This is a genomic window from Mucilaginibacter sp. P2_A4, assembly GCF_056405015.1.
In genome coordinates, this window is sequence record NZ_JBFUCX010000007.1 from 1 (window position 1) to 115,343 (window position 115,343).

At 42.9% G+C, this 115,343-nt stretch carries 92 protein-coding genes and 2 rRNA genes (1 of these 94 running past the window's edge); 55 read left to right on the top strand and 39 right to left on the bottom strand.

Annotated features, from left to right (window positions below):
* The 3 genes from AC1DYB_RS14125 to AC1DYB_RS14135 form a co-directional block, all read left to right on the top strand.
* A 23S ribosomal RNA gene (locus tag AC1DYB_RS14125) occupies nucleotides 1-236 on the top strand; the annotation flags it as partial.
* Nucleotides 237-427: 191 nt separating this feature from the next.
* A 5S ribosomal RNA gene (gene rrf, locus AC1DYB_RS14130) occupies nucleotides 428-539 on the top strand.
* A 172-nt stretch (nucleotides 540-711) separates the two neighbouring features.
* A complete protein-coding gene (locus AC1DYB_RS14135; protein ID WP_477435814.1) occupies nucleotides 712-1,500 on the top strand; it encodes a glycine-rich domain-containing protein in 789 nt (262 codons plus the stop codon).
* Nucleotides 1,501-1,607: 107 nt separating this feature from the next.
* On the opposite strand, the gene AC1DYB_RS14140 is transcribed toward AC1DYB_RS14135, so the two are convergent.
* Complete coding sequence (locus tag AC1DYB_RS14140; protein ID WP_477435816.1) at nucleotides 1,608-3,380, bottom strand: PQQ-dependent sugar dehydrogenase; 1,773 nt, start codon at nucleotides 3,378-3,380, stop codon at nucleotides 1,608-1,610.
* Nucleotides 3,381-3,628: 248 nt separating this feature from the next.
* On the opposite strand from AC1DYB_RS14140, the gene AC1DYB_RS14145 reads away from it, so the two are divergent.
* The 3 genes from AC1DYB_RS14145 to AC1DYB_RS14155 all read left to right on the top strand — a co-directional run bounded on the left by AC1DYB_RS14145 (nucleotide 3,629) and on the right by AC1DYB_RS14155 (nucleotide 8,748).
* A complete protein-coding gene (locus AC1DYB_RS14145; protein WP_477435818.1) occupies nucleotides 3,629-4,939 on the top strand; it encodes an amino acid permease in 1,311 nt (436 codons plus the stop codon).
* A 188-nt stretch (nucleotides 4,940-5,127) separates the two neighbouring features.
* Nucleotides 5,128-7,965 (top strand): outer membrane beta-barrel protein, encoded by a 2,838-nt coding sequence (locus AC1DYB_RS14150; protein ID WP_477435820.1) that lies wholly within the window; start codon nucleotides 5,128-5,130, stop codon nucleotides 7,963-7,965.
* Between the two features lie 6 nt (nucleotides 7,966-7,971).
* Complete coding sequence (locus tag AC1DYB_RS14155) at nucleotides 7,972-8,748, top strand: GLPGLI family protein (protein WP_295711294.1); 777 nt, start codon at nucleotides 7,972-7,974, stop codon at nucleotides 8,746-8,748.
* 597 nt (nucleotides 8,749-9,345) lie between these two features.
* Here AC1DYB_RS14155 and AC1DYB_RS14160 read toward each other — a convergent pair.
* From AC1DYB_RS14160 to AC1DYB_RS14180, 5 genes are read right to left on the bottom strand one after another with little or no spacing between them, the layout of a single operon-like run.
* The gene (locus AC1DYB_RS14160; protein ID WP_477435823.1) at nucleotides 9,346-10,134 is read right to left on the bottom strand and encodes an SDR family oxidoreductase; all 789 of its coding nucleotides are present in this window, start codon (nucleotides 10,132-10,134) and stop codon (nucleotides 9,346-9,348) included.
* Between the two features lie 29 nt (nucleotides 10,135-10,163).
* Nucleotides 10,164-11,450 carry an L-fucose:H+ symporter permease gene (fucP, locus tag AC1DYB_RS14165; protein WP_477435825.1) on the bottom strand — a complete coding sequence of 429 codons (1,287 nt, stop codon included), beginning with the start codon at nucleotides 11,448-11,450 and terminating at the stop codon, nucleotides 10,164-10,166.
* A 36-nt stretch (nucleotides 11,451-11,486) separates the two neighbouring features.
* Nucleotides 11,487-12,698: a DUF6786 family protein gene (locus AC1DYB_RS14170; protein ID WP_477435827.1), complete on the bottom strand. Its 1,212-nt coding sequence runs from the start codon at nucleotides 12,696-12,698 to the stop codon at nucleotides 11,487-11,489.
* 4 nt (nucleotides 12,699-12,702) lie between these two features.
* Nucleotides 12,703-13,563, bottom strand: a complete 861-nt coding sequence (locus AC1DYB_RS14175) for a fumarylacetoacetate hydrolase family protein (RefSeq protein ID WP_477435829.1) — start codon at nucleotides 13,561-13,563, stop codon at nucleotides 12,703-12,705.
* Nucleotides 13,563-14,735 carry a glycoside hydrolase family 172 protein gene (locus tag AC1DYB_RS14180; protein ID WP_477435831.1) on the bottom strand — a complete coding sequence of 391 codons (1,173 nt, stop codon included), beginning with the start codon at nucleotides 14,733-14,735 and terminating at the stop codon, nucleotides 13,563-13,565. The genes AC1DYB_RS14175 and AC1DYB_RS14180 overlap by 1 nt, the downstream gene beginning before the upstream one ends.
* A 428-nt stretch (nucleotides 14,736-15,163) precedes the next feature.
* Between AC1DYB_RS14180 and AC1DYB_RS14185 the strand changes: the two genes are divergently transcribed.
* From AC1DYB_RS14185 to AC1DYB_RS14200, 4 genes are all read left to right on the top strand, one after another.
* Nucleotides 15,164-15,736, top strand: a complete 573-nt coding sequence (locus AC1DYB_RS14185; protein WP_477435834.1) for a Crp/Fnr family transcriptional regulator — start codon at nucleotides 15,164-15,166, stop codon at nucleotides 15,734-15,736.
* A gap of 205 nt (nucleotides 15,737-15,941) precedes the next feature.
* Nucleotides 15,942-16,658 (top strand): pirin family protein, encoded by a 717-nt coding sequence (locus AC1DYB_RS14190; protein WP_477392066.1) that lies wholly within the window; start codon nucleotides 15,942-15,944, stop codon nucleotides 16,656-16,658.
* Between the two features lie 343 nt (nucleotides 16,659-17,001).
* Complete coding sequence (locus tag AC1DYB_RS14195; RefSeq protein WP_477435836.1) at nucleotides 17,002-17,301, top strand: response regulator; 300 nt, start codon at nucleotides 17,002-17,004, stop codon at nucleotides 17,299-17,301.
* 307 nt (nucleotides 17,302-17,608) lie between these two features.
* Nucleotides 17,609-18,466 (top strand): universal stress protein, encoded by an 858-nt coding sequence (locus tag AC1DYB_RS14200; RefSeq protein WP_477435838.1) that lies wholly within the window; start codon nucleotides 17,609-17,611, stop codon nucleotides 18,464-18,466.
* Here AC1DYB_RS14200 and AC1DYB_RS14205 read toward each other — a convergent pair whose 3' ends face one another.
* Nucleotides 18,467-19,300, bottom strand: a complete 834-nt coding sequence (locus tag AC1DYB_RS14205) for a helix-turn-helix domain-containing protein (protein ID WP_477435840.1) — start codon at nucleotides 19,298-19,300, stop codon at nucleotides 18,467-18,469.
* A 46-nt stretch (nucleotides 19,301-19,346) separates the two neighbouring features.
* Here AC1DYB_RS14205 and AC1DYB_RS14210 point away from each other — a divergent pair, with 46 nt between their 5' ends.
* Genes AC1DYB_RS14210 through AC1DYB_RS14220 form a run of 3 tightly spaced genes read left to right on the top strand, consistent with a single transcriptional unit; the run spans nucleotide 19,347 to nucleotide 23,353 of the window.
* Nucleotides 19,347-20,687, top strand: a complete 1,341-nt coding sequence (locus tag AC1DYB_RS14210; protein ID WP_477435842.1) for a TolC family protein — start codon at nucleotides 19,347-19,349, stop codon at nucleotides 20,685-20,687.
* Nucleotides 20,688-20,691: 4 nt separating this feature from the next.
* Nucleotides 20,692-21,765, top strand: coding sequence for an HlyD family secretion protein (locus tag AC1DYB_RS14215; RefSeq protein ID WP_477435844.1), 1,074 nt, complete (start codon nucleotides 20,692-20,694; stop codon nucleotides 21,763-21,765).
* The gene (locus tag AC1DYB_RS14220; RefSeq protein WP_477435846.1) at nucleotides 21,758-23,353 is read left to right on the top strand and encodes an MFS transporter; all 1,596 of its coding nucleotides are present in this window, start codon (nucleotides 21,758-21,760) and stop codon (nucleotides 23,351-23,353) included. Before AC1DYB_RS14215 ends, AC1DYB_RS14220 begins: the two co-directional genes overlap by 8 nt.
* Nucleotides 23,354-23,371: 18 nt before the next feature.
* Here AC1DYB_RS14220 and AC1DYB_RS14225 read toward each other — a convergent pair whose 3' ends face one another.
* Both AC1DYB_RS14225 and AC1DYB_RS14230 read right to left on the bottom strand, forming a co-directional pair.
* Nucleotides 23,372-25,237: a sensor histidine kinase gene (locus tag AC1DYB_RS14225; RefSeq protein WP_477435848.1), complete on the bottom strand. Its 1,866-nt coding sequence runs from the start codon at nucleotides 25,235-25,237 to the stop codon at nucleotides 23,372-23,374.
* 155 nt (nucleotides 25,238-25,392) lie between these two features.
* Entirely contained in the window at nucleotides 25,393-25,752 is a 360-nt protein-coding gene (locus AC1DYB_RS14230) for a response regulator (RefSeq protein WP_295711323.1), read from the bottom strand.
* A gap of 488 nt (nucleotides 25,753-26,240) precedes the next feature.
* Between AC1DYB_RS14230 and AC1DYB_RS14235 the strand changes: the two genes are divergently transcribed.
* The 3 genes from AC1DYB_RS14235 to AC1DYB_RS14245 all read left to right on the top strand — a co-directional run bounded on the left by AC1DYB_RS14235 (nucleotide 26,241) and on the right by AC1DYB_RS14245 (nucleotide 27,969).
* Nucleotides 26,241-26,417, top strand: a complete 177-nt coding sequence (locus AC1DYB_RS14235; RefSeq protein ID WP_477392073.1) for a hypothetical protein — start codon at nucleotides 26,241-26,243, stop codon at nucleotides 26,415-26,417.
* A gap of 14 nt (nucleotides 26,418-26,431) precedes the next feature.
* Entirely contained in the window at nucleotides 26,432-27,652 is a 1,221-nt protein-coding gene (locus tag AC1DYB_RS14240) for a family 8 glycosyl hydrolase (protein ID WP_477435850.1), read from the top strand.
* A 92-nt stretch (nucleotides 27,653-27,744) separates the two neighbouring features.
* A complete protein-coding gene (locus AC1DYB_RS14245) occupies nucleotides 27,745-27,969 on the top strand; it encodes a hypothetical protein (RefSeq protein ID WP_477392075.1) in 225 nt (74 codons plus the stop codon).
* A 194-nt stretch (nucleotides 27,970-28,163) separates the two neighbouring features.
* Here the strand turns inward: AC1DYB_RS14245 and AC1DYB_RS14250 are convergent, their stop codons facing one another.
* Nucleotides 28,164-28,403, bottom strand: a complete 240-nt coding sequence (locus AC1DYB_RS14250; protein ID WP_295711331.1) for a hypothetical protein — start codon at nucleotides 28,401-28,403, stop codon at nucleotides 28,164-28,166.
* 263 nt (nucleotides 28,404-28,666) lie between these two features.
* Between AC1DYB_RS14250 and AC1DYB_RS14255 the strand changes: the two genes are divergently transcribed.
* Together AC1DYB_RS14255 and AC1DYB_RS14260 are read left to right on the top strand one after the other, a co-directional pair.
* Nucleotides 28,667-29,272, top strand: coding sequence for a thioredoxin family protein (locus AC1DYB_RS14255; protein WP_477435853.1), 606 nt, complete (start codon nucleotides 28,667-28,669; stop codon nucleotides 29,270-29,272).
* 103 nt (nucleotides 29,273-29,375) lie between these two features.
* Nucleotides 29,376-31,682: a PAS domain S-box protein gene (locus AC1DYB_RS14260; protein WP_477435855.1), complete on the top strand. Its 2,307-nt coding sequence runs from the start codon at nucleotides 29,376-29,378 to the stop codon at nucleotides 31,680-31,682.
* Nucleotides 31,683-31,737: 55 nt separating this feature from the next.
* On the opposite strand, the gene AC1DYB_RS14265 is transcribed toward AC1DYB_RS14260, so the two are convergent.
* The 8 genes from AC1DYB_RS14265 to AC1DYB_RS14300 all read right to left on the bottom strand — a co-directional run bounded on the left by AC1DYB_RS14265 (nucleotide 31,738) and on the right by AC1DYB_RS14300 (nucleotide 43,792).
* A complete protein-coding gene (locus AC1DYB_RS14265) occupies nucleotides 31,738-32,943 on the bottom strand; it encodes a ComEC/Rec2 family competence protein (protein ID WP_477435857.1) in 1,206 nt (401 codons plus the stop codon).
* 34 nt (nucleotides 32,944-32,977) lie between these two features.
* A complete protein-coding gene (locus tag AC1DYB_RS14270) occupies nucleotides 32,978-34,795 on the bottom strand; it encodes a S8 family peptidase (protein WP_477435859.1) in 1,818 nt (605 codons plus the stop codon).
* A gap of 323 nt (nucleotides 34,796-35,118) precedes the next feature.
* Complete coding sequence (locus tag AC1DYB_RS14275) at nucleotides 35,119-36,819, bottom strand: sodium:solute symporter family transporter (protein WP_477435861.1); 1,701 nt, start codon at nucleotides 36,817-36,819, stop codon at nucleotides 35,119-35,121.
* Between the two features lie 831 nt (nucleotides 36,820-37,650).
* Entirely contained in the window at nucleotides 37,651-39,141 is a 1,491-nt protein-coding gene (gene araA, locus AC1DYB_RS14280) for an L-arabinose isomerase (protein ID WP_477392081.1), read from the bottom strand.
* Nucleotides 39,142-39,199: 58 nt separating this feature from the next.
* Nucleotides 39,200-40,570 carry a glycoside hydrolase family 27 protein gene (locus AC1DYB_RS14285; protein WP_477435863.1) on the bottom strand — a complete coding sequence of 457 codons (1,371 nt, stop codon included), beginning with the start codon at nucleotides 40,568-40,570 and terminating at the stop codon, nucleotides 39,200-39,202.
* Nucleotides 40,571-41,269, bottom strand: coding sequence for an L-ribulose-5-phosphate 4-epimerase (locus AC1DYB_RS14290; protein WP_295711346.1), 699 nt, complete (start codon nucleotides 41,267-41,269; stop codon nucleotides 40,571-40,573). It abuts the gene before it with no gap.
* A complete protein-coding gene (locus AC1DYB_RS14295; protein WP_477435865.1) occupies nucleotides 41,266-42,984 on the bottom strand; it encodes a ribulokinase in 1,719 nt (572 codons plus the stop codon). Before AC1DYB_RS14295 ends, AC1DYB_RS14290 begins: the two co-directional genes overlap by 4 nt.
* A 100-nt stretch (nucleotides 42,985-43,084) precedes the next feature.
* On the bottom strand, nucleotides 43,085-43,792 hold the full coding sequence (locus AC1DYB_RS14300; RefSeq protein ID WP_295711349.1) for an NUDIX hydrolase: 708 nt from the start codon (nucleotides 43,790-43,792) through the stop codon (nucleotides 43,085-43,087).
* Between the two features lie 309 nt (nucleotides 43,793-44,101).
* Here AC1DYB_RS14300 and AC1DYB_RS14305 point away from each other — a divergent pair, with 309 nt between their 5' ends.
* The 10 genes from AC1DYB_RS14305 (at nucleotide 44,102) to AC1DYB_RS14350 (ending at nucleotide 60,615) form a co-directional block, all read left to right on the top strand.
* The gene (locus AC1DYB_RS14305) at nucleotides 44,102-45,277 is read left to right on the top strand and encodes an aldose epimerase family protein (RefSeq protein WP_477435868.1); all 1,176 of its coding nucleotides are present in this window, start codon (nucleotides 44,102-44,104) and stop codon (nucleotides 45,275-45,277) included.
* A gap of 51 nt (nucleotides 45,278-45,328) precedes the next feature.
* Entirely contained in the window at nucleotides 45,329-45,913 is a 585-nt protein-coding gene (locus AC1DYB_RS14310; protein WP_477435870.1) for an RNA polymerase sigma-70 factor, read from the top strand.
* 875 nt (nucleotides 45,914-46,788) lie between these two features.
* Nucleotides 46,789-47,883, top strand: coding sequence for a FecR family protein (locus tag AC1DYB_RS14315; RefSeq protein WP_477435872.1), 1,095 nt, complete (start codon nucleotides 46,789-46,791; stop codon nucleotides 47,881-47,883).
* A gap of 227 nt (nucleotides 47,884-48,110) precedes the next feature.
* The gene (locus tag AC1DYB_RS14320) at nucleotides 48,111-51,392 is read left to right on the top strand and encodes a TonB-dependent receptor (protein WP_477435874.1); all 3,282 of its coding nucleotides are present in this window, start codon (nucleotides 48,111-48,113) and stop codon (nucleotides 51,390-51,392) included.
* 29 nt (nucleotides 51,393-51,421) lie between these two features.
* Nucleotides 51,422-52,981 carry a RagB/SusD family nutrient uptake outer membrane protein gene (locus AC1DYB_RS14325; protein WP_295711360.1) on the top strand — a complete coding sequence of 520 codons (1,560 nt, stop codon included), beginning with the start codon at nucleotides 51,422-51,424 and terminating at the stop codon, nucleotides 52,979-52,981.
* A 169-nt stretch (nucleotides 52,982-53,150) separates the two neighbouring features.
* Complete coding sequence (locus AC1DYB_RS14330) at nucleotides 53,151-54,638, top strand: family 43 glycosylhydrolase (protein ID WP_477435877.1); 1,488 nt, start codon at nucleotides 53,151-53,153, stop codon at nucleotides 54,636-54,638.
* Between the two features lie 640 nt (nucleotides 54,639-55,278).
* The gene (locus tag AC1DYB_RS14335; RefSeq protein WP_477435879.1) at nucleotides 55,279-57,249 is read left to right on the top strand and encodes an alpha-L-arabinofuranosidase C-terminal domain-containing protein; all 1,971 of its coding nucleotides are present in this window, start codon (nucleotides 55,279-55,281) and stop codon (nucleotides 57,247-57,249) included.
* A 145-nt stretch (nucleotides 57,250-57,394) separates the two neighbouring features.
* Complete coding sequence (locus AC1DYB_RS14340; RefSeq protein ID WP_477435881.1) at nucleotides 57,395-58,399, top strand: family 43 glycosylhydrolase; 1,005 nt, start codon at nucleotides 57,395-57,397, stop codon at nucleotides 58,397-58,399.
* Nucleotides 58,400-58,552: 153 nt separating this feature from the next.
* Nucleotides 58,553-59,533, top strand: a complete 981-nt coding sequence (locus AC1DYB_RS14345) for a glycoside hydrolase family 43 protein (protein WP_477435884.1) — start codon at nucleotides 58,553-58,555, stop codon at nucleotides 59,531-59,533.
* Between the two features lie 128 nt (nucleotides 59,534-59,661).
* Nucleotides 59,662-60,615, top strand: coding sequence for a ligand-gated ion channel (locus AC1DYB_RS14350; RefSeq protein ID WP_477435886.1), 954 nt, complete (start codon nucleotides 59,662-59,664; stop codon nucleotides 60,613-60,615).
* Nucleotides 60,616-60,632: 17 nt separating this feature from the next.
* Here the strand turns inward: AC1DYB_RS14350 and AC1DYB_RS14355 are convergent, their stop codons facing one another.
* On the bottom strand, nucleotides 60,633-61,442 hold the full coding sequence (locus tag AC1DYB_RS14355) for a lysophospholipid acyltransferase family protein (RefSeq protein WP_477435888.1): 810 nt from the start codon (nucleotides 61,440-61,442) through the stop codon (nucleotides 60,633-60,635).
* 248 nt (nucleotides 61,443-61,690) lie between these two features.
* On the opposite strand from AC1DYB_RS14355, the gene AC1DYB_RS14360 reads away from it, so the two are divergent.
* Both AC1DYB_RS14360 and AC1DYB_RS14365 read left to right on the top strand, forming a co-directional pair.
* On the top strand, nucleotides 61,691-61,858 hold the full coding sequence (locus AC1DYB_RS14360) for a hypothetical protein (protein ID WP_477435890.1): 168 nt from the start codon (nucleotides 61,691-61,693) through the stop codon (nucleotides 61,856-61,858).
* A gap of 16 nt (nucleotides 61,859-61,874) precedes the next feature.
* Nucleotides 61,875-62,783 carry a metallophosphoesterase family protein gene (locus AC1DYB_RS14365; protein ID WP_477435892.1) on the top strand — a complete coding sequence of 303 codons (909 nt, stop codon included), beginning with the start codon at nucleotides 61,875-61,877 and terminating at the stop codon, nucleotides 62,781-62,783.
* 281 nt (nucleotides 62,784-63,064) lie between these two features.
* Here AC1DYB_RS14365 and AC1DYB_RS14370 read toward each other — a convergent pair whose 3' ends face one another.
* Complete coding sequence (locus tag AC1DYB_RS14370; protein WP_477435894.1) at nucleotides 63,065-64,768, bottom strand: GH39 family glycosyl hydrolase; 1,704 nt, start codon at nucleotides 64,766-64,768, stop codon at nucleotides 63,065-63,067.
* A gap of 83 nt (nucleotides 64,769-64,851) precedes the next feature.
* Nucleotides 64,852-65,532 carry a GNAT family N-acetyltransferase gene (locus AC1DYB_RS14375; protein WP_477435896.1) on the bottom strand — a complete coding sequence of 227 codons (681 nt, stop codon included), beginning with the start codon at nucleotides 65,530-65,532 and terminating at the stop codon, nucleotides 64,852-64,854.
* A 387-nt stretch (nucleotides 65,533-65,919) separates the two neighbouring features.
* Between AC1DYB_RS14375 and AC1DYB_RS14380 the strand changes: the two genes are divergently transcribed.
* The 10 genes from AC1DYB_RS14380 (at nucleotide 65,920) to AC1DYB_RS14425 (ending at nucleotide 76,683) form a co-directional block, all read left to right on the top strand.
* Nucleotides 65,920-66,207 carry a hypothetical protein gene (locus AC1DYB_RS14380; RefSeq protein WP_477435898.1) on the top strand — a complete coding sequence of 96 codons (288 nt, stop codon included), beginning with the start codon at nucleotides 65,920-65,922 and terminating at the stop codon, nucleotides 66,205-66,207.
* Nucleotides 66,208-66,321: 114 nt separating this feature from the next.
* A complete protein-coding gene (locus AC1DYB_RS14385) occupies nucleotides 66,322-67,248 on the top strand; it encodes an alpha/beta fold hydrolase (protein WP_477435900.1) in 927 nt (308 codons plus the stop codon).
* 244 nt (nucleotides 67,249-67,492) lie between these two features.
* Complete coding sequence (locus AC1DYB_RS14390) at nucleotides 67,493-68,545, top strand: hypothetical protein (protein WP_477435902.1); 1,053 nt, start codon at nucleotides 67,493-67,495, stop codon at nucleotides 68,543-68,545.
* A gap of 222 nt (nucleotides 68,546-68,767) precedes the next feature.
* A complete protein-coding gene (locus tag AC1DYB_RS14395; protein WP_477435904.1) occupies nucleotides 68,768-71,002 on the top strand; it encodes a heavy metal translocating P-type ATPase in 2,235 nt (744 codons plus the stop codon).
* 15 nt (nucleotides 71,003-71,017) lie between these two features.
* Nucleotides 71,018-71,230 (top strand): heavy-metal-associated domain-containing protein, encoded by a 213-nt coding sequence (locus tag AC1DYB_RS14400; RefSeq protein ID WP_477435906.1) that lies wholly within the window; start codon nucleotides 71,018-71,020, stop codon nucleotides 71,228-71,230.
* Between the two features lie 133 nt (nucleotides 71,231-71,363).
* Nucleotides 71,364-71,762, top strand: a complete 399-nt coding sequence (locus AC1DYB_RS14405) for an HYC_CC_PP family protein (RefSeq protein ID WP_477435908.1) — start codon at nucleotides 71,364-71,366, stop codon at nucleotides 71,760-71,762.
* Nucleotides 71,763-71,876: 114 nt separating this feature from the next.
* A complete protein-coding gene (locus AC1DYB_RS14410; protein WP_477435910.1) occupies nucleotides 71,877-72,398 on the top strand; it encodes a helix-turn-helix domain-containing protein in 522 nt (173 codons plus the stop codon).
* Between the two features lie 26 nt (nucleotides 72,399-72,424).
* Nucleotides 72,425-72,940, top strand: coding sequence for a DUF3347 domain-containing protein (locus tag AC1DYB_RS14415; protein WP_477435912.1), 516 nt, complete (start codon nucleotides 72,425-72,427; stop codon nucleotides 72,938-72,940).
* Nucleotides 72,941-72,983: 43 nt separating this feature from the next.
* Nucleotides 72,984-75,245, top strand: a complete 2,262-nt coding sequence (locus AC1DYB_RS14420; protein ID WP_477435914.1) for a multicopper oxidase domain-containing protein — start codon at nucleotides 72,984-72,986, stop codon at nucleotides 75,243-75,245.
* Between the two features lie 814 nt (nucleotides 75,246-76,059).
* Nucleotides 76,060-76,683, top strand: a complete 624-nt coding sequence (locus AC1DYB_RS14425; protein ID WP_477435916.1) for a hypothetical protein — start codon at nucleotides 76,060-76,062, stop codon at nucleotides 76,681-76,683.
* Between the two features lie 6 nt (nucleotides 76,684-76,689).
* Here the strand turns inward: AC1DYB_RS14425 and AC1DYB_RS14430 are convergent, their stop codons facing one another.
* Nucleotides 76,690-79,152, bottom strand: a complete 2,463-nt coding sequence (locus tag AC1DYB_RS14430; protein ID WP_477435918.1) for a TonB-dependent receptor — start codon at nucleotides 79,150-79,152, stop codon at nucleotides 76,690-76,692.
* Nucleotides 79,153-79,619: 467 nt separating this feature from the next.
* On the opposite strand from AC1DYB_RS14430, the gene AC1DYB_RS14435 reads away from it, so the two are divergent.
* Entirely contained in the window at nucleotides 79,620-80,441 is an 822-nt protein-coding gene (locus AC1DYB_RS14435) for an alpha/beta fold hydrolase (protein WP_477435920.1), read from the top strand.
* 211 nt (nucleotides 80,442-80,652) lie between these two features.
* Here AC1DYB_RS14435 and AC1DYB_RS14440 read toward each other — a convergent pair whose 3' ends face one another.
* Nucleotides 80,653-81,555 (bottom strand): N-acetylmuramoyl-L-alanine amidase, encoded by a 903-nt coding sequence (locus AC1DYB_RS14440; RefSeq protein ID WP_295711419.1) that lies wholly within the window; start codon nucleotides 81,553-81,555, stop codon nucleotides 80,653-80,655.
* Between the two features lie 275 nt (nucleotides 81,556-81,830).
* On the opposite strand from AC1DYB_RS14440, the gene AC1DYB_RS14445 reads away from it, so the two are divergent.
* Nucleotides 81,831-83,255 (top strand): MATE family efflux transporter, encoded by a 1,425-nt coding sequence (locus AC1DYB_RS14445; protein ID WP_477390493.1) that lies wholly within the window; start codon nucleotides 81,831-81,833, stop codon nucleotides 83,253-83,255.
* 19 nt (nucleotides 83,256-83,274) lie between these two features.
* Here the strand turns inward: AC1DYB_RS14445 and AC1DYB_RS14450 are convergent, their stop codons facing one another.
* The 3 genes from AC1DYB_RS14450 to AC1DYB_RS14460 form a co-directional block, all read right to left on the bottom strand.
* Entirely contained in the window at nucleotides 83,275-84,831 is a 1,557-nt protein-coding gene (locus AC1DYB_RS14450; protein WP_477435922.1) for an FAD-dependent monooxygenase, read from the bottom strand.
* A gap of 40 nt (nucleotides 84,832-84,871) precedes the next feature.
* Entirely contained in the window at nucleotides 84,872-85,690 is an 819-nt protein-coding gene (locus tag AC1DYB_RS14455; protein ID WP_477435925.1) for a helix-turn-helix domain-containing protein, read from the bottom strand.
* A 160-nt stretch (nucleotides 85,691-85,850) separates the two neighbouring features.
* Entirely contained in the window at nucleotides 85,851-86,438 is a 588-nt protein-coding gene (locus tag AC1DYB_RS14460) for a hypothetical protein (RefSeq protein ID WP_477435927.1), read from the bottom strand.
* Nucleotides 86,439-86,887: 449 nt separating this feature from the next.
* Here AC1DYB_RS14460 and ftsH point away from each other — a divergent pair, with 449 nt between their 5' ends.
* The 3 genes from ftsH to AC1DYB_RS14475 are packed head-to-tail and all read left to right on the top strand — an operon-like array spanning nucleotide 86,888 to nucleotide 89,821.
* Entirely contained in the window at nucleotides 86,888-88,840 is a 1,953-nt protein-coding gene (gene ftsH, locus AC1DYB_RS14465; protein ID WP_477435929.1) for an ATP-dependent zinc metalloprotease FtsH, read from the top strand.
* Nucleotides 88,840-89,460 carry a hypothetical protein gene (locus tag AC1DYB_RS14470; protein WP_477435931.1) on the top strand — a complete coding sequence of 207 codons (621 nt, stop codon included), beginning with the start codon at nucleotides 88,840-88,842 and terminating at the stop codon, nucleotides 89,458-89,460. Before ftsH ends, AC1DYB_RS14470 begins: the two co-directional genes overlap by 1 nt.
* 34 nt (nucleotides 89,461-89,494) lie before the next feature.
* The gene (locus tag AC1DYB_RS14475) at nucleotides 89,495-89,821 is read left to right on the top strand and encodes a carboxymuconolactone decarboxylase family protein (protein ID WP_477435933.1); all 327 of its coding nucleotides are present in this window, start codon (nucleotides 89,495-89,497) and stop codon (nucleotides 89,819-89,821) included.
* A gap of 254 nt (nucleotides 89,822-90,075) precedes the next feature.
* Here AC1DYB_RS14475 and AC1DYB_RS14480 read toward each other — a convergent pair whose 3' ends face one another.
* The 4 genes from AC1DYB_RS14480 to AC1DYB_RS14495 form a co-directional block, all read right to left on the bottom strand.
* Nucleotides 90,076-90,912 (bottom strand): universal stress protein, encoded by an 837-nt coding sequence (locus AC1DYB_RS14480; protein ID WP_477435935.1) that lies wholly within the window; start codon nucleotides 90,910-90,912, stop codon nucleotides 90,076-90,078.
* A gap of 85 nt (nucleotides 90,913-90,997) precedes the next feature.
* Nucleotides 90,998-91,507, bottom strand: coding sequence for a hypothetical protein (locus AC1DYB_RS14485; protein WP_477435937.1), 510 nt, complete (start codon nucleotides 91,505-91,507; stop codon nucleotides 90,998-91,000).
* Between the two features lie 21 nt (nucleotides 91,508-91,528).
* Nucleotides 91,529-92,197, bottom strand: coding sequence for a BON domain-containing protein (locus AC1DYB_RS14490; RefSeq protein ID WP_477435939.1), 669 nt, complete (start codon nucleotides 92,195-92,197; stop codon nucleotides 91,529-91,531).
* Nucleotides 92,198-92,488: 291 nt separating this feature from the next.
* Nucleotides 92,489-93,598: a S1C family serine protease gene (locus AC1DYB_RS14495; RefSeq protein ID WP_477435941.1), complete on the bottom strand. Its 1,110-nt coding sequence runs from the start codon at nucleotides 93,596-93,598 to the stop codon at nucleotides 92,489-92,491.
* Nucleotides 93,599-93,795: 197 nt separating this feature from the next.
* On the opposite strand from AC1DYB_RS14495, the gene AC1DYB_RS14500 reads away from it, so the two are divergent.
* Both AC1DYB_RS14500 and AC1DYB_RS14505 read left to right on the top strand, forming a co-directional pair.
* On the top strand, nucleotides 93,796-94,245 hold the full coding sequence (locus tag AC1DYB_RS14500; protein ID WP_477435943.1) for a pyridoxamine 5'-phosphate oxidase family protein: 450 nt from the start codon (nucleotides 93,796-93,798) through the stop codon (nucleotides 94,243-94,245).
* Between the two features lie 138 nt (nucleotides 94,246-94,383).
* Entirely contained in the window at nucleotides 94,384-95,244 is an 861-nt protein-coding gene (locus AC1DYB_RS14505; protein ID WP_477435945.1) for a universal stress protein, read from the top strand.
* A gap of 106 nt (nucleotides 95,245-95,350) precedes the next feature.
* Here AC1DYB_RS14505 and AC1DYB_RS14510 read toward each other — a convergent pair whose 3' ends face one another.
* From AC1DYB_RS14510 to AC1DYB_RS14520, 3 genes are read right to left on the bottom strand one after another with little or no spacing between them, the layout of a single operon-like run.
* Nucleotides 95,351-96,028, bottom strand: coding sequence for an ABC transporter ATP-binding protein (locus AC1DYB_RS14510; RefSeq protein ID WP_477435947.1), 678 nt, complete (start codon nucleotides 96,026-96,028; stop codon nucleotides 95,351-95,353).
* On the bottom strand, nucleotides 96,028-97,287 hold the full coding sequence (locus AC1DYB_RS14515) for an ABC transporter permease (RefSeq protein ID WP_477435949.1): 1,260 nt from the start codon (nucleotides 97,285-97,287) through the stop codon (nucleotides 96,028-96,030). The genes AC1DYB_RS14510 and AC1DYB_RS14515 overlap by 1 nt, the downstream gene beginning before the upstream one ends.
* A complete protein-coding gene (locus tag AC1DYB_RS14520) occupies nucleotides 97,288-98,373 on the bottom strand; it encodes an efflux RND transporter periplasmic adaptor subunit (protein ID WP_477435952.1) in 1,086 nt (361 codons plus the stop codon).
* Between the two features lie 630 nt (nucleotides 98,374-99,003).
* On the opposite strand from AC1DYB_RS14520, the gene AC1DYB_RS14525 reads away from it, so the two are divergent.
* The 5 genes from AC1DYB_RS14525 (at nucleotide 99,004) to AC1DYB_RS14545 (ending at nucleotide 105,583) form a co-directional block, all read left to right on the top strand.
* Nucleotides 99,004-99,870 carry a universal stress protein gene (locus tag AC1DYB_RS14525; RefSeq protein WP_477435954.1) on the top strand — a complete coding sequence of 289 codons (867 nt, stop codon included), beginning with the start codon at nucleotides 99,004-99,006 and terminating at the stop codon, nucleotides 99,868-99,870.
* Between the two features lie 352 nt (nucleotides 99,871-100,222).
* The gene (gene ppsA / locus AC1DYB_RS14530; RefSeq protein WP_477435956.1) at nucleotides 100,223-102,673 is read left to right on the top strand and encodes a phosphoenolpyruvate synthase; all 2,451 of its coding nucleotides are present in this window, start codon (nucleotides 100,223-100,225) and stop codon (nucleotides 102,671-102,673) included.
* 355 nt (nucleotides 102,674-103,028) lie between these two features.
* Nucleotides 103,029-103,814 (top strand): MlaE family ABC transporter permease, encoded by a 786-nt coding sequence (locus AC1DYB_RS14535; RefSeq protein WP_477435958.1) that lies wholly within the window; start codon nucleotides 103,029-103,031, stop codon nucleotides 103,812-103,814.
* A 5-nt stretch (nucleotides 103,815-103,819) separates the two neighbouring features.
* Nucleotides 103,820-104,596: an ABC transporter ATP-binding protein gene (locus AC1DYB_RS14540; protein ID WP_295711443.1), complete on the top strand. Its 777-nt coding sequence runs from the start codon at nucleotides 103,820-103,822 to the stop codon at nucleotides 104,594-104,596.
* A 6-nt stretch (nucleotides 104,597-104,602) separates the two neighbouring features.
* Complete coding sequence (locus tag AC1DYB_RS14545) at nucleotides 104,603-105,583, top strand: MlaD family protein (protein ID WP_477435960.1); 981 nt, start codon at nucleotides 104,603-104,605, stop codon at nucleotides 105,581-105,583.
* A gap of 409 nt (nucleotides 105,584-105,992) precedes the next feature.
* On the opposite strand, the gene AC1DYB_RS14550 is transcribed toward AC1DYB_RS14545, so the two are convergent.
* The 5 genes from AC1DYB_RS14550 to AC1DYB_RS14570 form a co-directional block, all read right to left on the bottom strand.
* Entirely contained in the window at nucleotides 105,993-108,542 is a 2,550-nt protein-coding gene (locus AC1DYB_RS14550; protein ID WP_477435962.1) for a cation-translocating P-type ATPase, read from the bottom strand.
* A 66-nt stretch (nucleotides 108,543-108,608) separates the two neighbouring features.
* Nucleotides 108,609-108,845, bottom strand: coding sequence for a hypothetical protein (locus AC1DYB_RS14555; protein WP_477435964.1), 237 nt, complete (start codon nucleotides 108,843-108,845; stop codon nucleotides 108,609-108,611).
* 52 nt (nucleotides 108,846-108,897) lie between these two features.
* Nucleotides 108,898-109,782, bottom strand: a complete 885-nt coding sequence (locus tag AC1DYB_RS14560; RefSeq protein WP_477435966.1) for a universal stress protein — start codon at nucleotides 109,780-109,782, stop codon at nucleotides 108,898-108,900.
* 228 nt (nucleotides 109,783-110,010) lie between these two features.
* Entirely contained in the window at nucleotides 110,011-110,259 is a 249-nt protein-coding gene (locus AC1DYB_RS14565) for a hypothetical protein (RefSeq protein WP_477435968.1), read from the bottom strand.
* Nucleotides 110,252-110,683: an Hsp20/alpha crystallin family protein gene (locus tag AC1DYB_RS14570; RefSeq protein WP_477390453.1), complete on the bottom strand. Its 432-nt coding sequence runs from the start codon at nucleotides 110,681-110,683 to the stop codon at nucleotides 110,252-110,254. Before AC1DYB_RS14570 ends, AC1DYB_RS14565 begins: the two co-directional genes overlap by 8 nt.
* 144 nt (nucleotides 110,684-110,827) lie before the next feature.
* Between AC1DYB_RS14570 and AC1DYB_RS14575 the strand changes: the two genes are divergently transcribed.
* From AC1DYB_RS14575 to AC1DYB_RS14585, 3 genes are all read left to right on the top strand, one after another.
* On the top strand, nucleotides 110,828-112,309 hold the full coding sequence (locus tag AC1DYB_RS14575; RefSeq protein ID WP_477435970.1) for an MBL fold metallo-hydrolase RNA specificity domain-containing protein: 1,482 nt from the start codon (nucleotides 110,828-110,830) through the stop codon (nucleotides 112,307-112,309).
* Between the two features lie 101 nt (nucleotides 112,310-112,410).
* Nucleotides 112,411-112,665, top strand: coding sequence for a hypothetical protein (locus AC1DYB_RS14580; protein ID WP_295711450.1), 255 nt, complete (start codon nucleotides 112,411-112,413; stop codon nucleotides 112,663-112,665).
* A 197-nt stretch (nucleotides 112,666-112,862) separates the two neighbouring features.
* The gene (locus AC1DYB_RS14585; protein ID WP_477435973.1) at nucleotides 112,863-113,921 is read left to right on the top strand and encodes an AI-2E family transporter; all 1,059 of its coding nucleotides are present in this window, start codon (nucleotides 112,863-112,865) and stop codon (nucleotides 113,919-113,921) included.
* Here the strand turns inward: AC1DYB_RS14585 and AC1DYB_RS14590 are convergent.
* Nucleotides 113,918-115,343 carry the 3' portion of a cation-translocating P-type ATPase gene (locus AC1DYB_RS14590; protein ID WP_477435975.1) on the bottom strand. It continues 1,271 nt past the right edge of the window, so only the last 1,426 of its 2,697 coding nucleotides appear in the window; the start codon falls outside the window, past its right edge; it ends in the stop codon at nucleotides 113,918-113,920. The two genes, AC1DYB_RS14585 and AC1DYB_RS14590, sit on opposite strands and share 4 nt — an antisense overlap.

The following is a 115,343-nucleotide window of genomic DNA, read 5'->3' on the forward strand; positions in this document are numbered from 1 at the left end:
CCTTAGTACGAGAGGACCGGGTTGGACTAACCTCTGGTGAATCTGTTATGGCGCCAGCTGTATTGCAGAGTAGCTACGTTGGGAATAGATAAGCGCTGAAAGCATCTAAGTGCGAAACTAGCCACAAGATGAGACTTCCATTGAGGGTCGTAGGAGACTACTACGTTGATAGGTCATAGGTATAAAGGTGGTGACATCATAGCCGAGTGATACTAATTGCCCGAAGCTTTCTCATAGCAGGTAATAATGGGATGGGTAYTCGTATCCATCCCGAACAAAAACTAATACTGTTGTTTTCTTTGATCAAGAACTTCTTTCAATAATATGTCATTGTTTAGCTGAAAGCTAAAGGCGTAAAGCCGAAAGCGGAGCAGCAAACAAATAATGAATTGGCAAAAAAGCTTTATGCTTTTMGCTCAAAAGAAATTCAGGTGCCTATATCGGCGGTGTCTACCTCTTCCCATTCCGAACAGAGAAGTCAAGCCCGCCAGAGCCGATGGTACTGCGGTAAAACGTGGGAGAGTAGGTCGGTGCCCAATCTTAAAAGCCCCAAAAGGCTGAATCGTGAAACCCTTCATCTAATGATGAGGGGTTTTTGCGTTTATAGTAATTTTTCTTATCTATACCGGCAACTTCCTGGCTTCGCCTTGGTTTCAGTTCCTTTTTCGTTTGCCGTTCTTTTTGTTACATTTAAGGCATATACCTTAAACCATGACATCCCAACAGGCACAACTTTGGCAAAACGTTCAAAACTTTCAATTAGATGATCCCGAAGTTGATTTTACGTTTTCGGAAAGGCTTGCACGTGAAAATGGCTGGACTAAAGTTTATACCGAACGGGTTATCATCGAATATAAAAAATTCATTTTCCTTTGCTGTATCAGTTTAGATGGGGTAACACCGTCTGATCCTGTAGACCAGGCCTGGCATCTGCATTTAACTTATACTCAATCATACTGGACCGGTCTGTGCAGAAACGTCCTCGGGCAGGAAATTCACCATAACCCAACCCGGGGAGGTAAGGCCGAGGCTGGTGAGTTTAATGGCTATTATACGCGTACCCAACAGTTATATATGCAATTCTTTAATATTGCCCCACCCGATGATATATGGCAAAATAACATTACTCGTTTCACTGATATCAATTTCCAACGAGTAAATATTACCAGGTATTGGCTGCTGCGCAAACCCGGTAACGGGAGCCAGGTGGCAATATTACTCATGCTTATTATTGTTGTGGGTTTGTTTATTCAGGCTTCAGAAACTGCTATAGCTATCGGTATAATGGTAGCTGTTATTGTTATAGTAGTAATAGCTGTTTATAAAAATGAAAGTGGAGGGAGCAGTAACGGTGGTTGCAGCGACACTGGTTGCAGTGGTGATGACAATGCTCATCATGGCGGCCATTCCGGGCATGATGGTCATGGTGGCGATAGCGGGTGCAGTAGTGGCTGTTCTGGCTGCTCGGCATCTGGTTGTAGCGGTTGTGGCAGCCATTAGTGAATAAGAAAATTGGAGGTAATTAAGAAACTATAAGATGATAGATTAAGGAGTTTGTAAATCAACGGGCAGGAAAAGATCCGGTGCCTGCTCTATCCGGTGAATGTTTATTTTACGCCCAGGCTTGCCCTTACCTTTTTAACTTCTGATGCGGTAACCAGGCTGCTGTTGTTACCGAAATTACTGCGGATATAGGTAAGCACTTGTGCTATTTGGGCATCGGTTAAAAAATTATGCTTGGGCATTACGCTATTATATGGTTTATTTTTAACCTTAACCGGTCCTTCCAGGCCATTTAGCAAAACCTGTATGGCCAGGTCTTTTTCCATGTATTTACCGCCGGTAACCCACTCAGATCCATTTAGTGGCGGGAATAGGTTACCATCGCCCTTGCCATTTTTTTGGTGGCAGTTAGCACAATAGTTAGCATATATCTGGGCTCCGCCTTTGAGCATACCCGTTGCAATATTATTACGCACAGGGTTGGGCATTTTAAAATTTGGTAATTTTTTACGCAGTTCCATTTTAGCAAGTTGAACATCGGTGAAGTTACTTTTATCGCCCTGGTAAAAAATGCGCCAAACCCTGCCTTTTTCGGTATCACTCACATAGAGCGAACCATCGGGGCCAACAGATAAACCCATAGGGCGGCAAACTGCGTCACTTACGCTTACAACGGTATTATGTGCCGCAAAGCCATCCGCAAATATTTCCCATGAACCACTAGGGACACCATTTTTAAATGGAACAAAGGCAACAAAGAACCCAGCCTGCGGATAGGGCGATCTATTGGTCGACCCATGGAAAGCTACAAATGCGCCATTCTTATACCTGGCCGGAAATTGGTTGCCGGTGTAAAAAAGCAGGTCGTTGGGTGCCCAATGCGCTTGGAAAGCTATCAATGGCTGCGCATACCTGGCGCCATTACCTGCTTTTTTTCCATCGCCTCCATATTCGGGGTTCAGTAGTTTTTTATGTTTAATAGGGTCGTAATAATAATAGGGCCAGCCTACATCGGTGCCTCTTTTTATTTTTAAAAATTCTTCCGCCGGCATAACCGCGCTTTGCCATGCACTAAAAATTTTAGGGAATAGCAGGCGAAAGTCATCCCGGCCATGGGCCACTACATACAGGGAGTTATCGGCCGTATTCCAGTCCATAGCCACTACGCTGCGCAAGCCGGTGGCGTAGCGTATGCCATCTTTTTGCTGCTGGTTGGGTTTGGTCTCGTCAAATTGCCAAATGCCTCCATATTCCTGCAAAAGCGGGCAACCCTTTATCCCAGGTGAGCCCGGCACACGATTTTGTTCCTGGCAGGCGTTTGATGGCGCACCAAAGGCTACGTACATGTGCCCGTCATTATCAAAGGCCAGGGGTTTGGCATCATGCTCATGTTCGCCATGCGCGTCATGCAATATCAACTCCAGGGGGCCATCGGGTACCAACGTTGCCGGGTTCAATTTGGTTCGGTAAACATTTACCTCCGAACTGAAATACAGATAACCTTTGTGAACGCGCATGGCCGTGCCATAAGGCCCTTTATCATCGTAATCGCCAAATTTTTGAATGATATCAGCTTTGCCATCCTGATCGGTATCACGGGCGGCCACATTGCCACCAATGGAATCGGGGAAGCGAAGTTTTACATAAATATCGCCGTTGGTATTTACGGCGATGTGGCGTGCCCGGCCCTCCAGGCTATCAATCACGATAAGGGCTTTAAAATTACCAGGGAGGTATAAGCCGCCGTTGTTTGCATCAGCTATGAGGATTTTATTTTTTTTTACGATAACCGTAAAACTGATCATGATTAATGCAATACCAATAACTGTAATATGCGTTATGGGCCGATGTGCCAAACTTTTTAAAAGCCTTTTCACGCGTAAAAAATTATGCTTTATCATCTCGTGGATCAGAAAAAAGATCAATATTATTTGAATGGGTTATTGTAAAATTTCATGCATTGCCGGTATTATAAGGATTTTAGGTGCTAAATGTTTTTGAAGCGGGTTAAAACTTTGGCGCCGCACAGAGAAAGTTATCGGGAAGCTAATACTGCGTATCAATAATTTTATCATCCATATTTAATAAAAACCCTATCTTATCATCCTTTATAAACAGAACATATATGCCCGCATCTGAAAAAAAATTAGGTTTATGGACAAGCACCTCCCTGGTGGTGGGCAATATGATAGGTGCCGGTGTATTTTTGATGCCAGCGGCCATGGCCGGGTTCGGTAGTATCGGTTTGCTGGGTTGGGTATTTTCGGCCATTGGCTCATTCTTCCTCGCCAAAGTTTTCAGTAATATGAGCAAATTGCTGCCGCATGCTACCGGGGGGCCGTATGCATTTACCCGCAATGGTTTTGGCGATTTTGCAGGATTCCTGGTAGCCTGGGGATATTTCATATCTACCTCATGCGCCAACGCGGCTATCACCATATCATTGGTGAGCGCGCTTAGTACTTTTTTCCCGATACTGGCCACCAGTAATATTGCGGCTGTTTCAACAGGTTTGTGTGCGATATGGTTACTTACCTATATTAATACGCTTGGTGTTGTTACCAGCGGCAAATTGCAATTGATAACAACTATTCTTAAGGTTTTACCATTGCTACTAGTGGCTGTTGGCGGCTTGTTTTTTTTACAACTTAAAAACTTTACCCCCTTTAACAGCAGCGGCAATACTACTTACGGCGCGATAAGCGCTACTGCTGCCCTGACCATGTTTTCATTTATAGGTATCGAATGTGCCACTATACCCGCGGGTAGTGTAATCAATCCGGAGAAAACAATACCTAAAGCAACCATGATAGGTTTATTCATAGCCACTTTGGTTTATATTTTGGGTAGCGTAAGTGTATTGGGTATAATCCCGGCGGCGCAATTACAGCGTTCCGTTACTCCCTATGCCGATGCGGCTGTTGTAATTTACGGTAGCAGCGCCCGCTATTGGGTAAGCGCGGGTGTGGCCATAGCCGCTTTTGGCGCACTTAACGGGTGGACGCTGATGCAGGGGCAAATGCCCTTTGCTACTGCAAAGGATAAACTATTCCCGGCGATATTTGCCAGGCAGAATAAAAAAGGGGTGCCTTATGTAGGAATTCTTTTAAGCAGTGCGCTGGTATCTGTTTTCATGAGCATGAATTATACCAAAGGACTTGTTGAGCAGTTTAGGTTTTTACTGTTGCTATCCTTATTATCTATGCTGATCCCTTACCTGCTATCAGCCGCCTCATACCTCATCATCAAGGCAAAAGCTAAACAAACTAACGGCTGGGCGGGTGCTGTACTGCTGGCCATTTTAGCGTTTGGTTATGCGTTATGGAATATTGCCGGCACCGGCAAGGAGGCCGTTTATTATGGGTTTTTACTGCTGATGATCAGTATCCCGTTTTATGTTTGGGTAGCATATAAAAAAAGCAAAGAAAGGGATTAAGGCCTGTTTAGTATTTTGTATTACTAATATTACGCTTTTATTATTTATTTGTAAATCAATAGTTTCAATAATATCCATCCATTGTAAATGTTAAATTTTGGCGCTAAAGTGTTAAATTTCATAGCCAAGTGTTAAACAGCTTTGATTACTAAAAACTTAGTTATACCTTGGTTCTCATAAACTACCTTATGAAAATCACAATTCCTGCACTAATAATATTTTGCTTAAGTACGTTTTCTGTTTTTGCGCAAAATAGTTATTCCATTAAAGGTTTGGTTGCCGATACAGCATCAAACTCAAAACTTACCAATGCCACAGTAGCTGTTTTAAATGCCAAGGATTCCATTCTGCAAAAATTTACCAGGGTAAACGAAGGGCAATTTGCCATAAACAACCTTAAAAAGGGAAAGTTTATCCTGCTGGTATCCTACTCTGGCTATGCTGATTTTGTGGAGCGCTTTACGCTGGATTCTGCACACACTACACATAATTTTGGCAATATTGGTATGATACTTAAAACACAGCTGCTTAAAGAGGTAATTATAAAAGCCCAGGTAGCTGCAGTTAAAATTAAGGGCGATACCACCGAATTTAATGCCAAGGCCTTCACTGTACAACCCAATGCTAAGGTAGAGGATTTGCTGAAAGAGCTTCCGGGCATACAGGTGGATAAAGACGGCAAAATTACCGCCCAGGGCCAAACCGTAAGTAAAGTATTGGTTGATGGGGAAGAGTTTTTTGGTGATGATCCTACCCTGGTTACCAAAAACCTGCGTGCCGATATGGTGGATAAGGTACAGCTTTATGATAAAAAAAGCGACCAGGCCGCTTTTACCGGTATCGATGATGGTGTAAAGAATAAAACCATCAACATTAAACTTAAAGAGGATAAAAAGAACGGCTATTTTGGTAAAATAGATGCTGATGGCGGTACCGATAAATATTACCAGGAGCAGATACTTTTCAACAGATTTAAGGGCAAACAAAAGCTTTCGGTATATGGCACTTTGGGCAATACGGGTAAAGTAGGTTTAGGCTGGGATGATAACAGCAAATACGGCGGCAGTGGCGGTCTTGAATTTGGCGATGGAGGGGAGATTTATTTCAATGGCGGAGGGGGAGACGACCTTGACTCGTTTAGTGGCCGGTTTGATGGTGAGGGGATTCCCCTTGCGAGATCGGCGGGTGCGCATTACGATACCAAATGGGACGGCGATAAACAATCTATCAACGGCAATTTCAAAATAGGTTCGTTAAATGTTGATGGTACCAAAACTACGCTAACGCAAAACAATTACGGCAATACCTTTACCACTAATAACTCTGATCAGATTTTTCACAACCACATGTTTCGTCAAAAGCTGGATCTTACCTACCAGGTAAAGCTTGATACAGCGCAAAATTTAAAACTGATGGTTGATGGAACAGATAAAAACACCATCACTAATAATACTTATGACTATGTGAGCAAGCGGGCCAATGGATCATTGCAAAACACCAACAACCGTACTATTGATAATAATGTGCATCAAAAAATATTTAATGCCAGCGCGTTTTATACCAAGAAATTTAAAAAGGTTGGTCGTACGTTATCAGTAAACGTAACCGAGGGATTTAATCAAAGTAATTCGGATGGACATTTATATGCCAGAACCAAGTTTTTTGATACAACAGCTTTTGATAACACCGCGACTGCCACTAAAGATACCATCACTGATCAGCGTAAAACAACAAACATTAAAACCAATATCTTAAACACAAACCTTACCTATACCGAGCCGCTTTCAAAAACCTTTTCGGCAATTGTAAATTATGGCATCAATGTGAGCAACAACAGTGCCGACAGGAGATCATACAACGCTTCGGGAATAAATCCTGATGGGTCAAAACAGTATAATACGCTTGATACCACGGTAAGTAATAATTATAAGCTAAACCAGGTATCGAACCAGTTTGGCTTAAACTTCAATTACAAAAGCAAGAAAAGTACATTTAATTTTGGTTCAAGGGTTTCGGCCGTTAATTTTAAACAGATAAATGAAATCACGGGTACCGAGCGTGTTCGTAATTTTACCAACTGGTTTCCGCAAGCCACTTTCCAATATCGCTTTTCTCAGCAGGAGTCGGTAAGGCTGAGTTATAATGGCAATACTACTCAACCAACTATTGACCAGATACAACCCGTAAAAGTAAATACCGATAACCTGAACATTACGCTGGGTAATGCCAACCTGCGGCCATCATACACCAACCGCTTAAATTTTAGCTATAACTCCTATAAAGTACTGAGCGGACAATCCATATGGCTGTATGGATCTTATTCCAATACCTACAACCCCATTGTGAGCAATGTATCTACTGTTGATGGTGCAAGTACCTATCAATACACCAACCTTAAAAATAAGCAAACTGTAAATATGTATGGAAGTATTTACTTTGACAGAAAAATACCTAAGGTTGATATCAATGCCGGACTTGGCATAAATGTCAATGGCAATACCTATTATAATTACTCTAAAATTGATTCGGGCGCCAATCTGTTAAATAAAACACAATCATATACCTACTCGGCCGAATTCAGGTTATCAAAGTACAAACAGAAAAAGTATGATATCAATGCGTCCTTTGGGCCTACTTACACCATAAACTCATCCTCATTGCAACCCAATATTAACAATAATGGCCGTGGCTTTCAGGCCAGCGGCGGATTTAATATTTACCTGCCGCTGCATTTCACCATCGGGTCTGATTGTAATTACCAGTTTAATGCAAAAACGCAGTCGTTTCCCGAGGATTTCAGGAAAACAATTTTAAATGCCACCATCGGTAAATCATTCATGAAAGATGAAAGCATTAAAATATACCTTGCCGGTAACGATCTGCTAAATCAAAATACCGGTTATAGCAGAACCGGGAGCGCTAACCAACTTTCGCAGGAAAGATATACCGCTATCAGAAGATTCTTTATGCTTTCGCTTGTTTGGGACTTTAACCACGTTGGCGGCGGCGCAGCACCTAAAAAATAACCAACCATGAAAAAACTCATTTTATTTGCAACCTGTTTATTTATGCTTGGCGGCAATACGCTGTTTGCACAAAACAAGCACTTTACAACCAATGGCACCATCGAGTTTGAAAAAAGCGTGAACATGTACGCCGTTTTTCAAAAAATAATTGATAAGGATAATGAAGCGTGGCTGCAGCCGGCTTTTGATTCATACAAAAAAAATCAGCCGCAGTTCAGGAAATTGAAAAGTACCCTGGCCTTTGGCAATAACAAAACTTTGTTTACGCCTATTGAGCCCGAGAACGTAAGCAACACTTTTTTTCTGGATAACCCCATGGTTGGGCAGAACAATGTTGTACAAACAGATTTGAATACCAACACCAGTATTAACCAGAAAAAGGTTTTTGAATCGGTTTTCCTGGTAAAGGATAGTGTACGTAAAATAGACTGGAAAATAACCACCGAAACTCGCGAAATAGCCGGCTTTACCTGTCGCAGGGCTAATGCGCTGGTATTGGATTCGATTTATGTTGTAGCCTTTTATACCGATGATATACCCGTATCCGGCGGGCCAGAGTCATTTGCCGGCTTACCGGGGATGATATTAGGCCTTGCTATCCCTCACGAAAACGTAACCTGGTTTGCCACCAAGGTGAACGAGATAGTTGTTGACGATAAAGCTCTTACCGCACCCAAAAAAGGTAAACAGGTAAACCGGAAGGAACTATCCGCTACCCTAACCGGGGTTATGAAAGACTGGGGTAATCAATCCAATTCCTATTTAAAGGCGTTTGTGTTGTAGCTCATACCCGTAAAAAAACAAATCGTCATTGCGAGGTACGAAGCAATCCCAAACTGTACAAATCGGATTTGCACCGCTGCTCTGTAAGTCGGGGATTGCTTCGTACCTCGCAATGACGTGCTTTTTTAAAAAAAAATTGTCATCCTGAACAAAGTGAAGGATCTATTATTCGCTATGCTTTTTCGCACTGTACAGTCTGTTAATAGATCCTTCGTTCCTACCCATGGCGTATTGGATTTTGAGGCGTGTGGGCCTGTCAGTCTGAGCCTGTCGGAGAGGCATTTGCCCGCTATCCTTCCACAGGCTACCCATGACGTGTTTGTTGCATATCAGGCAATCGGCTCTGTATGCTGGCAACGACTCACCCCGCCGGTCCGCCCTTCGCGGACGGCGACCCTCTCTTCGGCTGCGCCGGAAAGAGGGTAAAAAAGGCTAATTTTAATTTTTTAGCCCCCTCTTTCCAACGAAGTTGAAGAGAGGGATGTCGGGCGTAGCCTCGACAGGGTGAGTCTTAACCTTGGTTAGTTTACGTCATTTCCCCTTCGGAGTTTCGCTAAATTTTACAACTCAGGATGACAAACCTTTTAAAACGCAGCTTTACGCATTTGCCAGTGCCCTATCTAAATGCACATAACCTCCATCAACATGTATGAGTTGCCCGGTGGTATGGCTTGACATTGGCGACAATAAGAAAGCGGTGGTATTGGCCAGTTCCTCGGCTGTGGTCATGCGGTTGCCTAATGGTATTTTTGCCTCAATCTCCTGTAGTTTAGCACCCGGATCGGGCAAGGTTTTTATCCAGTTTTCATATAGTGGTGTCCAGCATTCGGCTACTACAATGGCATTTACACGGATGCCATATTTCAACAGCTCCACAGCCCATTCGCGGGTTAAAGCGTTGCGGCCACCGTTTGCTGCCGCGTAGCCAGAGGTATGGCCCTGCCCTGTATCGGCGGTTTTTGAAGTGATGTTAAGGATGGCTCCCTTTGATTTTTTAAGTTCGGGTAAAGCAAAATGCGCCATCAGGTAATAATGTACCAGGTTTTTATGCAGGGAGGCAACAAAGCCTTCATAGTTGCCGCTTTCTAAGCCTACACCATCGTTAACGCCCGCGTTATTCACCAGGCCGTCAATCCTTCCAAATTTGGCAACTACTGCATTAATAGCGCTCTCGCTTGCTGCAGGATCGGTAAGTTCTGCAACTACCTGGAAAGCCTTACCACCTGCCGCTTCAATTTCATGCACTACTTTAAGGTTATCCACTTCACTACGGCCCACAATAACGGGTATGGCGCCCTCAGCAGCCAGTACTTTAACAATGCCCTCGCCAATGCCCTTTGCACCACCGGTTACTATAATTACCTTATCTGTAAGTTGTAAATTCATGCTTATATGTTGTAAAATATCAAATACTATTAATGAGAAACGCTTAGTTTCACCTCTGCCGCCTCTTTCACTTTCAGGTTTTTAACTGCAAAATAAAAAACGAATAAAAAGCAGGCTGCGGGTACCAGGTAAGCTACCTGGATGTTAGTCATATCAGATAGTTTACCCATAATAGGCGGGAAAACCGCACCGCCTACAATGGCCATAATTACCAGTGATGAACCTTCTTTGGTTTTGGTGCCCAGGCCCCGGATGCTTAATGAAAATATGGTTGGGAACATGATCGACATAAAAAACTCCACGCCTATCAATGCAAATACCGGGAACTTGCCATGCAGAAATACCGATAGTAAGATAAGCAGCACATTGGTAACGGCATAAATGGCCAGCAGTTTTACCGGGTTAATAAAGGTCATTAAAAATGTGCCTACGGCTCTGCCCGCCAAAAAGGCTATTAAAGCTGCAGTTAAATAATAAGCTGCGGTTTTTTCATCCATGCCGGATACGCGCTCAGAAAAACGGATAAAGAAACTACCAACACATGCTTGTGCACCTACGTAAAAAAATTGTGCAGCTACACCAAAATTCAGGTTCTTTTCCCTTAAAAGCGCACCTGTGCGTTGAAAAAATGATAAGTTTTCATGTAGTGGTGAGCCTTCGCCTTCCTCAACAATTTCGGGTAAATGCGTTCTCCATAAAAGAACAGTTACCACCAGCACACCAAGAGCAATAATGATATAGGGTATTTGTACCGATGACGCTTCTTTATTTAAATAAGTATTCAATTGGCCTGATGACATGGCCGATTCTTGTACAGCGGTAAGGGTTTTGCCCGATAGTATAAAAATACCGCCGATTAAAGGCGCAAGGGCAGCTGCCAGGCCGTTAAATGTTTGGGCGAAATTAATACGCTGGGTTGCGCCTGCAGGATCACCAATGGCGGTGATGTACGGATTGGCGGCAGTTTCTAAAAATGCGGCCCCGGAAAATATGATAAACAAAGCTCCCAGGAAAAACGCGTAGTTTCTTACAATGGATGCCGGGTAAAACAAAAATGCTCCTACCGAAAAAAGTATCAGCCCTAATAAAATTCCTCCTTTATAGCCATACCGTTTCATGAACTGGGCTGCCGGGATAGGCAACAAGAAATAGGCAAAATAAGATGCAGAATCAATTAATGAAGACTGCAAATCAGTTAACTGGCAGGCTTTTTTTAAGTGAGGTATGAGGATTGGATTTAAGTTTAGCGCAAAGCCCCATATAAAAAACAGGGAAGTAATGAGGGTTATTGCTAACAGATCTTTATTTTTTGCCATTGGTTGTTTGTTATAATTGGTTTATTTGATTGGGTTTTATTTTAATGCCGATGTAATATCCTTAATTGAAATACCCAGCGTTTTTAAGGCGATACTATTCAAGGCTTTCTCATCTCCGGTAAAATGGAACACACTGTGTTTATGTGTTAGCTTTTCGCCGGGTTTTAAAAATGCGGCTGGCGATACGCTTTCAATTTCGTAGAACGGACCCATTTGCGATCCATTGGCTAATTTGCCATCGTTATAGGCGTTCACGGCATCGCCGGAAAAAGGGGCTGTATCGGGTTTCCATTCCTGGTTAAGATAGCTTGCGCCGCTATCTATATCAAAAACGGTAATGGTTAATACTTTGTTACTGGCATCATAGCTGCCGGCCATGTTTTTGGCCCGATTGGGTGGGATGCCCAGCTTACCGCGCGATTTGCCGTCGGCTTTAAAAAGGAGGGTGCCATTGCCGTAGGTGATCCTGTCTTTAGCTATCTCGCCAAAATAATTAGTGGTGGCTACTTTGCCTGTTGCTTTATCTATATAGGGCACTACTATAACTGTTTTGGGCGATGGCGTAAACATATCCAAATTCCATAAACAGGGAGCGCCGGTAGTTTTATCCCAGGCTTTATCGCCGGCATTAATAATAGTATTGATAGTGCTAAAGCCAACTGATTTTACCGAATCATTGGCACTGATGCCTAACAATTGGTTAATCACATCCGGCTCCAGTATCTCGATATCGCGTTCCAGTTTGATGTTAAGCAGCGTACCCGCGTAATTTTGCATCTGGGTAGCTTTGCTCATAGATGCTTTTTTATCTGATGAAGAAAGCAGCTCCCAGCTTTCATTATCAATTGCTGCGGGAGTATGCCAGTTATCAAATTCCATTTTGCTGCCTGGCTTAAAGAACACGGAGAACGGGCCACCTTCGGGACCAAGCCAAAGGCGGTCTTCGCCACCAAAGGCATTCATGTGCGGGTCGGGTTGTTTAAGGTCGAAGGTTTCGTATTTGATCCAGCCAAAGCTGTTTCCATCCAAACCATCGGCGGTGGAGGTAAATACCTTGGCCTGGTATTTTGGAGAAACGATAACCCTTGCGCTGCTATCTTTAGTTTTTAAAACCACAACGCTGCCATGTTTCTTTAAAAACTCTAAATCGTACCTGAAACTACCTTTGGTAGCCGGGGGCATGCGCATGGTACATGATGTAATACCTGCTGCCAACATAACCAACGAAGAGATTTTTAAAGCGCTCATAGCCTTATAATTTATGTTTGGGATTAATGCCTATAATATTGACCATGGTGCCAATGTTATCGATGGTAATAACCACCACATCGCCCACTTGTAAAGTGAAAGTTGGCGGCGGCACTAAACAGGTACCTGTCATCAAAAAACAGCCCTGTGGAAAATCACACTCGGCATATAAATAGCCTACCAGCTCGGTGAATGATCGCTTGATGCGGGATATGGTGGTTTCGTCTTCATAAACAGCCACGTCGTCCCGTTTAATAACCAGTTTTATGGCCGATTCGCGGGGTATTGGCTCAGCGCTTACATACAGGCATGGGCCCAAAGCAGCACTTTTTTCATAGATCTTGGCCTGGGGCAGATATAGGGCGTTCTCGCCCTCTATGCTCCGCGAGCTCATGTCGTTACCGATGGTATAGCCCTGAATATTTCCTTTGGAATTGATATACAAGGTCAGCTCCGGCTCAGGAACATTCCATTCCGAATCTTTCCTGATATATACTTCTGCACCATGACCGGATACCCGTTGCGCTGTTGCTTTAAAGAACAACTCGGGTCTTGGGGCATCGTAAACCTTATCGTACAAGCTTGCCGCGCCGGAGTTTTCAGATTCCTCCATGCGCGCATCGCGGCTTTTAAGATAGGTAACGCCTGCGGCCCAAACTTCCTGAGTGCCTATAGGGGGTAGAATTGGCCCGTTTAAAAACTCATGTTGCACGTCGGCGCCTAAAGCTGTGGTATCATCAATGATTTCCTGCAGGTATGCGGCGAGGTTATCCCGGTTAATCAGGGTGTCCCATTGGTCGTCAACAATATAGGCAGCCCCGGCATGCTCCAGGATTATTCCTTTGGTGGTTTTATATAATTTCATCAGTTTACTTCCAATTCGTCTCGTGAGGGTAATTTAGGAAATGGGGTGTGCGCGCCGGTTTGGTACCAGAATACGGTTGAGGCAATATCATCCTGTAAAGGCATGTATCGCCCGTCGTGCCGCCAACCCAGGGCCTGTATGGTAACCTTCAGGCTTTTTTCAAAGCGGATAGGGTCAACAATATGCCATCTGTATAAACCAAACCGCTGTGCTACGTTGTAATGCCCATCGCCGCGAATCACCTGTGGCAAGCCGCTGTAAGGCGTATTGAATTCGGTGTATTCGGTATGCTCTGCCTCCTTGCCGTCGGCATCTTTGTGGCGGGTATCAAAATCATATGATCCGCAGAAGTAGTCCTCTGTACCGGTACCGTTTATGGTAGGGAATTTGGTATCGCCATCCATAAAAAACTTGATCTCGCCCTCGCCCCACCAGCCATTTTTGTTGCTGCCATAAGCCAGGTAAGTACCCACGTACTGGCCCTTACCCACAATGCTATCTACCAAAACATAATCTTTTTTGTAAGGCAGCGGGTTGGTACGGCGAAACTGTGCGTGAAAATAGCCGGCATCATCCGGGATATCAGTCAGGGTATAATCAACCTGGTAATAAAGCACCATATCGTTATCGTCGATATTTTCCATAGTGATGCGGCATTTTTTGCGGAAGGGCATTGGCCAGTAACAATTAAAAGCGCTGCCGGGGTTTACCGCTACCGCTAATGACGACAGGGGCGAATACTTACCCCAGCCCATGCAAAAGAAATCGCCTACAGGCACCTCAACGGATGGAGTTGTTTCATCATCCCAATAAAAACGCAGGATGCTATAGCGCCAGTTGCCGGTAGGGGTCATCCAGATGTGCTGTATGGCGCCCGACTCATTAATTTCGGCAATGGTATAAGTAGTATGTTTTTTGATCACCACGCTTGGGCTTACTTTCCAGGTTTGCCCCAGATCGCGCGATGCATTGCTGCCTGTGCCGGTGGTGGCCATGCCACCGTTACCTTTCTCGCCTGTAAAGTTTTCCGGACTTATTGATCGTGTTTTGGCATCGCTGGTACGATAAAGGTTACCAAGGCCAACATCAAGGCCATTAAACTTTTTTTGTGCAAATGCGGCAGATGATGTCAGCAAAACAAACATGCAGCTTAATAAAACATTACTTTTCATTTTTAACATATAGGTTATCTGTTGGTAAAAACTAATAGTGCATCAATTGGTAAATGCAATACCGTGTTTATTTGCTGTAACACCTGCCTTATACACAATAAGACAAAGCCGGTCACAATCATAAAAATAATTTTCTTTTTATCTATCCTGCTTTATCAGCATAACATACAAGGATTTTAGCATCAATACGGCCTTCCTATTATTTTGTCATCCTGAGCGATAGCGAAGGATCTATAAACTATACAGATCGGGTCTGCATGGCGAATATGCATTCGGGTAATAGATACTTCGAGCGTTTATAATGACAAAGGAATAGTAGGCCTACTTTTGTAAAAGCTAATTTACATTTATCGATAACAGAAACACTAACCCCAACAATAATATTGATGTTACATATCGCATATACAAAAAAAACTACATTTTTGTATATGCCGTTTACGCTCATCCTTAATAATATTGCCAAACACATTCACCTCAGCAAAGAGGAGCAGGTTATTTTTACAGACCTGCTTAAGCCCCAGGCTATTAAGCGGAAACAATTCTGGCTTTCAGATGGCGATATTTGCAAGCACTCGGCATTTGTAACCACGGGCTGCCTGCGCGGGTTTACTGTTGATAAAAACGGTATTGAACACGTATTGAGTTTTGCCCCGCCCGATTGGTGGATGGCAGATATGTATAGCCTCATTAGCCAAAAGCCAGGTATCCTTAATGTAGAAGCACTGGAAGACACGCAAGTGCTGTTGCTGAGCAAAACCAACCAGGAAAAACTATACCAGCAGATACCCAAGTTTGAGCATTTTTTTAGGGTTTTGGTAGAGAACTCGCTTGTAGCCAGTCAGCAGCGCCTTATAGATGGCCTTAGCCTTACCGCCGAAGATCGCTATAACAACTTTTGTAAACGCTACCCAACACTCATTTATACCTTACCCCAAAAGCAGATAGCATCATATATTGGCGTAACTCCTGAATTTTTTAGCAGAATGAGAAGCAGAAAATAGTTTGCAGTGGGCTGTTTGTAGTTTGCAGCAGGCATAAATTACCGTCATCCAAACTCCCTCTGTGAGCGAAGTGTCCGGGTAAACTTAACCGCTGCGCAACTACTCACTTATAACTAATTAACCCTTCACCTAAAAACTTGATCTACATCAACTTTGCCCTGCAAATACCGCCGTACCTTTATAGCAACAAAAAAGGAAATACATCATGGCACAAACAATATTGCATAAAGGAGATACCCGCGGTCACGCAAACCACGGCTGGTTAAATAGTTATCATTCATTTAGTTTTGGTAGTTATTACAATCCCGACCGGATGAGCTTTGGCGCACTGCGCGTTTTAAATGATGATACCGTGGATGCAGGGATGGGCTTTGGCAAACACCCGCACGATAATATGGAGATCATCAGTATCCCTCTTGAAGGCGATCTGGAGCATAAAGACAGCATGAACAACACAGCCGTTATTAAAAATGGCGATATACAGGCTATGAGTGCCGGCACCGGCATTTACCACAGCGAATACAACCAGGACAAAGACAAACGTGTAAAGTTTTTGCAGATATGGCTGTATCCCAACAAACGCAACGTGGAGCCAAGATATGACCAGATTACCCTTAACCTTGCCGATCGTGAAAATAAACTGCAACAGGTATTATCGCCCAATGCTGATGATGCCGGGGTATGGATCCATCAGGATGCATGGTTTAACCTGGGTAAGTTTGATAAGGGAGTAAGTACCGAATACACCATCCACAAAGCAGGCAACGGCGTTTACGCGTTTGTACTAAGCGGACAGGTAGAAATTAATGGGCAGCAATTAAATAATCGCGATGCCCTGGGCATTTGGGATACCGATAAATTTACCATTACTGCAACCGCTGACGCTGAATTTTTATTGATGGATGTACCAATGAGCATATAATAGATGTGCAGATATGCAGATGATGAATTGATTGGAGGTGGAAAATGAGGGTTTTGGCAGAATGAAATGGTGTTTTAAAAAGTTTGTCATCCTGAGGAACGAAGGATCTATTCACAGACTATACAGGACGAAGAAGCATGGTGAATAATAGATCCTTCAAATCGTTCAGGATGACAAAAAGGGTTTTAACAAACCCGCCACTCTGAAAGGCAAATGACACACAGCGAAAGACTTACGAAGTTTTTAAACGGCGAAGCCCTCAACGAGGCCAAAAACAATATTATCGAGTTAAACTTAGTAAGTCTGGGATTTAACGACTAGCAGCGATTATAAAAAATAAGAAATGGAATCAACACAAATATTAGTAGTAGGCCGCCATCCCGAGATATTGGCAACGGTGGTACGCCTGGTAAATAATAACCCTGATTGGAATGCTACCGGCTGCCAAACCGATGAAGAAGCTATCCTTGCTTTTGACCAACAGGCATTTGCACTGGTACTGCTTGGCGGCGGTATTGAACCTGCATCCGAAGAGCAGCTGTGTGCTTATTTTCGTAATCGCAACCCAAAAATCAAGATTGTGCAGCACTACGGTGGCGGAAGCGGATTGCTGGCAGCAGAGATTTACGAGGCCCTGAAGTAGAAGGCTGCGCTGCATTAGCTTGTAATACTGGCGGTGTTACAGGTATTTTCTCTATCAAAGGGTAAATGGAACCGTCGAACAAAAAAGCATCCTTGCTATTAACAGTAAGGGTGCTTTTTTGCGTGGCGGGAATGAGTAAGTAATTGGTCTTGTTTATAAACAGGGCAATTTTAAAAAGGCTCAATTTTGTGTATCAATATAAATATAGTTACCAGTTGTTTACATAAGAGATCCAGTACCAGGGAACAGGATTAAAAACTGTAAACGGTTTGGTTTGGAAAAACGCTGCACAATAAATGAACCTGTAATGAAAAAAATTTTAATTCCGATTGATTTTACCAGATCATCAAATAACGCCATAGCTTACGCGGTTGCTTTAAGCAAAAACAACCCGATAAAACAAATTATACTTGTTGTGAATGTATACATTACCGAGTTTGAGCAACTGTTGCCTACGGCAGATTTTATACAATTTGCTGTAGATAAAGCGCAGGCTTTAAACGGGCAGCTATCAACCCAATTTGAAAACTTAAAGGCGTCGGTATTAAAAAAATTAGACCCCGGGGTGAGGGTTAGTTTTATTTTAAGTAAAATGCCCTTACTGCCTTCGCTTAGGGAGCTGATTAAGCAGGAAAAACCGGATTTATTATTAATCGGAAGCGACCACGCCGGCGCAACCGAAGAGAGTTATATCAGCAATCATTTAATTAAAATTGCAAAGGTAAGCACAGTCCCGGTGCTTATTATTCCTGCGCTTAGCCGTTACCAGGAGGTGCAGAAGGCTTTGGTGCCGTTTGATCTTGGTAATTTCGCTTCTTTGAGTTTAATTCAACGCCTAAATCATATTCAAAACTGGCCTCACCCCAAACTGTTGTTATTAAATGTTGACGCTACACAGCAAGTATTATTTAAAGATGATGTTACGTGTAAGGTAGTGGAGCAAATAAGTACGCGCCTGCAAAATTACCAATACAAGTTTTATTATTCTGTAGAGAAGGATGTATTGAAAAGTGTTAATCATTTCTGTTATAAAAACGATTTGCAATTAATCATCGCACTGCCCGGTAAGCATAGCTTTTTGTACAATCTAACACATCGCAATATAACCAAAGGCCTTGCCCGGAATAACTATAAACCGGTGCTGATATTAAAAAACGCGCAGTAATCATAATAACAACTGTTTGGCAAATTCAGATGGCCTGGTTTTGGTTAACTGATAAAATATGTTGCTAAAAGCCGATACATTATTGTAGCCTAAAGTGTAGGCAATTTCGCTGATTGATCTATCTGTTTGCAGCATCATTTCAATGGCCTTTACCATGCGCAGCAATTTAAAATATTGCAGAAACGAGATGTTCATGGTAGCCTGGAACAGGCGTGTTAAGGTCCGTTCGCTAAAACCGGTTTCGTGGCTTAGTGTTACCAGGCTGAGTGATTCAAACAGGTGGTTATTAATATATTTCAACACCGGCTGCATCCTTTCGTTTTCTGTTGTTGGCAGTGCAATTGGTAAAGCTTTCCTGCTAATCTCGGGCAGGATGTTTTTGATACCCGCCAAAAAAGGGAAAGCTTTATCGCCCGGTACCACATCGCCTTCCCACCGTACCGAGTAGGAGAGCATTTGCATTAAAAGCGCATTGATGGGATAGATACCCCCCTTATTAAAAAATGGATGGTCATCATCGTCATCGGCATAAAAGTATAATGATATGATGGCTACCGATTTGTGCATCTCTATAAAGTGCTTAAGCTCTTTGGGTATCCAAACATAATGCCGCGCCGGTATAATAAGCGTTTTATCAACCAGGTGAATATAAGCCACCCCTCCTTCAATATAAATCAGCTGCCCTTTTTTATGCGCGTGCTGCGGTAATCTGAACTCATTTTTTTCGTGCATTACATATACCGATGCTTGGATGCGATCAATGGCGGTTAAAAATGCTTCAGTATCAATCACGTTTGCTTTGGCTGAAATGAGTAAAAGTTTGGCAAAGTACATAAAATTACTTGTGTGTAAAAGGCTCAATTTTGCATTATCAAATTTTATGAAATCGTATTTTAAAAATATTTTACTGTTATCTGTTGTTTATTTCCCACTCCAGCGCGCGTCAGCAAGGGCGGTTAAAACAGATTCATTACTCAGTATACCACTAACCCTAAACCAGGTTTGGGAACGCGCGGCAAGCTATAATAAGGCAGTGCAAATGAAGCAGCTTCACCTGGAAAGCAGCGTTGAACAGATTAAAAATGCCAAAACTGAAAGGCTGCCGGATATTAACATTGAAGGCGAATATGCCAGGATAAGTAATATGCCGGTTTACGAAAACGGGATTTTTAAATCGCCTACCCAGTTTGAGGTATTGCATAGCACTTATACGGTAGGCGCTGATGCTTATCTGAATATTTACAATGGCAACAAACTCAATATTGAAATTGAAGCCCGCAAAAGCGAAAACAAAATAGCCGCCGAGCAAAAAAAATTGACCCTGTCCGAAGTAAAACTCCGGGCCGCGGCCTATTACCTGGATATGCAACGCAGCATCATTTTCAGGGATCTTTTGCTGAAAGATATTGAAGCGCAGGAAAAACAATTAAGACAAATACAGGCGTTAAAGGCAAATGGCGTTGTTTTAAAAAGCGATGTTTTAAGGGCCGAATTGAAATTATCAAGGCAAAAGCTATCGCTGGTTCAGCTGAATAACGACCTGGCAATTGCCAATCAAAAATTAAATATATTGATTGGCTTGCCCGATGATGAGCGCATAGCCCCTACAACCAGTAATGTGCTTGACTCCCTTACGCTGAAAACTAACCAGGCTTACCTTACAGATGCCGGCAGCAATGCTTACCAGGTTAAAATATCTGAACAGGAAACCGAACTGAGAAAATTACAGCTCAAAAATGTAAAGGCAAATGTTTTGCCCCGGATTGGTTTTTTTGCCCAGTACAAATACAGCTATCCGCAGATTTTTTTATACCCTTATTCGCCGTACATATATGGTATTGGGTTGGCCGGTATAAAAGCGTCTTTTTCTGTTTCATCATTTTACCATAATTACCATAAGGCAAAAGTAGCCCGGCTGGAGTATGAAAGCCAGGAAGTTGAACATGCCCAAACGCAGGATAATGTAAGGCAGCATGTTAATGAGGCGTATTTGCGTTTCAATGAAGCGCTTAACAGGGTAGAAGTTAGCAATACCAATATTAAACAAGCAACGGAAAACCGCAGGATAGTAAGCAATACCTACTTTAACCAAACATCCTTAATAACCGACCTGCTTGATGCGGATACCCAGTTATTACAAACCCGCTTTGACCTGGCCGCTGCGCAGATAGCGGCACAATTACAGTACTATCAATTACAAAACGTTACCGGCAATCTTTAATAAAATGAGCAAGCAACATACATACACAACTACCGATAAATTAATAACGAAAATAACGGCGTGGATAGCCGGGATCATCGCGCTCGCCCTATGCGGCTGGGGCATAGTTACATTATACAATTTATATAACTATGAAGAAACCGATGACGCCCAGGTTGAAGAATATATTAATCCCATTACTTCGAGGGTAAGCGGTTATATTAAAGAGATTAGGTATGATGAAAACCAGGACGTAAAAAAAGGCGACACCCTGCTTATTATTGATAACCGGGAGTATGCTCTGCAAAAAGAAGAAGGCGAAGCCGGCTTGCAAAATGCACGGTCGCAGGTGGCGGTGTTGGAGAGCAATGTACAAACCGCTGCTAAAATTGCCCAGGTTAACAATGCCCAGATAGATGCCGTTAAAGCAAAATTGTTAAGGCAGCAGCAGGAATATGACCGGTATAAGAAACTATTCGATGCGGAATCGGCTACTAAGCAGCAGTTGGAAAACGTTAAAAGCGGGCTTGATGTGGCACAGTCTGATTACCAGGCGGCATTGAGTAATTACCAGGCTTCGCTTTCAAAGGTGAATGACAGCAGGGCGCAGATCAATCCTGTAATTTCAGAAATAAAACGGCGGGAGCTTATGTTGCAGCGTAATCAGCTTGATGTATCCTATACGGTGATCACCGCGCCCTATAACGGCAAAATGGGGCGTAGAACAATTCAGGCCGGTCAGCAGATACAGGTTGGGCAAACACTGGCATTTATAGTTGATAAAGAAACCGGTAAATGGGTGATTGCCAATTTTAAAGAAACCCAGTTAAAGTATCTTCAAACCGGAAAAACGGTACAGATCACGGCGGATGCTTATCCTAATACTAAAATTACGGGCAGTGTTATTTCCTTTTCACCGGCTACGGGTTCCAGGTTTTCATTGCTTCCACCGGATAATTCAACAGGTAATTTTGTGAAAATTGCGCAACGGATTCCTGTTAAAATAAAAATTACTGATAACGGTGCAGTAGTGGGCTTGCTAAGTGCAGGCATGAACGCCAGTGTTTCGGTTTCAAAAAATGCGTTGAGTCATGAATAAGGCTATCCCCGTTTTTAAACACTGGGCACCAGAGTGGCTTATCCGTTTTACATTGCTTATTGTGGTGTTGCCGGGTGTGGTTTTATTTGCGTTATCTGTAAGCAATGTTAATGCTGCGGCGGGTTTTTATGGCATCTCTCCAAATGATGTGCAATACTCCCTCATTATTTTATATGCGGCAATGGCCAGCTTTATTGTGCTGGAAGGCCGTTTTTTTAAAAACATTGCCAGTAAAGAGTACCTGCTTATAGGGGTAGTGATGCATATCATCACTTGTTACCTGTGTTATGTTACGCGATACTTTTTTGTGCTTTTAGTGCTGAGGTATATCCAGGGAATGTTAACCTGTGGTACTATAAGTATCACCCTTACCCTCATGTTTAGCAGGCTGCACAATGAGCGGTCAAAAGAGATTGCTTACTCTATAGTTTACTGTATACTGTTGGCTGTTGTGCCTTTAACAACCTTACTTACGGCCGCTATTATTGATACCTTTAATTATAATGTAATTTATAAATGCGCGGTGTACTCCTATATACCAGGAGCTGTACTCATGTTTTTAATCATGAACAACGTACGGTTTAACCGTAAAGTACCATTGTACCGGTTGGATTGGCCAAGCTTTGTTACCTATTCGGCAGCCCTGTGTCTTATTGGTTATATTTTGGTATACGGCCAGCAATACGATTGGCTTGATGACAGGAGGATATTGACCAGCATTATAGCTATTGTATTACTTGCAGGTATTTTTGTTACCCGGCAACTGAGCTTAAAAAATCCTTATTTGCATCTCGGGGCATTCAGGCAACCCAAGTTTTTATTAGGCGCCCTGCTGCTTTTTGTGTTTTATATTATAAGGGGATCTTTTGGTATTACCACATCCTATTTAGGTACAGTTTTGGGGCTCGATCCTATCCACATCGGTTATTTGCTACTTTATAATATTGCCGGTATCATATTAAGTGTGATCATATCATCGCGGTTGGTGCTGTTAAAAAAACCTACAAGGCTTATCTTTATTTATGGTTTTGCAATCCTGCTGATATTTCATGTGCGCATGTGTTTTATTTTTAGCACGCAGGCCGATAGTTCAGATCTCATTATCCCATTAATACTACAAGGGCTTGGCGCAGGTATGTTAATGGTACCCATAATTTTGTTTGTTGTTTCATCATGTGCGCCCGGTTTTGGTACTACGGGGTCTGCCTTTGGTATTTTTGTGCGCTTTTTTGGCTTTTGTACCAGCATCGGGATGATCAACTTTTTTCAGCTTTACGGGCAGCGTGATCATTACAATCGCTTCCAGGAACAATTAAGCTCGCTAAATCCGGTTGCGGTGCAGCGCCTTACCCAATATAAGCAGGCGCTCATTGGCGGTGGTACAGCACCCGATCAGGCCGTGAAAATAGCAAACGGACTATTAAATAAAAGTGTAGGGGTACAGGCTCAGCTACGTTTTGCGGTAGATTATTACCAATTCATCAGCTGGCTCATTTTGGCTGCCATTGTGCTTATTGCGCTTTTCCCGGCGGTTAATCAAACAAACATCAGTATAAAATCCAATCAGCCTGCGCCTGTAGCTTTTTGAGAGTGTCTTATTGTATTGTTAAGCCTGCAGTGGCAATGTGAACCAGAATGTACTCCCTTCGCCTGGATTGCTGTCGGCCCCAATTTCTCCGTTGTGTTTTTTGATGATCTCGGAGCTAATGTAAAGGCCTATGCCCAGGCCAGAGTACTGGCTGCCACTGCTTTGTACCCTAAAATAACGATCGAACAGGAATGGAAGCTTTTCGTGAGATATGCCGGGGCCTTTATCTGTTACTGATACTTTTGCCATCGCGTCATCTTTAGTTATGTTGATATAGATCTCTTTGGATAATGGGGCATACTTTATAGCGTTATTAACAAAATTTACTACCACCTGTTCAATGCGCTCTCCATCTGCAAATACCTGCAGCGCCATATCACCAGTAGTGATCACCTTATAAATTCCGGAGATTTTGATATGGTTGCTGCTATCATTAATGATGCGCGATAGCGTGATTGATGTTTTATTTAAATCAAGCTGACCCTGGTTTAGTTTACCTATGTACAGCAGGTCTTCAATTAAATAGGCAACTTTGTTTACCCCTTTGTTGGCCCGGATTACCAGATCGTCCATTTTTTCGGGCGAGAGCCTGTCTTTCATCGTATGGATAAGCTGCACAGATGATTTAAGGCTGGTTAAAGGCGTTTTGAGTTCATGACTTGCAATGTTTATAAAATCATCTTTTTGCTGCTGCAGCTGTTTAATTTCCTGGATATCGGTAGCTGTACCTACCCACAGCTGCACCTCGCCGTTGTGGTTTTTTAAGGGGGCCATTCGTACCAGGTGCCAGCGGTATTCGCCATCAAAACGTTTTTCGCGGATTTCGAACTCGCCGGATTCCTTACTGTCAATAATAGCCCGGAAACGTTGCAGGTTGTGCATGATATCGTCCGGGTGGATCACCTCGCGCCAACCCCAATCTTTGGTTTCATCAAAGGTTAAGCCGGTATAATCAAACCATTGCTGGTTATAAAAGTCAACCTCGCCCGAGGCAGTATTTGTCCAGGCTATCTGGGGGATGGTTTGCATTATTTTCCGGAACCGGGTTTCGCTTAACGAGAGCGCTTCGGTACGGGCAGCAACCCTTTCTTCCAGATCGTTATTAAGCGCGTGAAGATTATATCGCGATACAGAAAGCTCTTCATTACTGGCCAGCAGTTCTTCGTTAATAGCCGTCATCTCTTCATTTGCAGCGGCAAGTTCTTCATTTAGCTCCGCTGTTTCATGCTCTTTGTTTTTAAGATCGTTTTGCATTTTTGTGCGCCCGGCAATAATGTTCGTAACACTTATGTATGATACAATGGTGAAAATTAAGCCGAGCAAAGCTGCAATAACAATAATAACAGGTACATAAGTGGTGTAGGTTTTATAAGTGCCTACGCGGGCGTTTAGTAATTTAGTTTCGTCGGTCTCGGCTATGTTAATCTGTTGACGTAGGGCATCCATAGCAAGTTTTCCCCTTGCAAGGTCATCAATGTTTACCTTTTGGTCGCTTTTGTATTTGTCCAGTATTTGCTGTAAAATACTTAACCTGGTTTTTAAAACCCTTTTAACCTCTGCTATATTCCGCTGTTGCTCAGGATTATCTACGGTTAACTGCTGTACTTGTTGTATCTGGTTGAGCGCTTTTGTATAGGCGCCGTTATAGGGCTCTAAAAATTCTTCGCGTTTGGTAAGCAGGTAACCGCGCTGCCCGGTTTCAGCATCTTTCATGATAGACGCAGTTTTTTCCAGTTTTTGAATCACCAGGTTACTATGATCAACCAGGGCGGCGCTGTTTAACAAAAATCGGATACTTAAATACGATGCAATGGAAATGATGATGATTACAACAAGAGAAAAGCCATATCCGATTTGCAGATTGCGATTAAGCGATAATTTCATTTTAATAGAAGATTTAGCTTTATAGGGAATTTACTCGCTTAATAAAGAATATAAAATTAAAATATTTAATTTGTAATTACTTATGATTAAGTATTCAATTTGAGTTAAATCTATTTGAATTTTTTAGCGTGGGAAGTTTAATAACTGAATTACATTTAGTTAAGCAATTTATTAATGATATTAACAAGATGCTGATTTTCAAATGGTTTTGGTAAATAGGCATCATGGCCAAAATTACCTATTGCAATAGCTTGTTTATGGTAGGCTGTCATCAAAATAACCGGGATGTGGGCCAGCTCTTTATCGTTTTTAATAACCTGGCAAATTTTGCCGCCGTTCATGCCCGGTAAAATATAATCGGTTAGTACCAGGTCGGGATTGTTGGCTTTTACTACTGCAATAATATCATCTGTTTGGGTTATTCCTTTTACCTCAAAATTGTTTAAGCTCAATAAGGTATCAATTGAGTCTAAAATATCTTCATCATCTTCTATTACAAGTATTTTTTTTATCATTCTGCTATGAAGTTATTATAAATATAATTAATAATCGCTGTTAAGCTAAAATATTTTGCCCCTTTGCTTATCGTGCAAATTAACATGGTTGAATGCAATATTACAAAGCAATGCTTAGAAAAAATATAATTTTAATTAATATTTTAACCAAAACGTCTATTTTGACTTTGTATTTTAATTTCAAGGAAATTTACATCGAATAACTTACGTCGTTAAAAGTACAGCCCGGGAATGAACCGATAATTAAAAAATGAAAAGCCGTTAGAGTGCTTATATTACAGATGAAACACCCACCCAAATTTGCAGTTGAAAGTGCCAGTGAAGAGTTTGTATATGTATTGTTTATCAGTAGGTTAAGTATTTTTTATAAATAATAAGAAAATATTTTGGGGCGATTTTTAACTATATCAATTGCTTTTATTAAGCGCCAGGCTTTAACCGCTTGTTGAGGTAAAAAGGCTACCTTGTATTTATAAAAATATACCAACATGATCATTTTGAAATCGGATACATTTGTTACGCATACCCGCCTGGCAACATTCATTAACGAGAATAACATTAAACGCGACGATATTTTGACTATAACTGATGGTCCGCAGGGCTGTACTATTTATTTTTATGCCGATGCCGAAATTAAGGAGATAACCCACGGACTGTTTTCTTAACCATAAAACATGCTATGCTAAAAAAAAGGTTTGTATGGTGCGCTGTAATGTTAGGCTGCTCTGGCTTATATGCACAGCCTGTGTTGAAACCTTTTCCGCAGCATACCACCTATACGGCGGGCAGCATTATCCCCAACCACGTAAGCCGCCAAAACCTGGATAACAGTGTACGCGCCTTTTACCGGGAATGGAAAAAACGTTATGTGAAACCGGTGCCGGGCAAAGGTCAAAGTTATATTTGGTTTGAAAGGCCGGGCAATAAGCAATGCGTATCAGAGGGGCAGGGGTATGGTATGATCATCGTGCCCCTCATGGCCGGTGCCGATCCATCTGCCAAGGAGGTTTATGATGCATTGTTTCGCTATTACCGGGCGCACCCGGCAAAAAAATGGCAATACCTTATGGGTTGGGCGCAGGATGTAAATGGCAATAACCTTGATCACTCTTCGGCGGCAGATGGTGATATAGATATCGCTTACTCCTTATTACTGGCAGATAAACAATGGGGAAGCAAGGGCGCTATTAACTATTTGAAAGCAGCCAGGGTATTGATGGCCGATATCATGCGCTATGAAATTAACCGGAAAACTTTTACGGTACTCCTCAGTAATGAGGTAGAGATAGATAGCAAAGATTATTTTGATACCCGCCCATCGGATTTTATGCCCTCGCATTTTAAAGCCTTTAAAACTGCTACGGGAGATAGCCGTTGGGATAAGGTAACCGACGGCACCTACCGTTTATTTGCATTGATGCAACAACAATACAGCCCCGATGCCGGTTTGCTGCCCGATTTTATCCAGCAGGTGAATCATCACCCACACCCGGCCAAAGCCATGTACCTGGAAACAAAATATGATGGCTATTATAATTACAATGCCTGCCGGGTTCCATGGCGCATAACTGCCGACTATTTATTGTATGGCGACGTGCGCGCCAAAGCCATAAGTACCAAAATTAACCGCTGGATACGGTTAACCACTAAGGATAACCCCGATAATATTTCTGCTGGCTACACATTGGCGGGCAATGATCTGCCTGCCCGCTACTTTGAAGCACTCAGTTTTATTGCACCATTTGCTGTAGCTGCCACAACCGAAGCTAAGAACCAGCAATGGCTCAACCACACCTGGGATTACCTGTTGCATTTTAAAATAAAAGACTACGATTATTACGACAACAGCATAAAAATGCTCAACATGATTATTTTGAGTGGGAATTATTGGAAGGGGTGAGGTGAAATTTCTGTTTTTTTCTTTTTTTCGACGCTATGCCTTCCGTTGTCAGTTATATGATTGTTTTGGAAATAATTACTAAATTGGGGTATATGAACATTCAGGCAGAAAAACTAAATGTATTACAGCAAATTATTAACTCCGATGATATAGGTTTAATTAAAGATATTAAATCTTTGATCAGCAACAGGGAATTGGATTGGTTTGATAATTTAAGCAAACATCAGCAAGCTGATGTTAAAGAGGGATTAGCGCAATTAGACAATGGCCAATCTTTCAGCCATGAAGATGCTAAAAAGAGATTCGGTTTTAAATGATAATCATCTGGTCTGATAAAGCAGGAGAGACTTTTCAAAAAAATATTGATTACCAAAGAGCAAGGTTATTGAGCTTGTTACTTTTATAGATAACAGGCAGAGCCTCAGGAAAAACAGACGCTTGCTTTAAAGGCTAATAAAATATCAATCACTGGCTAAAACACTCAGCCAGTGATTAAGCTCAACACCTTGCACTAAAAAGACAGCGTCTTCCGCCTGCAAATGATTTTATCAATGGTGTTGCCTATCGCCGTTAAAATATGTTCGTCCAGGAAATCTTCATTTCGCTGCATCCATTCATTTCCCAATTTAAAAAGCATTGCTGCCCTGCCGTCTTTAAATTTTATATTCCATACATGCCATGTTTTAAAGTATGCACTTGTAATGCTGATGATATGTGCAGACCCGTCTGCTAATTTTATTTTGTAATCCATTGTTAGATGTATATGGTAATTCTGATGTATTATAAATACGTTCCGGTAATTCCATTATTGTAAACTTTAAAGAATTTAACATAATTTAAGGAATCGTATTGTGGCAGGCTTTTTAGTATAAAAAATGGTTGCGATAGTGCTGAAGCTCGCATTATACGCCCTCAATAATTTTTAAAAGAACATATATAGCTGATAGTGTTGCTTATCCATTTTAGGGATTACTATCTTTATCAATATGGAAATCGGTAAATAAAAAAAGAGGAATGGAAAAGTTGGATTATAAAGCTTATTGGCAGCAGGGGGTTGGATATGATCAATATAAAAAGCAAATGGCAGAGGACCAGGCTTCAAATGACGATATCCAGATAAAAGATTACATCACCCTCAATCAACGAAGAATGTACAGGGTTGAAAAAACTTATATGGTATCAACCTATTTAGCCAATCAGATTAAAAATCTGCGCCACAAAATTTATTGGTTAATTTTAACAGAGCACTGGTGCGGTGACGCGGCGCAAATACTGCCGGTTTTGAATGCCATAGTCAATTTAAGTGATGGGAAAATTGAAATGAGATTAGTTTATCGGGATCAAAACGCCGAACTAATGGATGCCTGGCTAACTAACGGAACACGATCAATTCCAAAAGTGATACAATTTAATGAAGATTTTAATTTAACCGGAGGCTGGGGGCCACGCCCGGCTGTTGCACAGCAATTGGTACGCAAACTAAGAGCAGACCCGGCTACCATAGCTATTTATTCAACCGATTTGCATTTATGGTACGCCAAAGACAAACAAAAATCCACTGAAGCAGAAATTGCAGAATTTATAGGCATTGCAGATAAACCAATAGTTATACAGGATTGAAGTTCTATTTAAAGTGTTGTGGCTAATAATAGCTTAAAAAGCATTTTGATGTAACTAATAGTATTTTAATCCGTTTAATTTAATTGTCAATTAAAGCCAAGCTATGCAAAACGGCCCCTTCCGGATAGCCATTATTTATATTATTGTCAGCCTCCTCTGGATCACTTTTAGCGACCGCCTGCTCTTTTTTTTCGCCCATCAATTTACGGAGGACCAGTTTCTATTGATCAGCAGTGCCAAGGGGTATTTTTTTGTAGTAACTAATGGGTGGTTTTTATACTACCTCATCAGGAAGGATGATGTGAAATTGAAGCAAAGCGAAAATCAGTACCGCAATATGTATGAAGCCAATCCGGTGCCGATGTGGATATACGACGAAGAGCTAAAAATAATTTCGGTTAATGACGCGGCGGTAAAAGCTTATGGATACAGCAGAAGCGAGTTTTTAGCAAAAAGCATTCTGGATATCAGGCCACAGGAAGACGCCGAAAGGCTGATTGAGACGGTTAAGCGATTGTCGGGTGATTTGAATTTAAGCGGTACCTGGCGCCATATCAAAAAAGATGGAACCCTTATTTATGTAAATATAACATCGCATAAGATCATCTTTAATAACCGGCCAAATGTACTGGTTATGATTAAGGACATGACCGAGCGAATATTATTTGAACAGACACTTGAAAAAATAAATCAGGACCTGAAGAACGAGAAGAAAAAATTAAGGGAAACGCAATTGATCTCGAAAGTGGGCGGATGGATGTTTTTTCCTGAAACTAAAAAATTGATATGGTCTGATGAACTGTTCACGCTTACGGGTATTAGCAAGGACGATCCTCGTGATGCATTTGATATTTACCTGGAACATATTTTCCCCGAAGATCGCCAAATGATGATTCAGGCACTTGATGAACTTATTGGCAAGGGAAAGGCTATGGATATTACACACCGCATCCTGGCAATAAACGGCGAAACCCGTTATATAAGGCAACTTGCTTTTTTGGATGATGAAGATCCTGCCGTTTCAAAGCTGGTAGGTTCTATGCAGGACATTACCGAACTGAAGCAATTAGAAATAGAAAGAAATAAATATCAGTACAGTCTTGAAAATACCTTGAATAGCATCAGTGATGCTTTTTTTGCGTTGGATCATAACATGAATATTACCCGTATTAACCAGGTTTTCAGAGATCTGATTGATGAAAAAGTTATAAACATTGTTGGAGAAAGTATTTTTACGGTGTTTCCGAAAGAAAAGAACCGCTTATACCCGTATTATCAGAAAGCTCTGGAAGAACGGGTTGTTGTAAAGCAGGAAGAATATTCGGTTATATTGAACAAATGGATACGGTTGGCAGCCTACCCGACAGATGATGAGGGCGTTGCTGTTTATTTTTCAGATATAACAGAGGATAGATTAAAGGATACCAAGCTTAAGGATGCTGTGGAAAGGTATGAATTGGTTGCGCAGGCCACTAAAGATGTAATATATGACCTGGATATCACCAGTGATCATATTGTTTATAATACCAGTTTAACCCGTCTTATCGAGATTCCTTATGATCAGATAGAATATAGCCTGGAGTGGTGGCGCGGACTAATTCATCCGGATGATGTTACCGAGGTTAAAAAAAGCCAGCAGAAGATAAGTAGCGAAGGTAAAACAAACTGGGAATGCGAATACCGGGTAAATTGTGGTAACGGCCATTATAAATACATTATGGATCAGGGATATTTTATTTATAATGACCATAAAGAGCCAATAAGGTTAATAGGGGTAGTTAAGGATATTGATGATCTAAAGCGATCGACCCAGGAAAATAAGCGCCTTGCCGATATTATTACCAGGGTTAACAATATGATTATTGTAACCGATGCTGAAAATAGAGTTCAATGGATCAATAAAGCATTTGAAGATATTGCCGGTTTTAATCTGGTTGAAATGGGTGGGCGGGAGCCATTTGAGCTTTTAAGGGAACCCGGTATGGATGGGGATGAGATAAACAGCATGTATGCCAAGCAAAAAATGCGCGAAGCCTTCTCTGTCGACCTGGTGATCTATACCAAATTTAGGATTCCTTTATGGGTTTCGGTAGAGTTAACCCCGATGTTTGATGATCAGGGTATTTATTTGGGTTATATAGCGGTTTACCAAAACATCACCCTGAGAAAAGAAAAGGAACAGGAAATACAACGGCAGAATGAGTTTTTAAAGGAAGTAGCCTGGATGAGTTCGCACGAGATAAGGCGACCGGTAGCCAACATGCTTGGCCTTATTAACCTGGCCGATGCAGCCAAAAACGAAAAAGAGAAAGAAGAAATTTTTGCATTACTCAGGATATGCGTAAGCGAAATGGATGGCATAGTATACCAGATACACCATAAGATTGGTGATGTTGTTGATCTGTCATAAATTATTTAACTAAGCGTTTATTACCTCGTTTTAAATTGAGTTTAACTGTTATAAATTAAAAATTGACCTTCTCTTCTAAATTAATGATAAACGATAAGTCGGTATCATTCCGGAAAGCTACCTGCAACGGATTGCCATTACTGCTTAGTTTTTCTATAAAATCATCCATCTTTTTTTTAAGTCCCAGCTCACCATCATGGTTGGTTAAATGCAGGGTTCCCTTTTTCACGGCCTGGTCCATCATATCTAATGTTTCCTGATCGGGGTTGTTAAACTTACCGCTGGCCGATACCACGTAATGATCTGCAGTTACATTCATTAAAAATTCCGGAGTCATATCTGCTTTACTGCCATGATGCGGCATTTTAAGTATATCAACGTGTATTTTACCATCTTTATCAAGTAGTCCCTTTAGTTTTAAGCCGGCATATATATCATCGCTCCTGCCATCGCCGGTAAGCAGCATTTTTTTATCGCCAAACTTAACCAGGCAAACTATGCTGGATAAATTGAACGGCGATTTATCATTATTAATAAGACTCGAAACAATAATCTTCTTACTTTCTTCCTTGCTTTTTGCCTTGGCTGCTTTTTTTAAATCTTTATCCCACTGCGTCTGTAGTTCCTGTAATCGTTGCGCGGTAGGATGTACCACAATAATTTCCAAATCGCCGATGTGTAAATTTTTAGTCTTGATATCGCCGCGAACAAGTTTTGTATTACCCGGCTTAAGATTTTGAAAGGGGGCGTTAACGGATAGATTTAATTTGGCAACGTTATCGCGGATATGCCTTCCCTGGCCTGTAGAGGCTATTACGGCAACAATATGTTCGGGGGCATTATCAAACTGAGGTATTTGCAGGGAGCTTATATCTGCCGCATGTGCAGAAGTCTTTAAATCTTTAATGATGGGTATTTGCTGGTTCCCGATAATATCATCAAAACTGTTAAACCAAAAGTTATCAATAATGAAATCCTGTTGTTCCTTCTCAGATAATTTATCTGTCATAGAATCTGTAAGATCAATAATGCCCTGTATATGATCTTCATCAGCATGGCTGATCATGACCATGGCAAGGGGCAATGGTTCGTCGCCGGCGAGTTTTGCTTTAATCGCCATAAGCCGGGGCTTTAATGTTTTTGAGTAAACACCCGGTGGGCCTCCATCAATCAAGATAGATTTTGGATCATTAGGGTCGCCAAAATGAAGCAACAGGCAATCACCATATTTAGCTTCAAGAACTTCTAAACTGAAAAGCATATGAAATGAGATTTAGTGAATGATAAACTGTTTTTTAAATCGATTGAATGGCCCGCAACACATCAAGCATGCCGCAACCCTGAAAGTACTTTTCCCGGCCCAGGTCGGTAGCTGTTTTGCACAAGGCCTGTTTAACTTTACCCGGCTTGCCAATAAGCTCACGGTGCCTGGCTAATATTAACGCAGCTGCGCCCGAAACATGGGGGGCAGCCATAGATGTACCATCCATGCGTTCCATACTGTTGTCTATACTGGTTGAAACAATTTTTTCTCCCGGGGCAACAAGATCAGGTTTTAACCTTCCGTCGCCGGTGGGGCCTTTGCTTGAAAAATAGGATACACCGTAGTCATGTGGCCTGTTACGATGAGTTGCGCCAACCGTGATAACCAACTCGGCGTTTCCGGGGTCGGTTATATTTACCATCCGGAACCCCGCACTTGTGCTGCTATCGGTGCTTGTAAACAATGCCTGCCCAAGGTTGCCTGCGGCGGCAACAATAACGGTACCTTCGTTAACCAGCTTTTCGCAGCAGATACAAACCGGGGTTTGCCCGCAGGCATAGCTGGCCACTTCATGCACCATCGAAAAGCTCATGTTAACACCATGTATAGCCGGTTCATCTTTCTGATTGTTCATCCAGCGGATGAATTGGATGCCTGCCAGGATATTAAACTCTTCTCCCGACCCGGAATCATCCATTACCCGGAGATCATAAAGATCTATCCCCGGGCACATGCCTATAACGTTTTGCATGGTAACTTCATCTTTTATACCTGCACCTATAATACCAGCTACATGGGTGCCATGCGGGTGCACAGGCGGATAGTATTCCTGGATATTATGCGGAATCCGCAACAACGGAGCAATAACCGACCAATCCAGGAGCCTGCCGTTTCTAAGATCATTATCTATTTCCTTAACAAAGTCCATCAACTCGCTATCTGAAAGTCCCGCATCATCGCTATCGCCGGATGATTTGATGGCCGAGGGGATATGTCGTGGTTTGTCAAAGGCATATTGCTTATGAATGCTTGCCAGCACTTTTCTGAACCTTGTAAAATCATAGGATGCAACTATCCGGGTATGATTAGAGAATTTATCCGTTTTATCACCTAATGCATCATCAAAAGGCTTTTTTGTAGTTGTATCGGTTTTCCGGAAGGCCGGGTGGCGGGCATCAATGCCAGAATCAAGTACGGCCCAGGCAATACCCGAACCATCAATTTCAAACAAGCGCCTGCCTGCATCAGCTTTGGTTGCCGGTACCGATCTTTCAATGGTTAACGTTGCACGCCTGTTGCGGTTTATAGCCCATAGGGTAACGGGCGCTTTTATTTTAAAGGGCTTAAATTCATCAAAGTAAGTATGAAAAGCGTGCTCAAATTCTTCTAATATTTCAGCCGGCTTATCGCTTTGAGTTTGATTGGTTTTTGCCGATAATACAATTGCCCCGATAAGCCGGATAAGCCAATAATAATCTTCGGTAGGCTCCTTATTTTTAAACAGGTAGGTTTGCCACCACTGCGTCATGGGTAAAGCAACCAAAATCAGTTCTTCAAAAGTAAGGCAAGCTACCACAGATTCACCACTGGTGGCCAGTTGCCAGCCGCTTGTTTCTTCCGGCTTTTCCTGCCGCAGCAAGTTATGGGACAATGCAGTAAATAATTGCGAGGCGGATGAATTTTTATGAGGTGACAGAATAAGATCTACCCGGCTTTGTTTAAAATCTCCGCGTTGTTCAAAATAGGCAAGCCAAACATCAGGAAAAATCGGCGAATCCTGCGTAAAGCGCAAAGTTTGCTGAAATCTTTTAAAAATAAGGCTCTCTATTAATGCAGGGTTGATGATCATACAAGAAAGAATTTAGGTTTAACTTACTTGTTAATTGAGGCTTAAAATCGTAGCCATCTAAATGGTAGATAATTATACCAATTTAGAGTATTATAAAATATCAAACAAGGTATAAATTAATTATTTTTTTTACAATTTATTGGTTATCAGAGGTGTTTGTGTTATGCCGAATGGGGCAACCCGTTTAATAGTGAGGTCAAATTAAACCGGGATACACCTGCGTAGCGGTGACCCATCCCCCGAAAACAAAAAATCCCCCGGCAACCACGCCGGGAGATCAAATCAATATATAAACCAGAAGATCCTTATTGTGTTATTATATATTACCAGAACTTAACATAAAGCGCGGTAAGTAATAACAGCGTTACTATAATTAATGCCAGGGTTGATTTCTCTACCTTGAACATGCTACTTGGTATATCAAACGCTTTAGGGTTTTCCTTAGGCCCTGCAAAGCTAACAGCCACCATCACTATAATGGTGAACAGGAACGATAGGCCCATACAGATCAGGAACGGAATCTCGTACCCGCCCTTGCCATTAGGGAATGCAGTGTACAAAAAGGTTTCGTGTCCAAACAAGGCCGGAGCATAGTTATTAAACAATACCGACATGGCGAAGCCTGTGAGGATACCCGCGATAGCCGCTGCACCCGTTGTCCGTTTCCAAAAGAAACCCAATATGAATATGGCAAATATCCCCGGACTAATAAAGCCGGTGTATTTTTGGATGAAGGTAAAACCACCTTCGCCGCCAATGCCCAAAAGATCTTTCCAGGTTAATATAATGGAGAAGATAAGTGCCGCAAGAATAGCTATCTTACCTACAATAACCATTTTCTTTTCGCTGGCATCCTTGCTGATGTGCTTTTTGTAAATATCCAGGGTAAAAATGGTACTGATACTGTTAGCCTTACCCGCAAGTGAAGCCACAATAGCAGCAGTAAGCGCCGCAACCGAGAGTCCTTTCAAACCCGTAGGTAAAAAGCCAAGCACGGCCGAATAAGCGTTATCTGAATTAAAATGCCCGCCTGATGCCATTTCATGCTGCAGGCCACCATTTTTGTACAATACATAAGCCGCAATACCCGGTAAAACTACAATGACAGGCATAGCCAGTTTCATTAAACCGGCAAACAGGATACCCGTACGGGCGGTTTTCAAATCGGCACCCAGGGCGCGTTGGGTAATGTATTGGTTACATCCCCAGTAGTTAAGGTTCACTATCCACTGGCCTGCAAAATACATCGCTATACCCGGCAGTGCCAGGTATTTATTGATCTCGGCTTGCGATGCGCCAGCTTTTGGCTTGGCCATCATCATTTTAAAGTGATCGGGAGCATCTTTAAACATGGCGTTTAAACCAGCCATGGCATCTTTACCTAAACCAAAATGCTCGCTCACCAGGGTAAGGGCAATATAGGTGGTAGCCAAGCCGCCAACAACTAAAACAAGCACTTGTATAACATCGGTAAAGCCGATAACCTTCATACCACCCAGCGTAATAAACAAGGCGAAAATAGCCAGTCCGATAATGATCTCATGTAGGTATCCGCCACCAGCAAGGCTGTTAATAGCCAATGCACCCAGGTAAAGTATAGATGTTAAATTAACAAACACATATAAAAACAACCAAAATATGGCCATCACAAAACTCACGGTTTCATTATAGCGGGTATGCAGAAACTGTGGCATCGTGAAAATTTTATTTTTCAGATACACAGGTACAAACCATACTGCCACAATAATAAGGGCTATAGCGGCTACCCACTCATAAGCTGCAACAGCCAAACCAACGGCAAAGCCCTGGCCGCTGGTACCTATAAACTGCTCGGCCGAAATATTTGATGCAATAAGTGAGGCACCGATAGCCCACCAGGTAAGTGAACCTTCGGCAAGGAAGAAATCATGACTGGCCGAGATACTGGCCTTTTTTTTGCGGCTGTACACCCAGTAACCATAGCTGGATACCACAACAAAATAGATCACGAAAATGGCGTAATCAATGGTTTCAAATTTATTCATAAATTGGGTTTAATTAGTTTGTTGTATTAGTGTTTTAAAAACATGCAACCGGAATCCCATCGTGGGCTGCGTGTTCGGTGTTTAATTTATTTGATTATACTCTTTACTCTTTGTCATCCTGAGCGCAGCGAAGGGTCTATTCTCCAACATGCCTCCGTCTTTTGTCCTTTATCTAAAAATCCTTCAATTCCCCTAAGTCTAACCTCTTGATTCTTCTCAAAAAGGGCGTTTCCCTGCGGGCCGGGCTATCCGTTCATACGCCTGCAGGCATTACGCGCAGGCCGGTATCCACTGCTATCCCTAACGCGGGTCAATTGTAACATATGTTATTGCGAGCGCAGCAATCGGGAACTATACCCGTCAAACATGCAAGTTGTTTACCCTGTACAGTTCGCGATTGCTTCGTGCCTCGCAATGACATGTTGTTAGAGCGTTCTAAAACGGCCTGTCACCCTGAGCCTGTCGAAGGGGCGCGCGCGCAGAGGCCTTTACCACATGCTTCGACAGGCTCAGCAGGACAGCCCTTTTTCAAAACATCTTTTTTCCTTAGGAGCTCCGCGGGATTTTATTCTCGCAATGACATGTTTGCAACAAAAACCTTTTGTCATCCTGAACGGAGTGAAGGATCTATTCTTCTCCATGCTTCTTCGCCCTGTTCAGTCTGCAAATAGATCCTTCGTTCCTCAGGATGACAAACCTTTTAAAATGTCATTTGCCTTTAAATATTCTTCGGGTTTTATTCCTCGCAATGTCATACTTGCTTTGGTATTTAACCCACCACCATGCAAATCAAAAGTCTCCCCCTTCAGGGGGAGATTTAGAGGGGGCTTCCTACCTGTATGCCACCTCATTCCATAATATCTCATTCCTGAATTGTGGGATAGTGGTATCCTTACCAATCCTCAAAAACTCAATGCCTGCCATATCAGCAAAATCCTGCATATGCGCGGCGGTAAGGTTTTGGCTGTAGGCTGTATGGTGTGCACCGCCACCGTAGATCCAGGCTGCGCAGCCGGTTTTCATATCGGGCAGGGGTTTCCATAATACACGGGCCACAGGCAGGTTTGGCAAATCTTCAACCGGTTCAACGGCTTCCACTTCGTTTATCAGCAGGCGGAAACGGTTACCCATATCCACAATAGACGCGTTAAGTGCGGCACCACCAGCCACGTTGAATACCAAACGTGCAGGATCGGCCTTGCCGCCAATACCTAATGCATGAACCTCTAATGAAGCTTTGCCATTGGCCAAAGAAGCATCCACTTCCAGCATATGTGAGCCTAAAACCAGTGCATTAGCAGGATCAAAGTGGTAGGTGTAATCTTCCATGAAAGCGTTACCACCAGCCAAACCGGCTCCCATTACTTTAAAGGCACGTACCAGGGCAGCAGTTTTCCAGTCGCCTTCACCGGCAAAGCCAAAACCATCGGCCATTAAACGTTGTGCGGCGATACCAGGCAGCTGTAACATGCCATGCAAATCTTCAAAAGTATCCGAGAAGCCTTTAAAGCCTCCATCAACCAAAAACTTACGTAAACCAATCTCAATCTTAGCAGCCTCGTAAACCGACGAATACCTGGCGCCTCCTTTTTTAAGATCATCTGCCATGGTATAAGTTGCCTCATACTCATCTGTTAAAGCAGTAATTGCTTCTTCACTTACCGCGTTGATCACGGCAACTACGTCGCCAATGCCATAGGTATTTACCGAGAAACCGAATTTCAATTCAGCTTCCACTTTATCACCATCGGTAACAGCAACAAAACGCATATTATCACCAAAGCGAACAAATTTGGCACCTTGCCAATCGTGCCAGCCGGCTGCGGCGCGGGTCCAGGTTTCTATCTCGGCCAAAGCCTCAGTATCCTGCCAGTGGCCAACAACTACTTTGCGGTTAATGCGCATGCGCGATACCATAAAGCCAAACTCACGGTCGCCATGGGCGCTTTGGTTCAGGTTCATGAAATCCATATCAATGCTGCTCCATGGAATATCGCGGTTAAATTGGGTATGCAGGTGCAGCATTGGCTTTTTCAGGATGCTTAGCCCACGGATCCACATTTTGGCCGGGCTAAAGGTGTGCATCCAGGTAATGATACCGATACAGTTTTCTGCTACGTTGGCAGCCTGCAGGGTTTCATAAATTTCTTCCGGTGATTTTACAACAGGTTTGTAAACCACACGTACAGGGATATTTCCGGTTGCATCTATCCCGGCTGCAATTTCCTGGGAATGTTCGGCAACCTTCTTTAAAGTTTCTTCTCCGTATAAGTTTTGGCTTCCTGTAATAAACCAAACTTCAAATTTTTTAAGATCGATCATCGTATAATTAGTGATTTATTGAATTAGCGAATTGGTGATTTATATAATGGTTAATGTTTTAATTGCTTGCCGGCGATAGCCTTAATAAGGTAGCACCGTGCAGGTTAATGTTTTGCTGATAGCCTTTTTTAAATTGGCCAATATCTTGTTTCTTCCATAGATCGCGCACCTTTATTTTGCCTTTGAGGCCGATGGCTGCAAAATCAATAGCTATGCTTTTACTATTATCGCCAATGTTGAAAAGTGCGGCATAAATATCCTTACTGCCCGGTATTTGTGAGTACCAAACCATGGCACCATCTTTTTTATACAACTGGCGCGGGTTTGTTCCTTTCTGATTGGCGGCAAGTACCTCATCATTGGTAAATAATTTCAGTTCAAATTCCCGGTTCTCGGGCAGGTTGCCGCCTATCATCAGGGGCGACCGGTAAATGCTCCAAAAAGTCATGTGGGTATATTCCTCATCCTCTGTAAAGCGGCTAAAGCGTTCCTGACCAACGGGGCCGCGTTTGCTCAGCTTGCCTATCTGTATCATATCGCAATCAGGCCAGTGACCGGGACCACCTACGCCTTCCCAGCTTTTGGCATAGTCAAACATGTGGAGGATCTCTTTCCAGTTATCCCAAAAATCATCGGCCATACGCCACATATTTGCGTATTTAGTGGCATGCGCAGCTTGTGCAACAGGAGTTTCGCCGGGGGAAAGGCTTAATACTATTGGTCTGCCACAATTTTGAATCGCTTTTTGGTATCCTTCAACTTCGGCGTTACTGTAAGGGCGCGAAAGGTCATCTACCTTAATAAAATCTACACCCCATGAAGCGTAAAGTTCCAACAGGGAGTTGAGGTATTCCTGCGCACCGGGCTTTTTCATATCCAGTCCGTACATGTGGTTCATCCAGGGGCATTTGGAATTGGTATCGGCAACCATATCGGCGGTTATGTTATTAGTCCCTTTAATGGGAGATTTTGCCCAATAAGCCTGCCTCGGGATGCCACGCATTACATGAATGCCGAATTTTAAACCTTTGCCATGTACATAATCAGCCAAAGGCTTAAAACCATTACCTCCAAAAGCTGAAGGGAACTTGGTAGGCTGTGGTGTTAACCTTCCCCATTTATCCATGGTAAGCCAGGGCAAATAGGAGCCATCCTGCAGTCGTAACTGAAAGGGATTGCCAATGTTACTTCCCGGCGGGTTATCGTACGACCACAAAAAATCAACCACGATGTACTCCCAGCCGTGCGGTTTCAGGTATTGGGCCATATAATCGGTGTTGGCTTTCACCTCGTCTTCATGCACAGCCGAGCCGAAACAGTTATAGCTGTTCCAACCCATGGGTGGGGTAGCGGCTACGGTTTGTGCCGATGCTTTTGCACCCAGCAAACCCGCTGCCAGGATAATGATATATTGCAGTGATGTTTTCATCTATTGGCCGTAATAAGAATTTGGTCCGTGTTTGCGTTCGAAATGTTTTTTGATAAGCGAATCTTTTAGGCGAGGGGCCTGGTTATTAATTTGCTCGGTTAAATAGGCCATTTGTGCCACAGCCTCTAACACGGCGCTGTTATAAACCGCTTTGTGCGCGGTTTTGCCCCAGGTAAAAGGAGCGTGATTACCAACTAAAACCATTTCTACCTCGTTGTAATCCAATCCTTCAGCCGTAAAATGATCCATGATCTGGAAACCGGTTTGGTATTCGTAATCGCCTTCAATCATTTCATCGCTCATAGGCGGGGCACAAGGGATATCGGCCGTTAGATGATCCGCGTGTGTAGTACCGAAGATAGGGATGCAGCGTTGCGATTGCGCCCAGGCAGTGCCATAGGTTGAATGGGTATGCACAATACCTCCAATGTTTGGCCAATGTTTGTATAATACGGCATGGGTTTGCGTATCTGATGATGGGCGCAGGTCGCCCTCAATAATAACCCCATCAAAGTTAACGATCACCATTTTTTCGGGTGATAAATCTTCATAAGGCACCCCGCTTGGTTTTATAGCGAAAACTTCCAAAGCTCTGTCGGCAGCGCTTACATTACCAAAGGTGAACAACACCAGGCCGAGTTTAGGCAGCTGCATATTAGCGTCATAAGCAGCTTGTTTTATATGTTGATACTTGCTCATGCTAAAACTGAATTATCTGCTAAGCTTTGGGTTGATTTATCTGCAATTTGCTGTGCAATAAAACTGCCTAAGGTTTTATATTTATTATAACGTGCCAGGTAAGCAGCTTCCAGATCTTTATTAGGATAATACTCCACATCAAATCCACGACCCATGGCTTGCATGGCATCTTCAACCGTTGGGTAAATACCTGCAACAACGGCTGCAAACATGGCTGCACCCAAAGCGCAGGTGTGTTTAAACTGGTGAATGCGGATAGGCATGCCCAATACATCGGCCATCATTTGCATCACGAAAGGTGATTTTTTTGCAACGCCACCAATGCCGATAATGCCTTTAACCGGGATACCTTCGCTAATGAAGCGTTCAACAATGCTTTTGGCGCCAAAACAGGTAGCCTCGGCCAGTGAACGGAAAACGCGTGGCGCATCGCTGCCCAAACCTAAGCCAGTTATTGCGCCTTTCAGCTCCTGGTTGGCATCCGGTGTACGGCGGCCGTTAAACCAATCTATTGATAGTTCGTTGTCAAAATCTAAAGGTAAAAGGGCTGCCTGCCTGCTTAATTCAGGAATAATCAGTTCGGCCATTTCGGCTTTTAGTGCTTCGGCCGTGGCTGCATCTATTACTGTTGATTGTGATAGCAGATTATTTAAAGGCCATAAAAGCACATTTTTAAACCAGGCATAAGTATCGCCAAAGGCAGATTGACCGGCTTCTAAACCTGTCATACCCGGAATAACGGAGCCATTTACCTGCCCGCAAATACCGCGTACCAGTTTGCCATCAATCTCGGCAGATGGAGCAACCAAAATATCACAGGTTGATGTACCCATTACCTTACTTAAGTGGTAAGGCTCAATTTGACCGCCAACCGCGCCCATATGCGCATCAAAAGCACCAGTACCTACAATTACATCTGTAGATAAGCCCAATCTTTCGGCCCATTCGGCGCTTAAAGTTCCGGCGGCTTCATCGGCAGTATAGGTTTCTGTAAATAGTTTAGCGGTGATGCCCTTCAATAAAGGATCAAGTGAAGAAAAGAATTCATCGGGCGGCAGGCCACCAAATTCTTCGGCCCACAAAGCCTTGTGCCCGGCAGAACAACGACCGCGTTTAATCTCCTTTACATCGGTGCCACCGGTTAGCAGGAAGGGAATCCAATCACAATGCTCAACCCATGAGTGCAGTGATGTACGTACCTGTTCATCAACCCTTATAATGTGTAAAAGCTTAGCCCAAAACCACTCTGAAGAGTAAATGCCGCCTACATATTTTAAATAATTGATATCAAATTTGGTGGCATGTTCATTAATCTGGGCAGCTTCCAATACCGAAGTATGATCTTTCCATAAAATGAACATGGCATTGGGGTTTTGTTCAAAACCGGGGGTTAATGCCAACGGTGTACCCGTTTTATCAACCGCGATAGGGGTTGATCCTGTGGTATCTATGGATAAGCCTTTTACGGCTTTGGCGGCATCAGCACCACCAGCCTTTTGCAGGCAATCTTTAATAGTAGTTTCTAATCCTTCTATATAATCAAGGGGGTGCTGCCTGAACTGATTCTCGGGGGCATTGCAAAATAATCCTTGCTGCCAACGGGGATAACTGAATACGGATGAGGCTATTTCTTCGCCGTTTTGCGCATTGATTAATACGGAACGAACAGAGTCGGACCCATAGTCCACTCCAATCACAAATTGGTCTTTACTCATATTGGTTTAATAATTCGTGTTGAAGTAACACTTATTTTTTTACAATAAAAAATTTTTCTAAAAAAACATTTAAAAAACTATAAAATGGATGGGCGAAAATTTAGTGTAAAAGGGAATCCGGGTTGGGAATAAAATTCATAAATGCCTGAAATTTAGCGTAGTAGTTTTGCATGTTAAGCTGATAGTAATAGGCACCGCGCTTGGATCCTGCTTTGTCTTTATCATTTTGTTTGATGAGTAATCCTGTGGCTAAAACCCGTTTGCTAAAATTTCGTTTGTCAATTGGCGTATTAAAAACGCTTTCGTAGAGGGTCTGCAATTGTGGAAGTGTGAACTTGCCGGGTAAAAGTTCAAATAAAATAGGATGCATGGCCGCCTTGTACCTGATGCGTTTTTTTGCAGCCTCCACCATTTCCTGTTGATCGAAAATGAGTTTAGGTACACGTTTTAGCGGGAACCATTCTGCATGATAGTCCTTACTTAATTGGGTTTGATACTTATTAATATCAATTAAGGCAAAGTAAGTAACAGACACTGTGCGCTCTATAGGATCGCGTTTTGTGTTGCCAAATGTGTGTAATTGCTCTAAATAAACCCCCTGAAGCTCGGTTAGTTGTTTTAAAATGCGGTTGGCCGCCTGGTCTAAACTTTCTTTAGGCTGTACAAATCCGCCCATCAAACTCCAGTTATCTTTCTGTGGCTCGAAACTCCTTTTAATAAGCAGAATCTTTAAGGTATCGCCGTCAAACCCGAAGATAATGCAGTCAACTGCCAGTAAAAGTCGTGTTTGTTTGGAATATTTCTGCATGTGATTTGGTTTATAAGGGTGGTAAATGTAATTTTTTAGATACAGAAAAATCAATTCAAAGCCATTGTTTATTCAGGAAAGGGCTTAAAAATGCATCTGTACAGGTTTATTTGTGTATTGAGTACACAAATAAAATGAAAATTATTTTAATTGTTTTTATCACAATTAAAATAATTTTATTCTACCTTAGTTTTTAATTAGGGCGATCAATATGCCCCGATTAAAAAACCAAACACCAATTATAACCAGTAATACCGTTCAATAAGCTTCAATAAAAGGCGATGATGGGCGATAAACTATCAAAGAATTATGAAAATGCACGAAAAAAAGCACTTTTTATTATACGGCCTCGCGCTGTCGTTGTTTATGAGCTGTAATGGGCCGGCGGAGACGAAGACTGCCAACACCGATTCCACATCGGTAGTAAAAGCCGCAATACCCGATGCCAAAAATTTTGAAGGCGAAGTAAATGGTAAAGCCGTTAAACTATATACCTTGAAAAACAGCAAGGGCGCAAGCGTTGCCATTACCAATTACGGTGGCCGCATCGTAAGCCTGATGGTTCCGGATAAAAAAGGTACACTGACAGATGTAGTTTTGGGTTACGATAGTTTAAAAACTTACCAAAAACCAAAAGAGCCCTATTTTGGCGCTATCATAGGCCGGTATGGTAATCGTATAGGCAAGGGTAAATTCACGCTTGAAGGCAAAGCATATCAACTGGATATTAATGATGGCGTTAATACCCTGCATGGCGGGTTTAAAGGTTTTTATGCACAGGTGTTTGATGCCACACAGGTTGATGACAAAACTCTTAACCTTACCTACGTATCTAAAGATGGCGAAGGTGGTTATCCCGGAACATTAACCGTTAAAGTGGCATATACCCTTACCGATGATAACGCCGTTAAAATTGAGTATACCGCAACTACTGATAAAACAACCATCGTAAACTTAACCAACCACGCTTACTTTAACCTGAACGGCGCTGGCAGCAGTACCATCCTCAATAATATTGCAAAAATTGATGCGGATAATATTACCCCCGTTGATGTTACGCTGATACCAACAGGGAAATTGCAGGCAGTAAAAAATACTCCTTTTGATTTTACTACCGCAAAAGCCATCGGCACCAATATTAATGACAAAGACGACCAATTGAATAATGGTAAAGGTTATGATCATAATTTCGCGTTGAACAAGCATGATGCCACACAATCTGTAGCTACCATCAGCAGCCCCGAAACGGGTATCGTGATGGATATTTATACTGATGAACCAGGTTTGCAGTTTTATACCGGGAACTTTTTAACCGGAAAAACCAATGACGGTAAAGGTGGCAAGGCTTACGCTTACCGGTCAGCATTTTGTGTAGAGACCCAGCATTTTCCGGATGCGCCAAATCAGCCTGCTTTTGCATCAACTGTATTAAAGCCGGGGCAAACCTATCATACAGCAACCACATACAAATTTGCAGTTAAGTAATTTTTTTATAAATAATTGTAGTTCAATATTTGATTATATAATCTGATTGAGATGACGGAGACCGAAATAAAATATCTGCTTAATGATATTGCTTTGTATAATAACCGGGCATCTTTCAAAAAGTTATACCTGTTTTATTACTCTAAATTATTTTGGTTTGCCAAATCGTTTGTAAAAAATGATGAAGCTGCTGAGGAGATCATTGATGATGTATTTTTGAACCTTTGGATGCAGCGCCAGAGGCTTACAGAAATTAATAACTTTAGTAATTATTGCTACGTTTCGGTAAAAAACAAATCCTTAACCCACATCTCCAAAGCCCGGTTAAACCAGGTAAATATTGATGATGTGAAAATAGAGATCATTGATTCGGCGGCAACCGGCGAAGACAAGCTGATTTGCGGGGATGTTACTAAAGTTATTAATAATTCGCTGAACAAGTTATCTGACCAATGCAAGGTGGTTTTTAAGTTGGTAAAAGAGGACGGCTTAAAATACAGGGAAGTTGCCGAGCTTTTAAATCTTTCCATAAAAACTGTTGAATATCATATGGGTAATGCGCTGAAACAGGTAGCAAGCGGCATTGCCGCTTCTCAAAAAAGTAAAGTATTTGAAGTAGAAAAAATCTTCAAATAACCGTAAGGACGGTGCAATCTGTTCTGGTTGTTAGTTTGCACCGTGATGTTTGGAAGACATAAAAAGGCAGGCAATGGGCGATTCCTTCCTCGGGGAAGGAGGAGGTAGGGGTTAAATCAGGCGTTCAAGCACCATTGCGGATTACATGTCGGCTAAACCACTCCCTGCTGCCCTTGCGCGCGTTTCAGCCGCACCCCGTCCGTTGGAAGGGAATTGACCCTTAAAAAAAACATTCCGAACACCCCTGGCGTCGTCACCAACAGATTTCTGCATGTAAAAAAGCTTTACTGTTTCCCTAATATCATTTTCTTTTCTACTGCCCTGGGCCTGGTAGAACACCAGCAAGGGCTGAATTGCCCGAACGGGTAGCCGCTATGCGGCATTGTGCGGGGAACACACACATTGCTTGCTACAAACAGGTAGCCGCTACGCGGCACAGCACATTTACAATATGAAGGCATGCCGCGTAGCGGCTACCTGTTTGTAGCACAAATAATTCAAATGTTTCTTTTGCTCCATAGGAGCTACCCTTCTTTCTACACAAAATATTTAAACGAGATTCCTAAGCCGGGATATGCTTTTTAGCCTCTGGTCGGTGTTTTCACCGCATCAGCCTAAGGTCTGGATATTGCATCTAATACCCGATTCCCCCCCCGCACATTTACAGCATGAAGACATGCCGCGTAGCGGCTACCTGTTTGTAGCATGCAATTTAAATATTTCTTCTGCTCCATAGGAGCTACCTTTCTTTCTACACAAAATACTAAAACACGAATCCTAAGGGAGATATGTCATTTTATCCTTTTTAAAATAATTTTCATTTTTCACCAGGGTGTTTTCATTAGTTACAGTCTTTATGATTAGAGCCGTAAATAATGATTAATAATATTTGGATACTTATTGGTAAAAAGTTAAGTGGTGAGGCTACCGCCGAAGAATTGCTTGAACTTGAAGAACTGCTACAGCAAGGAGTTGCAGACCAGTATCCGCTTGCTCAATTGGAAGAGATCTGGAAAAGAGAGCATCAGGAAACAGCAGCGGAAAAGTTAGATGCTAAATGGCTGGCCTTTGAAACTAAACTTGATAATGCCGATAAAGTAGAATCTGAAGAAGCCCCACAATCAGAAAATACTGAACAGCTTAAGCCAAAATCGGGGATTGTAAAATTCCTTAAAATTATTTCATTTGTTGTAGCGGCCTGTTTTGCGCTGGTTTTTATAATGTTCAATAAAAAGAATGTTATAGATAACCACAAAACCAACCAGATTATGGCGCCGCAAAACGGCATTAGCAAAATTCAATTACCAGATGGTAGCAAGGTGTGGCTAAACTCTGGTAGTAAAATAGTTTATGGAGCAAATTATGGCGCCGAACAAAGAGCTGTGTACCTTGTAGGCGAGGCCTTGTTTGATGTTGAAAAAGACCCCGACCATCCTTTTATAGTTACTACGTCAACCATCAGCATTAAGGTATTGGGTACCAAATTTAATGTAAGAGCATACGCCACCGATAAAACATCAGAAACTTCATTGTTAAGGGGACGCATTGAACTAACCGTTTTGAAAAATCCCGAAAAGAAGATCATTTTAAAAGCAGCTGATAAGGTTACAATTAATAATGAGCAACTATTTGTTAACGGTAAAGCGGCTATTCCATCTAAAAGCGGGATAACAGAAGAAATTCCTTTAATGGCCTTAAGCAGGATTCACCTGGCTAAAAAGGATACTTTACCATCAGAGGCACTATGGATTGAGAATAAACTTGCTTTTGATGCCGAAGATTTTGAAAGCCTTTCCAAAAAGCTGGAACGCCGCTATAATGTGACCATCAGCTTTAAAGATGAGGAGTTTAAAAAGTTAAGATTTACCGGTAAGTTTCAAAATGAATCTATTGGTAAAGCCTTAAGAGCCCTGCAGTCCGCCACTTATTTCCGTTATAAAACCGACAATAATCAAATTTTAATTTATTGATAATTAATCATTTAACAAATTAATTAAATAGCCTATGCTTATATAAGTATCTAAACTAAAACCAAAAAACGGGGAAATGTTGACGCATCCCCCCGTGTATGTGGTAAAAGTTAACTACCAGCCCTTTTGAAAACCAAATAGTTAAACAACCTTAATGCTAAATTATGAAAAAAAATGTACCCCGCATTAACCAAGTGCGGTTAAACCAATTTTTGAAAATCTTTTTTATGTTTAAATTTATCCTTGCCGTGGTGATCATGTCATCGCTACAGGCTTTTGCAAAAGGATATGGCCAGAGTATAATAAACGTCAATTTCCAGAATGTAACCTTGAAAAAGGCATTTAAAGAAATTGAAAAAAAATCTGACTACCGCTTTTTGTACAATGATGATATACTGGCTAAAAATGTTTTGCCTGCAAGCTTGAATGTTACCAACGCATCGCTTGATGAAACAATGACTGCCTTGCTTGCCAAAACCAACCTGGTATACAAGTTAAGCGACAATAACCTGGTAATACTTTCAGAAAAAGGCGGTATCGTTTCCGTGCTTACCATTACCGGAAGGGTGACAGACGAAAGCGACCTGCCATTGCCGGGAGTGAGCATCAAAGTAAAAGGAGCTGCTGCGGGCGCCCAAACCGATGTTCAGGGTAAATATGTTTTAAACATCCCGGATGCCAGGGCCAGTAATGTGGTGCTTGTGTTTTCGTTTGTGGGCTACGCAACCCAGGAGGTGCCGTTAAATGGCAACTCGGTACTTAACGTGCAGCTTAAGGCCGCGTCAAATTCATTAAACGAGGTTATCGTTGTTGGTTACGGTACACAGAAGAAAGAAAATCTTACCGGCTCTGTCACCGTTGTAAACGTTAAAGATGCCACTAAACGTAGCACACCGGATATTGCCAGGGCATTGCAAGGCCAGGTAGCCGGTGTACAGGTAAATGGATCAGGTGTACCCGGCGAAGGCGTATCTATTCGCATCCGCGGGGTAAGCTCATTAATTAATAACAACCCGCTTTATATTATTGATGGCGTGCCAACTATGGAACCCTTTGATTTTCCTCCCGGCGATATTGAAAGTCTGCAGGTTATAAAGGATGCATCAGCAGGGGCAATCTATGGTTTTCGCGGTGCCAACGGAGTGATCATTATCACCACCAAAAAAGGGAAAAACGGCCCGATGAAAATTAACTATAATGGTTATTTCGGCTTTCAAAAAAATCCTAAAACGCTATCGGTTACTGATAGGGTAGGCTACCAGAAAATTGCCGATGCTGCCGAAACAAATGCCGGCTTATCGCTGGCGCCAGGCAATGATCCAACCTCAAGTAAATTCATTAGTAATGTAAATACCGACTGGCAAAAATCCGGTTTCAGAACCGGCTATACCCAAAGTCATGACCTGGGTCTATCCGGCGGTAATGAAACCATGAACTATAATGTCGCTTTTGATTATTTCAACCAAACGGGTACTACTGTTTCGGGGCCGGCTTATACCCGTTATAACCTGAGCGGTAATATACAGGGTAAAAAAGGCATTGTATCTTTTGGTACCAAGTTTGCCTACACCGAAGGTGATTATAATAACCTGGCCTACCCGCACTTACATGGTACCGGTAACCAGATTGTTGATTTGGTTACAGCCATTCCAACTATGCCTATTCTTGACCCTAACCGCGTTGGTGGTTACGGTGGTGTTGATCAAAATACCCAAAGAGCCATCTCGCTAAACATTATCGGTGTAAATAATTTGTTAAACAGCACCGGCCAGCGTAACCGCATGCTGGCATCTGCCTGGATGGAAGTTGAAATTGTTAAAAATCTGAAATACCGTTTAAGCGGAAGCTATGACCGTAACGATTTTAAAAACACTTATTTTGATCCTATTTATGACCTGGGCTGGTTTTACCCAAATACAACAGCTTATTACAGCGATGCCCGGGGTAATTACTATACAGCGCTTATTGAAAATACATTAAGCTATAAACTAAGCATCCACAAGCATAATATTGAGTTGCTTGCAGGTACTGCTTACCAAAAAGATAAGAATGATAACCTTACCGGTGTAGCGTATAACCTGCCGCAGCCTTACCTGTTTGCATTTAATAACGTGAGCAATACGGCCGATAAAACAGTATTTAGCGATAGTAACCTGCGCAAATTTTATTCGCCCATATTTGGCCGTGTAAACTACAACTACGATGATCGTTACCTGTTAACCGCAAACTACAGGCGCGATGGTACATCGCAACTGCCATCATACAACCGCTTTGGTAATTTTGCCGGTGTATCTGTGGGCTGGAACATTGCTAAAGAAAAATTCCTGCACCTGCCGGATGCCGTTTCTCAGTTAAAAATCAAAGCGGGCTACGGAACTTTGGGTAATGTAAACGCGCTTCCGTTTTATCCTTACCAGTCCGTGGTTAATGCAAACGCGAGTTATGTGTTTGGTAATACTCTGGCATCGGGCGCAACCCAAACCCAGGTGTTTGACCAAACCAACAAATGGGAGCAAAAACGCACTACCAATATAGGGTTAGATCTGAGCTTATTCCATGATCAGTTAGCATTTTCATCAGAGTATTATGTCAATAAAATTATAGGCATCCTTTTACCGGTTCCAATTCCTATTTCGGTTGGTGCAATCAATACGCCGCTGGTTAATGCTGCCTCGTTCACCAATAAGGGTATCGAGTTTACAGTAACGTACCGCAGCAGAGATACCGGACCGTTTAATTATACCATCAGCGCCAACGCGTCGACAGTTAAAAATAAGGTATTATCATTAGGTAATGGCGGTAACCCAATTTACGGTGCTTACAGCAAAACCGATGTTGGTGGCCAGGTTGGTCAGCTCTACGCTTTTAAAACCGAAGGTATTTTTAAAGATGCTGCCGATGTAGCCGCGCATGCCACCCAAACTGGTGCCGTACCGGGCGATATTAAATTTGTTGATACCAACGGCGATCATATCATTAACGATGCCGACCGTGTTTACTTAGGCTCGGCCATTCCAAAATTGTACTATGGTTTTAACTTAAGCGCCAACTATAAAAACATTGATGCATCAGTATTTATACAAGGTAACTACGGCAGTAAAATAGCCAATGGTGTTTACCAGTCATTAATGACCGGGCAATATACTAATGCCAGTACCGATGAGCTTAACTTTTGGACACCTGCAAACACCAACACCAATGTGCCAAGGCCGGTAATTGGTGATCCTAATGCCAATAACCGCAACTCGGACAGGTTTATACAAAGTGGTTCATACGCGCGCCTGCAAACCGCCCAGTTAGGTTACACGCTGCCAGCATCGCTATTAAACCGTACACATGTGTTCAGGAGTTTCAGGATCTATCTGTCAGGTCAAAACCTGTATACCATAACTAAGTACAAAGGTTTCGACCCCGATTTTATTAACGATGGTACTATTAACCGCGGTTTCGACTATGGTTCATTCCCCAACCCGCGTACATTATTAGTTGGTTTACAGGTAGGGCTATAATTATTGATTCACATTAAACATTAAGTATAATGAAAAATATATATATGAAAACTGTAGTTGCAATATTGGCGCTATCGGCTTTTATCACGGGTTGTAAAAAAGGAGATCTGGATACCATAAACCCAAACGCGCAAACCACCCAAACCTTTTGGCAAAATGCCAGTGACGCGGTTAAAGGGATTAATGCCGCCTACGGAAGTTTAATTATTGATGGCTCATACATGCGTTTTTCGCCGATTGTAGAAAACACAAGGGGCGATGATGCAACAAGCTATAGCCCATGGGATCAGATCTACAACATGGGTAAGTTTAACATGCAAAGCACCGGTGATGGTGTACTGTTTTCATGGACAGCTTATTACCAGGGCATTTTGCGTGCTAATGAGGTGCTAAAATATGTGCCGGCTATTAATATGGACGCCGATTTGAAAAAAAGGGTGCTGGGCCAGGCTTATTTCCTGCGTGGCTTATACTATTTCCATTTGGCCGATTTTTATAAAAACGTGCCAATGCCTTTGGTGCCTGCCGGATCAAGCACAGATTATTTTCAAAAACAACAAACACAGGACGTAGTTTGGGCGCAGGTGATCAGTGATTTTAAAGCAGCTAAAGATCTGCTGCCTGCAAGTTACACCACTTTAACCACCGCTGATAACCAGGTTGGCCGTGCTACAAAAGGAGCCGCCGCTGCGTTCCTGGGTAAAACTTACCTGTTCACTAAAAAATATGCCGAAGCTGCTGCCGAGTTTAAATCGGTTATTGATTTGGGTGTTTACAGTTTGGTGCCTAATTATTACGACAACTTTTTTGCTAACAACGAAAACAATGCCGAATCAATATTCGAGGTGCAGTTTTCGAGGGATGCCGGAGGTACTGACCTCGGCTGGGGGGGCGATCCATCATCAGGATGGGGTCGTACATCTTCCAGGGCCATTACTTTTGGCGCGGCAAGCTTTGGCTTTACCGATGTGCAGCCAACACCTGTATTATACAATGAATATTTAGAAGAAAAAACAACCACGGGCGCTGTTGACCCGCGTTTGGATGTAACCATGTATTACAACAAACCAGGCGAAAGGCTGTATAACCAATCCTTTGCAGCAAGATATGCAGGCAGTTCATCATTAAACGCCCTGTTTTGCCACAAATATGAAAATGGTGATAGCGGACAGAATGATGAGTACGACTGGAGATCGGGTATTAATGAAAGGCTGATGCGCTACGCCGATGTATTACTCATGTATGCCGAGTGTTTAAATGAATTGGGCCAAACATCAGATGCCTATCCGTTTATACAACAGGTGCGCGGTCGTGCGGGTTTACCAAACCTGGCAACAGTTAAGCCAAACCTTACCCAGGCGCAAATGCGCGATCAGATTGGCCATGAACGTTTCCTGGAGTTTTCTTTGGAGGGACACCGTTTTGACGATATCCGTCGCTGGGGCTGGTTGCAGGATGCCACCAAACTGGCCTGGCTAAAAACAAGAGATCCGGAATTTAATACTTATACACCTGGAAAAGAGTATTTACCAATACCACTTACCGAAGTGCAAACCAATACTGGTTTGGTACAAAATACGGGTTATTAGATAATAGCGAAAAATAACGGGATAGTGCGATTCCTTCCTTGGGGAAGGGGGAGGTAGGGGTTTAATCAGGCGGTTCAATCGCTCGTATAAACCCCTCCCTGCCATCGCACACTACCCCACTCACCCCTCCCGTTGGGAGGGAATTAAAACAAAAGGTTAAGAAAGCGAGATGAAGAAAGCAAGGGTTTTATACATAGCAACCGCATTGGCAACTACAATGTTTTCCTGCTCAAAAAAGGAAACACCAACGCCTGTTAAAACAGATACCACAACTACCCCGGTAACACCGCCGACCTCATTTGATGTTGGCTCTATAACCGATACCTATGCCGATATATCAGCCTTTATCTATTATCCTAAATGGACGGTATATAACGTGCATGATCCATCTATCAAAAAATTTGGCGATTATTATTATTGCTACAGTACCGATGTTGGTTTTGGGATAGATGTACGCTCGGGTCTGCAGATCCGCCGGTCAAAAGATCTGGTGAAGTGGGAGTATGTAGGCTGGGTATTTTCATCACTGCCGGCATTGGGTTCGCAATATATTACCGGCAAAGGCGGCACACCTTTTAATGCCTTATGGGCACCTTATGTAATGAAGGTAGGGACAGAATATCGTCTTTATTACTCATTGTCATCGGCAGTAGCACGCTTAAGCGTTATTGGCATGGCAACCGCGACATCCCCAGATGGTCCCTGGACAGAAAAAGGTTTGGTAGTAACATCAGCAAATGATGCAACAGTACAAACCAACGCCATCGACCCAACGGTAGTTACCACCAGCACTGGCGAACAGTATATGTACTATGGTTCGGCATGGGATGGCATCTATATATTAAAGCTGGATGCATCAACCGGGTTGGCGGCATCACCGGGCGATAAAGGTAAACGCATTGCCAACCGTGGTTTTACAGGCGGCAAATACAATGGCAATATTGAAGGCGCAGAGGTGATCTATAACGCCGACCTGAAAAAATATTTCCTGTTTATCAGTTACGATTGGTTGCAAACCAAATATAATGTAAGGGTTGGCCGGGGCGATAGCCCAACTGGTCCGTTTTATGATTATAACGGACATGATATTAATACCAATGAAGATCATGGGCCTATGATTTTGGCTCCATACCAGTTTAGCAATCAAAGCGGCTGGCAGGGCACCGCGCATTGTGCCGTGTTTGATGATGGCAGCGGTCAGTATTTTATGGCTCACCAGGGCCGGCCGGGAATCAACTCCTACTTTATGGACCTGCATGTACGCAAAATCTCCTGGACTCCGGATGGCTGGCCGGTGGTATCGCCGGAGCGTTATGCCAATGTTGCGCAAACTGCTATAGCCAGTACTGATATTGCAGGCAATTATGAAAAAATAACTTTAGGTTACCATGTGGTTGTAGGTTACGGTACCGAGCAAACCAATCCGGATTTCCAGGTTTCAACCCAATTTAAACTGGATGCCGCGGGTACCATTAATGGTAGCGCCGCCGATACCTGGACCTTTGCATCGCCATATATTACCCTTAAATACAGCAGCGGTGATACCTATAAATTAAAGGTTGAACGCGAACGCGATTGGGAAAACAAAATAACATCAACATTAATATTTACCGGGCTGGATAATACAGGTACGGCTATATGGGGAAAGAAGAAGTAAGGACGTAAGGAAAAAAGCGAGGACCTCGTGTGAATCCCCTCTTGAGAGGGGCGGAGGGGTGTGTTTATACAAGCGGCCGAAGAACGCAGATGAACACACCCCTGCAACCGCACTGGCCGCCGCGCCCCCTCTCGAGACTACTGTGTGTACACAAGTTTGTTAGCATGGCTATGATTTGGCTAAAGCCACGCGGGCTCTTTATTTATCCGTCCCATAAATGGGACGGCAATGAATTAAACCTCGTTTGCCTTCTATTCTTCATTGCCGTTGGTTTCAACCAACGGATAGAGAACATACAAAAGCATGGCTTTAGCCTAAATAATCAGCATTTTATGAAAAATGCAATGTTGGTTATATTATACCATCCGAGTAAGAAGATGTGTACACACAGTAGCTCTCGAGAGGGGAACTTTATTTTATTAAATTGGAAAAAGCGAGGCCTTGTGCGATCCCCTCTCGAGAGGGGCGGAGGGGTGTGTTTATGCAAGCGGCCGAGGAACGCAGATGAACACACCACTGCAATCGCACCTTCCACCGGCCCCCTCCCGAAAGGGGAATTTGATTTAAAAAAAATAATGATTGTTGAAATAACACTTAATAATATTTTTTTTGTAGTTTTAGCGTACCAACAAAACCAAAAATGATCAGGAAAGCTTTTTTAACTTTTTGCAGCGCCGGTATGCTCTTATCGGCACATGCGCAAACGCCTAAGGTTTATGCCATCCAGGCCGATAAAATTAAAACACCCATAAAGTCAACCATGTATGGTATCTTTTTCGAGGATATTAATATGGCCGCCGATGGTGGTGTATATGCCGAGCTGGTAAAGAACCGTTCGTTTGAGTTCAATATGCCTTTAGCTGCATGGACCCAACAGAAAAAAGATGGCGGTGATGGCCGTATAGAGGTCATCAACCGTTCTGCAGAAAGACCGGAGAATCCACATTTTATAAAGGCCTATGTAACATCAGATGCCGGTTTTTTTGGCCTTGTCAATGAAGGTTTCCGTGGAATGGGAATCAAAGAGGGCGAGGAGTACAGCTTCTCCGTAATGGCAAAACAGGATGGCGATACCAACGTAAAGCTGAACGTGGAACTACATGGCGATAACGATGCCATTATTGGTGCTGCCGAACTTACACCAACAGACAAAGAATGGAACAGGTATAGCGTAAAATTTAAATCATCGGCAACGGTTAAAAAAGCGAAGCTATATGTTTGGCTAAGTGGAAAAGGGACTATCGATATGGATATGATTTCCCTGTTTCCGCAGCACACCTGGAAAGACAGACCGGCCGGCTTACGTGCCGACCTGGTGCAAAAGTTGGCCGATATGAAACCCGGTTTCCTGCGTTTTCCCGGCGGATGTATTGTGGAAGGCCGCGAACTGAACAACCGTTATCAATGGAAAAAAACTATTGGCGATGTTGACAAACGTACCAACATTATAAATCGCTGGAATACCGAATTTGCAAACCGCTCTACACCCGATTATTACCAGACCTTCGGACTTGGCTTTATGGAGTATTTCATGACTGCCGAAGATATTGGCGCTTCGCCGCTGCCGATCTTGAATTGTGGAATGGCCTGTGAGTTTAACACTGCCGAATTGGTGCCGATGGATCAGCTGGAGCCTTACCTGAATGATGCGCTCGACCTGATTGAATTTGCCAATGGCGATGCCAGCACCAAATGGGGCAAGTTGCGTACCGATCTTGGTCACCCGGCACCATTTAACCTGAAGATGATAGGTGTTGGTAACGAGCAATGGGGGCCGCAATATGTAGAACGCTGGAAAGTTTTCACCAAAGCCATCAAAAGTAAATACCCTGATGTGAAAATTGTATCGGCTTTAGGTCCTTCACCTGATGGGAAAGAGTTTGATATGCTGAACAAAACCTTCCGTGGTTTAGGTGCCGATATTTTGGATGAGCATTATTATGCGCCACCAAAATGGTTTAGGGACAATGCCAGGCGTTATGATAACTACGACCGTAAAGGCCCTAAAATATTTGCAGGCGAATATGCAGCGCAGAGCGTACATACCGTTAGTGTGGATAACAAGAACAATTGGGAATGCGCCCTTGCCGAAGCCGCTTTCATGACCGGTTTAGAGCGTAATGCCGATGTAGTAAACATGGCATCATACGCACCGCTATTTGCCCACGTAGATGGCTGGCAGTGGACACCAAACCTAATCTGGTTTGATAACCTGAAAAGCTATGCCACGCCAAACTATTACGTGCAGCAACTATTTTCATTAAACAAAGGCACAGATGTAGTGCCGCTTACCCTTAACAATGATGTTGTTGCCGGGCAGGATGGCTGCTATGCAACCGCCAGTTTGGATAAAAACACCAACGAATTGATCATCAAATTTGTAAACACCGGGGCTACCGCGCAAAATGTAAGCTTTAAACTTAACGGGGGCAGCTATCAAAAACAGGCCAATGTAACCACGTTAAGCAGCGATAAAGGCAGCGCCGAAAACTCGATCGAAAACCCAACGGCGGTAAGCCCTGTGCAAAGTACCCTTGCAGTTAGCGGTAAATCGGTAAACATCAATGTGGAGCCCTATGCGTTTAAGGTTATAAGGTTGAAGAATAAATAGGGGTAAGACAATCTTCCCCACCTCCCGTCATTGCGAGGTACGAAGCAATCTCTACATAGGCAGGTCATCCGCCCTGTAAAGCAAAGAGATTGCTTCGTACCTCGCAATGACGAGGTTTTATAAGGACGGGGTTAAACCATACATTTTGAAAAAACTAACCATAGCCATATTCCTGCTGCTCATGGGCATCACCGCCAATGCACAGGAATTGCGCACCGATATTTCGGTGCATGATCCGGTGATCATTAAGCAGGATAGTACTTATTATATTTTTTGTACGGGCATGGGCATAGCTATGTGGTCCTCGACCGATAAGGTACATTGGAAGCCGGAGCAGCCTGTTTTTGCCACTGCCCCGCAATGGGCGGTTGATGCTATCCCCGGCTTTAAAGGCCATATCTGGGCACCCGATATTTCGTATCACGATGGCGTGTATTACCTGTATTATTCGGTATCGGCATTTGGGAAAAATACATCGGCAATTGGGGTGGCTACCAATGCCACATTGCACACCAATGATGCGGCCTATAAATGGGTTGATCATGGTAAGGTGATCCAGTCCATCCCTGGCAAAACCAATTGGAACGCTATTGATCCTAATTTGGTTATGGATAAAGATGGTACACCATATTTAATATTCGGTTCCTTTTGGGATGGCCTGAAATTGGTTAAACTTAATAAGAACAGGCTAAGCGTTGCTGAAGATATAGGCAATCTGCCCACCATCGCTTCGCGCAGAAAAGATGCCGTAGAAAAACTACCAGCGGTTGATGGTAACCCAATTGATGCAGGTGGCAATGCTATTGAAGCGCCGTTTATTTACAGGCACGGTAAATACTTTTACCTGTTTGCCTCTATAGATTATTGCTGCAAAGGGCCAAAGAGCACTTATAAAATGATCATCGGCAGATCAAAAACCTTAAAAGGACCATATCTTGATAAAGCTGGCCTCGCCATGAATAAGGGCGGCGGCACTATTTTATTGCAAGGTGATAGCAACTGGTATGGCGTAGGTCATAACGGCGTAGCTAATTTCGATGGTGATGATTATATTATTTACCATGCCTATGATGCTGCGGATAGGGGCATCTCGAAATTGCAGTTGAAGAAATTGAATTGGGTTGATGGTTGGCCGATGATTGGGAAATAAAAACCCAAAAAAGAAATAATAAAGACGGCGTCATTGCGAGGAACGAAGCAATCTCTACACAAGCAAATCGGTCTGCACAGTCCGCTCTGTATAGCAAAGAGATTGCTTCGTGCCTCGCAGTGACGTGATTTATATGAGTTAATAATACTTACAATGAAAATATCAACATACTTCCTAACACTAATAACCGCATTCGGTTGCTTAGCCTCAGCACAGGCTCAGGTAAACGGCGATACCGTCATCCATGCAACCGGTAACCCCATCATTCGCCATGAATTTACGGCAGATCCGGCGGCAATGGTGTACAAGGGGAAAGTATATTTATACACGGGCCATGATGAAGCACCCGCCAATCAAAATGGCTATGTAATGCACAGCTGGACCTGCTTCACATCATCAGATATGGTAACCTGGACGGAGCACCCATCGCCCTTAAATGTAAAGGATTTTACATGGGCAAAGGCTGATGCATGGGCATCGCAGGTGATTGAGCGCAATGGTAAGTTTTACTGGTATGTTGCTGTTGAGCATAGCACTATTCCCGGCAAAGCCATAGGTGTTGCGGTAAGTGATAGCCCAACCGGTCCGTTTAAAGATGCACGGGGAACGGCCCTAGTTACCAACGATATGACCAAGGCAGCCAAACACCCCTGGGATGATATTGACCCATCGGTTATAATTGATAAAGACGGGCAGGCTTACCTTTTTTGGGGTAATGGCGTTTGCTACTATGCCAAACTAAAAGCCAACATGACCGAGCTGGACGGTCCGATAAAAACCATCACTCTGCCCCATTATACAGAAGCACCGTGGATTCACGAGCGCAATGGCTGGTATTACCTGTCATACGCTTACGAGTTTCCCGAGAAAATTGCCTATGCCATGAGCAGGAATATTAATGGTCCCTGGGTTTATAAGGGGATAATTAATGAGCTGGCCGGCAACTCCAACACCAACCACCAGGCAATTATTGAATTTAAAGGCAAAAATTATTTCATCTATCATAACGGCGCTTTGGTGCCCGATGCCGGTAGTTTTCACCGCTCGGTATGTATTGATTACTTGTATTATAATAAGGATGGTACCATTAAACGGGTGATAATGACGAGTGAAGGAGTGAAGAAAGTAAAATAAATATCGCGGTAGATATTAAAGGAAATACCTGATCCACCCAAACGGGATTATTACGAGTAATAAAAATATACTTGATACATATTTAGGTATATTAGCATGGGCCGCTTTAAATCTAACAAGATATCACATTGAAATATTCCCTGCTATTTATCCTGTTTATATGCTTTCCATCAACCAGCGTTATGGCGAAAGGGCCAACTGCGGATACCGTAAAAACCGGGGTTTATATTACCAGCATCCACGATATCAATTTTAAGGATAAAGAGTATACCATTGACCTTTGGCTGTGGCTGAAATACGAAAACAGGAAATTTGATTTTTTGCAGAACCTGGAAGTGCCACAGGCGAAAACAGTTACCAAATCGTTTTCAACTATTGATTCCAGCGGTAACAAGGTTTATATGCTCATGAAGCTGCAATGTGTGATGAAGGATTCGTGGGCAATTAACAACTTCCCCTTCGACCGGCAAAAACTGAGATTTTCTATCGAAAACTCACAGTTCGACTCCCAATCACTGGTGTTTGTTGCTGATACGCTGGGCAAACATTTCGACCCGCGTTTTACACTAAGAGGGTGGAATATTGATAGTCTTAACATCAGCACCGGCATTAAGGCCTACGAAACAGCATTTGGCGATGAAAGCCTGAAGAAACCGCATACCGAATACAGCAATTTTAAAGTTAGGCTACAAATTAATAGGGACGCCATGGGGCTGTTCTGGAAAATGTTCCTGGGTATGTATGTGGCCTTCCTTATTGCCTATATGTGCTTTTATATCCATACGGATAGTATTGATTCGCGCTTTGGGCTAAGTGTAGGCGCATTGTTTGCGGTTATTGGTAATAAGTATATCATTGATTCAACACTACCGGAATCAACCACATTTACCCTGGTGGATACCCTGCACGGTATGACTTTGTTTTTTATACTTACCGTAATTATTTGCACCTCATATTCGCTGAGGCTTGTAAAGCAAGAGAAAATAGCCAGGGCCAAAAAGTTCGATTTTATAAGCGCCCAGGTTTTGCTGGTTATTTACCTGTCGTTAAATGCCTGGTTTATCTATAACGCCAACGGTTAATAATTCATGCAACTAATTTAAGCCGCAACTTCTTTTAGCTCATATGTTTTAGCTCTTAGTATGGGTAACAACTCATCAGCTTTTTGCTGCGTTTGAAAATCACCGGGCAATATGGGCTTGCCAATACGCACACGTAATACCATCCCTTTTTTATTAAAAAGCTCGGCAGGCAGCATGGCGGTTTGCAAGGCTGGATGTATGTATCTGAGCAAACTAAAGCCTATTCCGTTATCGCCATGAAAATAAATGGGAAGTACCGGGACACCGGCTTTGGCAATAAGTTTGCCAACAACAGGGTGCCATTGCCTGTCGGTAACCCGTTTTGTTTTAAAATCAAAGGCAGAAACTTCACCGGCAGGGAAAATAGCAACCGGGGTGCCGTTTTTGAGTTTGCACAACGTGTTTTTTAGTCCGCTGATGCTGGAGCTATCTTTAATTGCTTCAAACGGGTTAACTGCAATGATATAATCGGCCAGGTTTGGTACTCGCTTAAGTAGAAAATTGCCCATAAACAAGGTGTCCTCTCTTGATGAAACCAGTAAATTAAGCAAAGCGAGCGATTCAACAGCGCCGTAGGGGTGGTTAGCCACCGCAATAAAAGCACCCGAAGCCGGAATATTGGCCAGGTCTTCTTCGTCGATCTGAATAGTGATGCCTAAAAAATTCAGCACAAAACGGGTAAAGGCAACACCCTGTAACATGCCGGCCTGCTGCATCATACTATTAAAAGCATCTATTTTCATCAGCTTCATTAAAAAAGTAGCTAAACCGGGAAGCCTTTTTGTTCCCGTAGCCTTAATAACATCATCTTTGCTGATTACCGCCATTTGGCAAAGTTAAGGCTGCGGTGTAAAGGAATAGATGGATTGTTGTTATGCTTTGGGTATTGAATTAGTGTTTTTCTGCAGGCGACATCCGGTATATTACTATTTTGTTAAATAATTCACATGTACTACCAATACCCAAAAAGTGCATTTAACTTTGCACCGGTCATTGAGATCATTGCGTAGGGTGCTGGCCGGCAGCATATGAAAGGTTCGAGTCCTTTCCCTACATCTGTTTTATTAAACCGGTTATGGAAACGATAAATTATCCCTTAGTAATTGCCGTGGTACTTGCACTGGCTGCATTGGTAGTATGGCTCATCCGCAAGAATCAAAATGATGAAAAAGATTATGGAAGGGATAGCAATCGGTCAGAAATGAAGCCGGAAAAAGGGGCACATAAAAAGCCCCGTATCTAACCTGTTTACGTTATACATGCAAAGAAGATCAGCATTAAAAAATATTGGCGGCCTGCTACTGGCGCCAACCCTCGGTTTTGGTAACATCATTGATCCTAAAAAAAGTGTGCTCAGGGTGGCACACCTGACCGATATTCACCTTAAAAATAAATTCGACGCGCCTGCTAAATTTGTTAAATGCCTGCATCATATGCAGCAGCAAAATCCAAAGCCAGATCTGGTACTGAATGGTGGTGACATTGTTTTTGATATGAACAAAGAAAACATTGGCACCATAAACGACCAATGGCAGCTGATGAATGGTATTCTGAAAGCTGAAAGCAGCATCCCCACGCACTATTGCCTTGGCAACCATGACATATGGTGGAACGAGAACGACAAAAACCAGGCTATTTATGGCAAGCAGTATGCGATGGATCAGTTAAAACTTTCAAAGCCCTACAACAGCTTTATCAAAGGCGGCTGGAAGTTTATTTTGCTGGATAGTGTGCACCTTGATATTGACGGAACATGGTACATTGGTAAACTGGGCGATGAACAGTTTGCCTGGCTGGAAAATGAATTGAAAACTACCGATCCTGCCATGCCGGTGTTGGTCATGTCGCACATCCCTATTCTGACGGCTACGCTAATGATTGAGGATGATGTTATTAATAAATGGGTAATGCTTGGTGGCGATATGCATACTGATACGGCCAAAATAATCCGCCTGTTTTACCAGCATCCCAATGTTAAATTGTGTTTGAGCGGCCACATCCACCTAAGAGATAAAGTGGTTTATAATAATGTTACCTACATCTGCAACGGTGCTGTAAGTGGTGCCTGGTGGGATGGAAACCGACGCGAAACCGCGCCCGGCTATGGGCTGCTTGATCTTTACAGTGACGGAACGTTTGAAGAAAAGTATGTGAATTATTTGGGGTAAGGGAAAGTTATGTTGCCCGCGGGATATTACGGGATTATATAATTTCTGCACGGGATCTGCGTTACGCCCGGATGTTCAGGGAAATCGCTTTTAAAAGGAGGCAGCTACGGAGCCAAAAACAAGGCAGGCTTGAATGTCCTATGGGATGCCGAAATAAATTCGGCACGACGTCCGCTTTTTAATTTCATTACACTAATGGAAAAACCACTATAAATTTTAAACACGATTTCCCTGCCGACATATCAAAAAGCATTCCATGAGTTAAAATATGGGTTACTACCCTACCAGCTCATTTTCAACAATGCCACGCCCTGCCTTGGCAATATGATCTCTGTACTTAATCGTCCCGATTTAACGGGTATCGCTATCGGTTTACCCATGGTTTGCAATTGCCCCGCCTTTTGCAATTCTTCAATTTGTGTGGCAGTTGGGGTTTGCGGGGATCCCATTTTTTTCCATGCCTCATAGGAGTTACTATGTTGCTCATCAATCCGGTATTGCGTAAGTGTAACCGTGTTGGCAGGCAAATCATTAATGGTAACTTTTACGGTATTCCCGGCATCGCGGATGTCATCATCATGATAGTTCCAAACCATTACAGCAACTTCCTTTTTATCTTTAGTGGCCAATGCGCCTATATCGGTATGTGCCCCCCTTAAGCCTGAGTCAATCACTGTTTTAACCGGGTACATATGATCTCCCTGTATCTTAATTCTTTTGCCCTTCATCATTCCAAACATCCGGAATACATTGAGTACTGGCTTATCAACACCGTTGGTGGCCAGGTCCCTGAAACCGTAAAACCAAGGCTGATCTTCAAACTCAAACGACCATGAAACCGCGCCCATGAAGTTTACACCCAATGAATCGGCTAATTGGTATTCGCGGGCAAAGGAGGCCGCTGTATAACTGGAATACATAGTGCCGTTGCGATAGGCGTTGGATGGGTTAGTAGCCATCCCGCAGGCCGCGCAGCCTTCCGGGTCCGACTCTCCAATAACTATAGGCAGGTTTTTGGTTTGCGGATAAGATGCTACAATTTTGAAGCCCTCGGCAATATCGCGCATCTGTGGAGCCATATTCATCCGCACATGACCATCGGTTACCGTTGGCTGCCCTTTGGCATGAAATGACAGCACATCAAGCGGCGAGCCTATTTTGCCGGTTGCGTAATTGGTATCGGCTACGCAATGTTCTATAAATGCTTTCAAAAACTTCATCCCGCTTTGGCTTGATCCGCCGGCTATTTCAGGGCCGCCAATTTTGCCCGTTGGCAAAGCTCTTCTCAGGCCATGGGCTGCATAATCATACATTTTAAAAAACTCGGGCATAGTGCCTTTCCAGTAGCCAATGTTGGGCTCGTTCCACACTTCCCAGTACCAGCTTTCTACCTCTTTTTTTCCATATCTTTCTACCGAATGTTTTACCCATTGGTATATCAGCTCTTCCCATTTATGGTAATCTTTGGGCGGATAGGTCCAGCCGGTATAAACATCATTATAATCGTCGCCGGGTTTCCAGTGGTGCTGGTATGGTTGGGGGTGCATTGAAAGGGCCTCGGGCATAAAACCAATTTGCGCGTAAGGTTTAATTCCCAGTTTAATGTAAGTGTCAAATATGCTATCAACCAGGTGCCAGTTATAAACAGGCTTGCCATTGGCATCTTCGGTATAGGCATTGGTTGATCCCCATTTAAGGGCGGCTTTGCCATCGCCCGTGGTAAGCAGGTTATGCACACGCAAATGAACAGGTACCGGACTTAATTTTGCCAGCTCGGTAAGTAGTTTGCGGCCATCTTTCATGTAGGTATAGTTTGGCTCATCATGCCCAAACCAGGCCCAAACCGGGCTCATTTCTGCTGTTTCGTCTTTTAAATTTACGGTAATTGTTGCAGGCTGCTGTTTAGCTTCCTGTGCGTAAACGAGTGGGGAGCTCAGTAAATAAAAAAGTACAACCAAGCCGAAATACCCTGTTTTTGTTCTCATAAATTAGATGAAAGGTTATTTCACTAATATATGATAAGTAAGGTCAATTTGGAGCCGATGGTTTGTATCAATATCATTGATAATTAAACTTTTTGTATTGCACAAATGCTCATCACCCTGCGTGTTACAAATCCCAGTTTTTCATAAAGTTTAATAGCATTTACGTTATTGTGCAGCACATGCAGAAACGGCGTGCCATCCTCTGCTTTAATAAGCCGCACCTGGTGTTGTATTAATTGGCTGGCGTAACCTTTGCCTAAGTGGTCGGGATGATTGCAAACAGCACTCACTTCCATGTAGGGCGAAGGTTGTAAACGCCGCCCTGCCATGGCTATCAGTTGCTGATTGTTAAAAATGCCGTAGTAATTTCCAAAATCAATAGTGCGGTTAAAAAACGGACCGGGGTTGGTTAGTTTGGTAAGTGCCAGCATGGCAGGGATATGCTCATCCCGTAAAGGGACAAGTTCCACATCGGTTATAGCTTCAGGCGCCGGATTATTGTATACCATTTGCAAAACCCGCATTTGCTGAATCGTTTTCCATGGCTGGGGGATCTCCATTTCTTCGGGACTAAAAACAGCTACCGTAGTTGAAGGTGGCAGGAGGTTATACAGGGTGTCGAAGTTCTCGGGCGTATTTTCTGCCATACCTGCAAATGGGGATACATCTTTTATAAAGTATTTAACCAGGTTGGTGCCTGTTGAAAGGTTTTTGTTCCCAGATGTTAAGGCATTCCAGGCCGGGTTATTTAATGGGTGGTCCATTTTAATGTTTGTATAGTTTATTGCAAGTTTATTTGGCGAAATTATACAAAATACCAACGGGCATTAAAGTTAAATGTTTTGTATTGGGATAGGCTGACTATTTCGGGTGTGCATTTTTTCGATATATGGTGGCATTTTAAGTTTAAACACGCATATAAAATAGGCTAATAATCCTGTCAATTTGACTTGTTAATGACACTAAAGCCAAGCACGGGCTATTTTTTTGCGGGCGGCTGCACGCAGGGATCTATGAAAATTTTATGAAGTTTTTAAAGTGGAAAAATAAACACTTGCAAAGTGATAAAAATCACATGGTTTTGGATTGAAATTTGCTAAGATATTGAATAGCAAACGAGTAAGGAGCCGAGACTGTAAATTTAAATTGCCATGAAAAACATTAAAAAGAGATTGAGCGATGCTTTAACAAGTAGGGTTATTGATCTGCATGACCAGGGATATACTGACGATTTTTTATCAATAAAGGATGAAAGATTTTTATGTCTCCAAAACAGCGAAAATTTTTCTTTAGCTGATCTGAATATTAAAGTGATTGACGAAGGGTTTGATCAGTTATCAAATACTTACAAATACATACATACTATTGAAACCACGAACGGGGAAAAAGGTCTGTTGATCACCGATGTTGTTTTTGCTGATCTTGAACCTGTAAATTGATCAGGGTATTGAAGCTTTTTTCATTGATAATTACCCGGAACAGATTTACGGGTAATGAATGTTCTTTTCATTTTTGAAAGGGGGGCGGCTGACTGTAGATAAACAAATCATATTATGAAAATAAAATCAACTACCCTGTTATTGGTAATCCTGCTTACCATGTTTTCATTTGCGGCAATTGCTGTTGTTAAACCAGCTTCGCCGCCTGCGGGTTTTAAGCATCAATATGCTACTGTAAACGGAGTTAAAATTCATTATGTAACAGGGGGCAAGGGCGAACCTTTGCTGCTGGTGCATGGCTTTGGCCAAAACTGGTATATGTGGAACCGTTTAATGCCCGAGTTATCTAAACATTTTACCGTTATAGCACCCGACTTGCGCGGCGTTGGCGAATCTGGCAAACCTGCCGGCGGGTACGATAAGAAAACGATGGCCGTTGATTTGCATGAGCTGATGAAAAAGCTGGGCTATCAACACCTTAACCTCGCAGGTCATGATATCGGCCTTATGGTAGCGTATGCCTACGCGGCTCAGTATCCCCAGGAAATAAAGAAGATTGCACTGATGGATGCCTTATTGCCAGGAGTTGAACCCGTATGGAGCCAGGTACGTGCTGGTGCATGGTGGTTTGGTTTTTTTGGGATGCCGCACTCGGGCGAAATTGTTGCCGGTAAGGCGGGGTTGTTTTTAACCAACTTTTGGCCATTGGTAGGTTATGTAAAAAATCCGTTTACTACAGCCGAAAAAAATGAGTTCATCAGGGCATACTCTGTGCCTGGCGCTACAACTGGCTCGTTCCATTGGTTTGGGGCTTTCCCGCAGGATGCTAAAGATAATGTGGAACTGATGAAAAATAAATTGCCTATGCCGCTGCTGGCTATGGGGTCTGAGCACTTTGCCGCTCCGTTTTTAGCAGCCCATAGCAGACTGGTAGCCACCAACGTAAAAGAGTCTGTTATCAAAGGATCGGGGCATTGGATAGTGCAGGAAAATACGGCCCAGGTTCAAAAAGATCTGCTGGCTTTTTTCCTGGAGAAATAATTAACGCCAAACGGCCAATAAATTTGTAGGCTTTATATCTGATCGGAAGCGGATACAATTCCCGTTTTCTGCCCGCCCCCTTAGGCTAATGGAACAGCTGCCATAAATTTAAAACGCGATTTTTCAGGGGAGCAGAGGCTGCGGGTTTTAATTTAATAGTTTAGCTAAAAAGCAATAATCCGTTCATCAAAATGTTATTTTACTGTACATTGCCTTCATTTACAAACCTGAAATTTATATAGAAATGAAATACCTCTTTTTCCTGGTTTTATTAGGCTTCGGCTTTATAATTTTATCTTCCTCGTCGCCTCAAAATAGCGATGTTATTGGGCAAGGCAAACAGCCCCAGGTAAGTATTGATAATAAGGGAATAGTTAGAGTAGTATACGGATTGGACGAAAATATTTTCTGCGCTACATCTAATAATCATGGGCAAACGTTTTCAAAACCGGTTTTAGTAGCTCATATAACTGGTATGCACCTTGGCATGGGCCGAGGGCCGCAGTTAAGCAGTTCGGTTAATTATTCGGTTATTACGGCTATGGATAAAACCGGGAATATTCATTGGTTTAAACTGGATCATACTGCGCAGAAATGGGAGGCGATGGGCCTTATTAATGACCAGAAAGGATCAGCCCCGGAAGGATTGATGGCAATAAGCGCGGATAAAGAAAATCATTTTTACGCGGTATGGCTGGATACCAGGCTGGGAGGCAGCAATCAAATATGGTTTTCTTCCTTAAGCGGTAATGCAAAGGGATGGTCCGCTAATCGTTTAGCATATCAATCGCCAGATAAACATGTTTGTGAATGCTGCAAGCCGAGCATTGCCGTATCGGGATCAACTGTTGCCATTATGTTCAGAAACTGGCTGAATGGTTCAAGAGATCTGTATGTGGCTAAATCAACAAACGGCGGGCAAACCTTTTCTGCTGCTCAAAAAATGGGAACAGATACCTGGAAGCTTAACGGCTGCCCCATGGATGGCGGAGCGCTGCGCATTGCACCATCAAATAGTATACAAACGGTATGGCAACGTAAGGGCGATATTTATTATGCCCAGCCTGGCAAACCTGAAATATATATAGCTAAAGGAAGATATGCCAACATTGCCGGCAGCACAGCTAATGCCGTAGTCACCTATCAAAATATCGATACCCTGAACATGGTGTCTCTTCCTGATAAAAAAGCAACTGTTATAGGTATCGGGAGCTTTTTAAAGGTGGGGCAATTAACCAGTAAAAACGAGTTTTTTGTTTGGGAACAAGGTAATGACATAAAATTCCGGACGCTGTAAATAGCGCTTGTGGCCATCAAAGCTTTTAAAACAGGGGCGGTTATATTGACTTATAATCGCCCCTGTTTGCTGTTGCTTGTTGCAGGGAGCGGCATCGGAAGTTAATCCATTCAATGCCTGATTTAATACATGGCAAATCACAATATTATATAAATCATTCCCGGAATACTGTAAGGCCGCGGGCTGAGGCTGGTGGTAAATTTGTACTATTAAATTACTATAATGTTAGTACAAAAATCACAAACGCTTATCTTCCCGGTTACCGGCATGACCTGTGCTTCCTGCGCATCAAGCGTGGAAACTATGCTTGGTGCACAAAGCGGTGTTGATAAAGCAGAAGTTAATTACGCAACACAATCTGTTAAAGTTTCCTTTCATCCTGATATAGTACAACCCATAAAGCTGAAGCAATCTGTTCAGTCAATTGGTTACGATATTATTATTGATGCAACAAACGGTAAGCAAAAACAGGAAGAAGCACAGCAGGTATATTATAAAGCACTTAAAAGAAACATTACCTGGGCCACCATCTTAACCATTCCCGTGGTTTTAATAGGGATGGTTTTTATGGATATGGCTTACGCAAATTATATCATGATGCTGCTATCGGCACCGGTGTTGTTTATTGCAGGCAAAAATTTCTTTATTGGCGCCTGGAAACAGGCCAGGCATGGCCGTGCCAACATGGATACCCTTGTGGCCATGAGCACCGGGATTGCTTTTTTGTTTAGTGTTTTTAATACCGTAAATCCGGGGTTTTGGCACCGGCAGGGTTTGCACCCGCATGTTTACTTTGAAGCGGCATCGGTAGTTATTGTTTTTATTATGCTGGGCAAATTACTGGAAGAGCGGGCAAAATCCAATACATCTTCGGCTATTAAAAAGCTGATCGGGTTGCAACCCAATTTGGTTTACCTGGTTACTGCCGATGGAGAAAAGGAAATTGCTATTGCTGATGTGCAAATAGGCGATCAATTGCTTGTACACCCGGGAGAAAAGATAGCGGTTGACGGCGAGGTATATGATGGCAGATCTTACGTGGATGAAAGCATGATTAGCGGTGAGCCCGTAGCCGTTGAAAAAAAGCAGGGAGATAAGGTTTTTGCAGGCACGCTTAACCAAAAAGGCAGTTTTAGGTTTAAGGCCGAGAAAATAGGGAGTGATACACTCCTGGCCCATATTATTAAACTGGTGCAGGAGGCACAAGGCTCCAAAGCGCCGGTGCAAAAACTGGTAGATAAAATTGCAGGCATCTTTGTGCCGGTAGTAATGCTTATTGCTTTACTAAGTTTAGGTGCCTGGCTTGTATTTGGCGGCAGCCATGCCTTAACACATGGCTTGTTGGCTATGGTTACAGTACTTGTTATCGCTTGCCCATGTGCATTGGGCCTGGCTACGCCTACCGCCCTTATGGTGGGCATTGGCAAAGGGGCAGAAAATGGTATCCTGATCAAGGATGCAGAAGCCCTGGAGTTGGGTTACAAGGTGAATGTTGTGGTACTGGATAAAACAGGAACAATAACAGAAGGCAAACCTGTGGTTACGGATCTCATCTGGGCAAAAAATATCGGGCAGGATACCAATCAATTACAAGCCTATTTTTTAGCAATGGAGCAGTTATCTGAACACCCCCTGGCCGATGCCGTTTCAAGCTACCTGCAATCAATGGGCACCAGCTCTGCCAACGTGGATTCTTTTGAAAGCCTTACAGGCCGGGGAGTGGAGGCAGTGCATGATAAAAAGATTTATTACGCGGGCAGCCATAAATTGGTTGAAGAAAAGGGCATTGCTATACCAGCCGATCTGCAGGGAAATATTAATACCCAATTAAGCCTTGCCCGCACCGTAATTTATTTTGCAGATGCGAAACAGGTACTGGCTATAGTAGCGATTACCGATCAAATAAAAAAGAACTCGGCAGAAGCTATTAGTCAGTTAAAAAAACAGGGGATTAAAGTGTTTATGCTAACCGGTGACAACGCACAAACCGCGGCCGCTATTGCTAAAGAAGCCGGGATTGATCATTTTAAAGCGGATATTTTACCATCTGATAAGGCGGCGTTCGTAAAACAATTACAGGCAGAGGGCGATACGGTAGCAATGATTGGCGATGGTATTAACGATAGTGAGGCATTGGCACAGGCCGATGTTTCTATTGCGATGGGCCAGGGATCGGATATCGCGATTGATGTGGCCCGGATAACCCTGGTATCTTCTGATTTACAGCAGGTGCCAAAAGCCCTAAGGCTTTCGCAGCTAACGGTTCGCACTATTCGCCAAAACCTGTTTTGGGCCTTTATATATAATTTGATAGGTATACCAATTGCGGCCGGCATTTTATATCCCATCAATGGATTTCTGTTAAACCCGATGATTGCCGGGGCGGCTATGGCGCTAAGTTCCGTTTCGGTAGTGAGTAACAGCCTGCGCTTAAAAATTTCAAAACTTAATCTTTAAAACACATATATAAACATGGAAACTTTAAAATTCAAAACCAACATCAATTGCAGTGGCTGCATAGCAACAGTTACGCCTTCATTAAACAGCTTAAAGGGCATTGATAAATGGAACGTAGATACAACAAACCCTAATAAGATCCTCACTGTTGAGGCTGATGAAGAGATATCATCCGACGGAATCATCAGCGCCTTAAAACAAAAGGGCTTTAATGCCGAAAGGGTTTAAACCATACATAGCCAATAGCCCTATAACGCGAGCTATTGGCTTTTAGTTATATGAACGGTTTTACGTAATTTTATAATTTAATTACGGGGTTTTATAAAAAGCATGTTTTATTAAAAGGTAACTTTGTTATTAAATGAAAAGGGCGGCAATCATCGGCATGGGGGCATTTTACCTGTTACTTACAACAGGGATGTTTGTTTGTATCGTTCATTGCGCTGCCGCTAACTTGTTTAAAAAGCCAGCCATGTTAATGGCTAATGCTGGGGCTGACAAAGAGAACAAAAAACATTGCGCGGATAGTAAGGATTGCGGATGCTGTAAAAAGCATGGCGAATATGCTATCAAAGAAAATATTAAACCAGCCTTTGATTACCAGTTTTCACCGGTAGTCGTTTTGGTTAATTATGCCACAACCACTGGTTATTTATTGCGAAAACCAATGAGCCGGGACTTTGCCTGGACAGAGCGTAAGGCACCGCCCGGAAAATCCGGTAAAGAAATCTCTATTCAATTTTGTTCCCTACAGATCTGATCAGGCTTAACCGCGTCTTTTGCGGATTGGACACTTATTGTCTTTTTATTTAAACAGCTTGAAAAGAAACACATGATATTACATATTAAAAATATGGTTTGCGATCGTTGCGTTATGGTCGTAAAACAACAACTCCAAAATTTAACCCTTGAGGTGGAGGATGTTAACCTAGGTGTGGCAGTTGTAAACCCCGAACCTAATGAAAGCCAGATGGTTGAAATTGCATCTGCCTTAAAGTTACTTGGCTTTGAGCTGATTGATAGTGAAAAAGATAAGCTGATTGAACATATAAAAAATATCATCATCCGGGAAGTACATTATTCAGATCTTGCTGCAAATAATTTCAATTTTTCGAGTTTACTTGCGGCTAAATTAAATAAGGATTATGCCTATCTGAGCCGCCTGTTTTCTGAACATGAAGACACCACCATTGAAAAATATATTATTCAGCAAAAAGTGGAAAAGGTAAAGGAACTGCTGCAATATGGTGAGTTAAATTTAAACGAAATTGCCTTTCAAATGGGCTATAGCAGCAGCGCGCATTTATCGGCACAGTTTAAGAGTGTAACCGGTATTACGCCCAGCCAGTTCAAAGCTGCAGAAACCAAGGGGCGCAAACCTATCGATAAACTATAAAATCAAATTCATAAAAACTATACATCATGAAATCACTAAAAAAATTGTTATTAGCTTTTACTTTATTAATAGCTTGTACACAGATCAAGGCCCAGGAATCAACCGCAGCAGGAGCGATAAATAATGTGGTAACCGCTTACCTGGGTGTTAAAAATGCGCTTATAGCCGATAACAGTGCGGTTACTGAAAGCAAAGCCAAAGATTTGCTGGTCTCCATCAGTGCTGTACCGATGAATAAATTAACTCCCGATCAGCATAAATTATGGATGACCTATATGGAAAAGCTGCAGTTTGACAGCAGGCACATTAGCGAAAGCCCGGTTTTGGATCATCAGCGCGAACACTTTACCAGCTTGTCCAAAAACATGTATGAGGTGGTTAAAGGATTGAAATTAAACAGCACGGTGATTTATGAGCAATACTGCCCTATGAAAAAAGCCAGCTGGTTAAGCGAAACTGCCGCTATTAAAAATCCTTACTATGGTAAGCAAATGCTTACCTGCGGAAAAACTACGGAAACGTTGACTCCGGTAACCCAATAATTTAATCAAAAGCTGCCGGCCTGTTTCCGGCAGCTCACATATTATGAAAATATTTATTTTATTTATACTGAACCTTTTAGGGTCGGTTGGTTTGGCCTACGCGCAACATGGCGGTATGAAAATGAATGATGGTGAAAAGCATCGGCCATTTTACACCAAAATTGGTAAGCGCGAAATTTACCATTTATACATTGGCGATACTACCGTGAGCTACACGGGCAAATTAAAACCCGCGATGGCTATAAACGGAAGCATACCCGCGCCGGCATTGGAATTTACCGAGGGAGATACCGCCGAGATCTATGTGCATAATGGAATGATGATGGAAACATCCATCCACTGGCATGGGCTGATACTGCCCAACAGGTATGATGGAGTTTCATACCTTACAACGGCGCCAATTAAGGCTGGCGAAACCCATTTTTATAAATTTCCGCTGGTGCAGCATGGCACATACTGGTACCACTCCCATACCATGACCCAGCAGCAAAGCGGAATGTACGGCGCATTTATTATTCATCCTAAAGAAGAAGCTGCGCAAAAGGAATACACCTTATTGCTGAGTGATTGGGTTGATGAAAACCCCGACCAGGTGGAGCGGTCACTACATAACCAAACCGATTGGTACGCCATACGCAAAGGCAGCACCCAAAACTATGCGGAGGCTATTAGTGAAGGTCATTTCAAAACCAAACTAACCAACGAGTGGAAAAGAATGGTTGCCATGGATGTAAGTGATGTTTATTACGATCGCTTTTTTAGCAATGGCAAAGTAGCAAACCATGCCGCGCAATTTAAAAAGGGCGACCAGGTAAAACTACACATCATCAATGGCGGTTCATCCACCTATTTCTGGCTCAAGTATGCAGGGGGTAAAATTAGGGTTGTGGCCAATGACGGCGAAGACGTACAGCCCGTGCAGGTAGACCGGCTGATTATAGCGGTAGCCGAAACCTATGATGTAGTTGTTACCATACCTAAAGATGGTAGTTATGAGTTTTTAGCTACCGCCGAAGACAGAACCAAGTCAACCTCTTTATGGTTGGGCAGTGGTCCCGAAGTAAAAGCAAAGCCTTTGCCCCGGTTAAAGTACTTTGAGGGGATGAAGATGATGAACGGTATGATGGGTGTGGATGGTAACATGAAAAAGATGGACGGTATGGAAATGACCAACCAGGTTATGGACATGAACACCGTAATGTACCCGGAAATTACGGGCGATGACGCCATGAAACAAGATACGGCGGCTGCAGGCAAAAAAATGGCGGATATGCCGGGTATGGAAATGGGTAATGCCGACCTGGTAACATTAAACTATGGCATGTTAAAAGCCGTTAAGCCTACCAATTTACCGGCGGGGCCTGTTAAATTATTGCACTTTAACCTTACCGGTAATATGAACCGTTATGTATGGACTATCAATAACAAAACGGTTTCAGAGGCGGATAAGATCCTGATAAAGAAGGGCGAGAATGTGAGGATCATTCTTTATAACAATACCATGATGCGGCACCCTATGCATTTGCATGGGCATTATTTCAGAGTGTTAAACGGGCAGGGAGATTATTCGCCCCTAAAAAACACGCTTGATATTATGCCTATGGAAACAGATACCATTGAATTTGCGGCAACCGAAAGCGGCGATTGGTTTTTTCATTGCCATATACTGTACCACATGATGAGTGGCATGGGCCGGATATTCAGCTATGAAAACTCGCCGGTTAATCCGGAGGTGCCTAACCCTGCTGAGTCAATAAAAAAGGTGTATGCCGATGACCGCCGCTTTTATGCGATGGCCAAAATAGGGCTGGAAAGCAATGGCAGCGATGGGAATGTAAGTTTAGCAAATACTCGCTGGAAACTATCAACCATGTGGCACTTAGGCATCAATAACACTAAAGGCTATGAAAGTGAAACCATGGTTGGGCGCTACTTTGGGCAGATGCAATGGCTGTACGGCTATGCGGGTTTTGATTATCATTATAAAAAAACCACCGAGCAGGAAACGAATCTTTTTGGGCAGGCAAGCAATAAAAATAACCGCAAAACGGTAGTTGCCGGTTTGGCTTATACATTGCCCATGCTTTTTGTAGCTGATATGAGGGTAGATGGAAATGGCAAACTGCGGTTTCAGCTGGGTCGGGAAGATATTCCTGTAACCAGCAGGTTGCGGCTTACGCTGATGGGAAATACCGATAAGGAATATGCGGCGGGCCTACGATATATCATTACCAAATATTTTTCTGTATCAAGCCATTATGATAGCGATATGGGTTTGGGCGGCGGTTTAACGCTCACTTATTGAGCTATGATCATAGCTGTTCGAAAGATATAAAAAGGTAGGGGCCATGAGTGATTTCTTCTTTAGAAAAGGAGGAGGTAGGGGTTAAATCAGGCGTTCAAGCACCGTTGCAGATGGTATGTCGGCGAAACCCCTCCCTGCCATTGCGCGCATTTCAGCCGCCCCCCCTTCCGTTGGGAGGGAATTAAAAAGCCGTTAAGAAATCTTCCGAACGCCTATGATCTACGGCCGGGTATAAACGCGACTATTACGGTAAAAAAAGGTAGGGGTAATGTGCGATTCCTTCCTCGGGGAAGGAGGAGGTAGGGGTTAAATCAAGCGTTCAAGCGCCGTTGCAGATGGTATGTCGACGAAACCCCTCCCTGCCATTGCGCGCATTTCAGCCGCACCCCTCCCGTTGGGAGGGAATTAAAAAGCCGTTAAGAAATCTTCCGAACGCCTATGATCTACGGCCGGGTATAAACGCGACTATTACGGTAAAAAAAGGTAGGGGTAATGTGCGATTCCTTCCTCGGGGAAGGAGGAGGTAGGGGTTAAATCAGGAGTTTAAGCACCGTTGCAGATGGTATGTCGACGAAACCCCTCCCTGCCATTGCCGCGCATTCAGCTGCACCCCTCCCAACCGGAGATCGCAAAAAAAAGCCGCTGCGTCGCGCCGTCCTTCGGCTGACGGGTCTGCATTCCACATGCAAAGTAATTAAGTGATGTATCTCAGCCAATCAAATGATTTCTATCATTTACCCTATCACTCTCCTCGTATTCTTAGTACCTTAGATCAAAACTATACGTTTTAAAATAAGATACTAAGATCGAATATATGTGGTGGCAATACTTACTGGTTTTTGCGGGTTCTTTTTTGTTTGATGTGGTTCCTATTCCATTTCCGCCGGCTTTTACAATTATGATTTTTTTGCAGGTGGCCTATGGTTTAAACATCTGGTGGGTTATTATAATTGGAGTTATCGGCTCTATTATAGGGCGGTACATCCTCACCCTATATATTCCATTGCTTGCGGGGAGAATTTTCAAGAAATCAAAGAATGAAGACGTACAGTTCCTTGGCGAAAAAATGAAAGAAAAAGGATGGAAAAGCCAGGCAGCAATACTTGCTTATACTTTATTGCCTTTGCCCACTACACCTTTATTTCTGGCCAGTGGTATGGCAAAAATAAATGCAAGGTATATTATCCCTGCTTTTTTTATAGGCAAATTTACGAGCGATGCAATTACTGTCCATTTAGGAAAATATGTATCTGAGAATGCGAAAAGTATGATGGAGGGCGGAATCTCCTGGAAGTCAATTATAAGTTTAATAGTAGGTTTACTTTTTCTCTGTTCTATTTTATTTGTGGAATGGCGGTCGTTAATTCAAAAAAATAAGTTTGTGTTGAATTTTAGAATCTGGAATCGCACAAAGACAGGAACAACTCATGTAGGGTAATTGGGCTTAGTTATTGTTGTTACTGCTACCTTCCTTCAAGTCGTCGTTGTTGATAGTCTTTTTAGGTTTTTTGGGTTTTGGTGTTGAAAGGCCGCCAAACTTATAGCTAAACGTGATTTCGATGCTCCGGTTATGCATAACGTTTACCGCGTTTTGGTTAATGTTGCCCGAGTTAACAACCGTAGGTATGCGGAATGCATTGGTTAAAAAGTTATCGCCGCCAATGCCGATACTGCCCTTTTTATTGGCAAACTTTTTATTGATACTCAGGTTATAAACGCTGAAATTGCCCTGGTAACCCTGTAGCTGGATCTGGCGGGAGCGGCGAAATGCAAACGCCTGGATGGAATAACTATCAGAAAGATCATAGCTGCCAAACAAGCGGTAGCTAGCTACCATGCCGTGATTTGAAGCCCGGAAAAGTGGATCGGGGTTTTGGTTATCAAGGTTTAAATAATACAGATCCACGCCGCCGTTAATATTTAGCTTGTTGGTAAGCGCTAAGTTGGCAGATAGGCTCATACCGTATGCATTTTGTTTCCCCAGGTTTTGAAAACTGGTTTTCACCGTGTCGCCACTGGTTGTCCTTATCGTTTGTATAGCATCATTGGTGTTGCGCATAAACGCCGAAATATTGAAATGGTTATTTTTGATATTAGTACTATAGGCCAGCTCAAAGTTGTTGGTGAACTCGGGCTGTAGCCCGGGGTTCCCACTGGTTATATTTAAGGGATTTGAGGCTTGTATATTAGGATTCAGAAATTCAATTGACGGGCGCTGTATGCGGCGGTTATATCCTAATTTAATCATATCGCCGTTGTCGAATTTTTTGGAGATGTTTAGGCTGGGTACCAATATGCCATAGTTAGGTATATTAACAGCCGAGCCGCTCAGAAAATCGGCATTAATGCTGGTGTACTCGTAACGGGTGCCGGCTTTAATAGTGTAATTTTTAAAGGGAACAAAAGTAAAGGATACATAGCCAGCGGCAACATTTTGCTTGTAATTAAAGGCATTTGAAAGGCTTGCCGATGAAACGGGTAAATAGTTAAGCGAAGAACCTGAAGCCGCCAGGTAAGCATAATCGCTCGTTACCGTCCGGATAATATCCTTAGCCCCAAATTCCAGCAATTGGTTTTTTGCAAGCGGTGTTTGATAGTCGGCTTCTAAAGTCAGTTCTTTATTGACGCTGTTATTGTTGTTTTTTAGGCCACCGGTAATCGAGCCATCATTTTGACTGAGAAAAAGGCTTTCAAAATTATTGTTGCGGTTGTTTTGGCTGTACTCGGTAAGCAAGCTAAACTCGCGGTCGGGCTTTGCACCTGTCAGCGTATAGGTTAATGTGGCATCAACCGAGTTTGAATTATTTGTGATCTTGTTTTTCTGTAATGATGAGCCGGTAAGTACATCATTTAAATAGCTTTGGGTCAGAAAATTGTCCTGAACTGTGGGGTGGTTATTAGCCCCGAAAACAACGCCAAGGCTGAGTGAATTATGCTCGTTTATATCATAGTCCAATCCCACATTATACCTGGCAAACAAATATTTATTATGCGTGCCGGCAGATTGAGTGGTTAAATAAGTGTCATTTGAAGTAAGGCTGTTTACTGTTTGACTGTTACTAAATTCGCCTGGAATATTGTAGCCTGTGCGGCCAAACCCTCCAAGAGAAAAATTCATTTTGCCTACCTTGTAACCTCCGTTTAGCCCAAGATCGCCTCCCCGTGTGCCAACTGCCGAATTGAGGTTCAGCGACATGCCTTGAAGTGTATTTTGTTTCAGTATGATATTAATGATGCCACCGGACCCTTCGGCGTCGTATTTAGCAGAGGGAGAAGTGATCACCTCTACGCTTTTGATCAGGTCGGCAGGAATTTGTTTTAAAGCGTCGGAAATACTTGCTGAAGCCATTGCCGATGGCTTGCCATTAATAAGAACTTTGATATTCTGGCTACCTCTAACACTCACATTCCCGTCTGGATCCACAGCCACCATCGGAACGCGTTTCATGACATCGGTAGCATCGCCCCCGCGGGTTGTCAGGTCACTTTCGGCGTTATATACCGTCCGGTCAATTTTTTCCTCAATCAAAGCTTTTTTGCTCGTAACCTGTACTTCTTTCAAAAGCCGGCTATCAGGGCTGAGCAGGATTTTACCCAACTTTAATAAGGTTCCATCAGTTACTTTAAGGTTAGAAATGGTTTTGTTGGCATAACTCAAAAAACTGATCTTTAATTGATAAGTGCCTTTGGGTAATTTTTCTAAAGTGAATTTTCCATCTGTACCTGTTAATGAACCGGATATCAGTTTACCACTTACCTGGTCAAATACAGATATAGTAGCATAATCAACAGGTTTTTGGCTGAGCGAATCGATAACAGTACCGGCAATACTTGACGAGCCTGTATCACTGGCTCTTACCAATGTAAACGGTAGTAAGCATAAGATTAAGAAGTATATTTTTTTCATCGCTTTGGTTTTATGCTCCAAATAAAAAGCAAATGACTCAACCTGTAAAATGCGATAGACCGTGGGAGGTAAATAATCGACGAAGAGCCGGTTAGCCCGGATGAAGCGTGAATTAACCGGTGCCGAAATCTATTCATCGGTAAAATTGCCCCACTGGTCGACAGATGATTGTATATGGACAATCAGGCGCCGATATAAAAACTATATTCCTGTTGATTTTCGAGAACCAATTTGCGGAGAGTTTTGGGGCGTTTGCCGGATATTTGTAAATTTTGAATGGGCGGATTCATAAATAAGCTTTTATTTACTATTTTAGTTTTTAAACCGGCTTTCGTCCGGCCTTGATTGCTACGCCATCAACATATGTTCATATTCAAGTCCATTTATAATGGATTATTTACAGCTACTATTACACTGGTCCATAGAAGTATATTTACCTATTTTATTAATCATCAAAAACAAACGCAATGAGTAAGATTACAGTAAAAGACGGAACCGAAATTTATTACAAAGATTGGGGAACCGGACAGCCAATTGTTTTTCATCACGGCTGGCCTTTATCGGGCGATGACTGGGACGCACAGATGATGTTTTTTCTTGGGCAGGGATTTAGGGTTATTGCCCATGACCGTCGCGGGCATGGAAGATCAAGCCAGGTTTCAGGCGGACACGACATGGATACCTATGCAGCCGATGTGGCCGAGCTAACCCAGGCACTTGATTTGAGAGATGCGATACATGTTGGGCACTCAACGGGTGGCGGCGAAGTTATCCATTATGTTGCAAAACATGGAAAAGACCGGGTAGCCAAAGCTGTACTAATCAGCGCGGTCCCTCCGATCATGGTACAATCTCAAAATAATCCGGACGGCGTTCCTATGGCTATTTTTGATGACATACGCGAGGGTACAGCATTTAACAGGGCCCAATTCTATGAAGATATTACGCTTCCATTTTATGGCTACAATCGTGAGGGAGCGAAAATATCGCAGGGAATCAGAGACAACTGGTGGCGCCAGGGAATGATGGGCGGAGTAAAAGCGCATTATGATGGTGTTAAGGCTTTTTCAGAAACGGATTTTAAAGAAGACCTTAAAAGTGTGGATATTCCTGTGCTTGTTTTACATGGCGAAGATGACCAGATCGTTCCATTTCACAATTCGGCAGCAAAGTCTATAAAGCTTTTAAAAAATGGAAAACTTATTTCCTATCCGGGTTTCCCCCATGGTATGCCGACTACAGAAGCCGCAACCATCAATAAGGATCTTTTGGCTTTTTTCAAATCATAAATAAAAAAGATACTTCATTTAAATTGCCGGCATTATAAAGCTGGTAGTTTTTAAGTTAAAAAGCTAAGGCCTTGAAATTTAATATTTCAAGGCCTTATACATTTTGAAGCAGCCCTTGCCGGGACAATTTCCTGACTATTATAGAGGACCCAAGAAAGGCCTCAATTTTTCGTAACGGCTCTAAAGCGATTTTCGACAAGACCAGGTATGCTTATTGACCGGGTTTTAAAGATAACAGAGAGCTAAATATCCATCCTATGGTTTTAATGCTCCTTAATTTGCCCTCCACATTCTGCAATACTTCGGCCTGGCTATTTACCAGGTATACTTTACTCCATTGGCCGTTTGTTTCTATCAAGCCTACCTCATACCCTTTTGTTAATTTTTTAAGGACAGTGGCATTGGTAGAAAATGAATTTCTAAAATTCGTGTCTTCGGTATTTACAATATAAATTTTACCGGTGTTATTAGTACTGCCATATACATTCGCCTTAAATGTATCCCAGGGAAATGCCGGTCCGGGATCTGGCTTACGCGCCGGAGAGATATCATCATGACCAACGGCTGCTATTAAATGATACGTATCAAATAATACTTTGCAAAGCTTGTATAGCGCCTGTAGCTGAGCATCAGGAAAGGTGCGCCATTGATGGTTGCTTTTACCTGTCCAAAACTTATGCTTGTGATCAATCTTTATAAACTTATCACCATCGGTAGCCGGATAAATTTTTACACCATCATCTGTAGCTCGTTTAAAAGTATTATCTGCCAGCTTCTCTACAAAACCCGGGTTTACAATTTCTATCCCGATGGAATGAAAATTAAAATTATCTACCCCATCCCAGGTGCTGGTACCCGCATGATTTGCCCGGTGATTAAAAGGTATCAGCTGGGTAATTGTGCCATCGGTATTTAACACAATATGTGCGGCAATTTTATCAGGGTTCGATCGGGTATCCATAAACCAATCTATTGCTGATTGCGCAGTATCTGTGGCGGTGTAATGAATTACCAAATAATCAGGATCGATAGGATCCCTGACATTTCCGGATTTAGAAATTTTTATTTTTTCAGTAGCGGAGTCGGCAACTAACCAGTGATCTGTAATTTTCATAAGGGTGCAGGTAAGGTTTAAATAATTGATTGTCTTTGGTTTACTAAAGATAAATAGAATTAATAAAACATTGTAATCCCCAATCGTTTTTTAGATCTTTTTTATAATTGTACACAAATCTTATAAAAAACCGATGATTGAATCGCGGTTATACCGGATGGTTTTCTGCTCCTGCCGTTTCAATCACAGCTTGCGTAACCAAAAGGTCTCATTATATTTGTACTTCAGGGTCTCAGATAAAAAGCCACTTCCTAAAATAATACAAGCTTACATCTATGTCACAATCAATTACTATAAAGGGTAAGGTATCTTCTTTTTTCTCGGTTTTAAAACAAGCAATAAAGGGTAAGGAAGTTGACCTCACCTCCATCAGTATAAAAAGAGCAATTGTTTTATTGGCTATCCCCATGATGTTGGAAATGGCCATGGAATCTGTTTTCGCACTGGTCGACCTTTATTTTGTAGGTCATTTAAAAAACAGTAGTCACGCTATTCAAACGGTGGGATTAACGGAATCTGTATTAACCGTAATATATTCATTGGCCATAGGTTTAAGTATGGCCGCAACAGCGGTTGTTGCACGCCGCATTGGTGAAAAAAATCCTGAAGCCGCCTCAAAGGCAGGAATGCAAACCATTGTAATTGCTGTGTTTATTAACCTGGCCATCAGTATTTTGGGATTTTTACATGCCAGAGACCTGCTTTTAATTATGGGAGCCTCCACAGAAACTGCCGATCATGGAACTCCATTCGTTCGCATTATGATGGGCGGCAGCCTTATCATTGTGCTGTTGTTTTTAATAAATGGTATTTTCAGGGGAGCCGGTAACGCCGCCGTAGCCATGCGTAGTTTGTGGATTGCCAATATGGCAAACATTATTTTATGTCCTATTTTTATCAGGGGGCTTGGTCCTATTCCGGCTTTTGGATTAACGGGAGCAGCGATAGCCACAAGCATTGGTCGCGGTTTGGGGGTTACCTACCAGATTTATAACTTATTTAATGGCAAAAATGCTTTAAAAATTCGCATAAGCTATTTTATACCCGACTGGCATCAGATAAAAGCGATCATTAAAATTGCGGCACCGGGTATTTTGCAATTTGTAATAGCCAGTTGTAGCTGGATATTTTTGGCGCAATTGGTTGCTACAACAGGTGGCGATCATGGTTCTGCGGGTTACCAAACGTCATTGCGGTTAATGATGTTCTTCCTGCTGCCGGCCTGGGGTTTGAGCAATGCGGCAGCGACATTAGTTGGGCAAAATTTAGGAGCCGGGCATGTGGACAGGGCAGAACAATCGGTATTTCAAACTATAAAATATACAATTGTATTTTTAGGCATTGTGACCGTATTATTTTTAACCTGCGGGCATTTATTTGCCTCTTTTTTTACTGACGATGAGGCTGTTAAAAAAGTAGCCACCCGGTCTTTACAAATTTTAAGCGGCGGCTTTATTATTTACGGGGTGGGTATGGTTTTAACCAGTGCTTTTAATGGTGCCGGCGACACCTGGACACCTACCAAAATTAACATTTTTACATTTTGGTTATTCCAAATTCCTTTGGCTTATTTATTGGCCAAGTATTTTGCAATGGGGCCAACCGGCGTTTTTATTGCTATCCCCTTTTCCGAAATTGGATTAAGTATAGCGGCTTACATATTGTTTAAGCGTGGAAAATGGAAGAAAACCATGGTTTAGTGCACCGTTCATTATGCGACTAACATCGCTGATTACAAACAAACCAGCGACCGGCTGCCTTTTCCAGTTCGATGCAATTCGGGTTGTTATCACAAGCCCAGGCGATAATCCCATCAGGGCGTATCAGTACGGCGCTTACCGCTAATCGGTCTTTTGCATTGCCTGAAATATACCTGATTTGGTCGCCATATTTACTCGCCAAAGTTTTAAGCGAATCATTCTTATCAAAATCAAGTAGTATCCCCTGGCCATCGTGCATTAGCTCTGCAATTTTTGCACCGTTTTCCAACTCAAAGTTGGGAGCGCTGTGACCTACCAGGGGGTGATGGCCACCGAGATTGTAATGTGTAAAAATGCCCCACACCCGTCCTGCAACATAGGTGGCACCATCGCGCGTATTCATAAGGTCGCGGATAATCGCGTTCAGGGCGCGGGCATACGGGTCTGGCTTCATGATAGCAACCTGGGCGCGTGACCAATCCAGCACTTGTGCACCAATTGGGTGCCGTTCTGTATAATAACTATCCAACAAACCCTCCGGCGCTTTCTCCCGGATGGTTGCGGCAAGCTTCCAGCCCAGGTTCATGGCATCGCCCAGCCCAAGGTTAAGTCCCTGGCCTCCCAACGGTGCGTGAATGTGCGCGGCATCGCCGGCTAAAAGTATCCGTCCGTTGCGGTAAGTTGTGGCCTGCCTTGCCCGGTCAGTCCAGGTGGTTGCCAAATGCAGTGCGCTGATAGTAACATCGGTGTTTGAGATGCGGCGTAGCACCTCCTGCACGTGTTCAAGCGTGATTGGCTTTTCTGAATTATGAAAAGCCCCTCCATCAAAATCCTGTATCACCACGTAACCCGGTTGCGATTGCAGGTACATACCTGTTGGTGTCACGTTTCGGCCCGGGCTCAGCTTCCCGGGGTCGGCAATATCAACCTGGGTAGTGTAGCCGGTAAATTCTGGCTCGGTACCGGCGAATTCAAACCCGCCTGCTTTGCGAACAACACTCCGGCTTCCATCACAACCCACAAGCCACTTACCCTTAAAGTATTGGTCGCCTGAGTTAACAGTCACCCCGTCTCCGGTTTGATGAAAGTGAGTAATGGCAAGCCCGCGCTTGATAACTACACCCAAAGCTTCTGCGCGGCGGGTCAGCACAGCCTCAAGCTCCTGCATTTCAGAAATTAAACTGGTGGGGGGCGAGTTTGGCAGGCGGTATCGCCATTGTGAGGTATCAATATCGCCGTCATGGAATAGAATGCCGGCGAAGTGCCCGGCCTGACGGCGTGGCCCTTGTACGGCGTTTGAGTGTGGGTTTTTAAGGCGTTTATGTATCTCAAGTTCTTTTAGCAACCCACGGCGGTAAAGTGCTTCAATAGTGGGTGCCGAGAGTCCCCGTATCCCAAAAGGCATTTGCTTCAATGGCGAGTGCGGACTCTCCGCCTTTTCCAGTATCAGGACTGAGCATTTGGCCAGGGCGAGTTCACAGGCGAGGAACAGACCTACAGGCCCTGCGCCGGAGATGATTATATCGTGAGTAGAATGATTTTGTGCTGATTTCTTGCTTTGAGGTGTAACTTTCATATAGAATGATTGAAACACAAAACTCTGGAATGTGCCTGCGTTAGGCTTGTATAAACGCGACAAAATCGCTGCTTACAGCCTGTTTTCCCTTCTTGGCCTTTCGTGCGAATGCCGCTGGCGTAGTACCGCTGTAGCGCTTAAATTCCCTGCTCAGGTGAGATTGATCTGTATAGCCCAGCTCATGAGCTAAGCCGGCAAGGTTTGAATTTGGATAAAGCCATAATTGGTTTCGTACCTGCTCAAAGCGCATCAGACCAGACACGTCTTTAACAGTATAGCCAGAAGATTGCTTGAAGTTTCTTTCCAATGTACGCACCGTAGCATGAGCCGCCGCCGCTACCTGGCTTACCGGAATGGTGCCATTTGCTTCCCTCATAGCAATCCCGGCTTTGAATAGCATACTGTCAATCGCAATCCCCGATCGTGCATTCAAGAAATACTGTTTTACCTCAGCCACCGCTTCATCTATCCTGCCAGCATGAATCCACTTACTCAACGTGGATTGAAGCTGGGCAATAGGGTGCTCAAATATGCGCACCCCGTCTTTAGCGGCCGGCAGTCCAAGCAAGTCGAACACGGTCCATGGAAAGCACCTGATACCAATGATCTCTAAACGATTTTTCGTGTAAAAAACAGCGGGTTGATTGAGCAGCCCCATCATAAATGGCGATGGCAACGGCTGCAGGCCGCCATTGCAAGAAATGCAACAGGTGCTTCCGAAATGAAAAATAATTTCAGCGTAGCCATCCGGTTGTACCTCAAAACCCGATGGTAGTTCTCCGGAGTCTCTTCTGTTATACCAAAAGCACTTTATGATATCCCGAAGTTCTTCAGGAGGTTCAAATTCTTGGTGCTGCATTTCGAAAGATAGCATATTTGGGTCAAAAATAAAACGCCCCAAATCGAAAGATTTGAGGTTTTGCCTTTATTTGTAGAAGGAAGCGGGATTGAACTGCCGTTAGTTGGCCAACGAATATGAATCCTATTTTGCGTCTGCCCCAATATTGAAAATATCAGTATTAGTAGTCCGTAGCTAATTTTTTACGTGTCCTTGGTTTAATATGGGCAAAATCTTCCTGGGTGGTAAAATACTCGAGCCCTAAAATTAATAGCGTTGAACTGACAAAATTTACTTTTTGCATTATTGGTAATAAATTCCAATCACTTATGCCCCATAGGTAAATACTGTAATAAAAAACCAAAAGACTGATTATGCAAAAGAATTTAAATAAATGAAGCCTTGTTTTCATGATAAAAACCGTAATAACAACTATACAACTCCAAAACAAAGTGGTTGATATGATCAACATGATGTCATGTAGCGATGTTACAGTTAAAAATGTAAAGAAAATATTAGCTACACCTCCGTATTTTAGAATATTGGCGGCATTTTTTTCGGGAATTTTTTTTGCCATATTAATGAAAAATACGGCATAAGTAAATGGGAGGATGATCATTCCTGCGCATGCCCAAATTTTGGAAGGGTTTTCAGCGCCATTCAACGCGTTTGTTCCAAACAGGTTGCTCATGAAATTTTTTGTCCAGTTGAAACCAATAGAATATTCATCGAACCTTGTGCCGCCCGGGTAAACTGAAATTGCTATCATTATTAAAACCAACGAAAATAATATTCCTGCTAAAACTGAATATTTTTTGATCATTTGCCTAAAGTTCTGGTTTGTAAACTGCCAATAAGATTAAATCGCTTGCCTATTGTTACAATTGCTTTGCATATTGAAATGAAAATTCTCCAAAAGTTCACCTGGATAATGGCCTGCGACACTTATATGCTTCTGGAGTTGTAACTACAGGTATTAGGATGGAGAATATGGAATATCTGCGGTAAATGTGGAGAGTTATATAAATAAGGTCATCCGAAATAGTGGCCTTGTAGCGGAGACCGTTATAATCATTTTTTTTCAGCGTTATATATTTGGTGCAGATCTGCATTTCAGCAAGTAGGTTGAGGGTTTGATGGTTGAAGCGCTGAAACAGATCATTAATTTAGCTGATCTTCATCATTTTATTTCTTCATTGGGCTTCCCATCTTTAATCTATGAAGACGGATCAGCAATTAAAATACAGAAAACCTGATAAAAAGAAAATTAAACCCGCTTTCAGCTGGATATGGGTTTATGTGATTATGTTACTGTATTTTATCTTATCGCCAATATTAACGGATTCTTATGGCACCAAAGAAATCACCTGGCAGCAATTTTCAACCACGATACTAAACCGCAAAGCGACCGAAAAACTGGTTGTAGTTAATAAAGAAAAGGTAGAAGTATATATCAAAAAAATATTTTCAGGTGATACCGCATTTAAAGAGGTATTTAAACCTTCATTTGGCAGCGGCATCAATAATGGGCCCCATTATGTATTTACGATTGGGTCGGTAGAATCCTTTGACCGAAATATGGATGAGGCGGAAAAAAACTTTTCTGTGACTGAAAAGGTTCCTGTTAGTTATACCTATCAGAGCAATTGGTTCTGGAATATATTAAGCTGGGTGCTCCCTTTTATCTTGATTTACATAGTAGCAGGCTTTTTCATCAGGAGACAGGGCGGCATGGGAGGAACCAGCGGGCCTTCTATTTTTAACTTTGGGAAATCCACGGCGATTTTGGTTGAAAAGGAGAACAGTAATATCAATTTTAATGACGTTGCCGGGTTGGATGAAGCAAAGACAGAAGTGCTGGAAATAGTAGACTTTTTGAAAAAGCCGGGGTCATTCACTAAACTGGGCGCCAAGATACCAAAAGGTATCATTTTGGTGGGCCCACCAGGAACCGGCAAAACCCTGCTGGCAAAAGCGGTTGCAGGCGAAGCCCAGGTGCCTTTCTTTTCAATTTCCGGTGCTGCATTTGTGGAGATGTTCGTGGGGGTAGGTGCTTCCAGGGTACGTGATCTTTTTAGCCAGGCCAAGGAAAAAGCGCCGTGTATCATTTTTATAGATGAAATTGATGCTATTGGACGATCAAGGGGAAAAGGCGCCTTTTTAGGAGGCGCCAATGATGAAAGGGAAAGTACTTTAAATCAATTATTAACCGAGATGGATGGCTTTGGTACCAATACCGGCGTTATCGTTTTAGCTGCAACCAACCGTGCAGACATGCTTGACCCGGCGCTTGTTCGTCCGGGCAGATTTGATCGCCATATTTACCTGGAACTGCCTAATATGAGTGAACGTGCGGCCATTTTTAAAGTTCACATGCGCAATTTAATGGTTGATGAGGCAATTAATATTCAATTATTGACCGCGCAAACACCGGGGTTTTCCGGGGCAGACATTGCAAACATCTGCAATGAGGCCGCTTTGATAGCGGCGCGAAGAAAGGCAACTAAAATAGAAAAAACGGATTTTACAGATGCAATTGACCGGATCGTTGCTGGGCTCGAAAAGAAAAGTAAGATCATTTCTCCGGAAGAAAAAAGAATCATAGCCTATCATGAAGCTGGCCATGCCGTAACCAGCTGGCTATTAAAAACGGTTGATACATTGGTTAAGGTATCCATTATTCCGCGGGGGAAATCTTTAGGTGCTGCCTGGTACCTGCCAGAAGAGAAACAGTTAAGAAGCAAATCTGCATTCAGGGAGCATTTATGTGCTACACTGGGAGGCAGGGCGGCCGAAGAAGTCATTTTCGGTGAAATTTCCTCCGGGGCAATTGACGACCTTGAAAAGGTGACCAAGGAAGCTTATGCTATGGTGGTTTATTATGGTTTCAATGATAAGTTGGGTAACGTTAGTTATTATGATTCAACCAGCCAGCGCGACTTATCTATTCAGAAACCTTTTAGTGAAGCTACGGGCGAACTGATAGATCAGGAAATTCGGAAGCTGGTAGGTGATGCCTATCTGACCGCTAAAACACTATTGACCGAAAATAAAATTTTACTGGAAAAAGTAGCTGAATCATTATTGAAAAATGAAGTGATATACAGGGAGGACCTGGAAAAAATATTAGGCCATCGTACCAAAGAAGATAAGATCCTCAACGTTTTATAATGAAAAAGGAAACTGCGCTTTTGGGTTTTTATGCATCGCTTGCGGCATTTATTGCTGCTGCAGGATATGGCGTAGTACAGATTTTACAAATAATAGGTAGCGTGCACTATCCTTTGGATGCCATCCTGATCTATAGTTTTTCAATGGCAATTGCGCTTCCTTTTTTGTTGACAATATTAGCCTTACACTATATCGTGCCCGAGGACCGGAAATTCTGGAGCCACGCGGCCTTATTATTTGCACTAATGTATGCCATTTATGTCGTGCTCATGTATACGGTCCAACTGGCAACTGTCATACCCTTATCGATGCTCGACCCTAAAGAGAATATTCTGACCGTTACACCGCACTCCTTTTTCTGGACCCTTGATGCACTAGGTTATATTTGTATGGGGCTGTCTACCTTATTTGCCGCTTTCCTGTTTGAAAAAGGTGGGGCACAAAGATGGCTCAGGCGATTTTTAATAGCTAATGCAATGATGATACCTTTTATTGGCTTTGCCTATTTTTACCCGCATTTTTCTACATGGGTACTGCTACTTGGGGCACCATGGCTAATCACCGCGCCTGGGTCGATTTTATTACTGGCAATTTTTTTTTGGAAAAACCTGGATTACTAAATTTTATAACCCGTTAATCAATTAACTAAAAATCATGAACAGCAACGACAACCCCCTTGAAGTATTTGAACAGGAAGCCCCTGAAGTATCAAAAGCATTTAACCAATTGATAGAGGCATTAAAAAGCACAAGCGGACTGGACTCTAAAACTAAGCAATTATTGTATATCGGTATTAAATCAGCCCTGGGTGATGTTACTGCAGTACGTTACCATGTGCAAATGGCCAAACAACTCGGTGCCACCCGTGATGAAATCAAAGACACTATATTAATTACCATAAGCGTATGTGGCTTAAGCGGAGTGGCCAGCTGTTTGCCGGCGGCTTTAGCAATTTACGACAATGGGGATCTGAATTCTTAAATAAAGTTCATAGGATCCGGGAGGACCATTTATAGTTTCATTTCTTTTTTAAAGTTGGGAACAGCACCTCATGGGGATGTTACCCGTAAGGCGCGGAGTGGTGCTTATCATGTGCGTTTGACTACATTCTCAAGCAAATTCAGTACCTATAGACCAGTACAAGAAACCATATTGGCGGCATTAATAAAAGTGCCTCGTTAATGGCGTAAGCTTGACCCCTTGTTTCCTTCATTTGTGCTTCATTGGCATTTTTTTTACCGATGGGTAATGAATATCGGCAGGTTGTTAATTTTGATAAGCAGTTCAGCCGTACTGGCCTTGAATAGGCTGGATAGCCAGTTTCGCCCAAAAGCCCCCATCACCAGGCACGCATTGGCCTCCCGAAGCATATAATCAAACAGTTCGTCGTTCGGTTTTCCATGCAGGTCTTTAAAGTTTATCTGGCTGTAATGTTCCTTCAGGTATTCATACAGTTTTTCCTTCTGCGCCTCGCTAAATACCGCCTCTTTATCCGCTTGCAGTACAGTGATTTCACAATTTCTTAGTTCCGGAAATAAATAAGTGAATTGTTTGATCGCAAATACTGACGATGCGTTTCCGTCATAAGCGAACAGGATCTTATTAATCGGTCCGGCATGGTGGGGAGCGATAATGACAGGGCACTCGGATTTGGCCAGCAGTTCCCTAACCAATCCGGCAGGTATCTCCAGCTCTGAAGTAGCAAATAAACCCGGCCTGGTAATAATGGCGTCGGCATAGCGGCTTTCGGCGATTAATTCTTCCTCCGGCACGCTTTGGTCGCGGTGAATCTGGTAGGCTACCCCTTGCTCTTCGCAAAACGCTTTGAATTTCCGGATGTTTTCTGAGCCGGCTTTCAGTTTAAAATCCGTTTCTGGCAGATCGAGGGAATTAATTGTTTCCACAAAAACGCTCCCGTATGCAAACTTCACACCAGGGGCGGGTTCGGCGGGGAGATTTTCTAGGAAAATGCCTGTTAACCCGGAACGGGTGAGTTTGGCCAGGTAACAGCCGAATGCAATGCTTTGCTGATCCGGTTTTTCTGCTTCAATAGCAATCATTAACTTTTTCATGTGGTTTATTTAAAAAAAAGAAGCTTCCGCAAAATGAACTATACAAAAGCTTCCGGTTCTTGTTAATAGGTTAATTGCAGGGAGCTTAAATAAATTCTCCCTTTTCATTAATTTTTACTTTCATGCGCTTGTCGCCATTCTCCAGCAGGAGCTTAAAACTTTTATCGGCAGACTCCTTCTGGTCATAGTAATGAACCTGGTAGATATCCTGGGAAATATGCCAGTTAGGGAACCGCTTGCTAACCGCATCCCTTACGGCTGCAGGTAGTTTGGTGTTTTTGAATTTTTCGGCAGTACGCAGCAGTTTGCCATTTTTATCATAAGCAGCCAGAATTTTCCCGTCAGGGATATAAAAGGATATAGAATATCCATCATAATCATCGTTGTAGAATTCTGATTTTTTTACATCATAGGTGGCCGCTTTGAACTCCAGCATTCTGACCGGCTGCGCCATTTCCTTGTTATCTGTAGCGTTAAGATACTTATAGATCGAAGCTTTTATATTTACTTCGGGTAGGATGATCTGGGCAAATGACCGCATCGCAGATATGGTTATCACAATCATCAGGCTGAATATAAATTTTGATTTTTTCATGATTTTACTTTTATAAATAAGTTAATACACAAATTCCGGTTCAACGATAGACAATTTGTTTTCCACGTGGTAAACACCCGGCGCTGCCCAGGCTACATCTTCCGCGTCTTCACTTTCGGCAAATGAGCGAACCTTTCCGGTAAGTATTACTTTGCTGCCGCTCGTGCTAACGTTTACCTTGCCGGCATCAATGGTGGCGTTTCTCCGGAAGGCCTCTGTAATTTTCTGCTCCAACTCAAATGGGTTAAGGTTTGGTTTAATGGTGATCAGGTTAGTTACTGATCGTACTCCGGAAAGATTTTGAATGGCTGTTCTGGCGTTCATCCGCTGGTATTCCCATTCAACTTCGCCTTCCAGGGTAACGATGCCGTCTTCTACCTTGATCTTAACTTTTTCTTCTGGTACGGCTGAATGCCATTTAAGGGCGTTAAACACCGCTTCGGCTATTTCCGTATCTGTTTTACGGTAAACGGGTGATACCCCGATCTGAATGTCTTCTGCGATGGCTTTTACACCGGATACCTTTTTTGTTGCTCTTTCGGCGCTTAACTTTTTGGAGAAGGAATCAACTATCCCTGAAAGTGTTACAATCCCGTTTTTTACGGCAACGCCAATTTCGGATGAATTTAAAAATGGCTGCCATTTCAGTTCATCCATCACGTCTTTTTGGATTTGAATGTCCGTTTTCATAAGTTTTATTTTTTAAATGATTTATAAATTAGATACATTTCATATATCAAAGGACAGCCCTTTTGGTGGCTATTTCAATGATTGCCATCATGCGGGTTTTTGATATGAAACACAATTTAAATGGAGGGATCGTTCCCCAATCTGCCTCCCGCGAGACTCAAGGCGATAGTGGAATCCTTTTTTCGACATATGCTAGTCAACCGCATGGCCCGGCTCCTTCGTTAAATCCAAATGCTACCGGCGGCTTAACGGTTTTGGTAAAATAGGTGGCAAAGAGACCATCGGTGAATGTTATTGCTTAGTGCGAAAAGCAGGCCAGCGTGCTGGTTGTTTGCGCGCTGCAGCCCTGGACCTACCTCCGCTTTCGGGAGAAAGTATCACTGCGAGATCCGTTTCTTTACCCTTGCGTACAATGGTCAATACTACATGATTTCCCGGGGCATATTGCGCAAGCAACTCGCGCAATTGGGGGGATGAAATTATTTGTTGCTGATCCAGCTGTATGATGATATCATCCCGCCGCAATCCCGCCTGTTCGCCTGCACCTCCCCGTTGCACACTTTCAATTAAAACGCCGGCTGCACTTTTTGCCAGCAGCCGTTTGGCCTGTATGGCATCCATGTCAACAAAGAAAATATTGAGGTAAGCATAATGAACACTTCCATAAGCAACAAGGTCATGCCAGGCTTTCCTGACAATGCCGGCAGGGATTGCAAAGGTATACCCCGCAAAAGTTCCGGAAGGAGAAATGATCGCTGAATTGATACCGATAAGTTTACCATTACGATCCACCAAAGCGCTTCCGCTCATGCCTTCATTGCTGGCGGCATCAGTTTGCAGATAAGAGTTTACCAGGGATTCATCCGACTGGCTGTCCATGTTTCTGAATCGGGCGCTCAAAATTCCCCCTGTAACCGTAGAAGTCAGATCAAGCGGATTGCCAACAGCCAGTACCGGATCCCCGATCTGTATTGCACCAGGGTTTCCAAGTTCCAGAAAAGGGAGCGCATTACCAGGAATTTTAAGTAGCGCCAGATCTACCCTGTCATCCGTCCCGGTCAGCATCGCGCGGTATGCTCTGCGATCTTGCAAAATGACCATCAGGCTGTCGGCCCCGGCCAATACATGGTTGTTGGTAATCACATAGCCATCAGCACTTACCAGCACTCCCGAGGCGCTGCCTGCGAGCATGCCAGTACCGGATTTATTTGATTTAATGCCCATGGAGGTTACCAGGTGAGGATGTATATTCAAAATACTGTCTGACACAAAAGCCTGAATACGAACCACCGCGGGAATTGCCTTTGAAGCTGCATAACTTAAATCCGTCGCGCTCGTCAAAATCTGGCCATGCAGCCAAAGGGGCACTAAACAGAAGGTAAATAAAGTAAGCTTTTTCATGGAATTTATTTCTATAAAACTAATTGACCGGCAACCGTTGATCAATGAGTGCAGTCATGTGAATCCATATTCCACATCACCTATTTATGTGACCACGGTCATTCCGCACCAGTGCTTTTTTGGGGAATATTGCATCGTAGTTGTTATCATTTTTATTTAAGGCTGTGTTTTTAAGAACCATCAAAAAAAAATAGACAATGTTAGGGGAAATGACAAATGAGGAAATTGAGGGACTGTTAAAGGAACAAGTCACCGGCCGGATTGCCTGCGGTACTGATGGTAACATCTATATTGTTCCTATTAACTATGTTTATAATGGCGCGGATATTTACGCGCATTCTGCTCAGGGAAAAAAAATTGACATGATGCGAAAGAATCCCGAGGTATGTTTCGAGGTGGATGATATACAAAGCATATTCCGCTGGAAAAGTGTGGTTGCCTGGGGAACGTTTGAGGAAATAACAGACATGGATGAAAAGGAGCGGATTATGCAAGCTATCATTCACCGTATCATGCCGCTATCTCAAAATGCGCCCGACCATCCATCACATGGCATCACGGAAAAGGATAGCGATATAGGCAGTAAAGTGGAACTAATTATTTATAAAATTAAGCTGGGCAAGAAAACCGGCCGGTATGAACGTTAATAGATTAAAGCTGTTCAGTTTGCTTTTGATGCGGGAAACAGAGTCGGCAGCATAAGTTTGCCGCTGTGCAAATAAAAAACAACAGGCTATTGATCGAAAAAATGGAAATATTTGAAAGGAAATTTAAAAGACTCAGTCGTGAAAAAAATACTTGTGCTCACCGATTTTTCAGCTAATGCAACCTGTGCCGCAGAAGCCGGTTTAATACTTAGCGGGAAGTTACATACTGACCTGTTATTGTTTAATACCTATATCGACTATGCAACCATGCCATCCTATGGCGGTGGCGGATGGATTGTGGATGAGTTTACGAAACGAAAAAAAAGCAGCCAACTAGGTTTGGGGTCATTGATGGAAGGCCTGGAATCCCTTAGTAGCCAGTTGGAGCCTGATGATCATAAGCCGGTTATCTCTGTTGAGTTGAACGACTGCGACCTGGGAATGGATGTAGATGAATTATTGGTTCAAAACAAGGTGGAACTCATAGTCATGGGAGCGCGATCGCATGACCGCGATGATGCACTATATGGCCACGATACCAATGCTGTAGTGAACCATGCCACCCGACCAGTGCTTATTGTTCCTGCAAAAACAGACCTGAAGCAAATACGAAAGGTGATATTCGCAACCGATTTTGATGAAGCGGATTTTAAAGCGATCCATTACCTCATCAAACTGGGCAACCTTTTTCATTATCAGCTTGAGATTATCCATGTAATCAAACCTGATCAGAAAGAAGCGGAACAAAGTCCCCAGGCGCTTGCCTTCGAAGCAAAGGTTGCGCAATTAAAGTACCAGGGGCTAAGCTATCATAAAATTGGAGGAAATGATGTAATCAACAGGTTGAACCACTTAGGTACAGAAACCGGGCCAGTGCTATTAGCCTTGCTGCATCGTCAGCGCTCCTTTTTTGTACGGCTGTTTGCTCATAGTGAAACCAAAAAAGCCTTAGCTAAACAGAAAACACCCCTGCTGGTATTTCCTTCTAAAATGAATTAGATAAAAATAACGTTAGTTTACCGTCTTCCCGGATGTTGCGGGCAAGGCCGTAACGGAAGTTTTAAATTGGATTAAACTGGCTGAATATTTATAAATTTCGGATATATTATGGAATAATTGTCCCGTCTTCCATCACGATGATCCGGTCGGCCCGTTTAGCAAAATCCGGATCATGGGTTACAACCAGAATGGTCTGTTTATTTTCCAGGCAAATGTCTTTAAAAATGCCAAAAACAATATCGCTGTTCTTTTTATCCAGGTTGCCGGTGGGCTCATCGCCCATGATAATCAGCGGGTCGTTGATCATCGCCCGTGCTATGGCTACACGCTGTTTTTGGCCACCGCTCAGCTGGCTGGCATTTTTGAGGGCCTGGTCATCTATGCCTAAAGTTTTTAAATGCTGCATTGCCTTTTGCTCTATTGCCTCGGTAGAATATCTGCCCAGTTTCATGGCCGGCAGCATCACATTTTTGAGCACATTGAACTCTTCAATCAGGTAATGAAACTGAAATACAAACCCGATCTTTTGATTACGAATGACAGCGAGTTCGGCATTATCTTTTTGACGAAGTGGTTCATTGTCCAATATCAATTCGCCTTCATAATCTGTATCCATCGTGGATAAGATATATAGCAATGTTGATTTACCGCATCCTGATTTGCCTGTAATAGAAACAAAACTTCCACGGCTGATAGAGAAGCTAATATCTGTAAGCACACGAAAACGCACCGGGTCTAAAAAATACTTGTTAATATCAATCGCCTGTAAAACCGGTGTTTCCATTATTTCCCCCTTATGATGACCACCGGATCAATTTTTGCCGCCTTACGGGCCGGAAACAGACCGGCGAGATAAGTGGTGATAAGCGCGAAGCTTATGCCAATTAAATAGTAGGTAATTTCAAAATTTACCGGATAGGTTTTTATTGTTGGCAATGCCGAAGTCTGGAACGGAATATGACTTATGATAAGCGATAAACAATATCCCAATATAATGCCAATGACGCCGCCAACTACGCCGAGCACCATCGACAGTTGAATAAATATCGCTTTAACATCCTTACCAGAGAATCCTGTAGCTTTCAATATCGCTATTGCATCCATTTTTTCATAAATTAACATATTCAATATATTATATATTCCAAACCCGGCAACAATCAGCAAGGTGACGCTTACGCTATAGGCAATGGTGTTTCGTACGGTGGTGCCGGTTTCAAATTGCGCATTGGCGGTTTGCACATCGGTTGCATCAACATCAAATAGTCGTGCATATTCCTTAGCCAGTGCGGGGGCAAGCGCGATGTTTTTTAATTTAACCTGTATATCGGTAATATAGCTGGCCGGCTTACCTTGCAGCTTTTGCGCGGTTTGCAGGGAAGTAAAACTTTGCACGTCGTCTACTTCGGCTATTCCAAACTGTACTATCCCTACTATTTTAAGCTTAGCAATATCGGCGTCAGGCGTAGTAACCTGTATCACGTCTCCTATTTTTACAATAAGCTTATCAGCAAGCCCTTTTCCAATAATTATACTGTTACTCACCACAGCTAAATCAGCAATAGTTCCCTCAATGATGTTATCATTTAAGTGAAAAAGCTTCTGCTCAAGATCTACGTCGACGCCATCAATTATACCTGACAATTGAATGGTGCCGCTATTAAAGAAAACGGTTGTACTTATTTTAGGGGCAACATCAATTACCCGATCATCCTCCCTAATGGCTTTAATAATGCGGCTTGCATTATAAAGCTGCTTTCCTTCGTCCTTTGGTTTCACTGATAGGATGAAATTTTTGAATCCGGCGAAGTCGGCGGCCCGATTAACAGGTTGCATTTTGGATGGTGTAATAGCATTGTATAACCTGATATGCGGGGTACGGTTTATAATCAGGTTATCCAGCATTTTGTTTAAACCTGTCATGAAACTAATAAGTGCTATAAACATGGCAATGCCAAAGGTAACGCCGGCAGCAGCCACAACCGATTGCTTTAGGCGCGCCATTAACAAGGCGAGGGCGATATTTAAGAGCAGTCCTGTTTTCATTTAATCAGGTTTATAAATAGTTTCCTGTGTATTAAGCCCATGCAGTATTTCCACATTCTTTTCATCCTGTACCCCTGTGATCACTTTCTTTTTAATATCGCCTTTTAACCACACACAATTGTTTTTATCGAGGTAGTTTCTGGGGATAAGCATTGCATTTTTCTTCACACTGACGATGATATTAACCTCCGCCGTTAAATTAGGATAGAGCTTCCCTGGAGGGTTCAAAAAAACGGCTTCAACCTTAAATGTACGTGACCGCTCATCCATAATTGGATAAATTTTACTGACCCGGCCACGGAATGATTGTCCCTGATAGCTATCCATGGTAATTTCAACACGTTGGCTTAGGTTAATCTTTATGATATCCTTCTCATCAACATTCATCTCCAGATAAAACTGATCAGGCTTTCCTAAAACACATAGTGCGGTTTGTGTGGTGATCAGCTCGCCTTTATTTTTAATCGCATCGAATACTTTACCGTCTATTTCACTCTTAATTAAATAATCGGTCTGTCGCTTTTTGGAAATGCTGTAATTGATCTTAGATAACTCCAGGTCGTTTTTTAATTGTTTTTTTAATTGGGCCAAACTTTTAATGGCGGCATCATAATTTATTGTTGAGGTAGTAAATGCCAAATGGCGCTGATCAAAATCTAAACGAGTGCCTATGTTTTGCTCCCATAAATTTTTTTGACGATAATAAAAGGCAGAATCGAGTTGGTATTTTTCTTTGGCTACCTGAACCTGGTATATGGCTTCCTGGAGCCGTTCAGAACTGGCCCGACTGTTTGAGGTTGTAAAATCTAAAGTCTGGCGGGCATTAGCTGCATTTAAAGCGGCTTCCCGGTTTTCCAGAACAAAAAGTATTTCTCCAGTTTTAACCAGGTCACCAGGGTTTACATTGATTTGTTTAACGATACCCGGCACGGTTGATGTTACGGTGTACTGGTCTGTTGCTTTAACATTTGCCGAAGCATATAAGGACACGGTGATATTTTTTATAACGGCCCTGGTATGATCTTTTTTAGTTGAGCATGCACTGATTAAAAATACAATAGGAATATAATAGCTAATCAGCTTCATTTGACTGTAAGTTTAGTTCAGGCCAAGCGTGAACTGTATCATGTTAAAGCCCTTCCCTGTCCGTAATTATTCTTTGCTGCTAAAAAATAAAATCAGTTGACCTTGGTGTAAAAATGCGCAATTATGATGCCCGAAAGACTTCCTGGGCGCATTACCGGGACAGGAATAAATTCAATCTGCTTAATAATACAAATTTAGGTTTTAACTTGATCCAAGCCTGTAGCACAAATCATTATTTTAATTGATCCTGATCATTTTTTAACTTACCAGGTACCCTGCATGCCCGGGATATCCAATATAAATTACGCCCTATCACATCTTTTAATATCCATAAACCGACCGCGGCAAGCTCATACGCCGGTAATAACGAACACATTACTTCGACTGTTTTGACATCACTTATGGCTATACGGAAACAAGTCTTTCACCCAGGGAGGGAAATTAAAAGGCGATATTTCTTCAGACCATTGAAAAGATCCTGGAATCTGCGCGCTCAACATTCGTAAATGTGCGGTAAATCAAATTTCGGGATGATTTTGGTCATGGGCGGCCGGGATACGATTGGTCATATTTGTTATATCTCCTCGTGCAATGAGGGTAGCAAAGAGTTTACGTTTAAATAAATTGATCATGAAAAAGATACTGGTGCTAACCGATTATTCAGATAATGCAGATCATGCCGCGGCCGCCGCTATTCCGCTGTGTGCGAAGTTGCATGCGAATATTTTATTGTTTAATACTTTTGCCAGCCAGCCAGTTCTGTCCGAGTTTGGCGGAACGCCTTATGCAGTAGAACAGATGATCTGGCTGGATGAAAGCAAGGAGAAAATCACCTATCTGAAAGAGAGCCTGGAGAAACTTGTCGCGAAAGTTCAGCATGGGGAACACAAGCCAAGTATCGATTGCCAACGGGAAGAGGGGAGCCTGCAGTATCAATTGAAGTTTTTGTTGGAAAGAAAGGATATCGAACTCATCATCATAGGCGCCCGCTCCGGCACAACCATGGAACATTTGCTGATAGGTAGTGACACCAGCACGGTCATCAATCAAACAAACCGGCCGGTTTTGATTATTCCCCAAAGCGCTGATCTTAAAAAAATAGCAAAAGTTACAATCGCCTGCGACTTTGATGAAGGTGATCTAAATGCGGTGCATTACCTCATCAAACTCGGCCGTCTTTTTGATTTTCACCTAGAAATTTTGCATGTATCCCTTTGGGGCCATGATGATTCACGCGAAATGGAAATGAAAAGCAAATTTGTCAACCGTGTAAGAAGATATCGGTACCCTAATTTATCATACCAAGATATATCCGGCAAGGAATTGCCTGCTCGTCTGAATCGTCATTGTGAAGAGAACGAATCTGATTTACTTGTATTAGTGCATGACCATCATAGTTTTTTGAGCAGGATATTTAAAGGGAGTCATACCGGTGAGCAATTAAAACACCAGCAAATACCTGTAATGGTGATCCCGTCACGTATGGAAGTAAAGTAAACTATTGATATATATATATTCACACAGAAGCCACAGAAGAACTTAACTCTCTGCGGCTTTTTTTGGGTTGCAACTTTCAGTTTTGCAAAAGGAATTTAACCTAAAGAGCACGATTGATTTTTAAGAAACCCTGCCTGTAAAAGGGACACTGGCTTATCATAACGAAAGCCTTTACGCTTAAGTTCATTCGGCAGCAAACCTGTTTTTTGCGCAGAATCAGTTTTGGTTTTGACCCTTGTCATTATTTGGAGACGGTTTTAGGCAGAAATTAGCTTCTCACTAAGCGAGAAGAAACAACCGCCAGCGGGTAGATAAAATATAAGATGCTTTCAAATAAATAATGAAAATCAATATGGAATCTTTCATCAAAAAATTCAGTGAAATTGGGATGCAAAATATTGCAGAGGTCGGTGGTAAAAATGCTTCCATCGGAGAAATGTTTACCCATTTGGTGCCCATGGGCATACCCATCCCGGATGGATTTGCGGTTACAGCGGCAGCCTACCAATATTTTTTAACGCGTAATAAACTACAGCAGCCCCTGCAAAAAATACTTGAAGAGCTTGATCGGGATAATTTTACCAATCTTTCCCAGGTTGGAGCAAAAGCCAGGAAACTGATGATGGACGCTGAAATACCCCAGGACCTCCAGATGACCATTATTGATGCTTATGACTACCTGTTTAATTTTTCAGAACCATCAGTAGCCGTACGTAGCAGTGCGACAGCCGAAGATCTTCCGGATGCCAGTTTTGCCGGGCAGCATGAATCCTATTTAAATATACAGGGGCATTGGGCTGTTATCTATGCGGTAAAACAATGTTTTGCATCCCTTTACACCGACCGCGCTATTAAATACAGGGAAGATAAGGGCTTCGATCACGCTAAAGTTTTTCTTTCTGTGGGTATTCAGCAAATGGTCCGCTCAGACCTGGGCTGTTCAGGTGTTGGATTTACCCTTGAGCCCGAATCGGGATTTAGGGACGTGGTGCACCTTGCCGGGGTTTGGGGCTTAGGCGAAAATATGGTACAGGGCACCGTTGTTCCGGACGAGTTTATCGTGTTCAAGCCCACTTTGAAAAAAAATAAGGAATCGATTTTACAGAAAAAATTGGGCAGCAAAAGCAAAATGCTGGTTTATACCGAGGATGGGAATGAACACCATACCACGATAAATAGGGATACGCCCTGGGAATTGAGGGGGAAATTTGTTCTGGATGATGTGGAAATTGAGCAACTGGCCCGCTGGGCAGTGATCATTGAAGAGTATTATAAAAAACCCATGGACTTTGAATGGGCGAAAGACGGACAGAACCACCAACTTTACATCATCCAGGCAAGACCGGAAACCGTGCACAGTCAGCAAAAGACGTTACAGATAAAAACCTGCCATATTTTAGAAAAAGGTGAAACGATCACCACGGGAGCTGCCGTTGGGCACCAGATCACCAGCGGTTTTGCGCGATTATTAAGCTCGCCTGAAGAGGCCGGTAAACTTAACGAGGGAGACATCCTCGTTACTGACACCACCAACCCGGATTGGGACCCCATACTCAAAAAGGTAGCGGGGATCGTCACCAACAAAGGTGGCAGAACCAGTCATGCGGCCATCATAGCCAGGGAACTGGGAGCGGTAGCGATTGTTGGTACCGAAAACGCTACGGTTAATATCAAAGACGGTGAAGAAATTACCCTCTGCTGTACCGAGGGTAAAACCGGAATTGTTTATCGTGGCAAATTGAACTGGAAAGAAACCCTTACTGATTTAAAGAAAATCCATTTGCCCGAACATCCCAGGGCACAGTTGATCGTAGGTGATCCTGATCAGGCTTTCCAACTGTCATTTTATCCTAACCATGGCGTCGGGCTGATGAGGCTGGAGTTTATCATTACCCATTCTGTTAAGGTACACCCCATGGCACTGGTTCATTTTGAGCGTGTTATTGACGAAACAGACCGATTGAGGATTGCGCATCTGACCTCCGGTTACCCGGATAAGACAAGATATTTTGTGGACCGGCTGGCACAAGGGGTGGCCACCATTGCCGCTGCTTTTTATCCCAAGGAAGTCATCGTTAGAATGAGCGATTTTAAGACGAATGAATACGCGGGTTTGATTGGCGGCAAATACTTTGAACCGGATGAAGAAAACCCGATGATTGGATTCCGGGGGGCTTCGCGTTACACGCATGAGCGTTACCGGGAGGGCTTCCGGTTGGAATGTGAGGCCATGAAAAAGGTCAGAGACGATATGGGCTTCACCAATGTTAAATTGATGATCCCTTTTTGCCGTACTGTTGAGGAAGGAAAAAAGGTTATAGCACAGATGAAAAAATACGGTTTGAAAAAAGGTGTCAATGGACTGGAGGTATTTGTTATGGCAGAAATACCAAGTAATGTTTTGCTGGCCGAAGAATTTGCTGCTGTTTTTGATGGTTTTTCTATCGGGTCCAATGATCTTACCCAATTAACACTCGGTATTGACAGAGATTCTGCCTTGATCGCCGATTTATTTGATGAGCAGAATGCTGCCAGCAAAAAGTTGATTGTTTTAATGATTCAAAAGGCAAATCAATTGCAGAGAAATGTTGGACTTTGCGGACAGGCCCCAAGTGACTCCAAAGATTTCACCAGGCTAATCGTTACCGCAGGTATTGATAGTATTTCGTTTAATCCGGATGCACTCATCAATGGTATTAATAATATCAACGAAACGCTTTCGCCTCTAATCAAATCCACAAAAAAAGTAAACCGACCAGTTAATCTTAAAAATTTATCAACCCATGCAAAGGGCATCGCTTAAACGGAATGGCTACGATATCTGCCCTGGCAATTACAATAAAATTAATACACTTTAAAAAAGCTGCCTGTCATTTAAGCCGAAGAAATCAAGATTGAAGTATTAGAACAACGCCGGGTCAAGGGGAATAAACTATTTGAAAACAAAGCGGATACGCATTTTTTTTAGTGCCATATATGGTGTGAGCTCTGGTTACCCGGAGCTTTATTTATAATTATAGATTTTTGTGTAGAAGCTATAATCATCTCCCGGGTGCATTCATGACATTGATCATTTACCTGTATGATGTTCGTCATTTCTCCGCTATAGCGAACGTGGTACTTTTAGTTAAAAATCAGATCTGTACAGCATGGATAGCATGGATAAAATTCATTGGGCTTTTACTGACCGGATACTGGAATTCTTTAAAGAAACCGGTCATGTAATGAGATTTACAGGGCATTTTTTTTCTTTGGGTTTGAAACCCCGGTTTGAAGTAAAAGAACTGCTGACTCAGTGTTATTTAATTGGTTACAAGTCCCTGCCGCTGATTGGTTTGACAGGATTTATTATGGGCCTTGTATTGACTATGCAATTAAGGCCCTCCCTGATCAGTTACGGGGTCGAATCTGAGTTGCCTGTGATGGTGGGCATAGCTATTGTTCGCGAGATTGGCCCGGTGATCACTGCCTTGATCTTTGCCGGTAAAATCGGCAGCAGTATTGGCGCCGAATTAGGCTCCATGAAAGTAACCGAGCAGATCGACGCCATGGAAGTAAGTGGTACCAACCCCTTTAAATATTTAGTAGCCACACGGGTATTGGCATCAACTTTAATGTTGCCTATCCTTACTATCCTCAGTGATGCAATCTCCCTGTTCGGCGCCTATATCGGTGTCAATATCCGATCGGTGACGAGTATTCGCCTGTTTTACACCCAGGTATTTGATAGTTTAAGCTTTGGTGATCTTACGCCAGCTGTTATAAAAACTTTCTTTTTCGGCTTTGCGGTAGGTATTGTTGGCTGTTATAAAGGCTATAATTCCAGTAAAGGGACGCGCGGTGTGGGTAGTTCTGCTAATACTGCCGTTGTGTTGGCTTCGGTACTGATATTTATCATTGATTTATTGGCCGTGCAACTTACTGATGTTCTTGGACTAAACTAAATGCAATGGAAACGCCAATCAGATCATCAACAACAGGCAAGATAACGGGAAAACCGGAAGCTGTAATTGAGATTGAACATCTTTGTAAAAGATTTGGGGAGAATGTGGTACTGAATGATTTTAATCTCAAAGTGTATGAGAATGAAAATCTGGTGGTGCTCGGTAAATCGGGGTCTGGAAAATCTGTCCTGATCAAATGCATCATCGGGCTTTTAAAGCCCGATAGTGGTAAGATCATTGTGCTGGGGAAAAATATACCGGAATTAGATCACGAAGATCTGGACAAGATCAGAACCAAAATCGGTTTTCTTTTTCAGGGAAACGCTCTTTATGATTCCATGACCGTCAGAGAAAATCTTGAATTTTCCCTCCGAAGGCAATGGATCAGGCTGCCACAAACCGAGGTAGACGCCATGGTGAAAGAAGCCCTGGACAATGTGGGCCTGCCGCATACGGTGGATATGATGCCTGCCGAGCTTTCCGGAGGTATGCTAAAAAGGGTAGCGCTGGCCCGTACATTGATTCTTAAACCTGAGATCATTCTGTATGATGAGCCAACCACCGGGCTGGATCCTGTAACAGCCAGGGAGATTGATAATCTCATTTTATCCCTGCAGAAAAAATACCATACGGCTTCCATCATTATATCTCATGATATGAATTGCGTTAAAAACACAGCCGACCGGGTAGTTTTACTGTTGGACGGAAAGTGTTATATGGAAGGTACTTACCAGGAACTGGAGGATGCTACAGATGAAAATATTAAACAATTTTTTGAATAACAAACTATGGCAAACCAGGGAGAAAATAACATCAAATTGGGTGTATTTACATTGGCAGGATTACTGGTGCTGATATTTTCCTTTTACATGATCGGGAAGAATCACAACCTGTTTGGAGGTGGTTTTGAAATAAAAGTACGCTTTACCAATTTGAACGGATTAATAGCCGGGAATAATGTTTTATACTCCGGTATTCAGGCCGGAACGGTTAAAGACATGCAGTTGCTTAACGATACGTCTATTGAAGTGATTTTGTTGATCGACCCCAAAGTAGGTGCTTTTATCCATAAGGATGCTATCGCTACCGTGGGAACCGAAGGGCTGATGGGTAATAAAGTTATTAATATTCAGCCCGGAACGGGCAAAAGTTTGGCGATAAGCAAGGGTGATTACCTGCAAACCCGTAAAGCTGTAAGTACTGATGCCATGCTGCAGACCCTGGATAAGACCAATAATAATATTGCACTTATCTCCGAAGAATTAAAAGGCACTGTTCAGCGTATCAACGAAAGCAAGATTTTGGAATTATTGAACGATAAGGAATTAAGTCCGGTTCTCCGGTCTTCTTTAAAAAACATTCATGAAGCCACAGCAAATGCCAGAGATATGGCTGTAAACCTGGACATCATTGTAAAAGGAATCAGAAAGGGAAGGGGCGCAGCCGGACTTTTACTAACCGATACAGCCTTTGCTGGGAATTTAAATAACACAATGCAGAAGGTAAGTTCGGTTAGTGATCAAGCAAACCTGGCGACCATTCGATTGAATACATTGATCGAAGCCGTTAGCCAGGACCTGTCATCGAAAGATGGTTCCCTTTACGTATTGCTCCGTGACTCTGCTGTGGCCGGGCAACTAAAACAAACCGTGAAAAATATTCAAGACGGCACCGCCGGGTTTAATCAGAATATGGAGGCCTTAAAACATAATTTTTTACTGAGGGGCTATTTTAAAAGCCTTGAAAAAAAGAAAAAGGAAGGCCAATAACTAAAACTAAGAATATTTTAACACAAAAAATTGTTAGGTTGTTCTGGACTTAATAGCAAGCGCAAAACACAGGTATGTTTTGTTTGGGAGATGTGGAAAATAAAAAAACGGAACCGGGATCGCCGATTCCGCAATGCGGCAGTACATCAGTCACTAAAGACAAAATGTACTGCTTCATCTACCGAAACAGGAATAAATTCCATCCATCGGGTAGTACAAATATAGCTTAAGGGCAATTCTGGAAACCTGTAATTGGTCATACATTGCATTGATCTTCATCATTTATTTCCCCCGATTTTATAGGGCTGGTACTGTTTTTTGAGTTGAACGGAAATGAATAGCGATTGAGTTTTGTTACGGTTTTTGTTATATTTTAAATTGTAGGTTGAAGGCCTGAAGTTGTGGTTAACTAAGCTGGCTTTAGTGCAAAAGCAGATCTTTTTCCCGGTTTTAATAATTCAATCCATATTACCGATAGTATGCCCGCTCCCGAGCTGATGGACAACTGAGCAAGACTTAAAGGTTCAAATCCAAAAAACGCTGACAAGGGATGGATATAAAACAATGATCCGGAAACAATTAAAGTAATACCGAGCACAACAGGCACCAGGTTATTGCGGTATTTAATGGTGGTTAATAGGGAATAATAAAAGGAACGGTTTACCAATGTTAGTATGATGTTGGCCGCAATTAATGTGCTGAATACCATAGTACGGGTAACAGGTTCATTAGCGTGCTGGTATACGGCAAACCAATAGATACTTAACGTTCCGGCGGTGATGACCAATCCCTGAATAACACTTGTTATAAGCTCCTTCCAGTCAAAAAAGGTTTGGGTAAATGCCCTGGGCTTTTGCAGCATGCTATTCTTTTCAATAGGTTCATTTTCATAAACGATAGAACAGGTGGGGCCCATGATTAATTCGAGAAAAATAATATGTATGGGCGAAAAAATATTGGGATAGATCCAGCCGAAGAACAGTGGAATAAAAACGGTGAGGATAATAGGGATGTGAATAGAAATGATATACTGAATGGCTTTTTTAAGATTGGCGTATATCCTTCTGCCCATGGCAACCGCATCTGTCATTTTTGACAGGTCATCATCTGCAAGAACGAGGGAAGCGGCTTGTTTGGCAATCTCTGTTCCTTTTTTGCCCATTGCAATGCCAATATGTGCCGCTTTTAATGCAGGTCCGTCATTTACGCCATCGCCGGTCATGGCCACAATCTGGTTACCTGCTTTGAGGGCTTGAACCACCCTCAGTTTCGCCTCGGGGAACATTCGCGTAAATACATTGATTTGGAGAACGGTTTCCTGTAGTTCTTCATCGCTTTGTGTCATTAACGCCGCGCCGTCTATGCATTTATCATATCCCTTGAAGCCGATTTGCCTCGCGATGGATGCAGTTGTCGCCGCATTGTCGCCGGTAATGATCTTTACCCCTATACCTGCTTTATAGAATGTTTTCAGCACATCGGTAATATTTGCTTTTGGAGGATCGTAAAAAGCCACGATCCCTTTAAATGTGAATCGGAATTCCTGTTGACTGGCAGGGAACGCATCATCTCCAAAAATGGCTTCTCCAACTCCCAACACCCGGTAACCATCATCAGTAAGTGTGGCTATAGCAGCCATGGCATGTCTTCGTTCGTCTTCGCTCAGTAAACATAAACGCATGATAGCCTCCGGAGCCCCCTTGGCTGCAATGATCCGGTGCCCCGAACCATCAGCGAAAATATGGGTCATCATGGGAGGCTTGCCGCCCAGGGGGTATTCATGGATCATATGATAAAACGGCCTTTCATCAGCCGCAAATATTTGCGTATAAGTATGATGCAGGGCTATCTCCATTGGGTCAAACGGTACAGGCTCACTGGCCCACATGGCTATCCTGATGAGTTCCCGTTCATTTGGGTCAAACAGCGCTGCATCATTAGCAATGCGGTTTGATCTCAGCGCGAAGACACCGGCCAGGCTCATCCTGTTTTCGGTGATCGTTCCCGTTTTGTCTGTACAGATCACAGTAGCGCTACCTAATGTCTCCACCGTTTTCATTTGTTTAACCACGATTCCCATCTTCATCAAACGCCAGGCGCCAATGGCCATAAAGGTGGTAAAGGCTACCGGTATTTCTTCCGGTAATATACTCATCGCCAGCGTAAGTCCTTTCAGCAGGCTATCTAAAATGAGGGCAGAACGGTAGTAATTGATGGCCCAGACAATCAGGAATACAACGACACCCGCAATCACCATCTTTTTGACAAAACTACCGATCTGCAATTCCAGTGGGGTTTGCTCCTCTGATATAGCTTCCAAACTTTGGCCAATTTTTCCCAGCTTTGTTTCATGGGCGATGGCTGTTACTGTAGCAATGGCCAATCCGCTGGCCACTGTGGTACCCCGGTAAATAAAATGGTCACTTTGTTCTGGATCTTTATAAACGGGCAGTGATTCCCCGGTGAGAATGGATTCGTTAACCGAGAAATCATTTGACTGTACAATTGTGGCATCAGCCATAATAGCTGCGCCTTCTTCAACAACCAGGCTGTCGCCCACAACCACTTCTTCGGCACTTATACTTACTGTTTTGCTGTTCCGGATAACACTGCAGCCAGCCTGTGTATAGCTCTTGAGCTGTTCCAGCGCGTTGCGGCTCCGGGAGTCCTGATACAGGGAAATAGCCGAAACCAGTACAATTGCAGAGGCCAGGAAAAAACCATCGTCGGTATTGCCGCTGATAAAATAAATCCCTGAGGTTGCCAGGAGCAGCAGGACCATAGGCTCTTTGGACAGGCTTTTGATCGCATCAAAAAAACGATTCCCTTTTTTAAAAACCAACCGGTTAAAACCAAATTGGTTTCGAGCTTCGATAACCTGCGCATCATTCAGTCCGCTTATGCCGGCTATTTTTGCAGTTGCATATCCGGGGCGAACGGTAATAGGAGTAGTTTCCATTATTTATTTTTTAGGCATCGGATAAGCCGTAATTAAAAAGACTTTTGGATAGCTAAACCCGATTTTCTATAAACGGCTTGAGCCCATTGTCAAAACCGCAGCTCCGCTAATCTGGCCCTTCCTTAATTTTTTAATGGCCTGTGAAAGACTGAATACGGTTGTCTGTGTATGAACAGGGATTGTTTTTAATGTATCAAAAAAGGGCAGACCATTGTGGCGGGGCAGTTTAGCCACTGATTTGATCATCCTTTCCTGACTTGCTTTTTTGAATATCATGGACTGCATGAACCCGGGAGTTTCCATTTTAGCGCAATTACAGTTTATCTGAAGGAACAACGTTTGCTTTGGGTATGTTTTAAATAACCGCGCAGCAGTCTGGCGGAAACACCAGTAGCGGAATGGTGATATGCTTAGCCAGTCTCTGCGTATGGCTGCCGCTGATCAGCTTCGAAAGAAAATTATGTGGACGGTGAACCATGGCCAGCATATCAATCTGGCTGTGTTCATAAAGCCAGTTCAGGCCACTATCTACATCTACGCTCCTGACATGGCGATAGTAGATTTTTGGATAATTGGCTTTATCGGATACTTCACTGAGAAAATTATCTATATCCTGTTTTTCCCTGGGGTTTTCACTTTTTTCGTCAGTAACATGACTAACCAGGATCTCCGCGTTGAAATAACGCGCCATACCGGCCAGGGAATGAATTACCTCGATATCGCTCTTGCTTAAATCAGTGGCAAAGGCAATCTTTTGAATGGGCTTATATATAAAATCAGCCGGAATAAGGATAACCGGGAAATTGGCTTTTTCTATCAGCTCCCTGCTGTTGCTGCCCAGGAAAAATCGACTGAGCCCCCCTGCACCTGACATGCCCATCACCACCAGAGACATTTTTTGTTCTCCCACCACATTTCTGATCACTTCTGTTACTGAGCCAACCTCGCTGCTGTAACCAATGGCTGGTTGGTAATCCGGCGGCAGGCCTTCAGCCTGTTCTTTCAGTTTTTGCTTTAATTTTTCTACAGAAAGCTCTAATTGCTCTGTTGTAAAATTTTTCATAGAGGTATAATCTTCCAACGGCCATGCTACTTGTGGCGCCATCCGGGCCTCTGCTGGCACTGAAATCGCGCTGCATAACCTGATCCCTGTTTTCATGCCTTTGGCCAGGTGCAGGGCATAGCGCGCGGCATTGTTTGCGGGAGCAGAAAAATCTGTAGGGACTAATATGGTTTTCATATTGGGTGGTTTTAAAGTGTTGCGTTACAAAGGTTGATTTTTTGCTTCTCCCGTTAAATGATCCTGGTCACTTGCGTATATGATAACAGGCATAAAAATATAATACCATACAAATCATCATGGATTACGATTAAAGCGAGCGGTCTATATCTTTTTTATTAAGAAAGCACCAGGCGGGGCAGCTTAGTTATTATTGCAGGTAGTTTAAACAGGTGCTCAAGCTGCTTATCAGCAAAATTGTTTCCAATTGATAAAGATGCTTTCCTGCCCGTTTGAGTTTGGAGGGATATGACGCTGCAATGCCCGGATGAAGAGATCACCCATTAAACGCAGCAGGAAAGCTGTTTCAATTTTATGAAACCCCTGGTCGGCCACCACATGATTTGTATCATGATATTGTTTGGCGAGGTCCGGCGTTATGGTGTTACTGAGATTGAAACTGTTTGGCTGATTGTCCTGAAATTGCGGATCAGTCAATTTTTACTTCTTTTTTGGCCGTCAGGGCTTTGTCTGATTTTTTAAGATCAATGACCAGTAAGCCATCTTTGTACGATGCTTTGATCTTTTCTTCCAAAACGTTTTCGGGCAGCTTGAAGCTACGGGTGAAGGCGCTTTTTGAAAATTCCTTACGGGTGTAATTTTCTTTTTCTTCCTTTTGTTCGCTGCTGGTTTCCGCGCTGATCGTTATCAAACCATTTCCTGTAGAGACCTTAAAATCGTCCTTTTTAAAGCCGGGTGCCGCTACTTCCAGTTCAAAATTATCTTTTGTTTCCCGGACGTTAACTGCAGGTAATTGCTCGCCTGAAAACAAAGGTTTGTCAAAAAACCTGTCGGTGTTCCAAAAATCTTCCATCATTGACCTTAATGATGGAAAGCTGTTAGTTTTTACTAAAGTTGACATAATGATTTATTTAATGTTTACAGTTCAAATTTCCTATTATCTGTGGCCAATCACGATGACCCAGATCAGTTTCCATTGTGACGTTCATCAATAATTTGGCTTCATCTACGCGCTAATTTTACCGGATATTAAAAGCCATTAGTTATGGACAACGCAAATGGTGCATCTATTAATGATGCTGTTTATTTACAGTCTTTTGGGGCAGCAGAAACTGTTACAGGTTCAAAACACCTGCTGCAAACACCGGAGTTGAACATCCTGGTAGATTGTGGCTTATTTCAGGGTATCAAGTCTCTCCGGGAACGAAACTGGGAAAGACCGCCGGCTGAACTTTCGGCCGTTGATGTGATGATCCTTACCCATGCACATCTCGATCATTGCGGGTATATTCCTTTATTTGTTAAAAACGGATACGGTGGCAAAATTTATATGAGCCCACCCACCCGAGACCTGGCAGAACTCATTTTGAGGGACAGCGCTAAATTACAGGAAGAGGATGCTGATAAAGCCAATAGGCACGGTTACAGCAAACACCGGCCGGCCGAACCATTATATACAACGGAGGATGTGGAAACAGCGTTACAGCAGTTTGTGACGGTGGAGCCCGACCGTACCTTCCGTTTGAATGAGCAGATCTGGTTTAAGTTTTTCCCCGCCGGTCATATTGTTGGGGCCTGTTCTCTGGAGATTACTTGTTATGGAAAAACTATCGTATTTTCTGGTGATATCGGGCGTTATCATTCAGAATTGCTTCCCCCGCCGGTTCATCCGGTTAAGGCCGATTTTGTGGTGATGGAATCCACATATGGGGATCGGCTGCATGACGCCGCTGATCCGGCGGAAGCATTTGGCCTGGCCATCAAGGATACGGTTTTTCGGCGCGGTAACCTGCTAATTCCCTGTTTTGCTGTGGGCCGGGCACAGGATGTGATACATGTTTTATACCGGCTAAAAAATTCCGGGGGAATACCCCAAAGCATCCCGGTTTTTCTGGACAGCCCTATGGCGGCTTCGGCCGGCCGTTCCTTGTTGAAATACCCGGGCTGGCTAACAATCCCCGAAGCAGAAACTACCCGCATGTTCAGCGGGGTGACTATTAATCCGGATTATCACCATACAGAAAAAATCATCCGTCAAAAAGGAAGTAAGGTAGTGCTCGCCGCAAGTGGGATGCTCACCGGTGGCAGGGTGTTGGAATATCTTAAACATTACCTCGGGGATGCAAGGAACACCGTACTGATGATTGGATACCAGGCTGAAGGCACCCGGGGAAGAGCCCTGCTTAACCAGGTGCCGGAAATTAAGATACATGGGCAATATTACCCGGTTAGAGCGCGGACTTTGGAGATCGGCGGCTTATCAGCACATGCGGACCAGCGCGAATTGCTAACGTGGATAAAAGGATTTGAACCGGCGCCCGCGGAGGTCTTTCTTGTACATGGTGAGCCCTGCGCGCAGGAGGCACTCCGGGTGAAGCTAAAGGATGAACTTCGCGTTCCCGTTACGATCATAAAGGAAGGCAGGCCAAAGTTACTGTTCCCTGTAAAGCGTAGTGAGTTAAAAGCGCAGCCATTTACCGGAATGGAAAATGAAGATCCGGTTAAACCGGCTGGTCTGCCCGCCTGAAAAACACATAAGATCAGGCTATTTTGTGCCTGATATCATTTTTTGGGAAATCGGTGGCATCTAAATTTGGTAGTACATTTTGCTTTAAAGAGGGAGGAGATATGCCAAGTCTGAAATTTAATTTTTTACACCCTGTTAAAGGCCGGGCTTGTTTGAGCCGCCTTTGTGGTGATACATATACAGCTCAACAAATCCTGGTTGACAGTGAAGGAAAGAAAGACTTTGAAGTTGCTCTGGGCCCATGTGATGATGGTAGATACCGGTTCATTCTTAACTGGGAATACGAAAACAGGCAATTTACCCACCTCACCGAATTCGTGATTCGTGCACAGGAACTGCTGCTGTACCAGGACTGATAAAACTACTTCAGATCGGGATATTAGATTGTTAACCAGTAAACCGTCTGCCATGTCAGGAGAATTAAACGAAAACCAGAAAGAGGCTTTATTAAAAAGCCAGGTGCTTAACCGGTTTGGCTGGTTAACCGGGAATGTGTTATAATGAAAAAGCAAATTGCAAAAGTTTAACCTAACAGTATCCTATGATAAATAAAATGCCGACGACCGTAAAACTTGCTATAGAATTAATAGGCCTGTTTGTTTTAGGAACTATCTTGGTGGCTGGAAATACAATCATAATGCCCATATTAATGGCATTTTTCTTCAGCCTGATGCTCTTGCCTATATTTCGTTTTTTCAGAAAACTAAAACTGCCCGAAGTCATTGCTGTTTTTTTGCCGATACTGTTATTAACTATTGTAATAGCGTTAATCATTTGGTTGTTTTCCAGCCAGGTGGGGGCTTTGTTAGATGATTTTCCGCAAATAGAAAGGACCGTAGCTAAACATTTGGATAATTTAAGTATTTGGATAAGTAACTCATTTGGATACTCTCCGGCAGAACAGTTGAAATTTATTAATGTACAAAGCCAAAAACTTTTTAATTCCCTGGGCGGTGTTTTGAAAGGCGCGGTAGGGTCTTTATCAGGCATAGTCATATTTATTGGACTGTTGCCGATCTACATATACCTGATCATGCTGTACAGGAATCTTTTTTTAAAGTTCGTGCTGATGTGTTTTAAACAAGATGAGCATCAAAATGTTGAAGAAGGTATCCGTCAGACGGAGCAAATGGTAAAAAGCTACCTGGTTGGTTTATTGATACAAATCGCCTATATCATTGTACTTTTAGGGGGAATATTGTGGCTTTTTGGTATCCAAAATGCCTTACTGATAGGGATCATCTTTGCTTTTTTAAACCTTATTCCTTATCTGGGGGCATTAATCGGTAATATTTTAGGCGTATTGTTAACCCTTGCTTCATCTGATAGTATCGCAGATGTACTGATCGTATTAGGCGCTATTACGTTTGTGCAATTGCTGGATAATAATATTTTAATGCCACGGATTGTAGGCTCACAGGTAAAAATTAACCCGCTTGTTTCCATTCTTGGGATCATTATAGCGGGCAGCATGGCTGGTATATCGGGTATGTTCCTGGCAATGCCTGTTCTTTCTATTTTAAAAATAGCGTTTGACCGCTCTGAAAATTTTAAGCAATGGGGGGTACTCCTGGGCGATGAGCGCCCAGTAAAAAGCCTGATGGAAGTTTAATGACTTAGTTGGTTAGTTTTCCCCTGTATTGCTTTGAAAGCCTGGATAACGAACAATGGTAACATTCCCGCTGCTATTGCGGTAACCCATAATTTAAGCGAAAGTACCGATAGCCCTAAAACTAAACGTAAACCGGGGATTGCAAAAACCATTAGTGTAAGGCCGCTACAGATGAAAACTGCCACCCATACAAATTTGTTCCTGGTAATTTCATTATTAAAAAAGCCTGAACCCTTCGAAGACATGTTGAACACATGAAATAATTGTGCAAACGTGAGCGTGATAAACGCTACATTATTGCATACACTGTTGTTGCTATGCATCACCTCTTTACAGTAAACTACGGCAATAATTACTGCCGAGCTCATGGTTACTGAGTATAAGGCAATAACCATCCAGCCTTTATTGGTAATGATTTCTTTTGCAGGGTCTCTGGGTGGTTTCTGCATCACTGTTTTATCGCCTGTACCTAAGCCCAGTGCCAGCGCGGGGAATATGTCTGTAACCATATTTAAGAAAAGGATCTGCAGGGGCAGTAAAGTGGCCGCAGGGGTAATAATACCTAAGATGGTTACAATAAAAATCTCACTCAGATTACAAGACATCAGGTAGACGACGAACTTTTGAATATTTTGAAATATTTCCCGGCCATGGGCTACCGCTTCAGCAATTGAAGTAAACGAATCATCTTTCAAAACAATACTGGCTGTTTCTTTAGCTACCTGGGTTCCTCTTATTCCCATAGCGATGCCAACATCTGCTTTTTTTAATGCCGGTGCATCATTAACGCCATCGCCTGTCATGGCTACTATTGACCCAGCCTTTTGAAAAACGTCGGCAATTTCCAGTTTTTGTTTGGGTGAAACACGAGCAAAAACAGCAGTAGCCAGAATACGCTCCTTCCATTCTTTTGTTAATGAGTCACTCGTTGGAAGCTCCCTTCCGGTGATTACATTTTTGTTGTCTTCATCAATTAAACCTACTTCCCTGGCTATATTTAGGGCCGTTTGCGGATGGTCACCGGTAATCATCACCACTTTAATGCCTGCATTTCTACAAGTAAATATGGCCCCTTTAATATGTGTTCTGGGTGGATCAAGAAAACCAGCCATGCCAATATAAACCATATCACTCAAATAATTGTGGTCATCGAGTGTGTTGTCCGACCGGTAGGCAAATGCCAATACCCGCAGCCCGGTCGTTGCCATTTTCTCCGATTTTGAAAGTATGGCAATCCGGGATTCATCATCCAATGCTTTTATAAGCGTACCCGATTGTACTTTACTGCAGTTCTCCAGCAATCTTTCAACAGATCCTTTAGCGGCAGCAAAATATCCCGATGATGTTTGGTGCAACGTACCCATCATCATGATTTCTGAACTAAATGGAATTTCTCCGATACGTACGTATTGTTTGTTTAAT

Bases quoted from the DNA above. Each gene is read 5' to 3' on its own strand.
- AC1DYB_RS14560 (WP_477435966.1), bottom strand. From the start codon at position 109,782: ATGAAAACCATATTAGTCCCTACAGATTTTTCTGCTCCCGCAAACAAT.
- AC1DYB_RS14575 (WP_477435970.1), top strand. From the start codon at position 110,828: ATGGACAACGCAAATGGTGCATCTATTAATGATGCTGTTTATTTACAG.
- AC1DYB_RS14430 (WP_477435918.1), bottom strand. From the start codon at position 79,152: ATGAAAAAAATATACTTCTTAATCTTATGCTTACTACCGTTTACATTG.
- AC1DYB_RS14275 (WP_477435861.1), bottom strand. From the start codon at position 36,819: ATGAATAAATTTGAAACCATTGATTACGCCATTTTCGTGATCTATTTT.
- AC1DYB_RS14440 (WP_295711419.1), bottom strand. From the start codon at position 81,555: ATGAAAATTACAGATCACTGGTTAGTTGCCGACTCCGCTACTGAAAAA.
- AC1DYB_RS14205 (WP_477435840.1), bottom strand. From the start codon at position 19,300: ATGTACTTTGCCAAACTTTTACTCATTTCAGCCAAAGCAAACGTGATT.
- AC1DYB_RS14365 (WP_477435892.1), top strand. From the start codon at position 61,875: ATGCAAAGAAGATCAGCATTAAAAAATATTGGCGGCCTGCTACTGGCG.
- AC1DYB_RS14580 (WP_295711450.1), top strand. From the start codon at position 112,411: ATGCCAAGTCTGAAATTTAATTTTTTACACCCTGTTAAAGGCCGGGCT.
- AC1DYB_RS14535 (WP_477435958.1), top strand. From the start codon at position 103,029: ATGGATAAAATTCATTGGGCTTTTACTGACCGGATACTGGAATTCTTT.
- AC1DYB_RS14375 (WP_477435896.1), bottom strand. From the start codon at position 65,532: ATGGACCACCCATTAAATAACCCGGCCTGGAATGCCTTAACATCTGGG.
- AC1DYB_RS14455 (WP_477435925.1), bottom strand. From the start codon at position 85,690: ATGCAGCACCAAGAATTTGAACCTCCTGAAGAACTTCGGGATATCATA.
- AC1DYB_RS14250 (WP_295711331.1), bottom strand. From the start codon at position 28,403: ATGGATTACAAAATAAAATTAGCAGACGGGTCTGCACATATCATCAGC.
- ftsH (WP_477435929.1), top strand. From the start codon at position 86,888: ATGAAGACGGATCAGCAATTAAAATACAGAAAACCTGATAAAAAGAAA.
- AC1DYB_RS14355 (WP_477435888.1), bottom strand. From the start codon at position 61,442: ATGGCGGTAATCAGCAAAGATGATGTTATTAAGGCTACGGGAACAAAA.
- AC1DYB_RS14475 (WP_477435933.1), top strand. From the start codon at position 89,495: ATGAACAGCAACGACAACCCCCTTGAAGTATTTGAACAGGAAGCCCCT.
- AC1DYB_RS14310 (WP_477435870.1), top strand. From the start codon at position 45,329: ATGACGGAGACCGAAATAAAATATCTGCTTAATGATATTGCTTTGTAT.
- AC1DYB_RS14325 (WP_295711360.1), top strand. From the start codon at position 51,422: ATGAAAAATATATATATGAAAACTGTAGTTGCAATATTGGCGCTATCG.
- AC1DYB_RS14400 (WP_477435906.1), top strand. From the start codon at position 71,018: ATGGAAACTTTAAAATTCAAAACCAACATCAATTGCAGTGGCTGCATA.
- AC1DYB_RS14395 (WP_477435904.1), top strand. From the start codon at position 68,768: ATGTTAGTACAAAAATCACAAACGCTTATCTTCCCGGTTACCGGCATG.
- AC1DYB_RS14300 (WP_295711349.1), bottom strand. From the start codon at position 43,792: ATGCAGAAATATTCCAAACAAACACGACTTTTACTGGCAGTTGACTGC.
- AC1DYB_RS14155 (WP_295711294.1), top strand. From the start codon at position 7,972: ATGAAAAAACTCATTTTATTTGCAACCTGTTTATTTATGCTTGGCGGC.
- AC1DYB_RS14230 (WP_295711323.1), bottom strand. From the start codon at position 25,752: ATGATAAAAAAAATACTTGTAATAGAAGATGATGAAGATATTTTAGAC.
- AC1DYB_RS14175 (WP_477435829.1), bottom strand. From the start codon at position 13,563: ATGAAATTATATAAAACCACCAAAGGAATAATCCTGGAGCATGCCGGG.
- AC1DYB_RS14260 (WP_477435855.1), top strand. From the start codon at position 29,376: ATGCAAAACGGCCCCTTCCGGATAGCCATTATTTATATTATTGTCAGC.
- AC1DYB_RS14370 (WP_477435894.1), bottom strand. From the start codon at position 64,768: ATGAGAACAAAAACAGGGTATTTCGGCTTGGTTGTACTTTTTTATTTA.
- AC1DYB_RS14545 (WP_477435960.1), top strand. From the start codon at position 104,603: ATGGCAAACCAGGGAGAAAATAACATCAAATTGGGTGTATTTACATTG.
- AC1DYB_RS14320 (WP_477435874.1), top strand. From the start codon at position 48,111: ATGTTTAAATTTATCCTTGCCGTGGTGATCATGTCATCGCTACAGGCT.
- AC1DYB_RS14515 (WP_477435949.1), bottom strand. From the start codon at position 97,287: ATGAAAACAGGACTGCTCTTAAATATCGCCCTCGCCTTGTTAATGGCG.
- AC1DYB_RS14295 (WP_477435865.1), bottom strand. From the start codon at position 42,984: ATGAGTAAAGACCAATTTGTGATTGGAGTGGACTATGGGTCCGACTCT.
- AC1DYB_RS14180 (WP_477435831.1), bottom strand. From the start codon at position 14,735: ATGAAAAGTAATGTTTTATTAAGCTGCATGTTTGTTTTGCTGACATCA.
- AC1DYB_RS14485 (WP_477435937.1), bottom strand. From the start codon at position 91,507: ATGAAAAAATCAAAATTTATATTCAGCCTGATGATTGTGATAACCATA.
- AC1DYB_RS14360 (WP_477435890.1), top strand. From the start codon at position 61,691: ATGGAAACGATAAATTATCCCTTAGTAATTGCCGTGGTACTTGCACTG.
- AC1DYB_RS14410 (WP_477435910.1), top strand. From the start codon at position 71,877: ATGGTCGTAAAACAACAACTCCAAAATTTAACCCTTGAGGTGGAGGAT.
- AC1DYB_RS14345 (WP_477435884.1), top strand. From the start codon at position 58,553: ATGAAAATATCAACATACTTCCTAACACTAATAACCGCATTCGGTTGC.
- AC1DYB_RS14330 (WP_477435877.1), top strand. From the start codon at position 53,151: ATGAAGAAAGCAAGGGTTTTATACATAGCAACCGCATTGGCAACTACA.
- AC1DYB_RS14185 (WP_477435834.1), top strand. From the start codon at position 15,164: ATGCCGTTTACGCTCATCCTTAATAATATTGCCAAACACATTCACCTC.
- ppsA (WP_477435956.1), top strand. From the start codon at position 100,223: ATGGAATCTTTCATCAAAAAATTCAGTGAAATTGGGATGCAAAATATT.
- AC1DYB_RS14200 (WP_477435838.1), top strand. From the start codon at position 17,609: ATGAAAAAAATTTTAATTCCGATTGATTTTACCAGATCATCAAATAAC.
- AC1DYB_RS14235 (WP_477392073.1), top strand. From the start codon at position 26,241: ATGATCATTTTGAAATCGGATACATTTGTTACGCATACCCGCCTGGCA.
- AC1DYB_RS14210 (WP_477435842.1), top strand. From the start codon at position 19,347: ATGAAATCGTATTTTAAAAATATTTTACTGTTATCTGTTGTTTATTTC.
- AC1DYB_RS14265 (WP_477435857.1), bottom strand. From the start codon at position 32,943: ATGCTTTTCAGTTTAGAAGTTCTTGAAGCTAAATATGGTGATTGCCTG.
- AC1DYB_RS14240 (WP_477435850.1), top strand. From the start codon at position 26,432: ATGCTAAAAAAAAGGTTTGTATGGTGCGCTGTAATGTTAGGCTGCTCT.
- AC1DYB_RS14215 (WP_477435844.1), top strand. From the start codon at position 20,692: ATGAGCAAGCAACATACATACACAACTACCGATAAATTAATAACGAAA.
- AC1DYB_RS14555 (WP_477435964.1), bottom strand. From the start codon at position 108,845: ATGGAAACTCCCGGGTTCATGCAGTCCATGATATTCAAAAAAGCAAGT.
- AC1DYB_RS14425 (WP_477435916.1), top strand. From the start codon at position 76,060: ATGTGGTGGCAATACTTACTGGTTTTTGCGGGTTCTTTTTTGTTTGAT.
- AC1DYB_RS14540 (WP_295711443.1), top strand. From the start codon at position 103,820: ATGGAAACGCCAATCAGATCATCAACAACAGGCAAGATAACGGGAAAA.
- AC1DYB_RS14245 (WP_477392075.1), top strand. From the start codon at position 27,745: ATGAACATTCAGGCAGAAAAACTAAATGTATTACAGCAAATTATTAAC.
- AC1DYB_RS14170 (WP_477435827.1), bottom strand. From the start codon at position 12,698: ATGAGCGCTTTAAAAATCTCTTCGTTGGTTATGTTGGCAGCAGGTATT.
- AC1DYB_RS14160 (WP_477435823.1), bottom strand. From the start codon at position 10,134: ATGAATTTACAACTTACAGATAAGGTAATTATAGTAACCGGTGGTGCA.
- AC1DYB_RS14520 (WP_477435952.1), bottom strand. From the start codon at position 98,373: ATGAAGCTGATTAGCTATTATATTCCTATTGTATTTTTAATCAGTGCA.
- AC1DYB_RS14255 (WP_477435853.1), top strand. From the start codon at position 28,667: ATGGAAAAGTTGGATTATAAAGCTTATTGGCAGCAGGGGGTTGGATAT.
- AC1DYB_RS14490 (WP_477435939.1), bottom strand. From the start codon at position 92,197: ATGAAAACGGACATTCAAATCCAAAAAGACGTGATGGATGAACTGAAA.
- AC1DYB_RS14225 (WP_477435848.1), bottom strand. From the start codon at position 25,237: ATGAAATTATCGCTTAATCGCAATCTGCAAATCGGATATGGCTTTTCT.
- AC1DYB_RS14285 (WP_477435863.1), bottom strand. From the start codon at position 40,570: ATGAAAACATCACTGCAATATATCATTATCCTGGCAGCGGGTTTGCTG.
- AC1DYB_RS14220 (WP_477435846.1), top strand. From the start codon at position 21,758: ATGAATAAGGCTATCCCCGTTTTTAAACACTGGGCACCAGAGTGGCTT.
- AC1DYB_RS14525 (WP_477435954.1), top strand. From the start codon at position 99,004: ATGAAAAAGATACTGGTGCTAACCGATTATTCAGATAATGCAGATCAT.
- AC1DYB_RS14415 (WP_477435912.1), top strand. From the start codon at position 72,425: ATGAAATCACTAAAAAAATTGTTATTAGCTTTTACTTTATTAATAGCT.
- AC1DYB_RS14500 (WP_477435943.1), top strand. From the start codon at position 93,796: ATGTTAGGGGAAATGACAAATGAGGAAATTGAGGGACTGTTAAAGGAA.
- AC1DYB_RS14190 (WP_477392066.1), top strand. From the start codon at position 15,942: ATGGCACAAACAATATTGCATAAAGGAGATACCCGCGGTCACGCAAAC.
- AC1DYB_RS14585 (WP_477435973.1), top strand. From the start codon at position 112,863: ATGCCGACGACCGTAAAACTTGCTATAGAATTAATAGGCCTGTTTGTT.
- AC1DYB_RS14570 (WP_477390453.1), bottom strand. From the start codon at position 110,683: ATGTCAACTTTAGTAAAAACTAACAGCTTTCCATCATTAAGGTCAATG.
- AC1DYB_RS14550 (WP_477435962.1), bottom strand. From the start codon at position 108,542: ATGGAAACTACTCCTATTACCGTTCGCCCCGGATATGCAACTGCAAAA.
- AC1DYB_RS14145 (WP_477435818.1), top strand. From the start codon at position 3,629: ATGCCCGCATCTGAAAAAAAATTAGGTTTATGGACAAGCACCTCCCTG.
- fucP (WP_477435825.1), bottom strand. From the start codon at position 11,450: ATGGCAAAAAATAAAGATCTGTTAGCAATAACCCTCATTACTTCCCTG.
- AC1DYB_RS14435 (WP_477435920.1), top strand. From the start codon at position 79,620: ATGAGTAAGATTACAGTAAAAGACGGAACCGAAATTTATTACAAAGAT.
- AC1DYB_RS14405 (WP_477435908.1), top strand. From the start codon at position 71,364: ATGAAAAGGGCGGCAATCATCGGCATGGGGGCATTTTACCTGTTACTT.
- AC1DYB_RS14195 (WP_477435836.1), top strand. From the start codon at position 17,002: ATGGAATCAACACAAATATTAGTAGTAGGCCGCCATCCCGAGATATTG.
- AC1DYB_RS14390 (WP_477435902.1), top strand. From the start codon at position 67,493: ATGAAATACCTCTTTTTCCTGGTTTTATTAGGCTTCGGCTTTATAATT.
- AC1DYB_RS14470 (WP_477435931.1), top strand. From the start codon at position 88,840: ATGAAAAAGGAAACTGCGCTTTTGGGTTTTTATGCATCGCTTGCGGCA.
- AC1DYB_RS14460 (WP_477435927.1), bottom strand. From the start codon at position 86,438: ATGATAGCAATTTCAGTTTACCCGGGCGGCACAAGGTTCGATGAATAT.
- AC1DYB_RS14335 (WP_477435879.1), top strand. From the start codon at position 55,279: ATGATCAGGAAAGCTTTTTTAACTTTTTGCAGCGCCGGTATGCTCTTA.
- AC1DYB_RS14420 (WP_477435914.1), top strand. From the start codon at position 72,984: ATGAAAATATTTATTTTATTTATACTGAACCTTTTAGGGTCGGTTGGT.
- AC1DYB_RS14290 (WP_295711346.1), bottom strand. From the start codon at position 41,269: ATGAGCAAGTATCAACATATAAAACAAGCTGCTTATGACGCTAATATG.
- AC1DYB_RS14480 (WP_477435935.1), bottom strand. From the start codon at position 90,912: ATGAAAAAGTTAATGATTGCTATTGAAGCAGAAAAACCGGATCAGCAA.
- AC1DYB_RS14495 (WP_477435941.1), bottom strand. From the start codon at position 93,598: ATGAAAAAGCTTACTTTATTTACCTTCTGTTTAGTGCCCCTTTGGCTG.
- AC1DYB_RS14270 (WP_477435859.1), bottom strand. From the start codon at position 34,795: ATGATCATCAACCCTGCATTAATAGAGAGCCTTATTTTTAAAAGATTT.
- araA (WP_477392081.1), bottom strand. From the start codon at position 39,141: ATGATCGATCTTAAAAAATTTGAAGTTTGGTTTATTACAGGAAGCCAA.
- AC1DYB_RS14445 (WP_477390493.1), top strand. From the start codon at position 81,831: ATGTCACAATCAATTACTATAAAGGGTAAGGTATCTTCTTTTTTCTCG.
- AC1DYB_RS14380 (WP_477435898.1), top strand. From the start codon at position 65,920: ATGAAAAACATTAAAAAGAGATTGAGCGATGCTTTAACAAGTAGGGTT.
- AC1DYB_RS14385 (WP_477435900.1), top strand. From the start codon at position 66,322: ATGAAAATAAAATCAACTACCCTGTTATTGGTAATCCTGCTTACCATG.
- AC1DYB_RS14305 (WP_477435868.1), top strand. From the start codon at position 44,102: ATGAAAATGCACGAAAAAAAGCACTTTTTATTATACGGCCTCGCGCTG.
- AC1DYB_RS14315 (WP_477435872.1), top strand. From the start codon at position 46,789: ATGATTAATAATATTTGGATACTTATTGGTAAAAAGTTAAGTGGTGAG.
- AC1DYB_RS14510 (WP_477435947.1), bottom strand. From the start codon at position 96,028: ATGGAAACACCGGTTTTACAGGCGATTGATATTAACAAGTATTTTTTA.
- AC1DYB_RS14150 (WP_477435820.1), top strand. From the start codon at position 5,128: ATGAAAATCACAATTCCTGCACTAATAATATTTTGCTTAAGTACGTTT.
- AC1DYB_RS14135 (WP_477435814.1), top strand. From the start codon at position 712: ATGACATCCCAACAGGCACAACTTTGGCAAAACGTTCAAAACTTTCAA.
- AC1DYB_RS14450 (WP_477435922.1), bottom strand. From the start codon at position 84,831: ATGAAAGTTACACCTCAAAGCAAGAAATCAGCACAAAATCATTCTACT.